94 protein-coding genes and 4 pseudogenes (2 of these 98 cut by a window edge) are annotated in these 115343 nt (G+C 57.5%); 30 read left to right on the forward strand and 68 right to left on the reverse strand.

Annotation, left to right across the window (positions count from 1 at the left end; all coding sequences use genetic code 11):
• A protein-coding gene (locus ACYZT2_RS14140; RefSeq protein ID WP_461964841.1) for a phosphoethanolamine transferase CptA crosses the window boundary here: on the reverse strand, positions 1-336 show its beginning. The gene continues 1410 nt to the left of window position 1, outside the view; only the first 336 of its 1746 coding nucleotides appear in the window; the start codon lies at positions 334-336; its stop codon lies beyond the left edge, outside the window.
• A gap of 425 nt (positions 337-761) precedes the next feature.
• Positions 762-944 (reverse strand): DUF6026 family protein, encoded by a 183-nt coding sequence (locus ACYZT2_RS14145; protein ID WP_052963391.1) that lies wholly within the window; start codon positions 942-944, stop codon positions 762-764.
• A 272-nt stretch (positions 945-1216) separates the two neighbouring features.
• Here ACYZT2_RS14145 and gnd point away from each other — a divergent pair, with 272 nt between their 5' ends.
• Genes gnd through ACYZT2_RS14160 form a run of 3 tightly spaced genes read left to right on the forward strand, consistent with a single transcriptional unit; the run spans position 1217 to position 4535 of the window.
• On the forward strand, positions 1217-2197 hold the full coding sequence (gene gnd, locus ACYZT2_RS14150; RefSeq protein WP_461964844.1) for a phosphogluconate dehydrogenase (NAD(+)-dependent, decarboxylating): 981 nt from the start codon (positions 1217-1219) through the stop codon (positions 2195-2197).
• Positions 2194-3717, forward strand: coding sequence for a glucose-6-phosphate dehydrogenase (gene zwf, locus ACYZT2_RS14155; protein ID WP_461964846.1), 1524 nt, complete (start codon positions 2194-2196; stop codon positions 3715-3717). Before gnd ends, zwf begins: the two co-directional genes overlap by 4 nt.
• A complete protein-coding gene (locus tag ACYZT2_RS14160) occupies positions 3714-4535 on the forward strand; it encodes an HAD family hydrolase (RefSeq protein ID WP_461964848.1) in 822 nt (273 codons plus the stop codon). The genes zwf and ACYZT2_RS14160 overlap by 4 nt, the downstream gene beginning before the upstream one ends.
• A gap of 116 nt (positions 4536-4651) precedes the next feature.
• Here the strand turns inward: ACYZT2_RS14160 and nhaB are convergent, their stop codons facing one another.
• The 3 genes from nhaB to ACYZT2_RS14175 form a co-directional block, all read right to left on the reverse strand.
• Positions 4652-6154 (reverse strand): sodium/proton antiporter NhaB, encoded by a 1503-nt coding sequence (nhaB, locus tag ACYZT2_RS14165; protein ID WP_461964850.1) that lies wholly within the window; start codon positions 6152-6154, stop codon positions 4652-4654.
• A gap of 76 nt (positions 6155-6230) precedes the next feature.
• On the reverse strand, positions 6231-7520 hold the full coding sequence (locus ACYZT2_RS14170) for a hypothetical protein (RefSeq protein ID WP_461964852.1): 1290 nt from the start codon (positions 7518-7520) through the stop codon (positions 6231-6233).
• 281 nt (positions 7521-7801) lie between these two features.
• Positions 7802-8065: a hypothetical protein gene (locus ACYZT2_RS14175; protein WP_460146091.1), complete on the reverse strand. Its 264-nt coding sequence runs from the start codon at positions 8063-8065 to the stop codon at positions 7802-7804.
• A gap of 343 nt (positions 8066-8408) precedes the next feature.
• Between ACYZT2_RS14175 and ACYZT2_RS14180 the strand changes: the two genes are divergently transcribed.
• A complete protein-coding gene (locus tag ACYZT2_RS14180; protein ID WP_461964854.1) occupies positions 8409-9734 on the forward strand; it encodes a sigma-54 dependent transcriptional regulator in 1326 nt (441 codons plus the stop codon).
• A gap of 69 nt (positions 9735-9803) precedes the next feature.
• On the opposite strand, the gene ACYZT2_RS14185 is transcribed toward ACYZT2_RS14180, so the two are convergent.
• From ACYZT2_RS14185 to ACYZT2_RS14225, 9 genes are all read right to left on the reverse strand, one after another.
• Positions 9804-11084, reverse strand: a complete 1281-nt coding sequence (locus ACYZT2_RS14185) for a coiled-coil domain-containing protein (protein ID WP_461964856.1) — start codon at positions 11082-11084, stop codon at positions 9804-9806.
• Positions 11085-11132: 48 nt separating this feature from the next.
• Positions 11133-11876: a hypothetical protein gene (locus ACYZT2_RS14190; RefSeq protein ID WP_461964858.1), complete on the reverse strand. Its 744-nt coding sequence runs from the start codon at positions 11874-11876 to the stop codon at positions 11133-11135.
• A 32-nt stretch (positions 11877-11908) separates the two neighbouring features.
• A complete protein-coding gene (locus ACYZT2_RS14195; protein WP_461964860.1) occupies positions 11909-12589 on the reverse strand; it encodes a C39 family peptidase in 681 nt (226 codons plus the stop codon).
• Between the two features lie 63 nt (positions 12590-12652).
• Positions 12653-14059, reverse strand: coding sequence for a heme utilization protein (locus ACYZT2_RS14200; RefSeq protein WP_461964862.1), 1407 nt, complete (start codon positions 14057-14059; stop codon positions 12653-12655).
• Between the two features lie 52 nt (positions 14060-14111).
• Entirely contained in the window at positions 14112-14684 is a 573-nt protein-coding gene (locus ACYZT2_RS14205) for an adhesin (protein ID WP_461964864.1), read from the reverse strand.
• 1 nt (position 14685) lies between these two features.
• Positions 14686-15126 (reverse strand): hypothetical protein, encoded by a 441-nt coding sequence (locus ACYZT2_RS14210; protein WP_461964866.1) that lies wholly within the window; start codon positions 15124-15126, stop codon positions 14686-14688.
• 558 nt (positions 15127-15684) lie between these two features.
• Positions 15685-16209 (reverse strand): AAA family ATPase, encoded by a 525-nt coding sequence (locus ACYZT2_RS14215; protein ID WP_461964868.1) that lies wholly within the window; start codon positions 16207-16209, stop codon positions 15685-15687.
• Positions 16206-16769, reverse strand: a complete 564-nt coding sequence (pnuC, locus tag ACYZT2_RS14220) for a nicotinamide riboside transporter PnuC (protein ID WP_461964870.1) — start codon at positions 16767-16769, stop codon at positions 16206-16208. The genes ACYZT2_RS14215 and pnuC overlap by 4 nt, the downstream gene beginning before the upstream one ends.
• A 233-nt stretch (positions 16770-17002) precedes the next feature.
• Complete coding sequence (locus tag ACYZT2_RS14225; protein WP_461964872.1) at positions 17003-18637, reverse strand: methyl-accepting chemotaxis protein; 1635 nt, start codon at positions 18635-18637, stop codon at positions 17003-17005.
• A 292-nt stretch (positions 18638-18929) separates the two neighbouring features.
• On the opposite strand from ACYZT2_RS14225, the gene ACYZT2_RS14230 reads away from it, so the two are divergent.
• Both ACYZT2_RS14230 and ACYZT2_RS14235 read left to right on the forward strand, forming a co-directional pair.
• On the forward strand, positions 18930-19760 hold the full coding sequence (locus tag ACYZT2_RS14230) for an undecaprenyl-diphosphate phosphatase (protein ID WP_447790577.1): 831 nt from the start codon (positions 18930-18932) through the stop codon (positions 19758-19760).
• A complete protein-coding gene (locus ACYZT2_RS14235) occupies positions 19757-20185 on the forward strand; it encodes a DUF1294 domain-containing protein (RefSeq protein WP_461964876.1) in 429 nt (142 codons plus the stop codon). Before ACYZT2_RS14230 ends, ACYZT2_RS14235 begins: the two co-directional genes overlap by 4 nt.
• Before the next feature lie 6 nt (positions 20186-20191).
• Here ACYZT2_RS14235 and ACYZT2_RS14240 read toward each other — a convergent pair whose 3' ends face one another.
• Both ACYZT2_RS14240 and ACYZT2_RS14245 read right to left on the reverse strand, forming a co-directional pair.
• Positions 20192-20551: an MmcQ/YjbR family DNA-binding protein gene (locus ACYZT2_RS14240; RefSeq protein WP_461964878.1), complete on the reverse strand. Its 360-nt coding sequence runs from the start codon at positions 20549-20551 to the stop codon at positions 20192-20194.
• Complete coding sequence (locus ACYZT2_RS14245) at positions 20548-21456, reverse strand: LysR substrate-binding domain-containing protein (RefSeq protein WP_461964880.1); 909 nt, start codon at positions 21454-21456, stop codon at positions 20548-20550. The genes ACYZT2_RS14240 and ACYZT2_RS14245 overlap by 4 nt, the downstream gene beginning before the upstream one ends.
• Before the next feature lie 130 nt (positions 21457-21586).
• Here ACYZT2_RS14245 and ACYZT2_RS14250 point away from each other — a divergent pair, with 130 nt between their 5' ends.
• Positions 21587-22198: an FMN-dependent NADH-azoreductase gene (locus ACYZT2_RS14250; RefSeq protein ID WP_461964882.1), complete on the forward strand. Its 612-nt coding sequence runs from the start codon at positions 21587-21589 to the stop codon at positions 22196-22198.
• A 170-nt stretch (positions 22199-22368) separates the two neighbouring features.
• Positions 22369-23406, forward strand: a complete 1038-nt coding sequence (locus tag ACYZT2_RS14255; protein ID WP_461964884.1) for an alpha/beta hydrolase family protein — start codon at positions 22369-22371, stop codon at positions 23404-23406.
• A gap of 121 nt (positions 23407-23527) precedes the next feature.
• Here the strand turns inward: ACYZT2_RS14255 and ACYZT2_RS14260 are convergent, their stop codons facing one another.
• The 4 genes and pseudogenes from ACYZT2_RS14260 to ACYZT2_RS14275 form a co-directional block, all read right to left on the reverse strand.
• Complete coding sequence (locus ACYZT2_RS14260; RefSeq protein ID WP_461964886.1) at positions 23528-24715, reverse strand: MFS transporter; 1188 nt, start codon at positions 24713-24715, stop codon at positions 23528-23530.
• Between the two features lie 307 nt (positions 24716-25022).
• Positions 25023-26612: an ABC-F family ATPase gene (locus tag ACYZT2_RS14265; RefSeq protein WP_461964888.1), complete on the reverse strand. Its 1590-nt coding sequence runs from the start codon at positions 26610-26612 to the stop codon at positions 25023-25025.
• Between the two features lie 5 nt (positions 26613-26617).
• Positions 26618-26868, reverse strand: a pseudogene (locus tag ACYZT2_RS14270) (hypothetical protein); the annotation flags it as partial.
• Positions 26869-27121: 253 nt separating this feature from the next.
• On the reverse strand, positions 27122-27328 hold the full coding sequence (locus tag ACYZT2_RS14275) for a hypothetical protein (RefSeq protein ID WP_095054913.1): 207 nt from the start codon (positions 27326-27328) through the stop codon (positions 27122-27124).
• A 369-nt stretch (positions 27329-27697) separates the two neighbouring features.
• On the opposite strand from ACYZT2_RS14275, the gene lpxO reads away from it, so the two are divergent.
• Complete coding sequence (gene lpxO / locus ACYZT2_RS14280) at positions 27698-28597, forward strand: lipid A hydroxylase LpxO (RefSeq protein ID WP_461964891.1); 900 nt, start codon at positions 27698-27700, stop codon at positions 28595-28597.
• Between the two features lie 176 nt (positions 28598-28773).
• Here the strand turns inward: lpxO and ku are convergent, their stop codons facing one another.
• Positions 28774-29634: a non-homologous end joining protein Ku gene (ku, locus tag ACYZT2_RS14285; RefSeq protein ID WP_461964893.1), complete on the reverse strand. Its 861-nt coding sequence runs from the start codon at positions 29632-29634 to the stop codon at positions 28774-28776.
• Positions 29635-29848: 214 nt separating this feature from the next.
• Here ku and ACYZT2_RS14290 point away from each other — a divergent pair, with 214 nt between their 5' ends.
• Together ACYZT2_RS14290 and ACYZT2_RS14295 are read left to right on the forward strand one after the other, a co-directional pair.
• The gene (locus ACYZT2_RS14290; protein ID WP_461964895.1) at positions 29849-30223 is read left to right on the forward strand and encodes a hypothetical protein; all 375 of its coding nucleotides are present in this window, start codon (positions 29849-29851) and stop codon (positions 30221-30223) included.
• Positions 30224-30274: 51 nt separating this feature from the next.
• The gene (locus ACYZT2_RS14295; RefSeq protein WP_461964897.1) at positions 30275-31426 is read left to right on the forward strand and encodes a PQQ-dependent sugar dehydrogenase; all 1152 of its coding nucleotides are present in this window, start codon (positions 30275-30277) and stop codon (positions 31424-31426) included.
• Between the two features lie 99 nt (positions 31427-31525).
• Here the strand turns inward: ACYZT2_RS14295 and ACYZT2_RS14300 are convergent, their stop codons facing one another.
• On the reverse strand, positions 31526-32623 hold the full coding sequence (locus ACYZT2_RS14300; protein WP_461964899.1) for a GNAT family N-acetyltransferase/peptidase C39 family protein: 1098 nt from the start codon (positions 32621-32623) through the stop codon (positions 31526-31528).
• A gap of 92 nt (positions 32624-32715) precedes the next feature.
• On the opposite strand from ACYZT2_RS14300, the gene ACYZT2_RS14305 reads away from it, so the two are divergent.
• Entirely contained in the window at positions 32716-34302 is a 1587-nt protein-coding gene (locus ACYZT2_RS14305) for a RimK family protein (protein WP_461964901.1), read from the forward strand.
• A gap of 7 nt (positions 34303-34309) precedes the next feature.
• Positions 34310-35233 carry a magnesium transporter CorA family protein gene (locus ACYZT2_RS14310; protein ID WP_461964903.1) on the forward strand — a complete coding sequence of 308 codons (924 nt, stop codon included), beginning with the start codon at positions 34310-34312 and terminating at the stop codon, positions 35231-35233.
• A 142-nt stretch (positions 35234-35375) separates the two neighbouring features.
• On the opposite strand, the gene ACYZT2_RS14315 is transcribed toward ACYZT2_RS14310, so the two are convergent.
• Positions 35376-35711: a DUF2834 domain-containing protein gene (locus ACYZT2_RS14315; RefSeq protein WP_461964905.1), complete on the reverse strand. Its 336-nt coding sequence runs from the start codon at positions 35709-35711 to the stop codon at positions 35376-35378.
• 363 nt (positions 35712-36074) lie between these two features.
• Here ACYZT2_RS14315 and ilvA point away from each other — a divergent pair.
• A pseudogene (gene ilvA / locus ACYZT2_RS14320) lies at positions 36075-37070 on the forward strand (threonine ammonia-lyase, biosynthetic); the annotation flags it as partial.
• Positions 37071-37100: 30 nt separating this feature from the next.
• Here the strand turns inward: ilvA and eco are convergent.
• Entirely contained in the window at positions 37101-37583 is a 483-nt protein-coding gene (gene eco, locus ACYZT2_RS14325; RefSeq protein ID WP_461964907.1) for a serine protease inhibitor ecotin, read from the reverse strand.
• A 388-nt stretch (positions 37584-37971) separates the two neighbouring features.
• Between eco and ACYZT2_RS14330 the strand changes: the two genes are divergently transcribed.
• A complete protein-coding gene (locus tag ACYZT2_RS14330) occupies positions 37972-38241 on the forward strand; it encodes a DUF1652 domain-containing protein (protein ID WP_461964909.1) in 270 nt (89 codons plus the stop codon).
• Here the strand turns inward: ACYZT2_RS14330 and ACYZT2_RS14335 are convergent.
• Together ACYZT2_RS14335 and ACYZT2_RS14340 are read right to left on the reverse strand one after the other, a co-directional pair.
• Positions 38238-38636: a hypothetical protein gene (locus ACYZT2_RS14335; RefSeq protein ID WP_461964911.1), complete on the reverse strand. Its 399-nt coding sequence runs from the start codon at positions 38634-38636 to the stop codon at positions 38238-38240. The two genes, ACYZT2_RS14330 and ACYZT2_RS14335, sit on opposite strands and share 4 nt — an antisense overlap.
• 90 nt (positions 38637-38726) lie before the next feature.
• Positions 38727-38996, reverse strand: coding sequence for a DUF2790 domain-containing protein (locus ACYZT2_RS14340; RefSeq protein ID WP_461964913.1), 270 nt, complete (start codon positions 38994-38996; stop codon positions 38727-38729).
• Between the two features lie 508 nt (positions 38997-39504).
• Here ACYZT2_RS14340 and ACYZT2_RS14345 point away from each other — a divergent pair.
• The 4 genes from ACYZT2_RS14345 (at position 39505) to ACYZT2_RS14360 (ending at position 42100) form a co-directional block, all read left to right on the forward strand.
• Entirely contained in the window at positions 39505-39801 is a 297-nt protein-coding gene (locus ACYZT2_RS14345; RefSeq protein ID WP_461964915.1) for a hypothetical protein, read from the forward strand.
• A gap of 107 nt (positions 39802-39908) precedes the next feature.
• On the forward strand, positions 39909-40268 hold the full coding sequence (gene tnpB, locus ACYZT2_RS14350; protein ID WP_461964917.1) for an IS66 family insertion sequence element accessory protein TnpB: 360 nt from the start codon (positions 39909-39911) through the stop codon (positions 40266-40268).
• 18 nt (positions 40269-40286) lie between these two features.
• Complete coding sequence (tnpC, locus tag ACYZT2_RS14355) at positions 40287-41789, forward strand: IS66 family transposase (RefSeq protein WP_461964919.1); 1503 nt, start codon at positions 40287-40289, stop codon at positions 41787-41789.
• Positions 41786-42100: a peptidylprolyl isomerase gene (locus ACYZT2_RS14360; RefSeq protein WP_448091603.1), complete on the forward strand. Its 315-nt coding sequence runs from the start codon at positions 41786-41788 to the stop codon at positions 42098-42100. The genes tnpC and ACYZT2_RS14360 overlap by 4 nt, the downstream gene beginning before the upstream one ends.
• A 178-nt stretch (positions 42101-42278) precedes the next feature.
• Here the strand turns inward: ACYZT2_RS14360 and ACYZT2_RS14365 are convergent, their stop codons facing one another.
• The 5 genes from ACYZT2_RS14365 to ACYZT2_RS14385 all read right to left on the reverse strand — a co-directional run bounded on the left by ACYZT2_RS14365 (position 42279) and on the right by ACYZT2_RS14385 (position 49145).
• A complete protein-coding gene (locus ACYZT2_RS14365) occupies positions 42279-44507 on the reverse strand; it encodes a lipase family protein (protein WP_461964922.1) in 2229 nt (742 codons plus the stop codon).
• Positions 44508-44517: 10 nt separating this feature from the next.
• Positions 44518-45378: a hypothetical protein gene (locus ACYZT2_RS14370; protein ID WP_461964924.1), complete on the reverse strand. Its 861-nt coding sequence runs from the start codon at positions 45376-45378 to the stop codon at positions 44518-44520.
• Between the two features lie 10 nt (positions 45379-45388).
• Entirely contained in the window at positions 45389-46162 is a 774-nt protein-coding gene (locus ACYZT2_RS14375) for a hypothetical protein (RefSeq protein WP_461964926.1), read from the reverse strand.
• Between the two features lie 65 nt (positions 46163-46227).
• The gene (locus ACYZT2_RS14380) at positions 46228-47076 is read right to left on the reverse strand and encodes a DUF4123 domain-containing protein (protein ID WP_461964928.1); all 849 of its coding nucleotides are present in this window, start codon (positions 47074-47076) and stop codon (positions 46228-46230) included.
• The gene (locus ACYZT2_RS14385; RefSeq protein ID WP_461964930.1) at positions 47073-49145 is read right to left on the reverse strand and encodes a type VI secretion system Vgr family protein; all 2073 of its coding nucleotides are present in this window, start codon (positions 49143-49145) and stop codon (positions 47073-47075) included. Before ACYZT2_RS14385 ends, ACYZT2_RS14380 begins: the two co-directional genes overlap by 4 nt.
• A gap of 228 nt (positions 49146-49373) precedes the next feature.
• Here ACYZT2_RS14385 and ACYZT2_RS14390 point away from each other — a divergent pair, with 228 nt between their 5' ends.
• Positions 49374-49619: a hypothetical protein gene (locus ACYZT2_RS14390; RefSeq protein ID WP_461973106.1), complete on the forward strand. Its 246-nt coding sequence runs from the start codon at positions 49374-49376 to the stop codon at positions 49617-49619.
• Positions 49620-49686: 67 nt separating this feature from the next.
• Here the strand turns inward: ACYZT2_RS14390 and ACYZT2_RS14395 are convergent, their stop codons facing one another.
• From ACYZT2_RS14395 to ACYZT2_RS14460, 14 genes are all read right to left on the reverse strand, one after another.
• Entirely contained in the window at positions 49687-50337 is a 651-nt protein-coding gene (locus tag ACYZT2_RS14395; RefSeq protein WP_461964932.1) for a DUF2931 family protein, read from the reverse strand.
• On the reverse strand, positions 50330-53812 hold the full coding sequence (gene tssI / locus ACYZT2_RS14400; protein ID WP_461964934.1) for a type VI secretion system tip protein TssI/VgrG: 3483 nt from the start codon (positions 53810-53812) through the stop codon (positions 50330-50332). The genes ACYZT2_RS14395 and tssI overlap by 8 nt, the downstream gene beginning before the upstream one ends.
• Positions 53813-54071: 259 nt before the next feature.
• Positions 54072-55016, reverse strand: a complete 945-nt coding sequence (locus tag ACYZT2_RS14405; protein WP_461964936.1) for a carbohydrate kinase family protein — start codon at positions 55014-55016, stop codon at positions 54072-54074.
• A gap of 13 nt (positions 55017-55029) precedes the next feature.
• Positions 55030-56526 carry a xylulokinase gene (gene xylB / locus ACYZT2_RS14410; protein ID WP_461964938.1) on the reverse strand — a complete coding sequence of 499 codons (1497 nt, stop codon included), beginning with the start codon at positions 56524-56526 and terminating at the stop codon, positions 55030-55032.
• Positions 56527-56684: 158 nt separating this feature from the next.
• On the reverse strand, positions 56685-58157 hold the full coding sequence (locus ACYZT2_RS14415) for a mannitol dehydrogenase family protein (protein WP_461964940.1): 1473 nt from the start codon (positions 58155-58157) through the stop codon (positions 56685-56687).
• Between the two features lie 14 nt (positions 58158-58171).
• Positions 58172-59275: an ABC transporter ATP-binding protein gene (locus tag ACYZT2_RS14420; protein ID WP_461964942.1), complete on the reverse strand. Its 1104-nt coding sequence runs from the start codon at positions 59273-59275 to the stop codon at positions 58172-58174.
• A 132-nt stretch (positions 59276-59407) separates the two neighbouring features.
• On the reverse strand, positions 59408-60238 hold the full coding sequence (locus ACYZT2_RS14425) for a carbohydrate ABC transporter permease (protein ID WP_461964944.1): 831 nt from the start codon (positions 60236-60238) through the stop codon (positions 59408-59410).
• 10 nt (positions 60239-60248) lie between these two features.
• Positions 60249-61175, reverse strand: a complete 927-nt coding sequence (locus ACYZT2_RS14430; RefSeq protein ID WP_461964946.1) for a carbohydrate ABC transporter permease — start codon at positions 61173-61175, stop codon at positions 60249-60251.
• A gap of 55 nt (positions 61176-61230) precedes the next feature.
• Complete coding sequence (locus tag ACYZT2_RS14435) at positions 61231-62541, reverse strand: ABC transporter substrate-binding protein (protein ID WP_461964948.1); 1311 nt, start codon at positions 62539-62541, stop codon at positions 61231-61233.
• Between the two features lie 381 nt (positions 62542-62922).
• Positions 62923-63828: a helix-turn-helix domain-containing protein gene (locus ACYZT2_RS14440; protein WP_461964950.1), complete on the reverse strand. Its 906-nt coding sequence runs from the start codon at positions 63826-63828 to the stop codon at positions 62923-62925.
• 113 nt (positions 63829-63941) lie between these two features.
• Positions 63942-64823: a phospholipase gene (locus ACYZT2_RS14445; RefSeq protein ID WP_461964952.1), complete on the reverse strand. Its 882-nt coding sequence runs from the start codon at positions 64821-64823 to the stop codon at positions 63942-63944.
• 192 nt (positions 64824-65015) lie between these two features.
• Positions 65016-65879 carry a phospholipase gene (locus tag ACYZT2_RS14450; protein WP_461964954.1) on the reverse strand — a complete coding sequence of 288 codons (864 nt, stop codon included), beginning with the start codon at positions 65877-65879 and terminating at the stop codon, positions 65016-65018.
• Between the two features lie 135 nt (positions 65880-66014).
• Positions 66015-67304, reverse strand: a complete 1290-nt coding sequence (locus ACYZT2_RS14455; RefSeq protein WP_461964956.1) for a glycosyltransferase — start codon at positions 67302-67304, stop codon at positions 66015-66017.
• Between the two features lie 162 nt (positions 67305-67466).
• Complete coding sequence (locus ACYZT2_RS14460; RefSeq protein WP_461964958.1) at positions 67467-71300, reverse strand: hypothetical protein; 3834 nt, start codon at positions 71298-71300, stop codon at positions 67467-67469.
• Between the two features lie 248 nt (positions 71301-71548).
• Here ACYZT2_RS14460 and ACYZT2_RS14465 point away from each other — a divergent pair, with 248 nt between their 5' ends.
• On the forward strand, positions 71549-73888 hold the full coding sequence (locus tag ACYZT2_RS14465; protein ID WP_461964960.1) for a hypothetical protein: 2340 nt from the start codon (positions 71549-71551) through the stop codon (positions 73886-73888).
• Between the two features lie 32 nt (positions 73889-73920).
• Here the strand turns inward: ACYZT2_RS14465 and ACYZT2_RS14470 are convergent, their stop codons facing one another.
• Positions 73921-74280: a response regulator gene (locus ACYZT2_RS14470; protein WP_461964962.1), complete on the reverse strand. Its 360-nt coding sequence runs from the start codon at positions 74278-74280 to the stop codon at positions 73921-73923.
• Positions 74281-74540: 260 nt separating this feature from the next.
• Here ACYZT2_RS14470 and ACYZT2_RS14475 point away from each other — a divergent pair, with 260 nt between their 5' ends.
• The 4 genes from ACYZT2_RS14475 (at position 74541) to ACYZT2_RS14490 (ending at position 80570) form a co-directional block, all read left to right on the forward strand.
• On the forward strand, positions 74541-78044 hold the full coding sequence (locus ACYZT2_RS14475; protein WP_461964964.1) for a response regulator: 3504 nt from the start codon (positions 74541-74543) through the stop codon (positions 78042-78044).
• Positions 78045-78857 carry a CheR family methyltransferase gene (locus ACYZT2_RS14480; protein ID WP_461964966.1) on the forward strand — a complete coding sequence of 271 codons (813 nt, stop codon included), beginning with the start codon at positions 78045-78047 and terminating at the stop codon, positions 78855-78857. It begins immediately after the preceding gene.
• A gap of 76 nt (positions 78858-78933) precedes the next feature.
• Positions 78934-80148: a hybrid sensor histidine kinase/response regulator gene (locus ACYZT2_RS14485; RefSeq protein ID WP_461964968.1), complete on the forward strand. Its 1215-nt coding sequence runs from the start codon at positions 78934-78936 to the stop codon at positions 80146-80148.
• Between the two features lie 44 nt (positions 80149-80192).
• On the forward strand, positions 80193-80570 hold the full coding sequence (locus ACYZT2_RS14490; RefSeq protein WP_461964970.1) for a response regulator: 378 nt from the start codon (positions 80193-80195) through the stop codon (positions 80568-80570).
• 47 nt (positions 80571-80617) lie between these two features.
• On the opposite strand, the gene ACYZT2_RS14495 is transcribed toward ACYZT2_RS14490, so the two are convergent.
• From ACYZT2_RS14495 to ACYZT2_RS14530, 8 genes and pseudogenes are all read right to left on the reverse strand, one after another.
• Positions 80618-81571: a halovibrin HvnA gene (locus ACYZT2_RS14495; protein ID WP_461964972.1), complete on the reverse strand. Its 954-nt coding sequence runs from the start codon at positions 81569-81571 to the stop codon at positions 80618-80620.
• Positions 81572-81776: 205 nt separating this feature from the next.
• Positions 81777-83438, reverse strand: a complete 1662-nt coding sequence (locus ACYZT2_RS14500) for an ATP-binding protein (protein WP_461973108.1) — start codon at positions 83436-83438, stop codon at positions 81777-81779.
• Between the two features lie 5 nt (positions 83439-83443).
• A complete protein-coding gene (locus tag ACYZT2_RS14505; protein WP_461964974.1) occupies positions 83444-84946 on the reverse strand; it encodes an ATPase domain-containing protein in 1503 nt (500 codons plus the stop codon).
• Positions 84947-85241: 295 nt separating this feature from the next.
• On the reverse strand, positions 85242-86297 hold the full coding sequence (locus ACYZT2_RS14510) for a tetratricopeptide repeat protein (protein ID WP_461964976.1): 1056 nt from the start codon (positions 86295-86297) through the stop codon (positions 85242-85244).
• A 340-nt stretch (positions 86298-86637) separates the two neighbouring features.
• Positions 86638-88059, reverse strand: coding sequence for an efflux transporter outer membrane subunit (locus ACYZT2_RS14515; protein ID WP_461964978.1), 1422 nt, complete (start codon positions 88057-88059; stop codon positions 86638-86640).
• Entirely contained in the window at positions 88056-91247 is a 3192-nt protein-coding gene (locus tag ACYZT2_RS14520; protein WP_461964980.1) for an efflux RND transporter permease subunit, read from the reverse strand. Before ACYZT2_RS14520 ends, ACYZT2_RS14515 begins: the two co-directional genes overlap by 4 nt.
• 15 nt (positions 91248-91262) lie before the next feature.
• Positions 91263-92516 carry a multidrug efflux RND transporter periplasmic adaptor subunit MexE gene (gene mexE, locus ACYZT2_RS14525; RefSeq protein WP_461964982.1) on the reverse strand — a complete coding sequence of 418 codons (1254 nt, stop codon included), beginning with the start codon at positions 92514-92516 and terminating at the stop codon, positions 91263-91265.
• Positions 92517-92750: 234 nt separating this feature from the next.
• A pseudogene (locus tag ACYZT2_RS14530) lies at positions 92751-92864 on the reverse strand (AraC family transcriptional regulator); the annotation flags it as partial.
• On the opposite strand from ACYZT2_RS14530, the gene ACYZT2_RS14535 reads away from it, so the two are divergent.
• Positions 92814-93005, forward strand: coding sequence for a hypothetical protein (locus ACYZT2_RS14535; protein ID WP_461964984.1), 192 nt, complete (start codon positions 92814-92816; stop codon positions 93003-93005). The pseudogene ACYZT2_RS14530 and the gene ACYZT2_RS14535 sit on opposite strands and share 51 nt — an antisense overlap.
• Before the next feature lie 73 nt (positions 93006-93078).
• On the opposite strand, the gene ACYZT2_RS14540 is transcribed toward ACYZT2_RS14535, so the two are convergent.
• Positions 93079-94287 carry an MFS transporter gene (locus ACYZT2_RS14540; protein WP_461964986.1) on the reverse strand — a complete coding sequence of 403 codons (1209 nt, stop codon included), beginning with the start codon at positions 94285-94287 and terminating at the stop codon, positions 93079-93081.
• 88 nt (positions 94288-94375) lie between these two features.
• Positions 94376-95397, reverse strand: a pseudogene (locus tag ACYZT2_RS14545) (alpha/beta hydrolase).
• Positions 95398-95561: 164 nt separating this feature from the next.
• On the opposite strand from ACYZT2_RS14545, the gene ACYZT2_RS14550 reads away from it, so the two are divergent.
• On the forward strand, positions 95562-96470 hold the full coding sequence (locus tag ACYZT2_RS14550; RefSeq protein WP_461964988.1) for an AraC family transcriptional regulator: 909 nt from the start codon (positions 95562-95564) through the stop codon (positions 96468-96470).
• Positions 96471-96621: 151 nt separating this feature from the next.
• On the opposite strand, the gene ACYZT2_RS14555 is transcribed toward ACYZT2_RS14550, so the two are convergent.
• From ACYZT2_RS14555 to ACYZT2_RS14610, 12 genes are all read right to left on the reverse strand, one after another.
• Positions 96622-97377, reverse strand: a complete 756-nt coding sequence (locus ACYZT2_RS14555; RefSeq protein ID WP_461964990.1) for an ABC transporter ATP-binding protein — start codon at positions 97375-97377, stop codon at positions 96622-96624.
• Positions 97371-98432, reverse strand: a complete 1062-nt coding sequence (locus ACYZT2_RS14560; RefSeq protein WP_095129830.1) for a FecCD family ABC transporter permease — start codon at positions 98430-98432, stop codon at positions 97371-97373. The genes ACYZT2_RS14555 and ACYZT2_RS14560 overlap by 7 nt, the downstream gene beginning before the upstream one ends.
• Positions 98429-99610: an ABC transporter substrate-binding protein gene (locus tag ACYZT2_RS14565; protein WP_461964992.1), complete on the reverse strand. Its 1182-nt coding sequence runs from the start codon at positions 99608-99610 to the stop codon at positions 98429-98431. Before ACYZT2_RS14565 ends, ACYZT2_RS14560 begins: the two co-directional genes overlap by 4 nt.
• A gap of 62 nt (positions 99611-99672) precedes the next feature.
• The gene (locus ACYZT2_RS14570) at positions 99673-102087 is read right to left on the reverse strand and encodes a TonB-dependent siderophore receptor (RefSeq protein ID WP_461964994.1); all 2415 of its coding nucleotides are present in this window, start codon (positions 102085-102087) and stop codon (positions 99673-99675) included.
• A 99-nt stretch (positions 102088-102186) separates the two neighbouring features.
• Complete coding sequence (locus ACYZT2_RS14575; RefSeq protein WP_461964996.1) at positions 102187-103164, reverse strand: FecR domain-containing protein; 978 nt, start codon at positions 103162-103164, stop codon at positions 102187-102189.
• A complete protein-coding gene (locus ACYZT2_RS14580; protein WP_461964998.1) occupies positions 103165-103680 on the reverse strand; it encodes a sigma-70 family RNA polymerase sigma factor in 516 nt (171 codons plus the stop codon).
• An 85-nt stretch (positions 103681-103765) separates the two neighbouring features.
• Positions 103766-104950, reverse strand: coding sequence for an aminotransferase class V-fold PLP-dependent enzyme (locus ACYZT2_RS14585; protein ID WP_461965000.1), 1185 nt, complete (start codon positions 104948-104950; stop codon positions 103766-103768).
• Between the two features lie 15 nt (positions 104951-104965).
• Positions 104966-106210, reverse strand: a complete 1245-nt coding sequence (locus ACYZT2_RS14590; protein ID WP_461965002.1) for an MFS transporter — start codon at positions 106208-106210, stop codon at positions 104966-104968.
• Positions 106211-106213: 3 nt separating this feature from the next.
• Positions 106214-108070: an IucA/IucC family protein gene (locus ACYZT2_RS14595; RefSeq protein WP_461965004.1), complete on the reverse strand. Its 1857-nt coding sequence runs from the start codon at positions 108068-108070 to the stop codon at positions 106214-106216.
• Between the two features lie 36 nt (positions 108071-108106).
• Complete coding sequence (locus tag ACYZT2_RS14600) at positions 108107-109267, reverse strand: NAD/NADP-dependent octopine/nopaline dehydrogenase family protein (RefSeq protein WP_095129817.1); 1161 nt, start codon at positions 109265-109267, stop codon at positions 108107-108109.
• A 28-nt stretch (positions 109268-109295) separates the two neighbouring features.
• Positions 109296-110339: a PLP-dependent cysteine synthase family protein gene (locus tag ACYZT2_RS14605; protein ID WP_461965006.1), complete on the reverse strand. Its 1044-nt coding sequence runs from the start codon at positions 110337-110339 to the stop codon at positions 109296-109298.
• Between the two features lie 14 nt (positions 110340-110353).
• Positions 110354-111748, reverse strand: coding sequence for a Y4yA family PLP-dependent enzyme (locus ACYZT2_RS14610; RefSeq protein ID WP_461965008.1), 1395 nt, complete (start codon positions 111746-111748; stop codon positions 110354-110356).
• A gap of 609 nt (positions 111749-112357) precedes the next feature.
• On the opposite strand from ACYZT2_RS14610, the gene ACYZT2_RS14615 reads away from it, so the two are divergent.
• The 3 genes from ACYZT2_RS14615 to ACYZT2_RS14625 form a co-directional block, all read left to right on the forward strand.
• The gene (locus tag ACYZT2_RS14615) at positions 112358-113248 is read left to right on the forward strand and encodes an HpcH/HpaI aldolase/citrate lyase family protein (protein ID WP_461965010.1); all 891 of its coding nucleotides are present in this window, start codon (positions 112358-112360) and stop codon (positions 113246-113248) included.
• A gap of 26 nt (positions 113249-113274) precedes the next feature.
• A complete protein-coding gene (locus ACYZT2_RS14620; protein WP_461965012.1) occupies positions 113275-113676 on the forward strand; it encodes a transcriptional regulator in 402 nt (133 codons plus the stop codon).
• A gap of 111 nt (positions 113677-113787) precedes the next feature.
• Positions 113788-115343 carry the 5' portion of a TonB-dependent receptor gene (locus ACYZT2_RS14625; RefSeq protein WP_461965014.1) on the forward strand. 685 nt of this gene lie beyond the right edge of the window, so 1556 of the gene's 2241 nt are visible here — the first part of the coding sequence; its start codon is at positions 113788-113790; the stop codon falls past the right edge of the window.

Genomic DNA, 115343 nt, shown 5'->3' on the forward strand with positions numbered 1-115343 from the left:
AGACACGTTCGATTCGAACATGATGAAGATGACGCTCTGGGAAAATTCCTGCTGATAGATGAAGAAATAACCGAGGCTGGCCATCGAACAGGCCCACAGCACCACGCCGATCAGCGCGGCCATTACACGTGTCTGTTTGGGAAACAGCAACATCGGGGCGAGCCAGATCGCGCTCATCACAAAGGCCTGGCGGAACCCGGTAAAACCGGAGGTGCCCGTCAGCTGAATCAACAGTTGGGTAATGCCCGAAAAATACCAGAAGAACAGAAATAACCAGAGAAATCCTGCCCAATCAAAACCTTTCGCAGACGTTTTGCTGCGTTTAAACAAAGCCATTCAGCACTCCAGCCTGATAATTACTTCGGCCGTCGGCACTCTCCCTGTCGCAGACGAACGGACGCCGCGCGGATACCACCGAGCGGCCACAATGAGCCGGAGTATCGACAAGAAGGTGTGAAAACTTTGTGAGTTGCCGGAAGTGCAGGGACAGCGAGTCGGAAACAACGGGTACGAAACGCTTTTTTGTAGCAGCTGCCGAGCCCGCGAGGCTGCGTTCGCTTGTAGCAGCTGTCGAGCTTGCGAGGCTGCGTTCGGCAGCGAAGCAGTCGTCAAACCAGTACTTGCAGTACGTCAAGCAGACCGAATTAGCCGGACTCACGACTGCTTCGCAGCCGAACGCAGCCTCGCAAGCTCGACAGCTGCTACTGGCGAACGGGCTCGGCAGCTGCTACAGATCGCATTACAGCTTAAGGGGCAGGGGGTCAGGCGTGGGGAGCACGTTGGGTGACAGGCAAGGGCTGAGCCTGATTGCCTTGGGACAGCAGGCGCAATTGCGCGACTTCCCGTTTCAACTGGTCGCGCTCGTCTTTCAACTGGCGCAGTTCATCGCGACGAATCGTGACGTAAAGGGTTTGTGCTGGCAGTGCTGTGTGTACGGTGCCCATTGCTCACCTCGCAAATGGCTGTCTCAACTGTAAGTTGGCTCCCGATTTCGGGTGCTCACTTACTATCGGCGCCAATTTTGATTTCTTTTGCCCTCCAAGGGAACTTTTTTATTTTTCATGGTCGTTGTGTCTTCGGCACGATTCACGACGTTATCAGTCTGGATCGGGCACAATGCCCGGAAACTTCATCCCCATACGCTGGACTAACTCGAATGAGTCGCGTTGGGCTATAACCTTTGACACACTTTATTTGTAGTAGGGAGCATCAGTACATGCAACTCGGGATTATTGGACTGGGCCGCATGGGCGGCAATATTGCGCGGCGCCTGATGCTCAACGGACATAGCACCGTTGTTTACGACCGCAATACTGCCTTTGTCGAGACCCTGGCTAAAGAAGGCGCCACCGGTGTTGCCGACTTGCCAGCCCTGGTCGCTGGCCTGGCCAAACCACGCGCGGTATGGGTCATGCTACCCGCCGGCGCACCGACCGAAGACACCATCGACACCCTGAGCACTTTGCTTGAAGCGGGCGATACCATCATCGACGGTGGCAACACCTTCTATAAGGACGACATCCGCCGGGCCAAAACCCTGTCGGAAAAAGGCTTGCACTACATCGACGTCGGCACCTCCGGCGGCGTCTGGGGCCTGGAACGCGGTTATTGCATGATGATCGGCGGCGATGCCGAGACCGTTAAGCGCCTCGACCCGCTGTTCGAAACCCTGGCCCCGGGCATGGGCGACATCCCACGCACCAAGGACCGTAAGTCCGATGACGATCGCGCCGAGCGCGGTTACATCCACGCAGGCCCGGCCGGTTCTGGCCACTTCGTGAAAATGATCCACAACGGCATCGAATACGGAATGATGCAGGCCTTCGCCGAAGGCTTCGACATCCTCAAGACCAAGGCCAGCACCCATCTGCCGGAAGATCAGCGCTTCGACCTGAATGTCGCCGACATCGCCGAAGTCTGGCGTCGTGGCAGCGTGGTGTCGTCCTGGTTGCTCGACCTGACCGCCGACGCCCTGGCCAGCGACCCGAAACTCGACGGTTACTCAGGCTCCGTGGCTGACAGCGGTGAAGGCCGCTGGACCATCGAAGCGGCGATGGAGCAATCGGTGCCCGTACCGGTGCTGTCGAACTCGCTGTTCTCGCGCTACCGTTCGCGCGGGCAAGGCACCTTTGGCGACAAGATTCTCTCGGCCCAGCGCTTCGGCTTCGGCGGCCACGTGGAGACTTCGAAAAAATGACCCATGTGATCCGCAGGAAATCCAAGGCAGAACCCGCACCGCCTACCACGCTGTTTCTGTTCGGTGCCCATGGTGATCTGGTCAAGCGCTTGCTGATGCCGGCGCTGTACAACCTGAGTCGCGATGGTTTGCTGGGAAATGGACTGCGGATCATCGGCGTTGATCACAACGCCATCAGTGACGAAGCCTTCGCCAAAAAACTCGAAGATTTCATTCGGGCAGAAGTGGCGACCAAGGTCGGCAAGGGCAATCACGCCCTTGATCCGGCGTTGTGGGCCAAACTGGCCAAGCACATCAGCTACGTCCAGGGCGACTTCCTTGACGAACGCACCTACGAAGCGCTGGCGGCGAAAATCGCCGCCAGCGGCACTGGCAATGCGATTTTCTATCTGGCCACCGCGCCGCGCTTTTTCAGCGACGTGGTGCGGCGTCTCGGCGCTGCCGGGTTGCTGCAGGAAACCCCTGAAGCGTTCAGAAGGGTGGTGATTGAAAAACCTTTCGGTTCCGACTTGCACACCGCCGAAGCCTTGAACGCGTGCTTGCTCAAAGTGATGACGGAAAAGCAGATCTATCGGATCGATCACTATCTGGGCAAGGAAACCGTGCAGAACATTCTGGTCAGCCGGTTCTCCAACAGCCTGTTCGAAGCCTTCTGGAACAACCATTACATCGACCACGTGCAAATTACCGCCGCCGAAACCGTCGGCGTGGAAACCCGTGGCAGTTTTTATGAAGTCACCGGCGCTCTGCGGGACATGGTGCCCAATCACCTGTTCCAATTATTGGCGATGGTGGCCATGGAACCGCCGGCCGCTTTTGGCGCCGATGCGGTACGCGGCGAAAAAGCCAAAGTCGTCGGCGCGATCCGCCCCTGGTCGACCGAGGAAGCGCGAGCCAACTCGGTGCGTGGCCAATACACCGCCGGCGAGATTGGTGGCGAGCCGCTGCCCGGTTATCGCCAGGAAGCCAACGTGGCGCCCGACAGCACGACCGAAACCTATGTCGCGCTCAAAGTCATGATCGACAACTGGCGCTGGGTCGGCGTGCCGTTCTACCTGCGCACCGGCAAGCGCATGAGCGCGCGCGACACCGAGATTGTTATTTGCTTCAAGCCGGCACCGTATGCGCAATTCCGCGATACCGAGGTCGATGAGCTGCAGCCGACCTACCTGCGGATCCAGATTCAACCCAACGAAGGCATGTGGTTCGACCTGCTGGCCAAGCGGCCGGGGCCGGCGTTGAACATGGCCAACATCGAACTGGGTTTTGCTTACAAGGATTTCTTCGAGATGCAGCCATCGACCGGCTATGAAACGCTGATCTACGACTGCCTGACCGGCGATCAGACGCTGTTCCAGCGCGCCGACAATATCGAGAACGGTTGGCGCGCCGTGCAGCCGTTCCTCGATGCATGGCAGCAGGACGCGACGCTGGAGAACTACGCGGCCGGCGAAGACGGACCACAGACCGCTGACGAGCTGCTGACCCGCGACGGTCGTGTTTGGCACAGCGTCGGATGAGTGACGTAACGCAACAGCCCATCCGTTTTCTGCTCAGTGACATGGACGGGACGTTACTGCTCCCTGATCACAGCCTCAGTCAGCGCACGATTGAAGCAGTCCGCGCCTTGCGCCAGGCGGGCGTGCTGTTCAGCCTGGCCACAGGGCGTCCGCCCAAAGCCATGTTGCAGCAGATCGAAGCCCTGGGTGTCGATCTGCCGACGGCGGCCTTCAATGGTGGCACCATCGTCAACCCGGACGGCAGTTTGCTGGTTGCGCATTATTTGCCGGCGACGGCAGCGTTGACGGCGCTGACGCTGTTTGCCGATCAGCCGGACATCGAAGTGTGGGTATTCAGTGGCGGCGACTGGCTGTTGAAGGATCCGTACGGCCCGATGGTTCCACGAGAGCAGCATGGTTTGGGTTATCCGCCGGTGGTGGTCGAGAGTTTCGAGCCTTACCTGGCACGCATCGACAAAATCGTCGCGGCCAGCAACAACGCCGAACTGTTGATCGAACTGGAAGCGCAGTTACTGCCCAAGGTCGAAGGGCAGGCGCAGGTTTCACGTTCACAGCCGATCTATCTGGACGTGACGGCGATGCTGGCTAACAAGGGCGAGGCATTGGCGACACTGGCCGAGTTTCTCGGTGTGCCGCTGGAACAGACCGCCGCCCTCGGTGACGGCGGCAATGACCCGGCGATGTTTCACCGGGCCGGGTTGTCGATCGCCATGGGGCAGGCGGAAGAGGCGGTGAAGCGTCAGGCTGACGTGGTGACCGGGGCCAATACCGAAGAAGGCGCGGCCCAGGCGATTGAGCAATACATCCTCCCTCGATAACGACACAAAACCAATGTGGGAGCGAGCCTGCTCGCGATGAGGCCATTTCATTCAACATCGATGTTGAATGAAAAACCGCTATCGCGAGCAGGCTCGCTCCCACATTTTGTTCAGCGTTACAGCCAAAAGCTCACCGCATACCAGCCCAACACGCCCATCACCACGGTGTAAGGCAGCGCCATCCACACCATCCGCCCGTACGACAGGCGAATCAGCGGGGCAATCGCCGAGGTCAGCAGGAACAGGAACGCCGCCTGACCATTGGGCGTTGCCACGCTCGGCAGGTTGGTGCCGGTATTGATCGCAATCGCCAGGGTTTCAAACTGTTCGCGGCTCAGGTGGCCAGAGAGGAACGCCTGTTTCACTTCGGTGATGTAAATGGTCGCCACGAACACATTGTCGCTAATGGCCGACAGCAAGCCATTGGCAATAAACAACATGCCCGGCTGTTGATCTGTCGGCAGCGCCAGCACCCACTGGATCAGCGGCGTGAACAATTGCTGATCATGAATCACTGCCACCACTGCGAAAAACACCACCAGCAGCGCCGTGAACGGCATGGCATCCTTGAAGGCGTTGCCAATGCGATGCTCATCGGTAATGCCCGTGAACGCGGTGATCAGCACGATCACCATCAAACCGATCAGGCCGACTTCGGCGACGTGAAACGCCAGCCCGACAATCAGAATCAGCGCCGCCGCGCCCTGAACCAGCAACGCAGCACGCTGACGTGCAGTGCGTGCGGCGTTGTCTTCGGCGGCGTAGTTGGCCAGCACCGTACGCACGTTGTCCGGCAGTAGCGTGCCATAACCGAACCAGCGCAGTTTCTCCAGCAGCACGCAGGTCACCAGACCGGCTGCCAGCACCGGCAACGACACCGGGGCGACCTTCAAAAAGAATTCGGCGAAGTGCCAACCCATTTCATGGCCGATCAGCAGGTTCTGCGGCTCGCCAACCAGCGTGCAGACACCGCCCAACGCCGTGCCGACAGCACCGTGCATCAGCAAGCTGCGCAGGAAAGCGCGGAACTGTTCGAGATCGGCATGGTGGAGCGTGGGCAAATGCTGGTCATCGCCGAATGAGCTGTCCTGACGCGGATCGTTACCCGAGGCGACGCGGTGATACACCGAATAAAACCCCACGGACGCACTGATAATCACTGCCGTCACGGTCAACGCATCGAGAAACGCCGACAGAAACGCTGACAGGAAACAGAACATCAACGCCAGCAGGGCCTTGGAGCGAACCCCCAACAGCAGGCGCGAGAACAGAAACAACAGCAGGTCTTTCATGAAATAGATGCCCGCTACCATGAACATCAGCAGCAGGATCACCGGGAAGTTATGCACCAGCTCGTCATAGAGTGCCTGGGGCGTGGTCATTTTCAGCAGCAGTGCTTCGACCAGCAGCAAGCCGCCGGGCATCAGCGGATAACACTTGAGCGCCATGGCCAGGGTGAAGATGAACTCCAGCACCAACAGCCAGCCGGCCGCCACCGGCCCGACCGTCCATAACACCAGGGCGTTGAGAATCAGGAAACCGACAATGCTCGCCTTGTACCAGCGGGGTGAGTGCCCGAGAAAGTTGTGCGCGAAGGCCTGGGCCATTGAGCCGGACATCGGCTACTCCTTGTTTTAAGAAGCGCGCAACTTGCCGTAAGAAGAGCGGAAGATCAAGTGCAGGAATGACGTTGGCCTAACACTGATAACGCGCGACGACCGCGCGGCAGTTTCCGTCCAGTGAATAGCCGCCGATGACAATGCAGCCGTCGGCCTGAATCGCCAATGAAGTCGCGGTACGCGGACCGTGACTCAGGCGTGTGCGAAACCAGCCGATGCCCTTGGCAAAACTGCGATCCGGCTGCCCACTGGGTAAATATCGGGCAAAAATGAGATCGACTTCGACCCCGCCAAGCGTCGCTCCGACTGTCAGTACACGCCCGTCCGGCTGAGTCTGGGCGGCGGTCCAGTAGCAGCTGCTACGGCCGACGCCCAATAGCTTTGGCTGGCCACCGTTGCAATGAATATCCGGTCGGCCATTACTGTGTAGTTTCAGAGACAGGCAGTGCATAGGGTCGCGACTGCTGCCAAAGCAATGCAAGTCGCCGTTGTCATGCTGGACGATCTGGCAGACCTGAGTGCTGCGCTCCCGTGCCTTGAAGGTCATGAAACCATCCACGGCGAAGCTGTCGTCCAGTTGGCCATCCGGGTGATAACGCGCCAGCAGGCCTTCCTCGGGAACATTGATTGACCCGCTCACCAGGATCCGACCATCGCGCTGCACCATCAGGCTGTTGAGCCAGGAGTTCATCAACAGGTGCCGGACCATGACGAAACCGCGACCGTTGAAGCTGCTGTCCAGCGAACCGTCGGCGTTGAGTCGTATCAGCATGCCGACGTGATCGGACAGTTCGAAGTGATGATTGGCCAGCAGCAGGATTCGACCGTCCTCCTGCACGCAGACATCGCAGGCTTCGGCGCCCGGCACGCCGGGCGGTAACCAGGCATCGCGAGCGCCTCGGGAAAGATTACCCGGCAGGCGCACCACGCAGCGTCCATGGTCGCCAAAACCCTGGACCGGGCAGCCTTGCTGATCAAACATCGCCAGCGCGGGCAGCGTGCGGTGAGCATTTTCGTAGTGCAGGCCGGCCACCAGAATGTGCCCGTCGGCCAACACCCGCACCTTGCCAGCCATGGCCTCGAAGCCGAGTGCGAACTGTCCGCTGATGCTGCCTTGTTTGCCGAATGCCAGATCCGCCGAACCATCTGCAAGCAGGCGAGCCAGGCCAAAGCGGTGGCCGCCCGGCGTACCGACCTTTGCCGCCACCAGCAACCGGCCGACAGGGTCAATCGCAACGTCATTGGCCATGCTGAAAATACTGCCAGCGAAATACACTTGAGTCTTGCCGGTGCCAGCGAAACTCTTATCGAGTCGTTCGGCGCCATTCACAGTTGCAGGTAAGGCAAAAGCAGTCTGGGGTGACATGCATGCATCTCCTTGCCAGTCGTCCTTATCCGGGTGCCCGGAGGGTGACTACATGAGCAAAACATTCAATCCCTGAATGACTCGGCGCACAACTGTCTTCATGCGCCGGAGGAGGGGCGTTTTGTGCCAGAACAATGTCTTTACGAACCACTGAAAAGCCTGCCAAGTAATCCGGCGGTTAGAAGTTGCAACAGGGGAGGGTATTGGGGCAGCTGACTGTAGAAAATCGTCAACTGAAAAGAAGGGGGCGCGGATTGCCAGGCGGCAATCCGCGAAAACACTTAGTGCGGCATGGACCAGGATTGCAGTGTGTAACCTTCCTGGCTCAACTCGGCACGGGCTTCTTCCAGCAGATGTTCAAGTTGCGCCGGATCGGAATAGGCGCTGCTGGGGATTTGTTTGCGGCTGATGCGCGTGTTGGTACGATCAATGATGGCAAGGCTTAGTTCGCCACCATCTTGTAGAGCCCAGGCCACGCATTGAAAGGGTTGGAATGCGCGGTCGGCAATCAAAAGTGCTTCGTTGATACGGAGCGGGGCGTTCATGGGGTCTTCTCTCTGTATGCCCAAACAAGTGATGTGCCGTCGGTTGGGCTGACCGTTCGGCTGGTTACTTGTACTGATGCCCGCAACCGGGGTTTAGGTCACACACAATCCAAAGAAATTTCAACTTTCTTTCATTGATTCGATAGTCAGGCCCTTTCAGAAAGCTGAATGAAAGGTTCAACTCGTTAGGCAACTAACAAAGTCATTTCTTATAACTAATAAGCAAACAGCCCTATAAGCAATCGATACAAGCCACCGTCAAATTTTTGCTAGTGTTACAACGAAGCCCGCCAAATGACTGTTTTTAATAATATTTCATAAAATTTGGCGTCAAGGAACAGTCATGATTGAAGCGCCTGCCTTACGACGTCTTTTAATAGTGGATCCTTGCGACGATTGCCACCGATTGTTGCCAGGTTTACGCGCCGTGGGCTGGGATGTTGATAGCTGTAACCTGACAAACGCCATTGAACGAACCTGCGATGTCGGCCTGTTGCGTTTGCAGCCATTCCATCTGGAACGCCCGGAAGCCGTCAAGGAATTGATTACCCACAGCGGTACCGAGTGGATTGCGGTGCTGAATCAAGAAGTCCTGCGATTGCAAAATGTCGGGGATTTCGTCTGCGAATGGTTTTTTGACTTCCATACCCTGCCGTTCGATGTCTCACGGGTTCAAGTTACCCTGGGTCGCGCGTTTGGCATGGCACGCCTGCGCGGCCAGGGCACGGTCCATATCGATCAGCCTGAACATGAGTTGCTCGGCGACAGCAAACCGATTCGCGAACTGCGCAAATTGCTCAGCAAGTTGGCACCCACTGAATCCCCGGTGCTGATCCGCGGCGAAAGCGGGACCGGCAAGGAATTGGTCGCTCGCACCCTGCATCGACAATCCCAGCGTCACAGCAAACCATTCGTGGCGATCAACTGCGGCGCGATTCCCGAACACTTGATCCAGTCCGAACTGTTTGGCCACGAGAAGGGCGCCTTTACCGGCGCTCATCAGCGCAAGGTCGGGCGGATCGAGGCGGCCAACGGCGGAACGCTGTTTCTCGATGAGATCGGTGATCTACCCCTGGAACTGCAAGCCAATCTGCTGCGCTTCCTGCAGGAAAAACACATTGAACGTGTAGGGGGGCACCAGCCTATTCCGGTGGATGTGCGGGTATTGGCGGCGACGCACGTCGACCTTGAAGCGGCCATTGAGAAGAAACACTTTCGCGAAGATCTGTACTACCGCTTGAACGTCCTGCAAGTCATCACCGTGCCGCTACGCGAACGCCATGGTGATCTCTCGATGTTGGCCAACCACTTTTCCCATTTCTACAGCCAGGAAACTGGCCGTCGTCCTCGCAGCTTTAGCGAAGATGCGCTGATCGCCATGGGCAAGCACGACTGGCCGGGCAATGTCCGCGAGTTAGCCAACCGGGTACGGCGCGGGCTGGTTCTGGCCGAAGGACGGCAGATCGAGGCGCGAGACCTGGGGTTGATCAGTCAATACGCCACCGCTACGCCGATGGGCACCCTTGAAGACTACAAGACCCGCGCCGAACGTCAGGCGCTGTGCGATGTGTTGAACCGGCACAGCGACAACCTGAGCGTCGCCGCCAGAGTCCTGGGCGTGTCGCGGCCGACTTTTTACCGATTGCTGCACAAGCACCAAATCCGCTAGGGCGCGGTGAAACGAAGAGGCCCGCTGCGACATTCATCGCAGCGGGCCTTTTCCATTGGAGTGTAACGGTTAGAAGTAGTACGGGAATTTCAGGCTGAAGGAAAAGTCTGGCGAGTCGTCGGTCAGGCCAATGGCCAGGTTGGGAACGATCGTCAGGTTATCGGTTGCTGCCAGGGTCATGCCGATGTTGAAGTTGGCCGAGTTGTAATCGCTGTTGGAAATCGATTGCCAGTCGCCACCGTCCGGCTTGATCTTGCTCTTGCTGGCGAACTGATCAGTGAAGGAGAACGACATACTCATCTTCTCGTTCAAGGCGAATGCAATACCGGCGCCGATCTGCCAGGAATCGCCCAGTTTCACGTCCCCGGGCACCTTGGAGTTGACCTGAGGGCTGATGTCGCTGAAAGAGTCTTCCATGTTGTAGGTGTAGGACAGGCTGCCGAACAGCACGGCCGGGTCGAAGCTCTTGACCAGTGAAATACCCGGGGTGATCGACCAGACACCATTGCCGGTAGGCAAGTCCTCGGGTACCGAGAGGTTATCGTTGTTCGGGTCATTGACCAGCTTGATGCCGTAAGGGTCCTTACCGGTCGGCGCCTTGACGCGCAGTGTGAAGACCGCGTCGGGCAGATTGGCCGACTCATCCAGAAACTTGTAAGCCACGCCAACGTTCACATCGCCGATGGTCGGGTCGCGGGTCACGGTTGCGTCCGACGTTACCGGTCCTGCGCCGCCGGCGCCACCGGAGGAATACGTTGATTGGCGATAAACCACGGGGACGTTGATGTCGAACTGCCAACGTTGTCCCGTGTTGTAGCGGGCGGTCAGGTCCAGCGTCCAGTTATCCGCCTTGATACGGTCGAGGTTGATGTTACCGAGGAAGATCGAGTCCAGTGCCAGGAAGCCGTTGAGTACCAATGCACGGGTATCGTAGTGCGTATAGGTCAGGCCGGTTTCGAGGCTGAACTTGCCGCCACCGAAGAAGCCGCTGGCTTCGTCATACAGGTTGGAAACGCTTTGCGCAGGCGCCGAATCATCCTTGAGTGATTGGCCGTATGAACTGCCCGTGGTTCCCGGCGCACCCGCAGCCACTGTCTGACCACTCCTGGGCATTTCCGCGGGGGATTTGGTCAGGCGTTTGGGCGCAGGCGTCGCAGGTGTTTCTTCGACTTGGCGAACGCGTTGCTCGAGTACCATCAGCGCGTTCTGTTGTGCTTCGTAACGCTGTTTCAACTCCATGAGTTCTTGTTTTAGCGCTTCGACCTGGGGATCCGGGGCTGCGTACAGCAGTGTGGCCGGCGCCAGGCTACTCAAACAAACGATAGCTCTGAACGTCAACGATCGGTGCATGGATTAGCCGTCCCTTTTCTGACTACATCTGATGAGACTGAGCGTAGATCAGAATCCTTGAGTGCGAAGACCTTTGAGCTGGTCCAGGTTGCCGTTGAGCGATCCGGCTGTCGCGTTGTCACGCAGCACGACATTGAAGGAGGTGAGGTTGTTGACCTGGTTGCCACCGCCGAGCAAAGTCGTGTTCTGCATCAGCCCGCCCTGGGCCAGGCGTTGTACGGTGCTGCCCTGGTTGTTGTTGGCCACGATGTTGAGTTGCACACCCGTACCGGTCGAGGAAACGCTCAATGAGCCCGCGCCATTGGCGCCGACCAACGTCGAGCCTGCGGCCAACGCCTGGCCCTGCTGTTGCATTGCTGGCGCTTGGCTAGCCTTTGTGACGTTGATATGCACGTTGTTGTAGGCAGCGTTATGGTCGCCGGCAGCACGCACGACTTGAGTGACGCCTTCGGTGCTGTTGAGGCCGTTGCCGCCAATGACTGTACCGGTGCCGGTGCCTTGCGAACTCGTTGAGCCATTACCTTTTTCATTGATCATCGACACATAGAACTGTGGCTGAATGGTCGATTGTTGAATGTGCATCGAGGAAGTTGCCCCGATCACTTCACCGTTGGCATTTTGCCAAGTGCTGGTCATGACAATGCCGAAACTGATGATCCTCCCCGGCATGACATAACGGCCGCGCAGGGTCGCCAACTCATGATCCTTCAGTTCAATGGGTTTGAACGTCTGTGCCTGTGTCGGGAGGCTGGCGGCCAGGCAAACCACCACCAGCCAGTTTGGAGTCTTCATTGGATGCTCCCGGAGCGTCGTGCTCCTTGTTATTAGAAGAAGTCGCTTTGGATGAATCCGAAATCCATCAACTCTGCGTCTCGTACCGGAGTGAAGGTGTTGATGCGGTTCTTGGCGGTCAGTGGCATGGGTGGGTCGAGCAACGCATTGGTTTTGTCGTAGCCCTGGCCGATGACGGCAAAGATGATGCCGTTCCAGCCTTTTACAAAGTCGTCGACTTTGTAGCGTTTATGACCGAGTACCGGATCTCCGATATAGACCCAGCCCTCATGGACTTTTTGCATGACCACAAAATGTTTGTAGCCACGGATATCAAGGAGTACCACAACCGGAATTCTGATTTCGCCCAACGTTTCCGGCGCTACCCGATAGCCACGGGCCCGCATGCCGATACTTTCCACGTAACGCTTCATGTCGAGCATGGAGAAGCCCTGAACGCGGACAAGATCTTGATCGGAGTGTGCCAGCATGCCTTCGATGATCTGTTCTTCATTCGCGTCCAGCCAATAGGCTTGGCGCAAGATGGTCGCCAGCGCAGCTGCGCCGCAACTGAAGTCGGTTTTCTGTTGCACCAGGTCGGCAAATTTACGCTCGCGCATGCTCTGGATCGGCTTGTACACCACCGCGCCGCCCGGCAGGACGGAAAGCGGCATTTGTGCAGCCTCGATCACACTGGCCACGCAAAGCAAAAATGCCAAGGCGATAATGCGCATGGTGGGACGCCTTCTGGTTGTGGTTGAAAAAGGCCCCCGTAAGGGGGCCTCAAGAGACAGCCATTAGAACGAGTTGTTGGAAATGGCCAGCGAGTTGCTTTGTTGGTTGCCCACACCAGCAGCCACGTTGACGCCCAGGTTGCCACTGCCACCATTCACCGAACCGTTCAGGGTTGCAGTGTTGGTCACAGGGTTGGCCCAGCCAGTTGGAGTCAGCACTTGATAGGAGTAGGTGTTGCTCAAATCATAAGAGCTGCTTTCACTGTAGCTTTTCGCGTTTGCGTACTCAGACTCGGACGATTTACTGCCCGATTTTTCGTACGAGGAGGCAGACGATTCCTCGTACGATTTATCGAACGATTTTTCGAACGAGGAATCGCGCGATCTGTCGTACGAGGAGTCGCTCGATCTGTCGTACGAGGAGTCACGCGATCTGTCGAACGATCTGTCTATCGATGCGTCAAGCGTTGCGTCCACCGATGCGTTAAGCGATGCGTCGGAAGAGCGGCTGCGGGTGCGGTCGCCGAAGCCATTATTGAAGGTAGTGGAGCTGGAAGCCGCCGAAGTAGCGTCCAAAGTAGCGCTCAAGGAAGCATTCAAAGAAGCACTCGAAGAACCGCTTGCACTACTGCTGTTGGAACCGCTGGCATTACTGCTGTTGGAACCGCTCGCATTACTGGCGCTAGAGCCGCTTATATCAACGCTTTTGGAACCACTGGCCTCAGAGCTCCTGGAACCGGCTGCATCCCAGCTCGAAGAAGCGCTTTGACTGCCGCTAGCCTCGGAAGCCTTATCGCGAGAGAAATTACCGCTGGCCGTTGTGGTAACGGTTATCGTATCCAGGCGGGTCGTCCGATCAGCGTAGTTATTGACTACCAGGCCAGGACCTTGTTGATCGGCAGAGGCGGTGGCTGTTGCGTTACCGAGCGGGGCATTGGTGTTGGCAATTGCCATGGTATTTTTCTGCTGGTTAAGGTCGCCACCAGCAATGTTGATACCCATATTACCGCTGCCGCCATTACCCGATCCGTTCATTACAGCGGAGGCTGTGCTGCCGAAGTTGTTGACCCTGTTATTGTTGCTGTACTGAGTCACGTCGGCGGTGGCTGTCGCAGTGCCGAACACGAAGCTGTTGTCCTGACTGGAGTTTGAGGCAGCATTTGCGATGGCGGACGCGTTGTCTTGTTGGTTGCCGCTACCTGCAGCCACGTTGACGCCGACGTTGCCGCTGGCGCCTGTGGCAGAGCTGTTCATTTCAGCTTCGTTGATCGTCCCTTCGTTACGGATGCTGTTGTTGGTACTGCTCTGGTTATCCCACGCATCCGCCGTCGCATAGACAGGGATCTTGGTTGGAGGAGGGGTGTGATGGTTGTGGTGGCCATGCGGATCGTTTTGCCCCGCTTGTACAGCAACAGCCATGACCGCAGCAATTGCGAAAACCAGAGGCTTTAGTGCCATCGAAGGTTTCATGGTGATTTCTCCGTACTTATTTTAGGTTAAGTGTTGTATCTACCTTTTTGGGTCAATCCATGACCCGTACGCTCAGGGTGTTGGCCGTTCGGTTTCCCACCCCGGAGCTCTGATTCAACTGGATCACACCACGGCTACCGGTGAAGGCCTGATCGCTGGTAGCGACTTGGCGGTTGCCTGGTGCAGAGTCAGTTGGATCGGAGTTGTTGATCAGCGTCACGTTCTGCTGCATGAGGACGCTGTCGTCGATACTTTGCGGTTGTTTACTGACGCTTATCCGCAGGGCATTGGCTTGCTGGTTGCTGGCGCCAGCGCTCTGGTTGACGCCCAGTACGCCGTTGCCATGGCTGAAGGAGTCGCCTTGAATGCTGGATCGAGCATCGATGCTGGGGTCGACCTGCGTACGCAGCCGTTGGCGAATCTGTGTGGTGGCGCTGGCGTTGTCGCCAACCGCAATGGCCCGGGCGTTGGCCTGTTGCAGCTGATCGCCCGCCGCCTGGTTGACCGAGAGGTTGCCCTGGTGCTGCATGCCCGAACCGTCGATTTCTGCGTTATTGATGACGGGAGGCTGGGCAAAGGTCGATGCACTGCAAAACATCGCAATCATCAGCAGCGTACGATTCATCTTAACGGTCTCCCGTTACGACTTTCAGAGCACCCAGGCCTTGCTGGATGTTTGAATTGACCATGTTGGCAATACCGTTGCCCGAATTTCCCGAACGTCCAGCGGGGAGGTTCGAAAGCTGGGTCTGGTTGGTGAAATCGCCGCCCAGGTTGTTGTTGGTGCCTTGAGTGACCAGGTGGGAGATGCCTGCACCACTGGCGACGTTGGCAAAGTCGCCGTCGCTCAATTCGTTCGTTTGTCTGAGAACTTGTTTGGACGGGTTGGCATTGGCGGTTGTGGGGCTAGGGTCGGGAATCACCGGGGCACGCGTTGCCATGCGCGGTTGGACATCACGCTTGATAACAATGATGCCGTTGTCAGCCTGTACGGGCAGGCTGACACTTGAGCCCAGTGCGCATCCAATCAGCAGGAGGATATAGATGCTGTTATCAAATGTCCCCACGGCGGCAATTCCTTCTTTATTGTGAGCTGGCCCTAGTCAGCCTTGTGAAGGAGGGAGCGAAAGCTGTGCCGGTTTTTGATTGTTGTTTTTATTCAGAGGGTTATCGATCAAGGCTAGTGGATCGATGAAGTGCGGTGTTTCAGGGCTGAGACGACCGCCGGGACGGTAATGTGATAGGAGATCGCAATAGCAATGGATCCACGCTTTGTCCGGGGATGTATCAGCGCTTTAACATATCGCGTGACAAAACGATGACCAGCGTTGGAGCGGGCTGTTCGAGGGGGAGGGGTGTTTCAGAAGCGGACGTATTTGCAAAGATACTGCAACAAATACTCGGGTATTTGGCCGGTGCCAATCCGTTAAGCAATTTCAGCAGCGACGCGCTCTTTGTAGCAACTGCCGAGCTCGCGAGGCTGCGTTCGGCTGCGTAGCAGTCGTAAAATCAGAGAATGCGGTTTGTCAGGTAAGCCGAGTTAGCCGGATTCACGGCTGCTACGCAGCCGAACGCAGCCTTGCGAGCTCGGCAGCTGCAGATTGGGTGTCTCGGCCCCAATAAGGTCAGTGATCGAGCAGTGACGCGACGGCTTGTAATGCCTGAAGCCGGCGTTCGGCCCAATCGCCCTGAAGCACTTGAACAGGCTGTCGATGCTGTTCCAGCCATGCTTGAGTCGCGTTGAAAAAAGCCCGGCGTTCCTCCAGCTCGGGCTGACACCGTTGACCGTCATCGGTCCAGTTGACCTGTTCGGGCGACAGCAGCAAGTGCAAGTCATAGTGCCGAGCCAGCAGGGTCTGCTCAAGCCAGGCCGGGCAATCGCCAAACAGGGTTTGGCTCCAGAGCATGTTGCTCAGCAAGTGAGTGTCGAGAATCAGCAACGGCGGCCCAAGGGCACGGGCGTCGTCCTCCCATTGCAGCTGACCGCGAGCGATTTCGGGGATATCGGCCGGGCAGGTGTCTCGCGCTTCCTGCTCAATGAACCAGCGCACGTATTCGCCCACCAGAACACCGCCGAATTGCTGTTGCAGTTCGGCCGCCAGCCAGCTCTTGCCACTGGATTCAGGCCCCGTGAGCACCAGTACTTTCATGTGCGCAACGCCGGATCGACGCGCCACGTCCGCCAGCCGTACACAGCCAACAGTGCGAATAAACCGTAGAGGCCGGCGGTGAGGTACATCGCTTTATAGACGAAGAGGCCAACAAAGATGATGTCCAGCGCGATCCACAGCGGCCAGCATTGCAGACGTTTTTGCGCCATCCATAACTGCGCCACCAAACTGAAGCCGGTCAGTGCCGCATCGAGCCAGGGCTGGGCAGCATCGGTCCAGTGGGCCATCGCGGCGCCGAGCAGCAAACTGCCGACTGCGCCGACGGCCAGCCCGAGCGCAATGGATTTGCCATCGAGCAGGGTGACATGCCGCTTGCCATGAGTCGCGCTCCCCTGAGTCCACTGCCACCAGCCGTAGATCTGCAAACCGGCGTAGATCACTTGCAGCAGCATGTCCGAATACAGCTTCACCTCGAAAAAGACCCAGCTATACAGCAGCACCATGACCAGACCGATCGGCCAGCACCAAGGGTTCTGTCTGACCGTCAACCAGACGGCAATCACGCCGAGGGCGGCAGCAAACAGTTCAAGCCCGGACATGGAGGTTCCTTGGTGTCGTAAAAAAGAGGGGGGCGAATTGTACCCGGATTGTGGGCAATGGGCTTGTTGTGGGGAAGAGGGGGCTTGCCAATGCCAGTCAATCAAATGTAATCCCTGTAGGAGCGAGGCTTGCCCGCGAAGAACGATGACGCGCAGTACCTGAAAAACCGCGGTGCGTTCTTCGCGGGCAAGCCTCGCTCCTACAGGGGGCAATGCCGGATGCTGGGACGGAGTTACACCCGAAACTGCTTCAGCAACCCGTTCAATTGCTCGCTCAGTTCCTTGAGGTGAACGCTCGCCACGCTCGACTGTTCGGCCGCCAGTGCGGTGCTGTGGGACAACCCGGCGGCCTGGGTGACGTTCTGATTGATGTCTTCCACCACGTGGGCCTGTTGCAAGGTCGCACTGGCAATCGATGCGTTCAACCCGTTGAGGTTGCGCAAGGCCTGGCCGATGGCATTCAGGCTGGCGCCCGCCAGGCCGGCCTGCTCGATGGTCAGTTGCGAGGCACGGCTGCTGTCGCCGATCACCTTGACCGCCGCTTCGGAATGACTTTGCAGGCGTTCGATCATCGATTGGATTTCCGCCGTCGACTTCTGAGTGCGCTGGGCCAGCAGGCGCACTTCGTCGGCGACCACCGCAAACCCGCGGCCTTGCTCGCCGGCCCGGGCGGCTTCGATGGCGGCGTTGAGGGCCAGCAGGTTGGTTTGCTCGGCGATGGAGCGGATCACTTCCAGAACGCTGCCGATTTGTGTGCTTTCGGCGGCCAGGGTACGAATCACTTCGACGGCTTGATCGATGGTCGACGACAGTTTGTCGATCTGCTGCAAGCTGCCGTCGATATTCACCTGCCCCTGTTGCGCCTGAGACTCGGCATTGCGCATTTCGCTGGCCGCGTGCTCGGCGTTTTTGGCCACATCCTGCACGCCGTAGGTCACTTCATTGATCGCAGTCGCTACCAGTTCCATCTGCTGGGACTGCTGCTGGCTGCGTTGCTGGGCTTGCGCGGCATCGTTGCCCAGTTCATTGGAAGATTGGCCCAGCGCGCTGGCGGAGGTTTGCAACTGACTGATCACCAGGCGCAGTTTGGCGGTAAAGGCGTTGAAGTGCCGGGCCAATTGCGTGACTTCGTCCTGGCCGTGGGTATCGAGGCTGCGGGTCAGGTCGCTTTCACCGCTGGCGATGTTGGCCATGGCGTTCACGGTTTCCTGCAGCGGGCGCACGATGCTGCGGGCAATCATGATCACCAGCAATGCCATGATCAGGGCAATCACCAGGCCCACGAAAGACGCCTTCCAGACCTGCGCATAAAACTCGGCCTGCATGTCATCGATGTACACGCCAGAACCGATCACCCAACCCCAGGGCTCGAACAGTTTCACATAGGAGGTTTTTTCCACTGGCGCACTTGCGCCCGGTTTCGGCCAGCGGTAGTCGACCATGCCGGCACCCTTGGCCTTGGCAATGGCGACCATCTCGTTGAACAGCGCGAAACCGTCGGGGTCGCGGATCGTCGAGAGATTCTGGCCATCAAGTTTCGGATTGGTCGGGTGCATGACCATGACCGGCGTCAGATCGTTGATCCAGAAATAGTCATTCTGGTCGTAGCGCAAGCCGCGCACGGCGTTCAGTGCCTGTTTTTGCGCGGCGTCGCGGGTGAGGGTGCCAGCGGTTTCCAGGCCGTGGTAATAGGTGAGGATGCCACTGGCGGTCTGCACCACGTGCTGGGTCTTTTGGACCTTGGCCTGATAGAGGTCCTCGTGAATCTGCTTGAGCATCAACACGCCCAACGTCAATAGCATCACCACGGCCACGATCAAGATGAGCCACAAGCGTCGGCTGATCGACACACTGCGCAAGCTGTTCATAACGCTGTTACTCCGGTTTCTTGTTCTTGTCATAAACGATCGCCAGCATCCAACCACACTTTGCCGATCGGGCCTATGCGACTCAGGTCCTATTACGCGGCAGCGTAAATGAGGCATGTCTGATAGGATTTCGGCCCCGCACGAAAAAACCTGAGCCCAAGTCTTTTTTCACGCAAATTTTACGGTTCTGCGTGAATCTTGCGCACGCGGGGATTCAGCTGAGGTTGATCGCAGTTAACGCTTATGAATTATTAACGGAGCATGCCTGGGGGCATTGCTTCTTGGGGGATTGATGGATCTTTGGACGGCCTTTCAGGCATTGATTTTAGGCGTGGTAGAAGGGCTGACGGAGTTCTTGCCCATTTCCAGTACCGGGCACCAGATCATTGTGGCGGACTTGCTCAATTTCGGTGGCGAGCGGGCCATGGCCTTCAACATCATCATTCAGCTCGGGGCGATCCTGGCGGTGGTCTGGCAGTTTCGCCGCAAGATCTTTGACGTGGTTATCGGTTTGCCGACGCAGCCCAGCGCTCGACGCTTTACCGCGAACCTGTTGATTGCCTTCCTGCCGGCCGTGGTATTGGGGGTGATTTTCGCCGATTTGATTCACGAGTACCTGTTCAACCCGATTACCGTGGCCACCGCCTTGGTCGTGGGCGGGATCGTCATGTTGTGGGCCGAACGCCGTCAGCATGAAGTGCATGCTGAAAGTGTCGACGACATCACCTGGAAAGACGCCCTGAAAGTCGGCTTCGCTCAGTGCCTGGCGATGATTCCGGGGACCTCGCGTTCCGGTTCGACAATCATTGGCGGTTTGCTGTTCGGGTTGTCGCGCAAGACGGCCACCGAGTTCTCGTTCTTCCTCGCCATGCCAACCATGGTCGGCGCGGCGGTGTACTCGGGCTACAAATACCGCGATCTGTTTGTGCCGGCGGATTTTCCGGTGTTCGCCATTGGCTTCATCACGGCCTTCATCTTTGCGATGATCGCCGTTCGGGGCTTGCTCCTGTTCATTGCCAGTCACAGCTACGCGACATTCGCCTGGTATCGCATTGCGTTCGGTCTGGTGATCCTGGCCAGCTGGCAGTTCGGTTGGGTCGACTGGACAGCGGTCAAGCCATGAACGATTCCAGCGCGCGCAACAACGCCGGGCGCAAGTCCGGGGGCGCCATTCAGAACCTGCGGCTGAAACTGCTGGTGTTCGTTGTGCTGTGCGCAGTGCCGTTGTTTGGCTCGGTGTCGCTGTGGCTGCGCGGGGTGTCGGTGATTCCCCTGGCGGCCTATGGCATCGTCAGCGTGCTGGCGTTTTTCCTGTACTGGAGCGACAAGCACAAGGCCCGCGCCGACAGTTGGCGCACGCCGGAAAACGTCTTGCACGCGGTGGAGTTGGCGGGTGGTTGGCCGGGCGCCTTGCTGGCCCAGCAAGCGTTTCGGCACAAGACCCGCAAAGTCTCGTTTCAGTTGGTGTTCTGGTTCATCGTGCTGATGCATCAGGGGTTTTGGATCGACCAGCTGTTTCTTGGCGCTCATCTGTTCGCGCTGTTTTAAAGCACCTTAAAGCAGCAAACCGACCTGCGTGCGCTTGGGCAACTTGCTCACCACCAATTGGTGGGAACGTTGCAGCAAGCCCTGCAGCTCTTCGGCGCCCAGCGGGTAGGGCGTTTCCATGATGATCCACTGGGCCCGGGCCAGATACGGCGCCGGGTGAATGCCCGGCCGGTCGCAATGGCCCAGGAACAGGTCCTTGTCGACCTTGAAAGCCAGGGACTGTCCTCGCAGGTTCTGCAAGGCGAACATCTTGTTCCCCGCAATCGAAAACACCCGCACGCCACCCCACTTGTAATCCTCCCGCGCGCCGGGCAACGCCAGGCAGTATTGCGCGACGTCCTCTTCGCTCATTCGTCCCGCTTTCATAACAGTCTGTCCCCGCAAACATTGAATGATTCGATCAAATGGTCGATCCAGGCACGCACCGCCGGCATCACCCCGCGTCGATGAGGGTAGACGGCTTGCAGCCAGCCGCCCGGCAATGACCAGTCGGGCAACAGTTGCACCAGCGAACCGTTTTCCAGCTCTTGCTCGCAATACATCATGGGCAGCATGGTAAAGCCCTGGTCGTTGAGGGTGCAGGCTTTGCGCACGATGAAATCTTCGCAGCCCAATCGCGCTTCGAGGCTCAGGTCGTAGCTTTTGCCCTGTTGATCAAGCATGCGAATGTGCACCATGCGATCGGCTTCCAGAGCGCCGAGCACGGGCAGGTTTTTCAGGTCTGCGGGATGATTGATTTGACGTCCGAGCAAAAATGCCGGGCTGGCAACCATCAGCATTTGGGCCTGACGCAGGCGGCGGGTAACCAGCAATGGATCTTCATCACCCAGATCCCGCACTCTCAAGGCGACGTCGATACCCTCGTTGATCAGGTCAACCCGACGGTTGAGCAGCATGACCTCCAGCTGAACCTGAGGGAATTTCTCCAGGAAGCTACTGATCACCCCAGGCAGCATTTGGTGAGCCAACCCCACGGGGCAGGACACTCGCAAGCGTCCCCGGGGTTCGCTGGACATGCTGGCCACCGCTTCGTCGGCCATCTCGGCCTCCAGCAGCATCGCCTGACAATGCCGCAAGTACCGCTCGCCCACGGCGGTGAGGTTGAGTTGGCGGGTGGTGCGTTGCAGCAGGCGCGCGCCCAGGCGATCTTCCAGCTCGGCGATGCGTCGCGAAAGCCGCGACTTGGGAATCCCCAATAAACGCCCGGCCGCCGCGAAGCCACCGGCTTCGACCACTTTGGCGAAGTAGTAGAGGTCATTAAGGTCTTGCATTGATTTAAGCTCGACTGTTCTATCAGTGGGACGAACTATCGCATTGTTACCGACTAATCAGCCATTGGTTTCGTCGGTAGGATTGTCTCCATCAGATCGCCGGTGGCGATCCTCACCTTGGAGATCCCACATGAAATTACTGCATATTGATTCGAGCATTCTGGGTGACAACTCGGCTTCCCGTCAGTTGAGCGGCGAAGTCGTCAAAACCTGGCAAGCGGCCGAGCCTGGCGTTGTGGTGACTTACCGCGACCTGGCCGCCGATGCCATCAGCCATTTCTCCGCCACCACCCTGGTCGCCGCCGGCACCGCCGCTGAACTGCGCAACGCCGCGCAACAGCACGAAGCCGATCTGAGCGCGCAGGCTCTGGCTGAATTCCTCGCCGCCGATGCCGTCGTGATTGCCGCGCCGATGTACAACTTCACCATCCCGACCCAACTCAAGGCCTGGATCGACCGCATCGCCGTGGCCGGCCAGACTTTCCGTTACACCGAAGCCGGCCCTGAAGGCCTGTGCGGCGGCAAGAAAGTGGTGATCGTTTCGACCTCCGGTGGTCTGCACGTTGGCCAGGCAACCGGCGTAGCCCACGAAGATTATCTGAAAGTGCTGTTCGCCTTCATCGGCATCACCGACATCGAGTTCGTCCGCGCCCATGGTCTGGCCTACGGTGATGAAGTGCGCACCAAAGCCATGAGCGACGCTCAAGCGCACATCAGCGAGCAATTGTTCGCCGCCGCGTAAGGCGTGCGTAAAGACGTCAAACAGCTCAGGCAACACCCCTGAAACTCTGTATTCTGGTCATCGTGATGGCCAGGTACGGAGTTTTTTGTATCTGGCGGTTATCCGTTTCTGGCCCAGGTTATGCAGTCGATGGCTAACATCTGTGGTCAGGTAACAGGATGGGGCATCCCATGGTGCGTCTTTGTGCAACGCTACTGATTTGCCTGCTCGGCAGTCTGAGTTTGGTGCACGCCGCGTCTGCGCCGCATCCTCACTGGAGCGTCGGTTTCCATGAGATGACCTTCCACGATCCGCTGGACTTGCGGCCGATGCGTGCCATTGCTTTTTACCCGTCCAGTGAAAAGGAACATTTCAGCACGCTCGAGGGCTACACGGTCGAAGCGGGTGAGAACACCAAAGTCGCCATCGGACGTTTTCCGATGCTGATGCTGTCCCACGGCAACACCGGAACCCCGCTGGCCCTGCACGACCTCGCCACCTCATTGGCACGCAAGGGCTTTGTGGTGGTCGCGGTGATCCATCCCGGCGACAACTCCAAAGACCACAGCCGTCTCGGCACCTTGAGCAACCTTTATGGGCGGCCGATCCAGATTTCCAAAGCCATTACCGCGACCTTGGGCGACCGGATGCTCGCGCCTTTCGTCAATGCCCAGCAGGTCGGGGTGATTGGCTATTCGGCGGGCGGTGAAACTGCGCTGATCCTGTCCGGCGCCACCCCGGATCTGAATCGCCTGCGCCGTTATTGCCAGGAGCGCCCGGATGATCACGATGCCTGCAACACGCAAGGCGAACTGATTGTCGATCGTGATGATTTGCAGCCAGTGGCAGACCCGCGCGTGCATGCCTTGCTGCTGATGGCACCGCTGAGCTTGAAGTTCGGCCGACATACCCTGGCCGACGTGCATGTGCCGGTGCTGCTGTACAGCGGCGATGGCGACAAACTGGTGGCGTTCGACAAAAACGCCGCAGCGCTTGCACGCAAACTGCCGACCGCACCGGACTTCAAGTTGCTGGCCGGGGCAGGGCACTTCGTGTTCCTGGCGCCGTGCAACGAAGAACAGATCGCCGCCATGCCGGCGCTGTGCACCGATGCCGACGGCGTCGACCGCAAGGACATTCACCGCAATATGATTTCCGAAGCCGGACGGTTCTTCACCCATGCCCTGGGCAAACCCACCCGCGCCGGCATGCAAACCGCAGATCAATAGATTCCCCGGAACCCCTGTGGGAGCGGGCTTGCTCGCGAATGCGGTGGGTCAGACACATTAATGTCGACTGACACGCCCTCTTCGCGAGCAAGCCCGCTCCCACAAGGGATATGTGGCAGGCTTAGGCCATTGCGCGGCGCTTCAGCAGCAACGTCAAACCGAGTCCGCTCACCGACAACATCGCCGCACTAAAGAAAATCCACGAATACCCAAGGTTCAACGCCACCGCGCCCATCAGCGGTCCGGCAATCGCCAGCGCCAGGTCAAAAAACACCGCATAAGCGCTCAACCCCGCTCCGCGACTGGAATTGGGCACTTGCTTGATCGCTTCCACTCCCAGCGCCGGATACACCAGCGACAGACCGAACCCGGTCAGGCCCGCGCCGATCAAGGCATAACCCGTCGAGGGCGCCAGCCACAGCAGGGCCAGCCCGACGGTTTCAATGGTCATGCAGGCGATGGCGGAGGTGAAACCACCGAAACGGCTGATGCTGGAGATGAACAACAGTCGCGCCAGAATGAAACAGACCCCGAACACCGTCAGGCAATAAGCCGCGCCGGTCCAGCCAAGGCTGACGTAATACAGGGTAATAAATGTGGTGAGCGTGCCGTAACCGATGGACGCCAGGCTCAGGCTCGCGCCGAAGGGAGCAATGCGACCGAACACCGCCCAGAACGGTAGGCGCTCGCCGCGAATCACCGGCACCGAAGGTTTGTTGCGGATCAACAGCAACGCCATCAAGGCCAGTATCGACAGCGCAATCCCAAGGCTGGCAAACCCCAGCTCAGCGACCATCACCACGCCCAGCGGCGCGCCGATAGCGATGGCGCCGTAGGAGGCGATGCCGTTCCAGGAAATCGAACGCGCCGTGTGCTCGGCACCGACCTGGCCCATGCACCAACTGATCGTGCCGACCCCGATCAATCCTTGAGCGATGCCCAGCAACAAACGGCCAGCGATCAGGATGATCAGGCTCAACAACGGCACACTTTGCAGCAGCGTCGACAGCAATGTCAGCACGCCGCTCAACGCAATCCCCGACAAGCCGTAAACAATCGCCCGTTTGGTACCGATGCTGTCCGACATACGCCCGGCCATGGGCCGACTGAGCAGGGTGGCCAGATACTGAGAACCAATGGTCAGCCCCGCCACGATGGCGCTGAACCCCAACTGTTCGTGCACATACCCCGGCAACACCGCAATCGGCAGGCCGATGCAGAGGAAGGCAATAAAGGTATAGAAAACGATAGAAACGATCTGCAGGGTGATCGCCATGGAGCTTTGCGGGGGCAGTTGCTGCACAGACATGAGAGCTCGTTCGCGGGCGGCGGTAGGAGAACTGCATCATGGCGTGGGCGGGGAATAAAAGGAAGCAGGCTAACGATGTGGATGGCAGATCAGCATAAGCCTTCAGCATTTATCGCCCGTGAGGGACTCATCGCGAGCAGGCTCGCTCCCACATTGGATAACGGCGTACGCAGAATTTACGTTCACTGGAGCTCTACTGTGGGAGCGAGCCTGCTCGCGATGGTCTCAGCACCAAGACGTTTTGGATCTGAAATAAAAAAAGCCCCATCACCAGGACAGGGCTTTTCATTCGAAGCTTGCAGCCGTCTTACATCAAAACACCCTGACTACGCAGGTAGTCGTCATAGGTGCCGCTGAAGTCCGTCACGCCATCGGCGCTCAACTCGATGATGCGGGTGGCAAGGGACGATACGAACTCACGGTCGTGGCTGACGAAGATCAGCGTGCCCGGGTAGTTCTCCAGCGCCAGGTTCAGCGCTTCGATGGATTCCATGTCCAAGTGGTTGGTCGGTTCGTCCATGATCAGCACGTTCGGCTTTTGCAGGATCAGCTTGCCGAACAGCATGCGACCTTGCTCACCACCGGAGATGACCTTGACCGACTTGAGGATCTCGTCGTTGGAGAACAGCATGCGGCCGAGGGTGCCGCGAACGATTTGCTCGCCGCCCTGGGTCCACTGGCCCATCCAGTCGAACAGGTTGCAGTCGTCTTCGAAGTCGTGAGCGTGGTCCTGGGCGTAGTAGCCCAGCTCCGCGGCGTCGGTCCATTTCACGGTACCGGCATCCGGAGTCAATTCGTTGACCAGAGTACGCAGCAGAGTGGTTTTACCGATACCGTTCGGGCCAATGATCGCCACGCGCTCGCCGGCTTCAACCTGAAAGCTGAAGTCCTTGAACAGCGGCTTGCCGTCGAAGCCTTTGGCCATACGCTCGACGATGACCGCCTGACGGTGCAGCTTCTTGGTTTGTTCGAAACGGATGAACGGGCTCACACGGCTCGAAGGCTTGACTTCGGCCAGTTGGATCTTGTCGATCGCCTTGGCGCGGGAGGTCGCTTGCTTGGCTTTCGAGGCGTTGGCCGAGAAGCGGCTGACGAACGATTGCAGTTCCGAAATTTGTGCTTTCTTCTTGGCGTTGTCCGACAGCAGTTGCTCGCGGGACTGGGTCGCCACGGTCATGTACTCGTCGTAGTTGCCCGGGAACAGGCGCAGCTCGCCGTAGTCCAGGTCAGCCATGTGGGTGCACACGCTGTTCAGGAAGTGACGGTCGTGGGAGATGATGATCATCAGGCTGGAGCGCTGGGTCAGAATGTTTTCCAGCCAGCGGATGGTGTTGATGTCCAGGTGGTTGGTCGGTTCATCGAGCAACAGCACTTCAGGATCGGAGAACAGTGCCTGCGCCAGCAACACGCGCAGTTTCCAGCCAGGGGACACTTCGCTCATCGGGCCGAAGTGCTGCTCGATGCCGATACCCAGGCCCAACAGCAATTCACCGGCACGGGATTCGGCGGTGTAGCCGTCCATTTCGGCGAATTCGGTTTCCAGCTCGGCCACGGCCATGCCGTCTTCTTCGGTCATTTCCGGCAGCGAGTAGATGCGGTCGCGCTCGGCCTTGACCTTCCACAGCTCTTCGTGACCCATGATCACGGTGTCGATCACGGTGAATTCTTCGTAGGCGAACTGGTCCTGGCGCAACTTACCCAGACGCACGTTCGGCTCGAGCATGACCTGGCCGCCGGACGGCTCGAGGTCGCCACCGAGGATTTTCATGAAGGTCGACTTGCCGCAACCGTTGGCGCCGATCAGGCCGTAGCGGTTGCCGGCGCCGAATTTGACCGAAACGTTTTCGAATAACGGCTTGGCGCCGAACTGCATCGTGATGTTAGCTGTGGAGATCAATTACTTTACCTATCAATGGGTTGCGAGCTGCGCATTTGGCGCTTGGGCCATACCTGGGACATTCTGGAGTTTCTCTCCATCTCTCCCCAGTCACCGCTAGAGTTCAACCAGCGCGCATAAGTCGAGAGCAGCATCTGGACGCTGTGTCCAAGCTGTTGGGCAAAAAGGCGGGATTCATGCCAGACATTGCGCATATTGTCGCATAAGTGTGACGGCAGTTGTACGGTGGGCGATAACGTGTCGCAGGCTTCTCCAAGGTTCGGCCCCGGTTTGTGCAGAACCGGGGTCTGGCGAGTGTTATTTTTGTTCAGCGTTGTGTTCGGGACACTGGGCGCTGCTGTGGGTAAAGTCAGCTCCGCTTGCCCGGCCAGGTGTGTTTCAGATGGATTACTGAATGGCCAGCACCTGGTCAGGGTGGGCACCAATAACATTTCCCAGGCGCTGCGCCTCCTGTGCCGCCTCGACCTGAACAGCCGTGCGACAAACCGGCGACTGAACCAGGTCGAGACTCAGAGCAAGTAGCCAGTGGCTTGTCCGAGGTGGTTGTCCTGCCCTCCGGTGATGAGGTGCAGTGGAATGTGCTGTTGTTCATCAATGGATGGGATTTCGAAACTTCCCACTATTTGAAGGTGCCGCTCACTCAGCCCGGTCGACTCTTCTTCTTTTGCCTTAGCCATTCTCGCGTGGTTCGCTGCGATTTCATTGAGAGTTGACACGTTACATCTCCCGGTGACTGACCAAGCGTTTCGCTGGAGTCCTAAGCGTTAATTTAATTGCCGCCGCGTCAGAATTACGTCGTTCTGGGGCTGCTACGTCCGCTTCTGCAAAGCCTGAGCCAGAGGCTGTCGCGTATTGGATGCCGAGTTTACATAGGCGACGAATGGTGGTATGGCATGAAGCTACTATCGAGAGAGCGGTTCCAATTACTGGGCCGATCCGCGCTATACATTTTCACAGTTGAAGGTTAACTATTAGTTACAAAGTGTGGCTAAAATGCCAGCTTTCATCCCCATGCCGACCATTGGCATGTCTCAAGAACGCGCCATCGGACGCAGTTTGTTCACTTCTGACGTGTGACGATTTTCGTGAAACTTATCATTGCCGCTATTTATGTCATCTCCATCGCGTATGTTCATTTGCGCGGAAAAGTGCGCCACAAATTAGGCCGCCAACTAAGCGACCACTCGACGTTTCTGGCGCCGATCAATTGCTTCCTTTATCTGTTCTCCAAAACGCCTAACAAGCCTTATCTCAATCCGGCAGACTTTCCCGACTTGAGCCCTTTGCAAGCCCATTGGGAAGAGATTCGCGCCGAAGGCCAGAATCTGCTCAAGGCGGGGGAGATCAAGCGTTCCAATCAGTACGACGACGTTGGTTTCAACTCGTTTTTCAAAAGTGGCTGGAAGCGTTTCTATCTCAAATGGTACGGCGACAGTCACCCATCCGCCGCAAAGCTCTGCCCGCGCACCACTGAATTGGTGCAAAGCATCGGATCGATCAAGGCCGCGATGTTCGCCGAACTGCCACCGGGTTCGAAACTGGTCCGTCACCGCGATCCGTATGCCGGTTCGTACCGTTATCACTTGGGGTTGGAAACGCCGAACGATGCCGGCTGCTACATCAACGTCGACGGTGAGAACTACCATTGGCGCGACGGCGAAGCGGTGATGTTCGATGAGACCTTCATTCATTACGCCGAAAACACCACTGCGCAGAACCGCATCATCCTGTTCTGTGACATCGAGCGGCCGATGAAGTATCGCTGGGCGGCTGCGTTCAATCGTTGGTTCAGCCGCACGGTGATGGCGGCGGCGGGCGCGCCGAACGATGCGGGCGACAAGGTCGGTGGCATCAACCGATTGTTCGCCAGAATCTACAAGATTCGCCTGCGCGGCAAAGCGCTCAAGAAGCGTAACCGCACTCGCTACTACCTGGAGAAGTGGGCGGTTTTTGGTGGGTTGCTGGCGATTTTTGTTTTGATCTGAGTTTTGCGGTGTGGCGCATGACACCATCGCGGGCAAGCGCGCTCCCACAGTATCCGCGTCGAATACAAATTCGGCGAACGCCGCCGAACCTGTGGGAGCGGCGGTGCGGCGATCCGACTTGCCCGCGAAGAGGCCGGTATGTTCGCCGCATAATTTATGAATGCTACTGTGACTGGTCAGCCACTAGACCGTTTCGTGGTTTTTTTCTCCGAAGCAGATTTGGCTTTACTGGCCGTTTTACCGCCACCCCTGCCACCAAGACTACGTTTGAGCAGTTCAGTCAGATCGATAACATCGGCCGTCTTGCGTTCCTCTTCACCCGTAGCGGTTTCGACGGTTTCGATCTTGCCTTCATGAGCCTTCGTCTCGACCAGCGCCATGATTTTTTCTTCGAAGCTGTCGCGGTACTCCTCGGGCGTCCAGTCGGCGCTCATGTCCTCCACCAGCCGTTTGGCCATGTCGAGCTCACCTTTGGCCAGATCCGGCTTGGTCACTTCACTGCCCAGTTCCAGTTGAGCAAGGCTGCGCACTTCGGCGGGCCAGCGCAGCTTCACCAGCACCATGGCTGATTCCAGCGGCATGAGGGCGGCCAGGTACTGGCGGGTGTGCAAAACAACGCGGGCCAGGGCGACCTTGTTGGTTCTGCTGAGCGTTTCGCGTAACAGCGCATAGACCTTGCCGCCGCGTTTATCCGGGGCCAGGTAGTAGGGCGTATCGATGTTTTGCAGGGGGATTTGCTCGCTGTCGACAAAGGCAAAAATGTCGATGGTTTGGGTCGACACGGGATGGGCCGAACGAATCTCCTCTTCGCTAAGCACCACGTAGCGCCCCTTTTCGTACTGGACCCCTTTGACGATGTGCTCCTTGGTGACTTCCTTGCCAGTGACTTTGTTGACGCGCTTGTAGCCCACCGGCTCCATGCTGCGGCTGTCTAGCCAATCGAAATCCACCCCGTGGGAAGACGTCGCCGAGACCAGCGCCACGGGGATGTGCACCAGACCGAAACTGATTGCGCCTTTCCAGATTGCCCGTGCCATCGTCGTGCTCTCGTCAGTCGATTGATGTTCAGGTGACCTGTGGCCAAGGGCAAAAGTTTCAGTCGGCGGCGGCCCGGTCCTGCGGGCGGATCGGCGGTACGGTTAACTCGTGTTACATCTTGTGGAGCAGGTTTTGGTTAACAAATCCGGACCCTGGGCGTAGCGTGGCTCTATTCATCCATGAAGCATGGCGCGCTCATTTAGAGAGGTCCCCATGAACCGATGTGTGCTCGGCGTCATCGCGATGGCATTGAGTGGCGTGCTAAGTCCTTTGGCTCTGGCAAACACCGCATCGCCGTCCTCGCCCTTGCTGCTGGCGCAGAACCTGCCGGGCAGCACCAGCAACAATCCCTACAACAGCCCGATTCGCCGGGCCAATCCCAACAGCATGCAAGGCACGCGACCCCACATTCCGGTGATCCGCGGGCCAGGCACGGTGCCTGTGCCACGACCGCCAACGCTCGATAACGGTGGTATCGGCAATCGCTATCCGCAGGATCGACCGGCTCCCACCAGCCAACCGACATTTATTCCCAATTCAGCCATTCCCAATCCACCGCCCCGGGACTCGGACCGCAACTACCGTTGAACGGCAGGACAGAAGTCTTGCCAGCCCTATTGACGACAAAAGGAATCGTGCATGTTGCGTAAAACCCTCTTGGCCACTTTCTGTGCCAGCGCGTTATTGACTGTCATGGCGCCCGTCTTTGCGGCGCCCACACAGGATTTTAAAAGCGAGCAGGGCATCCTTGAGCTCACGCCAATCGTAAAAGGCCTGGAGCATCCCTGGGCGCTGGCGTTTCTGCCCGACCGCCAAGGGATGCTGGTGACCGAACGGCCCGGCAACCTGCGGGTGGTCAGCGCCGACGGCAAACTTTCGGGCCCGCTCAGCGGTGTGCCGCAGGTCTGGGCCAAGGGGCAGGGTGGGTTGCTCGATGTGGTGTTGTCGCCCGATTTCAAGCAAGACCGCATGGTCTACCTGTCTTATGCCGAAGGGGGTGGTGAGGGCGGCAAGGCCGGTACGGCGGTCGGTCGCGGACGGTTGTCCGAAGACCTGACGGCCATCAAGGGTTTCAACGTGATCTTCCGTCAGGAACCCAAGCTCTCGGTCGGCAATCACTTCGGCTCGCGACTGGTGTTCGACCGCGACGGTTATCTGTTCATCACCCTGGGCGAGAACAACGAACGGCCCACGGCACAGGATCTCGATAAACTGCAAGGCAAGATCGTGCGGCTCTACCCGGACGGCAAGGTGCCGAAAGACAATCCCTTTGTCGGGCAAAAAGGCGTTCGCCCGGAAATCTGGTCCTACGGCCAACGCAACCCGCAAGGCGCGGCGCTCAACCCCTGGAGTGGCACACTCTGGGAAAACGAGCACGGCCCTCGGGGCGGCGACGAGATCAACATCATTGTACGAGGTAAAAATTACGGCTGGCCGATGGCAACCCACGGCATCAACTATTCCGGCCTGCCGGTCCCGGAAGCCAAGGGCGAAACCGCCGAAGGCACTGTGGGCCCGCACCATGTCTGGGAAAATTCCCCCGGCCTCAGCGGCATGGCCTTCTATGACGGCGATCGCTTCAAGGCCTGGCAGCACAACGTGTTTATCGGTGCGCTAGTGAGTCAGGAGCTGATTCGCCTGCAGTTCGACGGCGACAAAGTTGTTCACGAAGAGCGGTTGTTGGGTGAGCTCAACAAACGGATTCGCGATGTACGGCAGGGGCCGGATGGGTATTTGTATGTACTGACCGATGAGGACGATGGTGTGTTGTACAAGGTTGGGTTGAAGTAAGGGAAGAGCAAAGATCGCAGCCTTCGGCAGCTCCTACATGGCTCAGCGTACTCCTGTAGGAGCTGCCGAAGGCTGCGATCTTTTCAGGCGTGAGCAAATTCAGCTGCAGGCATAGAGAATCACCGCTGCCCGCAGCTTTCCCCGTCCGAAACTGCACATTTTGTCGAATTCCCCATGGCTGACCGGCAAGTGCTGGCAGTCCATCGGCTGACGATGCTGGCTGTGGTCCACATCCGGATCGTGCAGGTAGACGAACTCGTCATCGCAATCGGTGACGCACACCCAGTGCGGCGCCTTGGAACGGGTCAGGCGATAGCTGCTGATCAACACCAGCGGCTGTCCACCATCGTGCAATAACCGTGGCAGGTCCAGTGGTCCGCCGATCATTCGCTCCACGTCGGTGTCTTGCAATTGCGCCGTGAACTCCTCGTGTACCAGGCGCATTACGTCTTTTTTATGCACATCGCGCACGCCGTCGAGAAACAGCGGCCCGGCCATGCTCAGTTGCAGTCGCACCCGAAAGCCACGCCGCCACGCTGCCAGCGCCAGACCTTGAGGGCTGCAGCCACCATGGCCAGACGTCATGAACACCGTGGTCGCCTCGCGCCAGATTTGCAGTTCTTCGCTGCGCTCCAGCGCTCGATCGTCTTGCAGCGCGCCCATGGCCATCAGCAGGCAGGCCGGGCCACAGGTGAACTCGGTGGTCTGCGGGTAGTAAGGCACCTTGATGTTGCGTGAATCGCGGTGCTGGAGGATACGTTTTTCCAATCGCAGCGCGTCGGCATGGTCCTGGTAATAGTCGTGAATCAGCGCGAAACGCCGGTAGCCGTTGCGCTCATACAGAGCAATCGCCGTCGGATTGTCGATGCGCACTTCCAGCCGCAGGTAGGCGCAGTCATGCTCAATGGCGCAGGCCTCGACACGTTCGAGCAATTGTTTGCCCAGTCCATTGCCACGAGCATCAAGGGCAATCGCAATCGAGTACAGGCGCGCCAGTGAAGTGCCCCGGTGAAACAGCACCACCGCATAGCCCACCAATAGCTCCCCACATTGGGCCACCAGCAGTTGCCCGTGAGCCCGCGTGATCATCCATTGAAAGCTGCGACTGTTGAGCCGATCCGTGGTGAAGCATTGCTGTTCGAGTTCCAGCAGTGCCGGCAAATCTTCAATGACCGCCAGGCGAAAAACAGTATTCATATGACCGCCGTAAAAGTTGCGTAACGAAACGGGACTTTCGAAAAAGTTCGTGCTTAATAGGAAAGGTCTTGTTCTTCAATGGATCAATCACTATGTCAGCGGTACAAGGTCATTGGCGCGAAGTATCTGAGCAAACGTTGCCGGCAGCAATAACTTCTGCAAACTATTTAAACGGTTCAAGCAGAACTTCCAGCCCGTTGATTATTATCGTCGAACGCAAGGAAGACTGGGCCTCCTACTTCCCCAGTGAAGACATCGTCACCGCCCAGGAATACCTCGAACAGACCCGCGACAACGAGCAGGGCAAGCGCGTTCAGGTGATCAACCTGTGCCGCAGCTACAAGTACCTTGGGCACGGTTATTACTGCTCGCTGCTGGCCGAGGCGCGGGGGCACAAGGTTATTCCGTCGGTGCGGACCATCAGCGAACTGACCCGAAAATCGCTGTATGGCCTAGCCCTGGATGATCTGGATAAAACCCTGGAAAAGGCCCTCAGCAATCACCTTTACAGCGATACCGAAGGGTTTACCCTGACACTGTACTTCGGCAAAACCTCTATCGAGCCATTACAGGATCTGGCTCGACAGTTGTTCGAGGTTTTTCCTTGTCCGATATTGCTAGTTGAGTTTCGTCGAACTAATGGTTGGCACATCGAAGGTGTAAAGTTTGGCGCCTTGCATAAATTGCGTGAAGATCAGGAAGATCAGTTCGCTAATGCGCTCGACAGTTTCAGTCGCAAGATCTGGCGCATGCCGCGCTCCAGGCGATTGGCCCGTTATGACTTGGCCATTCTGCACGATCCGCAAGAAGCATTGCCGCCCTCCAATCCCAAGGCTTTGGACAACTTCGTCAGGGTCGGCAAGACACTAGGCATCGACGTCGAGCTGATTGAACGCAAGGACTACGCCCGAATCGCCGAATACGACGGGCTGCTGATCCGCGAGACGACGAGCGTCGACAACCACACCTACCGCTTTGCGAAAAAGGCCGAGAGCGAAGGTCTGGTTGTGATGGACGACCCGGCGTCGATCCTGCGCTGCACCAACAAGGTGTATCTGACTGATTTGCTCAAGAGCCATCAGCTTGGCATGCCCGCCACTGAAATCCTCTACAAGGAACGACCTGAAGATTTCGAGCGGGTAGGCGAGCGTCTGGGGTTTCCATTGGTGCTGAAGATACCCGACGGTTGTTTCTCAAAGGGCGTCATCAAGGTCGAAAGCCAGCAAGCCTTGCTCGAGGCGACTGCCGAACTGTTCGAACACTCGGTGCTGCTGCTGGCCCAGGAGTTTTTCTACACCGAGTACGACTGGCGCATTGGTGTGCTCAATCGCAAACCGATTTTTGCCTGCCAGTACTTCATGTCCAAGGGCCATTGGCAGATCTACAACCACAAAGCCAAAGGCCAGGACATCAACGGCGAATGCCGCACCCTGGCGGTTCACGAAGCGCCGCGAGCGGTGGTTGAACTGGCGGTGAAAACCGCGAATCTCATCGGCGACGGCCTCTACGGCGTCGACCTCAAACAGTCCGGCGACAAAGTGGTGGTGATCGAAGTCAACGACAACCCGAACATGGACGCCGGCATCGAAGACGCCTACTTGCAGGACGATTTGTATTCCTTGGTATTGGAAGAGTTTGTCCGCCGGCTGGAGCTCAAACGCCGCGGTCAGGCCTGGTGAGCGGCCGATGATCAAGAGCTTTCAACTGACCCACGGCGCGCTGCAAGCAGTCGAACGACTGGACGCCGACGTTATGCTGTTCAGCAACCCCGATGCGGCGGAGCGGGACTTGCTGCACAGCCATTTCAAGCTCGATGAACACGCGTTGGCCTCGGCCTTGGACCCCGATGAGGTGTCGCGCATCGAGTTTCACCCCGACAACCTGTTCCTGATCTGGAAGCGCCCGGAAAACTATTCTGGCGCCGGCAGCCTGGCCTTCGAAGTGTCGTCCTGCGGCTTGCTGTTTTCCCCGGGACGTCTGCTGGTGATCGCCACTGACGATGCACCGCTCAGTGGCCTTGGCACGCGGCAGCCACTGAACACGCCGCTGGATGTGTTGCTCGACCTGTTGTTCAACAACATCCATCACTACTTGGGCCATCTCAAGGTGATCAAGATGGTTGCCCGGGAGTTGCAGCAAAAATTCAATGCGTCGATGCAGAACCAGCACCTGATCCAGATGTTCAACCTCAGCGAAAGCCTGATTTATTACATCAACGCCATCCACAGCAATGGCGCGGTCCTGACCCGACTGCGCAATCATGCGGCGAAAGAACACTTCAGCGCCGAAGCCATTGGCCTGATCGACGACCTGATCATCGAAAACAACCAGTGCTACAAACAGGCGGAAATCTACTCCACGGTGTTCTCCGGGCTGATCGACGCCCGGGGTAACCTGATGAACAACAGCATGAACACCCTGTTGCGCAAACTCACACTGATCAACGTGGTGTTTCTGCCGTTGAACCTGATTGCGAGCATTGGCGGCATGTCCGAGTTCAGCATGATGACCGCCGGCACGCCGTGGTGGATTTCCTATCCGTTGTTTCTGACGGTGATGCTGCTGGGGGCTGGGGGGATGGTGATCGGCCTCAAGCGCCTGGCGAAGTGACTTTGGCGGCTGTCAGATCGCCTTCGCGAGCAAGCCCGCTCGCACATTTTGATCTGGGTTGCCCAACTTTCGAGTCCGGCACAGCCCCCTGTGGGAGCGAGCCTGCTCGCGATAGCCATCTCAAAATCAGACCAATTCTGGATCATGCTTGTTGAGTGGCATCGATGGAGTTCTTGCGGCGTTGAAAACCCCGCACCACCAGATACAACAACGGCCCGACAGACACAAAAATCGCCGTCACCAACAGATAGGGAATCACCGACAACCCCGACTGCCCACGCTTGCGCGCATCCTTGTACATCCAGATACCGGCAAGCGTCGCCAACAGGTACAAGTCGATCACCACCTGCGCGGTATCGGGCCGCGACATCAGGCTGATGCCGAAATCGAGCAACGACTGCTCGGCTTGCAGCATCACCGAAACGGTATAGCCGGCGAAAGCGATCAGGGCAATGAGGGGCAGGGCGACAGACTTCATGGTTTCCTTCCTTGGGACAATGAGCAGAATCGCCAGCCTACAGCGACCGTTGAAAATTGGCCATTGACTTGCCATCAGCGTCCGGCTAATTTCCAGCCATGACTTCCACCGTATTGCGCTGCCAGCCAAGCATTATTACCGCCATTCCTTATTTGGCGGGCTAGCTCACGACTGCAGCACCCAACCCGCCCTAGAGGCGGGTTTTTACTTTCTGTCTCCTGGGTTTTGAGCTTGCCGGGCGCACGCAACCCTATGTAGGAGCTGCCGCAGGCTGCGATCTTTTGATCTTGAAAAGCAAAGATCGCAGCCTTCGGCAGCTCCTACGCCGGCCGTGTAAACCCGGATACCGTAAAGGAGACGACCATGAGCAGCACCCTCGCCCAGCAGAGCTTGCTTGAGCACTACGTAAAAAAGATCCTCGCCGCGCCGGTTTACGAACTCGCCGTGCGCACGCCGTTGCAAGCCGCACCGGCCTTGTCTGAGGCATTGGGCAATCAGATCCTGCTCAAGCGCGAAGACTTGCAACCGACGTTTTCCTTCAAGATCCGCGGCGCCTACAACAAACTGGTGCACCTCAGCGATGAACAGAAGGCCTGTGGCGTAATCACGGCCTCGGCGGGCAATCATGCCCAAGGCGTAGCATTGGCGGCCCGCGAGTTGGGGATTGCCGCCACCATTGTCATGCCCTGCACGACACCGGAATTGAAGGTGCACGGGGTACGCAGTCGGGGAGCCGATGCGGTGTTGCACGGCGAGAGTTTTCCGTTTGCGCTGGACTATGCGCTGAACCTGGCACGGACAACCGGTCGCACCTTTGTCTCGCCCTTCGACGATCCGGACGTGATCGCGGGGCAGGGCACCGTCGCCATGGAAATCCTTCGCCAGCACCAAGGGCCGCTGGACGCGATCTTTGTTCCGGTGGGCGGGGGCGGCTTGATCGCCGGGATTGCCGCGTACGTTAAATACCTGCGCCCTGAAGTCCGCATCATTGGCGTCGAGTCGGAACATTCCGCCTGCTTGCAGGCTGCGTTACAGGCCGGCGAACGGGTCGTGCTGCCAACCGTCGGTACCTTCGCCGATGGCGTGGCCGTCGCAGAGATCGGCGCCCATGGTTTCGAGGTCTGCCGGTTTTGCGTCGATGAGGTCATGACCGTCAGCAACGACGAACTCTGCGCCGCCATCAAGAACATCTACGACGATACCCGCTCGATCACCGAACCTTCCGGCGCCTTGGCCGTGGCCGGGATCAAGCAGTACGTGGGACGAACCGGCGCACAGGGGCAGACCCTGGTCGCCATCGATTCCGGAGCGAACATCAATTTCGACAGTTTGCGGCACGTGGCCGAGCGCGCTGCGTTGAGCGGCGCCTCGGCTTGAAGGACGGACCGGTTATTCCTGAACGGCTTTCTCGACATGGCTCGACGCCGACCAGATCCGGTAGCGCACTTCGACGTCCTTGGGCACATAGAGTACGATCGGCAATTTGCTGTTGTAGCGCAGCCTGAAACCGTCACCGACCACCGGTACGAAGTCCTTTTTGCGCTTGCCATCCGGGCAGGCCATCAGCGTGCTCATCGGGCCGATGACGTTTTCCAGCCGGTAATACGGGTAACCCCACCCTTCAAGGTTCTTTTCCTCAAGCATGCCGCCCAGGCGTTGACGGTTGCAGTCGACGGTCAGGGTCTTGCCCGCCAGAATTTCGATTTCATAACCGTCTTCCTGTTGTTGCGGGGCGAGGTGAATGACCTGGCGGGTAAAACCGCTCTCGGGCTTGGGATACGGCGCGACGTCTTCGAGGGTTGCGGCGTGGGCTACGGACGACAAAATGGCAACTATCAGCCCGACGGTCGTGTTAAGCGGCAAAGCACCCATGATGCCTCCTTGCGTGTGTGTGGGGTCAGTGGATACTGAATGGATGGGCCGCATTTTCTCTGCCGCCCTCACCCAATGCAAACCCGCCATCAGGTGTTTGCAAAATGCAGGTCTTGAAACAGGACCTTTCTTGCATTTTGCATGACGCGATGTGATGCCATTTCTCCAAAACCCTTGATTTGCCGACGAGACGCAGAGCGAAATTCTGGGCATGTTTTATGCTGAAGCTGTCTTGAGCTGACCGTGATGCCTATTGAGTCAGCCTGAAACAAGAAAGCGGTTGGACGTTGGAACAAAGAGGCCCTCCACGGAAGAAAAGCAATGGGCGATTCGAGCTCCGACCGACATTGATTTTTGATTGGCAATCTCACAAACCGAGAGGGTGGCCATGTTTCTTTCTGCCTTGGAACTACGCAATATCGTTGAAAGCAGTTTTCTCCCGAAACGCTGCCAATGCACGCTGTCGCCGGACCTGTCGATGACCGTCAAGGTGTATTCGGACGTCGAGACTGACCATCTCGACCTGTGCGTCACCGGCATAGACGCCCATCGCCTCAACGGGTGTCGGGAGATCAATAACCTGATCGCCGAGTTACGCACCGACCTTGAGCACAACAGGCATAGCCAGCTGTTGCACCCGATGTCAAAAACCCATTAACCGGCCGTTTCACCGAGTTCGAGCGACACGCGTCGGGTCTGGACAAACCCCAGACCCAGCGCCAACTCCACCAGGATCGCCAGCAAAATACCCGGCCCGGCATGACCATTGAGCCATTCGCCGAAGCCCAATGCTGCCAACCCGAAACACCCCACCATAAAGCCGCTGCACATCGCACTTCGTGCCGACGAGGGCGGTGCCTGCCGCACGAGATAAAACATCACCCCCAACGCGCCGAACAGCACCGCATTGCGCCTGGCGACAAAACCCGCCGCGGACGAATACTCGATACTCCAGATCGCCAGCAACCCTTGCGGCATCAAACCCCAGACCAGCGCCAGCAGAAAACAAAGCGCGGCGGTGAACGTTGACAGCGTGCGAAACGAGAACTGCATGGCGAATCCTTTCGGCAGTGAGGGAGACGCCGAAGCATAGCGTCAGAACCCTCACAGGCCTACCGGCAAGCGCCGAATCAGAACCTTCTGTCAGTTCTGATAACTGCACGCGTCAGAAAATTTTTGGTAGGTTATTTCCGCAGGCTTGCCCGAGACGCTATCGATGTATTTCATGTTGGCCGTGACCACTTTGCAGTCCAGCGTCGACGGCTCAGTCATGGAAATGACCTTGCCCACATTCAGCGGCATGCCGTAGTGGTAAGGCACGGCCTGGGAGGACGACGTGTCGTTGGCCTGAGCGAAACCGGCGAGCGCGGTGCAGGCGAGGGCGGTGGTTATCAGTGGTGTTCGCATGTTCATGATGGGGCTCCAGTGCAGGGGGAAATCAGTTCGACTGAAGAACGTCGAACCTGCCGCACTGGGCGTCAGACGGGGCTGAAGGCGTGCGGTCCAGTAAAGCTTTGGACCGTGGGGTTAAGCGATGGTTAACCGGGTTGCATGCCGCCTGTCGCGAGGAAGTTTCTGACAGAGGTTTCATGTAGGTAAAAAAACTGAGGGAGCTTCGGCTCGTTCCTACACGCCTGGATGCCTTGTCGTCTTTCGGCACTTGGCTTGTAGCGATTACTGTTTGGCATCGCTGCAAAATCAGCGAACAGGTTTGGTCACCTGATATCCCGCACACATATGTGCCATCATTCGCCCTGCGGACATCTTTGTCTTCGTTGTGGCGTTGTTATGGCGGCTGTGTGCTGGACGCCTTCGGGCGAGCCGATTTGCGGGTTATCGGTTGACCAAGCCTGTACACAGTCCGCCTCCATCGTTTGGTCACGGTGCTGGCGGTTACTTAACTAACGTTTGAGTAATTCTTATGCCAACGTTCAACCCGTTTCCTGTTCGCTATCGTTCAATCAAAAGTAGCATTACCGACTCAAATCCCTTGGTTATCGACACAGAAGCCAACCCCCAAGATATTCTCGAAGCCGCGTTGCAACGCATCCGAGCCTCCAGTCAGTTACTTGAAACGCTCCACTGCCTATGCTTCAAGCACGGCGATGTTCAGGACATTCCGCACATTACCCATGCGCTTTATCTGCTGACTCAGGATGGTTGCGATCTGTTGACGGTTGCTCAGCAGCGGATGATGGGCTGGAAAGCGCCGGTCTGACGTCACCCTATAAGTTGCTTTATTGTAAGCGCGCCATGAACCCCACATTCAAAGCCACCATATGATCGCGGATGCTGTGCTCCCGAATTTTTCTGGAGCCGTCCGCCATGATGCGACCCGACGCCAAAGTCGAAAAAGTCTACCTCTACCCCAAGTCCGTGGATTTCCGAAAATCCATCGATGGCCTCGCTGCCCTGGTCGAACTGGATATCAAGGTGGCGGTATTCGACCCGGTACTTTTTGTTTTTCTGAATCGCCCCCGGAACCGAGTGAAAATCCTTTACTGGGAGCGCAATGGCTTTTGCCTTTGGCTTAAGCGCCTGGAGTCCGAGCGTTTCAAAACCTCGCCCGACGTTACTGACGAAGCCATCGTATTGAGCGTCCAGGAACTGAACTGGCTGCTTGACGGTTTTGACCTTTGGCGCAACCGTCCGCATCAGGTTTTGACGCCGCGATTTGTTGCTTGATTGGGTATAATCCGGGCCATGATTTCCAGGCCCGACAACTTTCCCGATGATCTGACTGCGCTCAAGCAATTACTTGCTCAGATGCAGTCGAAGGTCGTTTTTCTTGAAGAAGAGAATGCGCTGCTTCGTCAGCGCCTGTTCGGGCGCAAGTCTGAGCAAACGGCTGATCCGGCGACACCACAACTGCCGCTGTTTAATGAAGCCGAAAGTATCGACACGCTAGCGCCTGTTGCTGCTGACGAAGAAGTTGTCGCCCCGACCAAACGCCGTGGCAAACGCAAGCCACTACCGGCTGACTTGCCACGCATCGAAGTTATCCACGAACTCCCCGAACACGAACTGACCTGCGTTTGCGGCTGCCGCAAACATGCCATCGGCGAGGAAACCAGCGAACAGCTGGAGATCGTGCCGATGCAGATCCGGGTGATCAAACATATCCGCAAGGTCTACGGCTGCCGAGGCTGCGAAACAGCACCGGTCACTGCCGACAAACCCGCGCAACTGATCGATAAAAGCATGGCCAGCCCCAGCGTGCTGGCGATGCTGCTGACCACCAAGTACGTCGATGGCCTGCCGCTGCACCGCTTCGAAAAAGTCCTCGCTCGCCACGGTGTCGATATCCCGCGTCAAACTCTGGCGCGCTGGGTGATCCAGTGCTGCGAACACTTCCAGCCGCTGCTGAATCTGATGCGTGATCGGTTACTGGAAAGTCCGATTGTTCACTGCGATGAAACGCGAGTGCAGGTGCTGAAAGAGCCAGGTCGAGACCCGACCAGCCAATCCTGGATGTGGGTACAAGCCAGCGGCCCACCGGAGCGACCAGTCCTTCTTTTTGACTACACCACCAGCCGAGCGCAGGAGGTGCCATTGCGGCTGCTCGGCGACTATCGTGGTTATTTGATGACTGACGATTACGCCGGCTATAACGCCTTGGCCGCACAGCCGGGTGTCGAGCGTTTGGCTTGTATGGCCCATGTACGGCGCAAATTTGTCGATGCGCAGAAAGTGCAGCCCAAGGGTAAAACCGGTCGGGCCGATGTTGCGCTGACGATGATCAACAAGTTGTACGGTATCGAACGTGATTTGAAAGAAATGACGGATGAGCAGCGCTTTGCCGGTCGCCAGGAACAGAGCTTGCCGGTGCTCGCGCAGTTGAAAAGCTGGCTGGAGAAAACTCACCCGCAAGTCGCATCGCAAAGTGCTCTCGGCAAGGCGCTCAGTTATCTGGCCAGCAACTGGAGCCGGCTGGAGCGTTACGTGGAGGCCGGTTTTTTACCGATCGACAACAATGCCGCCGAAAGAGCAATCAAGCCGTTTGTCATAGGGCGCAAGGCATGGTTATTCAGCGATACGCCCAAGGGCGCCGCAGCCAGTGCGCAGATCTACAGCTTGGTCGAAACCGCCAAAGCTAACGGCCAGGAGCCCTATACGTGGCTGCGCCACGTACTGGAACGATTACCGCAGGCTGAATCGGTTGAAGATGTTGAGGCGTTACTACCCTGGAATTGGAGGGCATCATGAGTATCAATATTGATCATCTGAGCGTCGATGAATTAGTGACATTGAATCATCACATTATCGAACGGCTGAAGATGTTGGAGTCGTTGGAGGCTCATAAATCGATGATGCAGTTCCATCCGGGAGCACGGGTAAGCTTCGATTCACCCAATGGTGAGCGCCTGTCCGGTACCGTCATGAAGTTCAACCGCAAGACCGTCACAGTGGTAACCGACACCAGCCAGCGCTGGAATATTTCGCCGCACTTACTGTCACCGATCAAAAACGTGCAGGCGGGGACGGTAGTGGATATGAAGCCACAAAAAATGAAGTAACCGCCACGAATGGTCTCCGCGCCAGAATGATTTGATTTCACACCCGATCTCACGCGCTGAACGCGCCACCTGTTTTTGGATAGGTGGGGTTTATGGATCAGTTACGCTTTATTTACGCTAGTGCCAGCCCCGTGAGATTCGAAAGGGGCTGGCGACATCGCGCTTCTCTAATGCCTGATCAGGCCATGCTGACTGTCGTGGACGGCGGAATCTGAGCAATCCGCACCGACGCTTGGTTTTCCGTGTGCGCGGCCCAGCGGTCGATGTGGGTTTTCAGCTCTGGCAATTCACTGCAGTCCCCATAGACATCGGCCATCGTCAGCTTCGTGCTACTCAAAGACGTGAGTCTTTGCAGCGTGAGTTCGATGGCTTCAAGTTCTTTCTTATTGTGTCGCACGGCCTGGTTTACCGCCGTTTGACGTTCCTGTAGATCAGACATCGTGGAGCGACGCTGCAACGGCGTTGCACGTTCCTGCGGTCGGCTTTCGATGGTCCCGCCGGGAAACTCGGAATCAGCATTGCGCTGCCATTTCTGAAGTTCAGAGCGGTAGGTTTCCACCTCCAGCTTCAGCCGATTCGACTCTGTCGTGCTGATGACGTAGCCGCCGGTTGTTTGCGTTTCCTGCCACCGCCGCAGAGATGCCCAGCACGATGGGATATAGCCATCGAGCATCTTGTGATCGGCAGCGCTTAATACCTGAGACATAAACTGACTGCGATCAGGCATGTCACTTTTTTGCATTTTTGCAACACAACGAGCCATGGCGGCTTCTTCATAGCCTTCGCAGCCTGGTTTCCACAGCACAGAAGAAACAATCCGCCCCGGTAATTGCAACGGCATAAAGTGGCGCTGCTCACCGTGGTGCCAATAAGGCTTGCCGCCAAATCGCGTCATGCCGGCCGCGAATACCAAACCACCAGCAGCCGGCGTCAGAACGCCCGATACCGTTGCGGCGAGGCCTGTGATCCAGATAGGTTTCTTGGTGTCCATCCAGCCAGCAGGAACGCTGGGAACCGGATCGTTGTGGTTGACGATGCGGTGATGGACCAATGCTTTGGCACTTTCTACGAATTCGGCATCGCCTGCTCGAGGTGAGCCGAAAGTGTAAAGGATGACGTTCTCGTCGTAGTTATTACGAATCCATTCAGCCAGCAACAATGCGATAGCTCCGCCTAAGCTATGGCCACAAACGAGTATTCTTTGGTCGCTTTGTCGGAATCTGTCCAAATATTTGATGATGAATTTTTTTACGGCAACATAGCCTTCGTGAAATCCTTGGTGTGCCTTGCCTACACCGTCCTCGATCGGCACATGCATGGCATCACCGTCACGCCAGCCATCCCACTTTTCTGCTGTGCCACGTACTGCGATAAGGATCATGCGGTCATCATGAGTGGCATAGGCTTGGGTATCGGTGTTCTTCCAATCGGTCATACCTTGACGTTGATCGTTGAAAAAGTGCACTTGAGACGGCGTTTCTTGTTCGTCAGCATTTGTATAGAGCTTGGGATCGTACGGAACCAACTCCAAGCGTTTCGAATAAGGAACGTCTTCGACAATGGGGAAGTTCGGTGTTTTTGAGTCGGCATACCGCATAGGCTCTTGGTGGCAGGCCAAGCATGTCTGGAGTACGTGACCGACGGTTCCGACGATAGGGAATTTCACCTCGCCACCAGGCTCAGGGGACTCAGGTTTCTTTGGATCTTTCGGTGCATTAGGATTTTCAGGCGTTTGACCGAATGCACCGTAACTGAGCGTAGCGAAGAGCGACATGTGGTACAGATTCAGCGCACTGAATTTTGGCGAAAGTGAGAACAGCGGTCTGAATGCTCGGAGGGCGCGTACCTCAAGCACGTAGTGTTTTTCCGGCAGCAGGCCAACGCCATAATCGGGGACTTTTCCCTTCCCAAAGTCGCAAGCAATCTTCGCCCATCCTTCAGGCACAGGCTTGGAGAGCTTCGCAGCAACTGGTAAGTGACGTGTGTGTTCAACAAATTGACGAACTTCTACATTGTAGAATTCAGCTTTTTCTGATGCCGCTTGATAAGCACCTGTTTTCGCGCTGCTACCAATAGAGCGGTGCAGAGTTTGTTCTGCGGCGACTTGAAATGCCGTAAGTGGAAGTCGATAGTCTTTTCGATCACAAAGATCTTCATACCACGCTTCACCTCCGGGATACCTCTTTACTAAGGTTAGTATTACTGGGCCTTTGTAGCTGTTCGTAATCTTTGCGTATCCATCGCCGTCAAGAACACCTTCGTGCTTCTGACCTTCCGAGTCAGTTAATTCGTAATTCAACCCTCCGTACGGTTTTCCATCACCGAATTCGTCCACCAGTCTAAAGCTGATCCATTCGCCTCTAGCTGGACAAACTCTTTTTTGGTCACTCAGATATGATTCTGCCACGGGGATGTCCTTATTCAGTGCATGCCGGATAGACGGTGCACTCGCGTCCGTTCATTTTAAATGTTTTGAAAGTTGGTGGGGTCTGGCAACGATTTGATTTTTTACTGCCTTGGCATGGCTTCCAACCCTTAGGGGTTTTAATCCAGCGATTATCCATGCTTGGCTCTTCATTATCTGCAACACGAAATGTCAGTTTGATTTCTTTGCCCTTTAGTTCAGACTTGCTAATTGCTCCTCCGGGCTTGTTGCGGATAAGGTAATCCGCAGGCACATTCCATTTACTATCAGCTGCGCTGCAGGATAAAACTTTAGAAATACCATTTTTCTGGATTCTTGCAGCGCTGAGTTGAAACATCCAAGTGCAAACCCCTCGAAATTCTGGATCATCCATTGGGGTAGGCACTGGGCTATTTGCCGGCACAGTGTCACGAATAGTAATTCCACCACCATCCCCTCCGATATCTAATGGAGTAGGACCATAGCGGCCCTCAATATCTGTTTCGACTCGGGTCAAGTCCATGGCACAGCCATAGATATGAAACTCTAGAGGGATATCAAAACGGACAGTTTGCTGAGTTTGTTTTTCGTTGATTTTATCTGTTTTTTGCTGATGGCGAGTCACTTCTCCACCCACGGCGGATACATAGACATTACAATTTTGATCTGCGCGAGGGGAGTACTGAGCTTTGGAGGTGAAGCCAAAATTTGCCGGTACAGTTGCGACCAAGGTGAAATGGTCTGAGCCGTAATAACTGACGGCCCCCTCGGCGCTGTCCTTGGCCATCTGTCCGGCCCAACTGCAAGCGCCAATTAGTGGAATAGTGAGAAAAAATATGGTCCTCACACCGCGCGAAAAAAATATATAGCCCATTAGGTGCTCCTCACTCAGTGCAGCCTGGATAGACTGTGCACTCGCGTCTGTTCAACTTGAAAGTTCTAAAGTCTTTAGTGTTGCCGCGACAGAACCCATAGGGATCATTTATTCCTTTGCCGAGGCAAGGTTTCCATCCTGTAGAGAACTTTTGCCAAGTGTCACCAATTGCAGGCCGCTCCTCGGAAGAATGACGGAATATGAGGTTTATTACTTTGCCTGGAAGGGTAGTTCTTACGGCTACACCTCCGGGCTTATGGCGCTCAGATTTTTTTTCTGGGACTTGCCATTTTTCATCGGCCGCGTTACAGGACAAGACTTTCTCAATTTCTCCCTTTTTCGCTTTAGCAGTGCTTATTTGGAAAAGCCATGTGCATAGACCTCTTTGTTCGGCGCGATCTGAGGTCGTTATCGATGTATTCCCTACAATTGCCAATCCACCTGCGTGATCGAGGTCATGATCCCAGACGTCAGCACCGTAAGTCGCATTAACTTCATAGTCCACTCTGGTGAGCTCCATCGAGCAACCAGCGATGTGATACTCCAACGGAATATTTATGGAGACGGTCTGCTCCGTATTTTTTGCCGGAGTTTTATCGGATTTCTGCTGCTGACGAGTAACTGAACTGCCTAATCCCGGGCTGTAAATCTCGCAGCCCTGACCCTCTTTAGGTGAATACTTGGCTTTGGTGGTAAAACCGAAATTCGGTGGCATGCTGGCGACGAGGGTGAAATGTTCACTTCCGTAATAGCTGGTCACGCCTTCGGCGCTGTCCTTGGCCATCTGCCCAACCCAACTGCAACCGCCGAGAAGCAGGAGCAATCCCAGAACGAACCAAGTCTTTACTCTCAAACCGCAACGCCTGCATTCGTTTCACCAAACACCCGCTGACACCGCGCAAAATGCACTTCCGGCATTTCCCCCGGCAAAGGCTCCCACGCCACATCTTTCATGCACTCAGGATTCAACCGTCGACTCAGCATCAACTCCCGCTGTTCCGGCGTTTTCCATTGCCAAAGGTCCAGCAAATCCATCTGCTCCTCAAGCCACTCACTCACGACACGGGTTTCGGCCAGTTCGGCGGCGGCTTCGACATGGTAGGTCAGCAGCCAGCGCTTGAGGTTGTCGCGCAGGATGCTGCGCGCCTGTTCGCCGGATTCAGGATTTCGTAACCATGGCGCCGGATCAGGAGCCGGGTAAACCCCGGGTCTGGCGTTATCCACGCTTTTCCACTGCTCCTCGTCCCAATACAGCACGCTGCTGATCGGGCCGAGCAGTAGCGGATATTCGGTTTCTTTGAGGTTGGCGAGGCAGCGAGCAATCACGCGATTATCCTGGAAGCGGAACAACGAGCGCTCGCCGTCTTCGTCAATAACCATTCGGGCTTGCCAGTGTTGGGTCAGGCCGTCGAGGTCGGCCTTGTCCATGCTGCCGATCCAGCCCCAGTTGCGTTGTGGGTCGTCCAGCAGTTTGCGGAAGGCATCGGCGCCGGGATTGTGCAGTTCGGTCAGCCACGGGCTGATGGCGGCGAAGTCGGCGTATTGGGTGCGTCGATAGAGTTGCACCGAGCGCTGCATCAGGCCGGCGCTGTAGAGCGAGGTGACCGGGTTCGGTTCGGCGAGGCTGTCGAGGGCCAGAATCAGGACGCGATTGAGTTTTGCTTGTTCGCCAAGCCAGTTGTTCAGTGCGTCGCTCATGCTGTTGCCCCCAAATCACATTTTCCTTCACGGCAGGCTTCGCAAATCGGGCAGCGGATGTCGCCGGCCGCACGGGCCGCTTTGGCCATGGCCATCTGCACGGCGGCCGGGACGAGCAGGGCGCCGGCCTTGTCCTTGGCGGCGGCCCATGGAATGACGGGGTCGAGAATCTGAATGCCCGTACCCGCGCCGGGAGAACCGCCCGAGTTGGTCTTGACCTCCGCACCGCTGATGGTCACGCCGCCCGCATCAACTTTGATAAAGCTGCCACCCGCCTTGGCCGTCAGTTCCATGCCACCCTCAACCACCACCTTCTCCCCGGCGTGGTAGTGAATCTCTTGCCCCGCCTCGACAAACTGCGCCGTGCCCACCTTCAGGTGCTGAGTCACGCCAACGGTGAGGTGATCATCCGCCCGCGCTTCGGTCTTGCGATCCAGGTGGGTAACGCGATGCTCTTCCACCTTGAACTCACTAAAAACATTCGCTTCAACGGTGTCATGCCGTTCATTGCCAACACGAATCTTCTGGTCGTGCTCGATGTTTTCATCCCAGTCGCGCTGGGCGTGCAGGTAGATCTGTTCCGCGCCTTTTTTGTCTTCGATGCGCAACTCGTTGTAGCCCTTGCCCCCCGGTGAGCTGAGGGTTTTGAAAGTGCTGCGGGTTTTGTTCGCCGGCAGGTCGTAGGGGACGACGTGTTCCTTGTGGTACAGGCAGCCGGTGATCAGCGGTTGGTCGGGGTCGCCTTCGAGGAAGGTGACGAGCACTTCCATGCCGACGCGCGGGATGGCGATGCCGCCATAGGCGTTGCCGGCCCAGCCGGTGGCGACGCGCAGCCAGCAGCTGGTTTTGTCATCGGACTGACCTTCGCGGTCCCAGAAAAACTGCACCTTGACCCGACCGTATTCGTCGCAGTGGATTTCTTCCCCCGGCGGGCCGGTGACGATGGCGGTCTGGCTGCCGAGGGTCTTGGGCTTCGGGTGTTCGAGGGCCGGGCGGTAATGCGCGTCCCACGGGGTGGCGAGGAAGCGGTTGCGGTAGCCCTGATGAAAATCATCCTTGTTATGGGTGACGTCGCTGCTGATGTTCTCGCCGAGCACTTGCGGCTGCTTGCCTTCGTGGATGACTTCCAGCAGCAGCCAGAGGTCGTTCCATTCGGCGCGCGGGTGTTCGCTGAGGGCCATGAAGTGGCCGCTGACTAGAGTCGGCTCGTCGCCTTTGCCTTCGGCGAGTTGGTAGTCGCTGCGATGGCGTTCCAGGGCGCGGGTCGCCAGTTGCTTGCCGCGCGCGCGGTCGGTGAAGCGACCGGGGTAATCGTAGTCTTCGAGGTCCGGGGCGAATGCGCTTTTGGCCGCGCCTTCAGGCAGCAGACGTGGTTTTTCGAAGTCGTAGTCGCGGCGGCTGACGCGGGTGGTGCGGGTTTCCAGGCGCAGGTTGAAGCGCTTGATCACCGGTTGCTCGGCGGCCATGCCGGAGTCTTGCTGGTAGGGCACGGGCGCGAGTTTGCGGAACACCGTCTGGTCATCGCCGAACACCAGCTTGTGGCCGCTGGCACTGTGCTGGAAGTGGAAGTGAATGCCTTCCTCTTCGCACAGACGCTGGATGAAGTGCAGGTCGGATTCGTCGTACTGCACGCAGTACACGCGCTCGGGGTAGATCGCGCCGAGCTGGAAGCTGTAGGCGTCGGCCAGAATGCCCCGGGCTTCGAGCACCTGGGCGATGATCTTCGGCACGCTTGACTGCTGGAAAATCTGTTGGTCATGGTTGTGCCGCAGGTAGGCCAGTTGCGGCACCAGGCTGATGCTGTAGCGGGTCAGGCTTTTGCCGGAATCGCCTTGCTCGATGCGGTACACCAGGCCATGGATTTTGCCCTGGCCGGTGGCGCCGAAGGTCAGGCAACCGGGCTTGTGCAACAGCTCTTCGAGTTTCAGGTCGGGACGGGCGCTGACCAGCTCGATGTCGAAACAGAACGGCTGGTTGAGGGCTTCGCGGCCGACGAAGCTGAGCACCTGCAGGTCGACGGAAACGCCTTCGAGGGTAAGGGAGATATGGGTTGCGTTTGCGTCCAGCATGCCTTGAGTTCCGTCCTTTGAAAAAGCAGGGGCGGATGGTGCAGCATTAAAGTGCCACGTTCAAGGCGCAAATCCGACCAGGTCTTGCAGCAGCTCGCCGCAAAAAATCAAAATATTTATGAGGCAAGTCGGGAGAGCGCCTTAATTCCATCCTTCCGATTTACACGGAATAAACCTTAGAAATCTTCATCCCGTTCCTACAAGCGAGGGCGCCTTGTCAAAAGCAGCATTACAGATTCAAATCCCTTGGTTATCGACACAGAAGCCAATCCCCAAGACATACTCGAATCCGCCCTCCAGCGCATCCGAGCCTCCAGCCAGCTATTTGAAACACTCCATTGCCAATGCTTCAAGCATGGTGACGTTCAGGACATTCCGCACATTACCCATGCGCTTTATCCGCTAACGCAGGATGGTCGCGACGTGCTGCAGGCTGCGCAGCAGCGGATGATGGGCTGGAAAGCGCCGGTCTGACGGTATACCCCCACAGGCAAATCAGTTTCTTGTGGGGGAGCTTTGTTTGTGAAGGGGTTGATGAGCGTTACCAAGAGCCGTATGGCACGCCAAACTTTTCGACATAGGCTTTGGAAACCGCTGAAAGGGGCCGGTAGTGACCTCCAGACTTACCTTCATACGGGCCTCGCGGATCAATCAGGGCTTTTACGGTAGTCACTTCGATCGGGGTCATGCAAGGGCCGGCTACCCAGACTTTGACAATGCCTCCGGGGACCAACCTTATAGCAATTGACTCACGATATCCGGTGATCCATTTTCCATCGGCAGCACAGAAAACCTTTTCACCCTTGCGCATGATCTCCCGAGTCGACTCTGGAATGTTAATCACCATTTGGTATGTTTGCGGTTCGACCAACGACTGCCAGCGGACATAAATTTGTTTGGGTAAATCGGCCCCTGTTACATTTTTGCCTTTGCCGATGCCAGCTCTTTTCGGCCAACCTCGAGGATCGCCGGAGTTGTTGGGAGGCGTTAATATGGACGCAACGCCACTCATCGCACGTGGATATACCTGTTCCTGAATATCGACCACATCCGCCGACTCGATCCAAACTTCCATGTAATCGGGTGCCGTGAACCCTAGGTACCAAGATTTGTAGGGCAGTGACTGACTATTAGCAAGGGTGCAGCCACTGAGCAGAAAAGCGGCAATAGCGACACGTATAAAATTACTCATTGGGATGCACCGTGCGCACAGAGTTTTCGTCTGGCCGATTAATGAAGACGATACTCAAGTCGGTATTGTTTCGATTCTTGGCAGCATTCCAGTTGTCGGAGATATGAACATACCGCTGGAACAGCAACTCCTCTTCCTGAGAACTCAGCCCTGGTGTTTTGCTTTTCCCTTGAGCGTAGGCCATCAATTTTTCCGAGATGGGGATGAGCTCCGCAGGTAGCGCAAGTCGCGGCTCACCTTCGTCAATTTCGTCAAACGGTACTCCATTTTCCACGGCCAGTTGGCGCATGATCCGATAGTAGATCAAGGACAGATCGCTGCGTACTTCACGCTGGCTGCTGACGGCGGCATAAACGTGTTTCATATTTTTTCGATTGTCTTTGTCGGTGCTACGGAATGGCACCTCCCAAGTCCGAATCTCCAACGAAAGGTGATATTGGACCAAATGGTCTTGAAGCTGCCTCAAATCCTGCTGGGCAAGTTTGTAGCTGTTGGCTTCAGTGAAAGAGGCTTTTTCTTCAACCTCGCTTCTGCGCGGTCTGCTGAGCAGGATCCGCTCCATTGCTTTAGGTAAGTAGCCGCCGCCCAGGTCTGAATGCACACCGGGCAAAACAATATCGGCCGCGCCAAGACTGTTGAGGGCAAAATTATAACGGCGCTCATTTCGAGCAACCAACTGGACGACTTTCTTAGCCGCGTCTGGTGCCAGGTAGATATTGATTCCTGGGTTACAAGCGTTGTTACCATCCCAGTCGCCTACCAACGGATTGGCAAGGGCTGCTACAGTGTCGTAGACGCCGATGAAGTTTATCGAAACATCTGTATGCGGTGTCCAGGTGAAGCTGTCAGCTAACATCGGCGATCCCGTAGGTAACGCTTTAGCCAGAATACCTTCGCCGCCCTTTAACACCTCATTGGCAAAGTCCCGTGCCGCTGCGGATCCACGGCTGAAACCGAAAATATCAAACTCGATTTTCGCCACGCGCTTATCGGGATTGTTCTCTTGAAAGTCTCGGATAGCCTTGAGAATCAGCGGTGGTGCTTCTTCTACTCGGATCCTGACGCCCTGCGCGCCTAAACCTGTACCTTGCGAAAAGGTGGAATCCTCGGCAGTACTGCTGGTACCTATCCCATCCATGTAAATGGACAGGTTTGCGGTCTTGGCATCAATCGGCAGTGTTATGCCCCTTTGGTCTAAGTAAAGGTCATAGAGCCTGGCTACGTTACTGACGTCATTGCCATAACTGTTATCCGGGGAACTTCCCTTCCCGTCGTAACCGTGAGCCGCACAGAACTGACGAATATCTTCACCTGCTTCCTCCAGGTTCACGTCCGGTGCAAAGCAGCCAAAGACGCGCTCGCTGTTGCTGCGGTTGTTACCCGTCCCATCGAAGAACACTCCGATCCGCAAGGTGATGTCTTCCAGTTCGACCTCTTCTTCCTCTTCTTCAAGCTCTTCTTCCACCGCAGGTGGCGCCGAATCAGCGGTTGCGTTGAATTTCCCAACCGGCGGGGCGCTCAACAGTTGCCCTGCAATAGCGGCTGCGGCGGCTCCTGGAATAATCGGGGCGAGAATCTGAATGCCCGTACCCGCGCCGGGAGAACCGCCCGAGTTGGTCTTGACCTCCGCACCGCTAATCGTCACGCCGCCCGCATCAACTTTGATAAAGCTGCCACCCGCCTTGGCCGTCAGTTCCATGCCACCCTCAACCACCACCTTCTCCCCGGCGTGGTAGTGGATCTCCTGACCCACCTCGACAAACTGCGCCGTCCCCACCTTCACATGCTGAGTCACGCCAACGGTAAGGTGATCATCCGCCCGCGCTTCGGTCTTGCGATCGAGATGCGTCACCCGGTGCTCTTCGACCTTGAACTCGCTGAACGCATTGGCTTCGACCGTGTCATGCCGTTCGTTGCCGACACGAATCTTCTGGTCGTGCTCGATGTTTTCATCCCAGTCGCGCTGGGCGTGCAGGTAGATCTGTTCCGCGCCTTTTTTGTCTTCGATGCGAAATTCGTTGTAGCCCTTGCCGCCCGGGGAACTGAGGGTTTTGAAGGTGCTGCGGGTTTTGTGCGCCGGCAGGTCGTAGGGGACGACGTGTTCCTTGTGGTACAGGCAGCCGGTGATCAGCGGTTGGTCGGGGTCGCCTTCGAGGAAGGTGACGAGCACTTCCATGCCGACGCGCGGGATGGCGATGCCGCCGTAGGCGTTGCCGGCCCAGCCGGTGGCGACTCGCAGCCAGCAGCTGGTTTTGTCATCGGACTGACCTTCGCGGTCCCAGAAAAACTGCACCTTGACCCGACCGTATTCGTCGCAGTGGATTTCTTCCCCCGGCGGGCCGGTGACGATGGCGGTCTGGCTGCCCAGGGCCTTGGGTTTCGGGTGTTCGAGGGCCGGGCGGTAATGCGCGTCCCACGGCGTGGCGAGGAAGCGGTTGCGGTAGCCCTGGTGGAAATCGTCTTTGTTGGCGGTGACGTCGCTGGTGATGTTTTCGCCGAGCACTTGCGGCTGTTTGCCTTCGTGGATGACTTCCAGCAGCAGCCAGAGGTCGTTCCATTCAGCGCGCGGGTGCTCGCTCAGGGCCAGGAAGTGACCGCTGACCAGAGTCGGCTCGTCGCCTTTGCCTTCGGCGAGCTGGTAGTCGCTGCGATGGCGTTCCAGGGCGCGGGTCGCCAGTTGCTTGCCGCGCGCGCGGTCGGTGAAGCGGCCGGGGTAGTCGTAGTCTTCGAGGTCCGGGGCGAATGCGCTTTTGGCCGCGCCTTCAGGCAGCAGCCGTGGTTTCTCGAAGTCGTAATCGCGACGGCTGACGCGGGTGGTGCGGGTTTCCAGGCGCAGGTTGAAGCGCTTGATCACCGGTTTCTCGGCGGCCATGCCGGAGTCTTGCTGGTAGCTCACGGGCGCCAGTTTGCGGAACACCGTCTGGTCATCGCCGAAGACGAGTTTGTGGCCGTTGGCCGAGTGCTGGAAGTGGAAGTGAATGCCTTCCTCTTCGCACAGACGCTGGATGAAGTGCAGGTCGGATTCGTCGTACTGCACGCAGTACGCTCGCTCGGGGTAGATCGCGCCGAGCTGGAAGCTGTAGGCGTCGGCCAGAATGCCCCGGGCTTCGAGCACCTGGACGATGATCTTCGGCACGCTTAACTGTTGGAAAATCTGCTGGTCATGGTTGTGTCGCAGGTAGGCGAGTTGCGGGACCAGGCTGATGCTGTAGCGGGTCAGGCTTTTGCCGGAATCGCCTTGCTCGATGCGGTACACCAGGCCATGGATTTTGCCCTGGCCGGTGGCGCCGAAGGTCAGGCAACCGGGCTTGTGCAGCAGCGCTTCGAGTTTCAGGTCGGGGCGGGCACTGACCAGTTCGATGTCGAAACAGAAGGGCTGGTTGAGGGCTTCGCGGCCGACGAAGCTGAGCACCTGCAGGTCGACGGAAACGCCTTCGAGGGTAAGGGAGATATGGGTTGCGTTCGCGTCCAGCATGCCTTGAGTTCCATCCTTTGAAAAAGCAGGGGCGGATGGTGCAGGATTAAATGGCCACGTTCAAGGCGCAAATGCCGTAGGTGCAGAGGGTCAGCAGTATAGGGAAAAACCCTGGTTACAGGGTTTCGGCCAATGAATACGGGCTTTTGACGGTTAGATCGCCTTCGCGGGCAAGCCTCGCTCCTACAGGACTTGTAGCGTTCATGACCAAACACCTGACCTGTAGGAGCGAGGCTTGCCCGCGAAGAGGCCATTGGACTCAGCCCAACTTTAATTGTTGTCGATACGGCAAATCCGGCCCGGTCTTGCTGCAGGTCAGGGCGGCGGCGCTGACCGCAAACCTGAGCATTGCGTCAATGTGCTCACGACTCAGCTGTTGCAAACCATCAACCGAATCCAGCTGCTGCTCGGTCAGCCAAGTAATCAGCGCCGCCTGAAACGTATCGCCAGCCCCCACGGTGTCGGCAATTTTCACCGAGCAGGCCGGCACCGACCACGAACCGTGGGCACGGCTGAACACCGTTGCGCCTTCGCCGCCACGGGTCAGGAACACCAACTGACAGCGATGCTGCAGCCAGCCTTCGATCACGCGCTGAGGATCCTGCTCGGGATACAACAGGCTCAAGTCTTCGTCGCTGACCTTGATCAGATCCGCCAGCTCCACCAGCGTGGCAATTCGCGACCGCCACAACTCAAGGTTCGGCTCGGGATTGAGGCGTACGTTCGGGTCGAGGCTGATCAGGCGTTTGCCGCTTTCCCGTTGCACCAGCGCCAGCAAAGTATCGGCAATCGGTTGCACCACCAGCGAGAACGATCCGACGTGCAAACCGCGCACTTCAGGCCCAAGCTCTGGCAGATGCGCCAGGCTCAACTGCCGATCAGCGCAGCCTTCGCCACGGAAGCTGTAATGGGGCGAGCCATTGGCACCGACCGCCACCATCGCCAAAGTGGTCGGCGCGGCAAAGTCCACGAGGTAGTCCGGGCGCACACCTTCATCCTGCAGCACTTGCCGCAAGCGTCGGCCGAGATAATCGGTCGACAGCCCGCCAAACAGCGCGGCGTCCACGCCCAAACGGCGCAAACCCACCGCCACGTTGAACGGCGAGCCGCCGGCGATTGCCTTGAAATTCACTTTGGATGCCAGGCCGCTGGCATCGTCTTCGCTGAAGAAATCGAATAGCGCTTCGCCACACACCAGATACATAATTGCTCGCTCTTTAAAGGGTTGCGACATGCTGTTGATAGCGTTCGTAGGCCTGCTGACAGGCCACCACATTTTCTGCAATCGGTAAGGTTTCACTGGCCAGATCGAGCTTTACGCAGCGCTCGCACAAGTCCGCCAGGCTGTCTTCGTGACCGTTTGCCCAGGACTTGCACCACGCCGCCTGAATCGCTGCGCCGAGGGCCGCGGCTTCGCTGTGTTCGGTACAGATCACGGGTGTATTCATGATGTCAGCGACGATCTGTCGCCACACCGGGCTCTTCGAGCCGCCGCCGATCAGGCAGATGCTGCGGCTTTGTAAGCCATTCTGGCGCAGCAGGTCTAGCCCGTAACGCAAACCGAAGGTGGTGCCTTCCACCACGGCGCGGCACAGGTTGGCCCGGGTCAGGTTGGTCATGGTCAGCCCCTGCAGGCTGCCACTGGCATGGGGCAGGGCGGGGACGCGTTCGCCATTGAGGAACGGCAGCATGCACACGCCGTCGGCACCGATCGGCGCCTGCTCGACCAAGGCGTTGAACGCTTCGATATCCAATTCGAACAACTCGCGAATTGCGCCGGTCGCATTGGTCAGGTTCATCGTGCAAATCAGCGGCAGCCAGCCGCTGCTGGAGGCACAAAACGTCGCGACCGAGGCATCCGGGCTGACGTTCGCTTGCTCGGCATAGGCATAGACCGTGCCCGAGGAGCCGAGGCTCATGGTGATCGCGCCGGGCTTTATATTGCCGGTGCCGATCGCGCCCATCATGTTGTCGCCGCCGCCGCTGGAGACCAGCGCTATGGGGTTGATGCCGAGGTGTTCGGCGATGCTCGGCAGGAGCGTGCCGACCGGTTGATGGGCATCGATCAGCTCCGGGAGCGCGGCTTGCAGCCGTCCGGTGGGATCGATGTCGCGCAGCAATTGCAAGTCCCACTGGCGGGTGCGCACGTTGAAATAGCCGGTGCCCGAGGCATCGCCGTACTCGCTGCAACTGCGGCCGGTGAGCCAGTAGTTGAGGTAGTCATGGGGCAGCATAATACGCGCGATTCGGGTGAACACTTCCGGATGTTGTTCTTTGGTCCAGAGCAGTTTGGACACGGTGTAGCCCGGCGCGATGACGATGCCGAGGCGTTCCAGTGAGCCTTTTTCGCCGCCCAGATGGGCGAGCAAGCGGTCGTTCTCCGGCCTGGACTCGGTGTCGCACCAGAGCTTGGCCGGGCGCAGCACCTGACCGTGATCGTCGAGTAGCACCAGGCCATGCTGCTGGCCGGAAACGCCGATGCCGAGGATGGCCTGACCGTCTACATTCGCTGCGGACAATGCGCGGCGGGTGGCGAGGGTAAAGGCCTCCAGCCATTGGGCGGTGTCTTGCTCGCGACGGCCGTTGGCGCCGCTGATCAGGCTATGGGCGGCGGCGCCCTGACCGAGGACCTGGCCGCTGTGCGCGTCGAGGACGACGGCTTTGGTGCCTTGGGTGCCGCAGTCGATGCCGAGGAATAGTTGTTGGTTTGCCATGGAAGATCCTTGGATCGTCAGGTCGATATCAGTGAGCCTAATCGCGAGCAGGCTCGCTCCCACAGGAGATGTTTAGAGGACACAGGATTTGTGTTCGACAACGATCCAATGTGGGAGCGAGCCTGCTCGCGATGACGGCGGTCAATTCACCACCATTCTCACGCCAGCACCCGCTCCAGCGTCCGCGTCACACCCACATCACGCAAGCAGTTACAGCACCACTCAAACGCCGCCACGAACTCCGGTGAACGCGGAATCGCTGTCCCGAAAATCTCCTCAACCTCCAGCAACCGCTGAGTGATCAACACATCATCGGCCACCAGCGCCTGACAGAACGCCGCCCGTGGATCCGGAATCGCATAGGTCTGGCCATTCTCATCCACGCCTTTGAGGTACAGCGCCCATGCCGCGACCACCAGCGCCGCACGTTTGGTCTCCTGCCCATCGGCAATCAAGCGGTTGATGGTCGGCACGGTGAACTTCGGAAACTTCGACGAGCCATCCGAACACACCCGCTCCAGCTGATCGGCAATCGCCTGATTGGAGAAACGCGCCACCAACGTGTTTTTGTATTCTGTCAGGTCGATCCCCGGCACCGGCGCCAATTGCGGCGTCACGTCCAGGTCCATGTAGGCGCGCATGTAGCGCACGAACAGCGGGTCGTTCATGGTTTCGTGAACGAAGCGGTAACCCTTCAAAAAGCCCAGATAGGTCAGAGCCAGATGGCTGCCGTTGAGCAGTTTGATCTTCATCGCTTCGTAAGGCGTGACGTCGTCGGTGAACTGCACGCCGACCTTTTCCCAGGCCGGGCGACCGTTGACGAATTTGTCTTCCAGCACCCACTGCACAAACGGTTCGCAGACCACCGGCCAAGCGTCATCGACCGCATGTTTGTCGGCCAGTTGCAGACGATGCTCGGTGCTGGTCATCGGCGTGATGCGGTCGACCATGGCGTTGGGAAAACTGACATGACACTCGATCCAATCGCGCAGATCGGCGTCGCGCAGGGCTGCGAATGCCAGCAGGGCTTTACGGGTCACGGCGCCGTTGTGCGGCAGGTTATCGCAGGACATCAGCGTGAACGCGGGCGTACCCGCTGCACGACGTTTGGCCAGTGCGGCGCAGAGGAAACCGAACACGGTTTTCGGTGCGTTCGGGTGAGCCAGATCGTGCTGGATCTGCGGCAGGTGCGCCATGAACTCGCCGGTGCTGTCATCTATGCAATAGCCTCCTTCGGTGATGGTCAGCGAGACGATGCGGATGTCTGGATCAGCGAGTTTGTCGATCAGCGCCTCGGCGCTGTCTTCGGCCAGCAGCATGTCGCGGATGGCGCCGATAACCCGCACTTCAGCGTCATCGGCATCGCCGAGTTCGAACAGGGTAAACAGATAATCCTGCTCTCTGAGATCGTCCCGGGCACGGCGATCTTCGGCGCGCAGACCGACTCCGCAAATGGCCCAGTCCAGTGCTTCGCCGGTATTCATCAAGGCGTCTGTGTAATACGCCTGATGCGCGCGATGGAAACCGCCGACGCCAATGTGCGCGATGCCCTGGCGGGTATCGCTCAGGGTGTAAGCGGGCAGGGCCACCTCGGGGGCGAGGCGGTTGAGGTTGTGTTTATTAAGTTTCATCACATGCTCTCGGATCAGGCTGCGGCGCGCAACGGGCGGGTCAGCGCCACGCCGTCGGCATCGAATAAATGGCAGTGTTCAGCATCCAGGTGCAGGCTCAGGGTTTCGCCATAACGGCTGGCCAGATCGCCGCGAACGCGCAGGGTCAGCGCTTCGCCGGAAGACGTCAGGACGTGGCAGAAGGTGTCGCTGCCCAAGCGTTCGCTGACGTCGGCGGTGACTTGCAGGGTGCAGTCGCCGGGTTGTGCCAGCTGCAGATGTTCAGGGCGAATCCCTAAGGTCACCGCGCCGCCGACGCTCAGGTTGGCAGCGCTCAGCGGCAGGGTGATGCGGGTGCCGGCGTCCAGCAGCACTTCGCAGCTTTGGCCGTTGACGCGGGTGACTTTGCCCTTGAGGAAACCCATTTTCGGCGTGCCGAGGAAGCCTGCGACAAACAGGTTGGCCGGCTGGTGATACAGGTCCAGGGGCGAACCGACTTGCTCGATCTTGCCGCCATTGAGAACGACGACTTTGTCGGCCATGGTCATGGCTTCGACCTGGTCGTGGGTCACGTAGATCATCGTGGCTTGCAGTTCTTTGTGCAGGCGCAACAGTTCCAGGCGCATCTGCACCCGCAGGGCGGCGTCGAGGTTGGACAGCGGTTCGTCGAACAGAAAGATTTTCGGGTTGCGCACGATCGCCCGGCCGATGGCCACACGTTGACGCTGGCCACCGGACAGTTGCTTCGGCTTGCGCTCCAGCATCGGCCCGAGTTCAAGGATGCGCGCCGCTTCGCCGACTTTCTTCTCGACTTCGGCTTTTGCTACACCGGCCAGGTCCAGAGCGAACGACATGTTTTTGCGCACGCTCATGTGCGGGTACAGGGCGTAGGTCTGGAACACCATGGCCAGGTCGCGCTTGGCCGGGCTGACTTCGGTGATGTCGCGGCCATCCAATTCGATGGTGCCGCCGCTGACTTCTTCAAGACCGGCGATCAGCCGCAGCAGGGTGGATTTGCCGCAGCCCGACGGGCCGACGAATACCACGAACTCCTTGTCATTCACTTCGAGGTCGATGCCCTTGATGATGGAAAAACCTTCGAAGCCTTTTTGCAGATTTTTGATTTTCAGGTTGGCCATGATGATGGGCCTCCGTTTGTTGTTATTCAGTTGAGCCGGGTGGGCTTTTTGTAGGAGCCAGGCTTGCCGGCGAAGGCGATCACACGGACGCCTTCGCCGGCAAGCCTGGCTCCTACAGGGGGTGGGTGCGCCTCATTTCACGGCGCCGAACGACAGGCCGCGGACCAATTGTTTCTGGCTGATCCAGCCGAAGATCAGGATCGGCGCACAGGCCAGGGTCGACACTGCCGACAACTTGGCCCAGAACAGACCTTCGGGGCTTGAGTACGAGGCGATCAACGCGGTCAGTGGCGCGGCCTGCGACGAGGTCAGGTTCAGCGACCAGAACGCCTCGTTCCAGCACAGGATCAGCGACAGCAACACCGTGGAAGCCAGGCCTCCCTTGGCAATCGGCAACAGCACCCGGATCATTTCCTGCCACAGCGTTGCGCCGTCCAGGCGTGCGGCTTCGAGGATGTCCTTGGGGATGTCTTTGAAGTAGGTGTAAATCATCCAGACCACAATCGGCAGGTTGATCAGCGTGTAAATCACGATCAGCGCGATGCGCGTATCCAGCAGGCCAAAGCTCTTGGCCAGCAGGTAGATCGGCATCAGCACGCCCACCGGCGGCAGCATCTTGGTGGAGAGCATCCACAGCAGCGTGCCTTTGGTGCGCTGGGTTTCGTAGAACGCCATCGAGTAGGCCGCCGGCACCGCGATCAGCAGGCATAACGCCGTGGCGCTGAAGGAAATCACCACCGAGTTCCAGGCGAAGCTGAAGTAATCGCTGCGCTCGTTGATGTGCAGGTAGTTCTCCAGCGTCGGCGTGAAGATGAACTGCGGCGGCGTGGCGAACGCGTCGATTTCGGTTTTGAAACTGGTCAGCACCATCCAGAAGATCGGGAAGAAAACCAGGATCGCAATGGCCCAGGCCAGGGTGCCTAGCAGCAGGCTTTGCAGACGACGGGATTGTTGAAGAGTCATGGCGCAGGCCTCAGGCTTTGTCTGTCAGGTTTTTGCCGATCATCCGCACCAGCACGATGGCCGCGACATTGGCAATCAACACCGCGATCAAACCACCGGCGGACGCCATGCCGACGTCGAACTGCACCAGCGCCTGGTTGTAGATCAGGTAGGCGAGGTTGGTCGAGGCGTAACCGGGGCCACCGTTGGTGGTGGTGAAAATTTCGGCGAACACCGAGAGCAGGAAGATGGTTTCAATCATCACCACCACCGCAATCGGCCGGGCCAGATGCGGCAGGGTCAGGTGCCAGAAGATCGCAATGGGGCCAGCACCGTCCAGACGCGCGGCTTCTTTCTGTTCCTGATCGAGGGACTGCATGGCGGTCATCAGGATCAGGATCGCGAAGGGCAGCCATTGCCACGAGACAATGATGATGATCGACAGCAGCGGGTAGTGCGCCAGCCAGTCCACCGGCTGCGCGCCGAACAGCTTCCAGATGTAGGCGAGAATCCCCGACACCGGATGGAAAATCAGGTTCTTCCAGATCAGCGCGCCGACAGTGGGCATGATGAAGAACGGCGAGATCAACATCACCCGCACGATGCCGCGACCGAGAAACTCACTGGCCTCCAGCAACGCGCTGATCAACACGCCGAACACCACGCTGATCAGCAACACGCTGCCCACCAGTAACAGGGTGTTGGTGGCGCCGGGCAGGAAGCCCGAATCGCTCAGAAAGTAGCTGAAGTTCTCCAGCCCCACGAACTGGTTTTCACCGGGGTAGAGCAGGTTGTAGCGAATCATTGAAAAGTAAACGGTCATGCCCAGCGGCACGATCATCCACAGCAGCAACAATGCTACCGAAGGGCTGACCAGAAACCAGCCGGGGTTGGTCAACCGGCTTTTAAGTGCCGGCAGGGGAATGTCCATATGAGCTTTGAGCGTTGAAATATTCATGGCGATCACAACCGATTGGGAACAGGCAGATGAAGATCAACTGTAGGAGCGCGGGTTATTTGGGATAACCGGCGCGCTTCATCTCACGTTCGGTGGTTGACTGGGCGGCGGTCAAAGCCTGGTCGACCGTGGTCTGGCCGATCAGCGCTGCCGAGAACAGCTTGCCAACCTGGGTGCCCACGGCCTGGAACTCAGGAATGGTCACCAACTGGATGCCGACGTAGGGCACGGGCTTGAGGGAGGGTTTGGTCGGGTCCGCCGCTTTCAGCGATTCCAGCGTCACCTTGGCGAACGGCGCGGCATTCCTGTAGGCCTCGGTGTAGGTCGAAGCGCGAGTGCCCGGCGGCACGTTAGCGATGCCGTCCTTCTCCGCGACCAGCGCGCCGTACTCCTTGGAAGTAGCCCAGGTGCTGAAGGTTTTCGCCGCGTCCTTGGCCTTGGAGCTGGTCGGAATGGCCAGCGCCCAGGAATACAACCAGGCCGAACCTTTGTCGGTGGTTTCATGGGGGGCGTAGGTGAAGCCGACGTGATCGCTGACCTTGCTTTGGGTCTTGTCGGTGACGAACGAACCGGCGACGCTGGCGTCGACCCAGATCGCACACTTGCCGCTGTTGAACAGCGCCAGGTTTTCGTTGAAACCGTTGCTCGACGCGCCAGGGGGGCCGAACTTCTTCATGGTGTCGACGTATAAGTTCAGCGCGTTTTTCCATTCGGGGTCGGTGAATCCCGGCTGCCATTTCTCATCGAACCAGCGTGCGCCGTAAGCATTGGCGATGGTGGTGATCAGGGCCATGTTCTCGCCCCAGCCAGCTTTTCCGCGCAGGCAGATGCCGTACTGTTCTTTGTCTTTATGGGTGAGTTTGCCGGCAAATTCGCTGATCTGCGTCCAGGTCGGGCGTTCGGGCATGGTCAGCCCGGCGTCCTTGAACAGGTCGGTGCGGTAATAGGTGATGGAGCTCTCCGCGTAGAACGGCAGGGCATAGAGCGAGCCCTTGACCGAAAGGCCCTCGCGCACTGAAGGGAACACGTCGTCGAGGGCGTAGGTGGCCGGCAAGTCCTTCATTGGTTCCAGCCAACCCTTGGCGCCCCAGAGTGCGGCTTCGTACATGCCGATGGTCAACACATCGAACTGCCCGCCCTGGGTGGCGATGTCGGTGGTCAGGCGTTGGCGCAGGACGTTTTCTTCGAGCACCACCCAATTGAGCTTGATATCCGGATGTTCGACCTCGAAGGTTTTCGAGAGTTTTTGCATGCGGATCATGTCGCTGTTGTTGACGGTGGCAATGGTCAGTGTCTGGGCGCCGAGGCTGACGCTACTGAGGGTCATGCAGGTGAGAGCAAGCAGAGCTTTTACAGAAGGTTGCATCGTGCACTCCTTTTCTGCACCCGGAGGGTTACAGAAGGACAGTTATTGTTTTTGTGTCTTCCTGCGGAGGGAAGAATGTGCACTGATTACAGCCTTCAATTGATGGGCTGACAAATCATCCATCGCACTGTCATCGATACTTTTTTGCACTGGAGTTCAGGGCAAGAAGCTTAGAGAGCGATGTTTTAGCGATTAGTACCGATTGAATCCGTACAGGTTTGTAGGGCTGAAATCAAAAGATCGTCCGAACGCGGCCCGAGCCTTCGGCAGCTCCTGCAGGGGATGCGTTTGCGTTACCGACACGCGTCGGGTCTTGCACGATTCCAATGTAGGAGCTGCCGAAGGCTCGGGCCGCGTTCGGACGATCTTTTGATCTTGCTTTTAACCGTGGTTTTGCTCAGTCAAACGCTGCACCGCCAATCGCCGGTAGTGCGACGGGGTCATGCCCTTGAGCTGTTGAAAACGCCGGTTGAAGTTGGAAATATTATTGAAACCCGACTCGAAACACACATCGGTCACCGTTTTGTCGCCATCGGCCAGCAGCTCGCAGGATTTGCTGATGCGCAGGCGATTGACGAATTCGATAAAGCAGCGCCCGGTGGCCTGTTTGAACACGCGGCTGAAGTAGGTCGGCTTCAGGCCCAAGTGCTCGGCGACTTCTTCCAAGGGCAGATCGCGGGCGTAATGGGCAAAGATGTAATCCACCGCCCGGTTGGTGCGGTCGATATTGTGTTCATCAGCCAATTGCGGCGTCGTGGCACCGGACAGCAACTGATAGTCATCGGACGCCGCCAGCAACTCCAGCAGAATGAAAAAGTGCCCGAGCCGGGTCATGCCCTTGGTATCGGCGATGCGCTGCATCAGGGTCATGGCCTGGCGGATCGTGCGTTTGCAGCGAAACTCGATGCCGTACTGCGCGCGCTCCAGCAAGGGTGCAAGCGTCTTGAGCTCGGCGAACACCTGATGGCCGCTTTCAAACAGTTCGTCAGTGAAGTTGACCAGCATGTCGCGTTTGGGCACCACTTCGTCTTCGGCGACCTGGCTGATCCAGTTGTGGGGCAGGTTGGGTCCGGTCAGGAACAGCGTTTCCGGGTAGAAGTTGCCGATGTAGTCACCGATGAACACCTTGCCGGAGCTGGCGACGATCAGGTGCAGTTCGTATTCCTTGTGGAAATGCCAGCGCACCAAAGGGCAGGGGAAGCCGTGCTGACGATAAATGATGGACAACCCGTTATGGTCGTCCATCAATTCGTAGGAAGGATCGGTAACTCTGGCTGGTCGGCTCATGTCGGCACTTTTATTTGTCAGGGCACTTTTATTTGTCAAGGCACTTTTATTGTTATCGCCCGTTGATCATGCCTCTTTCCAGGCTCTCTGTACCAGCCTGCGACGTTGACCGTTCAGGACGGTTCATGCAACGAGCGGCCATACACGGCTTTCATGCTGGAGGCTATCCAGCAGTAGCGGACAATTTCGCACTCGTCGAAAAAGTCGATGTTAATGATGCTGCAACGGGTTATCCAGTCGCCCGTTGTACTGAACCAGTCATTGATTTGGCTTTTTATGTGCTGCGGGCCGCCCAATAGCGAATAGGTGGTCGCCGACAGCGACCAGAGAAATGTTTCGTAGGGCGCATCTTCAAGGGTTGTAGCGATATGGCTACGCAGCTCGCTGGTATCAGTGAACGCCTGGTCGCGCCACTTGTGCGGTATGCGCGGCCAGAAGTACTCGCTGTCCAGCCCCGGCGCGCCTTGGGCCGCCATGACGATGCGCCGTATAGAACTGGTGCGCTTGAGTTCACCCACGGTTTTCAACGCGTCGCTGTGCGGGATGATTCGACGCCCAAGACGACGCACCAGCACATCGTTGAGTTTCTGATACTCGAAGGGCTTGCCTGCGAGTCCAAGTTGATGAAAGTCCAGCACGATGAATTCATCCGGATTTCGATCGAGGAAAGCCGATACCGCATCGATCAGTTCATCGAGGATTCGATGAGACTGCAACCCATTGTGATGAAAGTAAAACACCGGCTCTACAGGTCCGAATGTGTAGCCGAGCCGCAGATCGAAAGCCCGCGCGCCATTGGCCAGTTGCCAGGCAAATGAATCGTTCTGGCAGGTTGTCCAGTTGCCGATCACCACTTCATAGTTTGGCGCTTTTTTGTCCATGCCGGCATTGTGCGTGCCAGGCCAGACAATGTCGGTCAGCTTCAACTGATCGATATCCAGTACGTTGCTCATCCATTTTTGTTTGTCGAACGTGATCGTGGAGTTGTGGGTCATGACAGTTCCTTGTCGTTGACCTCGTCCCATCCGTGGGACGAAGAAGTCATGTGTCGGATGTGACGGTGTGCCACATCCGTATTGTTCGCCTCGGTTAAAGGCTTTCATGACCCAGCATAGAAGTGCAACGCAGTATTGCCAGTCATGGAAATATTTACACAAATATAATTCCATTGAGTGGCGCGATGGTTATTAGATTTTCTGGGTGGCTTTTTTCAGGTTGGCCGTTCGGCAATAAGAAACAAGTTTCGACTCTTCAATGAAGTCGACATTGATAATGTTGCACTTTTCCGCCCAGTCGGATTTTGCCGGGTCAAACCAGGAATCAAGATGACCCTGAATATCTACAGGACCGGCAAGCACGCTAAAACTGGTGGCGGAAAGCGACCAGGGCGCCCAAGTGCCTGGCGGGCTTTTCAAAACTTCAATAATGTGCCTTTTCAACTCGGCGGCACTGGTGAGATTGCTGCCACTCCATTTGTGCTGGATGTTCTCGCAAAATAAACCTGGATCAAGTGCGCTGTGCCATGGGGTCGCGACCAACACTCTTTGCACCGCACTGATTTGTTTGAGTTGGTTGAGGCTCAGGTACATATTTCTGGTGGGAATCATGTGATGGCCCAGAAAGCGGATCATCATGGAGTTGAAGTAAGCAAAATCAAACGCCTCTTTATCTCCACTCAGTTCGTGAAAGTCCAGGATAATGAACTCGTCGGGGTTCTCCTTAAGGAATTGATTTACGTCGGTAACCAGCTCCCCCAAGGTGCGAGAAGAGAGGTTGCCACCGTGTTGGAAGCGGAATTTACCTAGGCCCGGTGCGCTAGCGTCGTACGTCAATCGGACATCGAGTGCACGCGCACCGTTGTTCAGTTGTGCATAAAACGGTTTGTGCTGACACGCCAGCCAGTGTCTGGGCAATGAATAGGATGCCAACCAATCACAGCCCGCATTATGGGTGCCTGGCAGAGTCAGTTCAACGAGCGATAAAGTGTCAATGGTCGGCGTGACGGTCATCCAGTTATTAGTTGAATGGTTCTCTAAAATACTGTTGTTCATTAATGCATCCTTGCATTGATTGATAGAAAAAGCGCCACCTGTTGTGAGGTGGTTTAGAGTGGCGCTTGCAGGATGTTTATAGCAACTTAAATAATGCTCGCCAATAATCGGCTTGATACGAAGTGTGTGGCGGTTTTATGGCGTGCGGTTCTTTGCTTCAATCCACTGTGCCATGTATTTCGTGCTTTTGTGGAAGTGGTGGCGCAACATACTACCGGTAAAGTTATCCCTTCTAAGTTGTGCCAGGTGTTGTTGGCAATACAGCAGCTTTTCGATCAACGCCGGGCCATGTATCGACGGCTGATAGCGATCGGCTAATAACGTCTGCCCATGGGATTGGGCACTCATCCAGAGGTCTTTGTCTTTATAAAGACGAACCGCACAATCGGCGAACTCACGCGCGGTTCGGGTCACTGCGCCCGGCCACGGCTGTTCGCGGTGCATCGCTTCTGCGCCAATCGGAGTGGTGACATTGGGTGTGCCGCACAGCATGGCGTCGACGATCTTGCCTTTGATGCCTGCACCGAAACGTAACGGTGCCAGGCACACTCGGGCCGCGGACATGACTTGCAAGGCATCTTCTGCCCAGTTCATCACATGAAACCCTTGGGTCGCATTGTGCAGGGCGGTAGCTTTGGGCGGTGTATAGGCGCCATAGATATGCAGTTGCGCCTCTGGCAACTGCGCACGAATCAGCGGCCAGATCGTGGTTTTCATCCAGAGCACGGCGTCCCAGTTGGGGGCGTGGCGGAAGTTACCGATGCTCAGGAAATGCGTGCGCTCCTCAAACGCCGGCAACGCGGTGGTCAGCGGTTCGACCATCAAGGGGCACCAGTGCAGCAGTTGTCGCGGCAGCCCGAACTGCTCGACCAGCAATTCGATCTCGACTTCGGAGATCATCAGGTTCAAGTCGCAGCGATACAGCGCGGCGATCTCCCGTTTAGCCAGATCGGTCTCGGCCATGAGCTCGAACTCTTCACGCAGTGCCGGGGCGAATAACTCGCTGAAATCATCTACGTCGTCACTGGCCTTCAAGCGCTCCTTGAGTCGCTGGTGCCGGGCATCTCGCAGGCTTTGCAGATCGGAGGTCTCCAGCACGCGCAGGGCGGCGGGGCAGTGTTTCTCTACTCGCCAGCCGAACTGTTCCTCCATCATGAACTGATCGAACAGCACGATATCCGGTGCCAGTTCGCGGATAAACGCGTCGAAACTGCTGTTGTTGAGCTCGATCGGCACTTCGCGAATGCCTAGCACGGTCAGGTCCGCACGGTGTTCACCGGTGCCGGCCGGGCTGCTGAAGGTAATGTCCCAGCCTTGCTGCAAGAACGTTTCGAGGATCTGCATGACGTGCCCGCTGGCCGCTGAAGAGCGGGGCTCGGGCCAGACGTAGCCAATGACCAGGACTTTTGCAGAGGTTTGAGTCATCGGTATTCCTTGGGGCGGATAATCGGTCCGGTTGCCGGGACGCAATTAAACCACAGCGCTGGATGATTTTAATCCTGCGTGGAATCCCACAAATGCCAGTCCTGAGCGAGAGGCATTTTTTATCTATCAATCGCCATTTATCTTTGCATCGAGAGCAAAAAGTCAATCCGATACTCTGCACAGATTAATTTCTAATGTGCCCAGGAATTTGTCGGCTGGGGTGTTGCGTAGCGCAGTCTCGATGGTAGCCATATTTACGCCAAATCCAAAAGGATCGGATTTGATTTGGTCAATCAAGGAAACCGCTACTTCATAAGAGTCCGCGTTGTATAAGGCTGGATGCTTCTGAACCAGCGTCGGGAGACTGGGGCGAATGGATTCAAACTGGTGCAGGTGAGTAAACTCTTCCGTGACCACTGTCCTGTAAGGATTCGAAAAAGACGGTTCAATCATACGAGGGTTACGCGCAAAATCAATTAATGGTGCAGCGTCGAATTCAACGCGATCCAGCGTTTTTCCATAATACAGATCGAGTGTGCCAGGCGCGCCATGTGACATTTCATGAATCAACACATCCGCAATTCTGGATTCATCGTATTTGCTTGAGCGATAAAAATCATCCAGGTGTTCCGGGTAAATCTTGATGAATTTCTTGATTGATTCTTTATGTGTAGTCCCATTGATTACCGCCTTCTTCCACCGCCTGTAATCAGGCACATTCAGTGCTGCCACCGCGCTGACGTCGGCTTTTCTGAACGACACATTAGAGAGCGTGAAAGCATCGAGATCCTTGCGCATTGCCCGCAGTTTGAGCCCGATATGTTGAGCGGCTTCGTCGGATCCCGTCCCGAACAGATATTTTAGAACCTTGCGAACTTCGTCGTTTGACTCTACATCGGCCAACAAATGGATGGCACTGTCCAGTTTGGATTTGGCTGCGGGAATCGCCTTCTTCATGTAACGATAAGTGTAGCTTTTGGGCATGATCCTGTGCCACGGCAGGGTAGGCAGTTTGAATTTGTAATTGAAATTTTCCAGTTTGGCTCCCCAAGGCTGGCCCAATCGGTTCAGCGCATACCATTCGTCATTGTGGCGTATACCCCATACCTGGAAGACATCCTGGGAAGTTTGCGCGGGACGCCAGGTTCCCAGGCGAATAGTGTCAGGGTCGATAGTGGCGGCCAGTTGGCGGTGTGGCGTTACGCTCGACCATTTGCGCGTGTCGAAAATCGCGTTATCCAGTGCGGCCACGCTGCTGCGCCACGTTTTGCGCAACAGTTTTGCGCCATGTAAAAGCAAGTCGGATGCTCCATCCAACGGATTGAACAGGTTGCTCACCAATCCGAGTCCCGTCGAAGCGATCTTGCTGGCCTTGGTAGCAATGCTCATGCTTTTGGCGGCCAGGCTGGCAATCTGAGCGACGGCTCCAACCACTAACAGAACGGTCATCGCGGCTTCTAAAGTGCAGGCCGCCACCCCTTGGAATTGTCGATCCAGATCGTCTGAGCTCAGGTCTTCGATACATGATTTGAAGGGCACGACAAAATTGAGAAACGTATCCAGGTCCTTTTCCCGTTTTGCGCGCAATGCCTCCAGCCTGGTCTGTCCCCAGCACTCTTTCACCAATTCATCGTAGGTCGCGACGGGTCTGTGCTTGAGTACGAAATTCACCAAGCGGTCGAACTCTGTCGAATAGAAACTCTGGTAATAACCGTTGATTTCTGGCGCCAGTGGAGACGCTGACAATTCACCGACTTTTTCGATCACACCCTGACTGACGTTGACGAGGCCGGGTGTGACTCCATGGGTATAACACTCGATGTTCGTAGGCAGCTGAAGCACTTTTGCAGGAGCAGAGTAGTTTTTCTCATTGCTGCGAACGGTTGTGCTTAAAAGGTTTTCTCCTTGGATAAGCTCTGCCAGCCGGGTGTTTTCGCGACAGGTTCCGTGCAAGGTGAATAATTCGTAACACGTCACTCGGCCTTCGAAATGTGAACAGATGACTACACCGTATCGACCCTTTGCCTCATCTATGTCCTTATGACTTTCCGTCGGTTTGCGCTGGGTCACTTTCAGGACCGTGTCAAGGGTCGACGCTATGAGATTCATGGGAAGGCTGGTGATCGATTGGAGTTTCGCCACTGACGGTCTTACGGTGAATATCGTGACCTTGCCTTTTAGCAGGCGTGTCCTATCAGGCAGTGGCACTGATGAAAAAGCCTGCTTCACATGCATGTTCATTGCTTGTACATGAGACACATAGGCGTGATTGAACTGACGGTAGAACTCACCATCAGGAGGAATCAGGTTTGCAAGCATGCTGGGAAACGCTTTGTAGATGCTTTCACCACTCTTCAGATCCCAGTCACCGGTCCCCAGATCATTGGACATGTGCAGTTCTACAGGCGATGCGGGAAACGGGTCCGCGTAAGTGTCCTCCAGCGGTCGATTTTTCTTTTGGTGAAGGACGTCGTTTTCAAGATAGGTACATCCTTTGGCGACCTGCTTGAGGATATCCAGTGAGATGCTTTTGCGAGTCGGCAGAGGGCGAGACAATGTTTCGGCCGTTTCGGCAAGCGTCTTGGCATGTCGGAAATACGCGCCTACTGCCACTTCAAGCGAGTCTGTGACCGACTTCTCTACGTCATCCGGCGTGACGATTCTGTTAAGCAATGCCCAATCAATCACAGGATCCATGGCAGCCAGAGCGTCGAGCGTCTTTCGCGATTCAGAGACAGCGTCAAACTTCAACAGTTGTTGTAGCTGCGCATAAGTCATCGAGCGCGTCGATCCCGGCGCAATGATTTCCTCCACCGCGACGATCTGGCAAAAATCGACCCATGGCGGCGTGCCCAATAACAGGGTGGGAGGCAGATCCTTTATCAGAAATTCCGGTGCGGCCTCTGCCAGCAACAGATGAGCGGCCAGTGCCGCATCTCTTTCGGTAATCCGGTGATTCTCGATCAGGTGCCTTTCGAATTTCGTTTGAACATCGGCGAAGGATTTTTCCATGTGTTCGACAGCATATAAGTTGAAACCTGCCACATGGTTGCGAGGCTCTTGTTCGCCGACTCCGGGATGAAGATTGAGCAAGAGCGAAGTCAGTATCATTTGCTTGAGCGACTCATCGGGTTGGGGTTGGTTTTCTTGCGCTCCATACCAACCCAGATCCCGCACATAAGCGTTGGCCCAGTAAAAAGCGATAGGACTGGACACAAGTTTTTCAAGAATATCCTCAGCTTCCGAACGTTTGAAGGGCGTAGACCACCCGCCCAAAATGTCATTTACCAGATGCTCAAGTAACGACTGATCCTTGATGTAACTGCTGATGAGTTTGCGGAATTCGCTGCGCTGAACGGCAGAAAGAGTGACTGAATTGTCTCCGGCTTTGATCATTTCCCAATAGTGACCAAGCGGTGGACTCACTGGAGGCTTCAGCTTCATGAATTCTGTCAGCCTGGAACTTTCGGCGGCGGTTTGGGGAATGATGTAACCATGGAATCTCAGCCATTGCGTCAATTCGACATGGTCAGCGAGAGAGATGATGCCACCGGTCAATTGCGTCATTTCAACCAATGTATGAAGATCATCTTTCAGTTCCGGTGCAAGTTTGAATGCGTTCGCAAAGCCAATTGTTTTACCTGAGTATCTTGCGTTTATTTCGCCTTCGGAAGTTACTTCGAACAGTGAGTGCTCGGGAAGTTGGAGGGTAGCCTTTAATTTTTTGAAGGCGGTTTGTTCGGACATTTTTTGCAGCAATTCCCTGCCGGGTTGCAGAGCGTCTTCAAGCGTCGATCCGGACTCAAGAGAGATGACGGCACCTGCCAGCGTGATTGCTTGCGAAGAACCAGGTTTTTCTCCGCGCTGATTGAGTTTATATACAGCCTCCATTCGCTCATTGTTGTCGCTTTGAAAATGGTGATTTTGAATGACGGTGCCGGGGACAGATCTGGACAAATATCTTTGAGTCGGTGAGTTGGCATGTTTGATGATCATGATAAATCCATTTGTTTTGGGTTTTATGTTTGGGAGATCCTCTTTTGTTATCTTGCGCTTATCAAGAATTGCTGTGTAAGTGTATTTTACAAATGTTGGGAATTCTGAGTTATTGTTTTTTGTTGTGTTGTAATTATTAATAACATCTCCACGATTTACTGTTGGGTTGAGGGTGATTACGGTTGTGCCTGGCTTGCAGTAATGGGGAAGTGCAGTTCGTGCTTTGTTGCTGTTCGCAGGAGTCACTTATGACAGTGGATTTACCTGGTATTTACGACGATGCCGAAGATCAATATTCGCTTCTATGGCTGCTGGACCCTCTAAGTGATCTGGGGGAGGAGGAACCTGTGCCAATGGCGAAAACCAGAACATTCGAAATCAGTTCGCTCGATGAAAAAGATGTTGATGGTGTTGATGTGAAAAATCTGAGTGACGAAATATTGCATGGCTGTTCGGTTGTCGCTGACCCAGCCAGCTTTGATCCAGCCTATTTTATTCGTGATCGCATTGATGAGGCTGTGCAAGCGCTAGTGCCTGACGAAAAAAACAGGTCGCGGATAAAGTATGATTCAGAAGTGATGATTAAATATATAGAAGTTAAACAACCCAGTCGCAGTGACATGCTTAAAGCTGAAAAAGATTCCGCCCACTGGAAGGAGAGAAAATTTACATTGGCAGAACTATGCACCGGCTATCATTATCGTGTACTCAAAGACAGGGGGTACTCTGAAATACAATGGCCTTCCTACTATCCTGCCAAGCTTGTAAAGACTTTGGAGGGGGCCGACTATCAGGCTGACTTCAAAAAGTATGTTGCCGAAAGCTTACAGCATCCTGCGGCGCACGCTTTTGGGCGATTGCTAAAAAAAGCCGAACTCAACAAGCTGGTCGTAGAGTTCATTAAGAGTGACGCTCGCTCAATGGAAGACAGGATAATTGCCCTTGAGTATCTCAAAGGCTTGATCCCTGCGCGCCTTCTTAACTTGCACAGCGACCCGGATCTTGAGGTCGATAACGCCGTGTTTATCGGGCGCAGCAATCTGGATCGCGGCGTGTTGTTTTTTTTGGGCGAAGACAGTGCTGCCATCGAATTTCCCGCCGGGCATGACGAGCGCGGAAGGTTTCTGGAAAACCATCCGGAACTGCAAAAGCGTCTGTTGAAGCGTGTTCCATTGAGCGCCCAACAGAAACCTTACGTCTGTGATTTCAAATATCGTGGAATGGAGTTCCCCTTGTTCGCGACGCGCCCAAACTATCGAGAGCTTGTATTTCGAGCCAGTGCGGACATTGGCAAAGACCTTTTTGACCGGCAAATCGTGCGAGCGTTGACGGACATCGATACATTGGTATCAACCCGCGCCGAGCGTATGACTGATATTGCACTGGAAGTAGCCGGGTATCTGCTGCAATGCATTGCGTTCGCGGTTTCGATTCCGACCGGAGGAACGGCGGCGTGGGTATCTGCACCGATTCGAATGCTGGTTCCCTTTTTGTTGGGAATTGGGGCGTCGGCGACTGATTTGATCCGTGCCGAGATCTCTGATGACCCTTCCGAGGCGGAGCGACTGAGGATCAACGCGGCAATTGGGGTACTGGCTGAACTCGCCGGTCCCATTGCCGAAAAACTCTTGGGTAAGGCTCTTTCTGCGGTTGCCAGGAAAAACATCAGCCGCCGAGTGCTCGAAACCCTAAAGCGCAGCAACAGACCCTCGGTGGTGCGCAGACCCGCAGGCAGCATCAGCCATCAGTTGGCGAGTACTGCTGGCAAAGAGATACCTGAAGCGGGTAAGGGGGTGCTTGTCGCAGGCTACCTGTCGGAGTTGGCGGGTGGGCCCAATGTGGCGCAGTCTCTCGCCACGAACTCGCAGGTGGTGAGACTTTCCGGACCGGAAAAGGGCTTTATTTACCAGGGTTTTGTATTTCGCGGGGACATGCGCGACCCAACGGTAATATTTGAAAAGGGTTTTACCCAACGCACGCCGATCAGGGATCTCAACCAGGTTAACGGCTTCAAAGGGGGTTATGGGGGGGCGCACGATGCACTCGATCTTGATGGCGCCGGGATCTCAACCTCGGCTTTTTACCAGAAAGACGGCGCAGGGGCCTTTGTGTATGGGGGCCAGAAAGGTGGGTATACCTATTTCGTCGATGCTCGTCAGTTGGAGGGATTTCATTTGTACGCCAATACCGAACTGGCGTTTCGCCCCGATTCCGGGTTAAAACAATTGCCTCCTTTGGAAATCAACTATGCCGTCGATTTAACACCTGCCTTGATCCTCGGCGCTTATGACAAGACCGGAAAGTTCATTCCCAACCCCAAAGCAATCAACCGAGCGATCATGGCGAGTGAGGTCAATCCATTGAAAGGCAGTGGTCGAGACGTGGGCAATAAATTCCGTCAGCCGCTGACTGATATCAACGGGCTTGGCGTCGATTTTGGTAACGAGGCGGTGGCCGAGCAGGAAGCAGTGCCGCCTGTGCCAGACACTACTCCGACACCTGCACGACCACTGGCTAAAGTGGATGTCAATGACATCATCGCTTTCAGAGAGCGGCAGGAGGCTAAACGCAAACGCCCGATTGCTTGAGTCGCGTCATTGCCCAGTGGTGGCAAAGGGGGTTAGATCAAAATACCCTTGACCTTGTCCCGCAACTGATCAATGGAAAATGGCTTTGCGATGATATGCATGCCGTCAGGCACCTCGATACTTTCGGCATAGCCGCTGGCGAACAGAATCGGCAATTCGGGACGCAGCATGCGCGCCTGCTTGGCCAATTCCCGACCGTCCATGACGGGCAGCCCCACATCCGTCATCAATAAGTCGATGTCCTGGTCCTCATCGTTGATGAATTCCAGCGCCATTTCACAGCCATCCGCCGCAAGCACTTGGAATTCCAATTCCTCCAGCACATCGACGATCAGCGTGCGCACGATGGCATCGTCTTCGACGACTAGAATGGTGGAGGCGTTCGTGGACATAGTGGGACTCTCAAAGATTGAATTCGCGGATGCCGGTCGATCGAAACCGCCGGGCTCTTGCATGAGTAAGTGACGAATCACGCCAGGTTCTCGACGCGTTACAAAAACAATAGCCGCACAAGAGCCGCACAGAATAACCGCTCCTTTGTCCCAGAGCAGCTAAATGCAGGTTTTTGCCGCAAAACATGTCAGAAAATTGGATCAGCCCGGCAGTTTTGGGGCAGACTCGATGGTTTTCAGCACCTCGACAAGGACTCCCCATGACCTCTGCGTCCTCGGTTGATGAGCAACGATTCCGTAAACTCCTGAGCCGCAACGTCAGCCTGCCGTTGGGTGTCGGCGTCATCAGCGCGGTTTTCTTCGTTTCGCTGATTACCTACCTGTTGTCGGTGATCCAGTGGGTCCAGCACACCGACCGGGTGATCAATAATGCCAATGAGGCGATAAAGCTGACCGTCGATCTGGAAACCGGTATGCGCGGGTTCCTGCTCAGTGGCGACGAACATTTCCTAGATCCCTACGAGACGGCCAAGCCGAGAATCACCGTCGCGCTCAATACCTTGCTCGAATTGACCGCCGACAATCCGGTGCAGACTGATCGTCTGCGCCGGCTCCAGGCCTTGCAGACGGAATGGGCCCATTACGCGCAATCGATGATCGATTTGCAGCGCGCCAGCGGTGACTACCGTGGCGCCGTCAAGGCCGGACGCGGTAAACGGTTGACCGATGAGATCCGCAAGCAATTCGAAGACGTGATCGACATGGAACAGCAGTTGCGCACCACGCGTAACGAGGAAGTGCGCCGCACCACGATCTGGAGCATCGCCCTTTATCTGTTGTTCGTGGCCGGTATCAGCGGGTTGTTGGCCTACATTGGCCGTCGGGACTTGCTCAAACTGTCGCAAAGTTACAGTGCCAACCTCGCCGGACAACAGGCCAGTGCCTGGCGCCTGGAACAGCAAGCCTGGTTACGCAACGGCCAGACCGAACTGGCCGAGCAAGTCCTGGGGCAGTTATCCCTCAATCTGTTGGGGCGCAACATTCTGCAGTTCTGCGCCCAATATTTAGGGACGGCTGTCGCGGCGATCTATGTCCGTGAGGACCATGGTGGCCTGAAGCGCATCGCGTCTTACGGTTTCTCCCGGGAACAGGAAGCGCTTGAACAGCAGCTTTACAGTGGCGAAGGGATTATCGGCCAAGTGGCGCGACAGGCGCGCTTGATTCGTCTGGATGACGTACCGGGCGACTACTTCAAAGTCAGCTCCGGCTTGGGCGAAGGTTTACCGCATAGCGTATTGGTGGTGCCGACCAGCGACGACGATCGTGTCAACGGTGTGATCGAACTGGGTTTCCTGCGCACGCTGACGGATCGTGACGTCGAACTGCTCGAATTGATTGCCGGCAACATCGGCACCTCGATCGAGGCCGCTCGCTATCGTCAACGCTTGCAGGAAGTACTGGCCGAAGCCCAGCAACTCAATGAAGAGCTGCAGGTTCAGCAAGAAGAACTCAAGAGCGCCAACGAAGAGCTGGAAGAGCAGTCGCGGATTCTCAAGGAGTCCCAGACTCACTTGCAAACCCAACAGGTCGAGCTGGAGCAAACCAACGAGCAACTCGCCGAGCAGGCGCAGATCCTGGCCGCGCAACGCGATGCCATGGACCTGAAGAACACCGAACTGAATCAGGCCCAGGTTGAGCTCGAAGCGCGCGCCGAAGAGCTGCAGCGCTCAAGCAAATACAAGTCCGAATTCCTCGCGAACATGTCCCATGAGCTGCGCACGCCGCTGAACAGTTCGTTGATTCTGGCCAAACTGCTGGCGGAAAATCCGCAGGAAAACCTCAGCGCCGAGCAGGTCAAATTCGCCGAGTCGATCTACTCCGCCGGCAACGACTTGCTCAACCTGATCAACGACATTCTCGACATTTCCAAGGTCGAAGCTGGCAAACTCGAGGTGCGTGCGGAAAACACCAGTGTTGCGCGTCTGGTGGAAGGCCTGCATGGCATGTTCCAGCCGTTGGCGGCGGACAAGAAACTGGATTTCCAGGTCCATTTGCAGGCCGACGCACCGCTGATGCTGTTCACCGACCGCCAGCGCCTGGAGCAAGTGATCAAGAACCTGCTGTCCAATGCAGTGAAGTTCACCGATAAGGGCACGGTCAACCTGAATGTCGCTGCTTACCCAGGCAACGGCATCGCCTTTATCGTTCGCGACTCCGGGATCGGGATTGCCCCGGATCAGCAAGAAAGCATTTTCGAAGCTTTCCGTCAGGCCGATGGCACCACCAATCGCCGTTACGGCGGCACTGGCCTGGGCTTGTCGATTTCTCGTGACCTGGCCACGTTATTGGGCGGCTCCATCAGCGTGACCAGCACGCCTGGGCAGGGCAGTGTGTTCACCCTGGTGTTGCCGCAGCACTACGTCGAGCCGGGCGACACGCCTGCCGAAACGATGAAAGCCACGCCAGTTGCCATGCAGGCTGCTATGTGGAAAAGCTCCGTGGTTGCTGCGCCTGGACCACTGATTGCCGACGTCGACATTCCGCGTTTCAACGATGATCGCAACAAGGCGCCATTCGCTACTCGCTGCATTCTGGTGGTGGAGGATGAGCCGAACTTTGCGCACATCCTCTATGACCTGGCCCATGAACTGGGTTATCAGTGCCTGGTGGCCCACGGCGCCGACGAAGGCTACGATCTGGCCAGGCAGTTCATCCCCGATGCGATTCTGTTGGACATGCGCCTGCCGGATCATTCCGGGCTGACGGTATTGCAGCGCCTGAAAGAACATGCCGAAACCCGGCACATCCCGGTGCACGTGATTTCAGTCGAAGACCGTGTCGAGGCCGCCATGCACATGGGCGCCATCGGTTATGCGGTCAAGCCGACCACCCGCGAGGAACTCAAGGATGTGTTTGCCCGCCTCGAAGCCAAACTGACGCAGAAGGTCAAACGGGTCTTGCTGGTTGAAGACGACGATGTGCAGCGTGACAGCATCGCCCGATTGATCGGCGACGAGGACATTGAAATCACCGCTGTCGGCTTGGCGCAGGATGCGCTGGGCTTGCTGCGCAGCACGATTTTCGACTGCATGATCATCGATCTGAAGCTGCCTGACATGCTCGGCAACGACTTGCTCAAACGCATGTCCACCGAGGATATCTGCTCGTTCCCGCCGGTGATCGTCTACACCGCACGTAACCTGACCCGGGACGAAGAGGCCGAGCTGCGCAAGTATTCGCGTTCGATCATCATCAAGGGCGCGCGCTCGCCCGAGCGCTTGCTGGACGAAGTGACACTGTTTCTGCACAAAGTAGAATCCCGCTTGTCCCAGGAGCGCCAGGCGATGCTCAAGACCGCCCGCAGTCGCGACAAGGTTTTTGAAGGACGTAAAGTGCTGCTGGTGGACGACGATGTACGCAACATCTTCGCCCTCACCAGTGCATTGGAGCAAAAGGGGGCTATCGTGGTCATTGGCCGTAACGGTCGTGAGGCGATTGAAAAACTGAATGAAGTCGAGGACATTGACCTGGTATTGATGGACGTGATGATGCCGGAGATGGATGGTTTCGAAGCCACGCTCGAAATCCGCAAGGACCCGCGCTGGCGCAAGTTGCCGATCATTGCGGTGACGGCCAAGGCCATGAAGGATGATCAGGAGCGCTGCCTGCAGGCCGGTTCCAACGACTACCTGGCCAAGCCCATCGACCTGGATCGCCTGTTCTCACTGATTCGTGTGTGGTTACCCAAGATGGAACGAATCTAAGTGGAGCGCACTGAAATCGAATTGAGGCTGTTGGTCGAGGCGATCTACCTCAAGTACAGCTACGATTTTCGCGATTATTCCGGCGCGTCGATCAAACGCCGGGTCAATCACGCCTTGAGTCAGTTCGAGTGCAAGACCATCTCGGCGCTGCAAGAGAAGGTTCTGCACGATCCGACCGCATTCATGCAACTGCTGCAATTGCTGACGATCCCGGTCAGTGAAATGTTCCGCGATCCTTCGCATTACCTGGCGCTGCGTCGGGAAGTAGTGCCCCTGCTCAAGACTTATCCGTCGATCAAGGTCTGGATCGCCGGTTGCAGCACTGGCGAAGAAGTTTATTCGATGGCGATTCTGCTGCGCGAAGAAGGCCTGCTGGATCGCACCATCCTCTATGCCACGGACATCAACCCGCGCTCGCTGGATAAAGCCAGGCAGGGGATTTTCTCCCTGGAGAATGTCCGGGCCTACACTCACAACTACCAGCAGGCCGGAGGTCGGCGTTCGTTCGCCGATTACTACACGGCGGCCTATGGCTACGCCATTTTCGACAAGAGCCTGTGCGATAACGTGACCTTCGCCGATCACAGCTTGGCCACCGACAGCGTATTCTCGGAAACTCAATTAATTTCGTGCCGTAATGTATTGATTTATTTCAATAAAAAACTACAGGGTCGCGCATTCGGCTTGTTTCACGAGTCCCTGTGTCATCGGGGGTTCCTGGCGCTGGGCAGTAAGGAAACCCTGGATTTTTCGGCCTATGACAATCAATTTGAAGCATTGGTCAAACCAGAACGGATCTATCGCAAATCATGAACAGGGCAGTGCTGGATACTCATTGGCTGGACCCTCGCGGCATCGGCCGTCTGCTTGTCGAGCGGGAACGAATCGCATGCTAAGTAACATCCAGGCCAAATTGCTGATCGTCGACGATCTGCCGGAGAACCTTCTGGCGCTGGAAGCCTTGATCAGGCGTGAAGACCGTATCGTCTACAAAGCCCTGTCCGCCGACGAAGCCTTGTCACTGTTGCTGCAGCACGAATTCGCCATGGCCATTCTTGATGTGCAGATGCCCGGCATGAACGGCTTCGAGCTGGCCGAGTTGATGCGCGGCACGGACAAAACCAAAAACATCCCGATTGTGTTCGTCAGTGCAGCCGGTCGTGAGCTTAATTACGCGTTCAAGGGCTACGAAAGCGGTGCGGTAGACTTCTTGCACAAGCCGCTGGATGTTCATGCGGTCAAGAGCAAGGTCAATGTCTTCGTCGACCTGTATCGCCAGAGCAAAGCGATGAAGCATCAGGTTGAAGCGCTGGAGCAAAGTCGCCGGGAGCAGGAGGCGCTGCTCCTGCAGTTGCAGAACACCCAGAATGAACTGGAGCAGGCGGTGCGCATGCGTGATGACTTCATGTCCATCGTTGCCCACGAAGTTCGTACGCCACTCAATGGCCTGATTCTCGAAACCCAGTTGCGCAAAGTGCACCTGGCCCGGAATAACGCCGCAGCATTCACGCTGGACAAGATGCACGCCATGATCGACCGCGACGAGCGGCAGATCAAAAGCCTGATCCGCCTGATTGAAGACATGCTCGATGTGTCGCGGATCCGCACCGGCAAGTTGTCGATACGCCCCAGTCGGTTCGACCTGGTGCAGCTGCTGAACAACCTTCTGCAAAACTTTGCCCCGCAGGTCGAGGCCGCGCAATCATCGGTCACCTTGACGGCCGAGCAGCCCGTGGTGGGCAATTGGGACGAGTTCCGCATCGAACAAGTGATGTCCAACCTGTTGACCAATGCGCTACGTTATGGCGCCAAGAGTCCGATCGACGTACGCGTGTACAATCAGGGCGGGCAAGCGTGGGTTGAGGTTCAGGATCGCGGTATCGGGATCAGTGAAGAGAATCAGCAGCGCATTTTTCAGCAGTTCGAAAGAGTTAGCGCCAAGGCCGTTGTAGCGGGACTGGGCCTCGGGTTGTTTATTTCGGAGCAGATTGTCGCCGCCCATGGTGGCTCCATCACCGTCGAGAGCCGGATTGGCGAAGGCGCCTTGTTTCGCGTTTGTCTGCCGCTGCAGGAAAACAGCCCGATAAACGCAACCTCTGAGTGACCTCACGGTCGTATCAGCAGCTATTGACCGAACAAAGGTTTTCCATGAGTGAAGATGCACAAGATGTGGTACTGATTGTCGAGGATGACCCTTCGATCTTGATGGTGCTGTCTGCTTATTTGTCGGGCGAGGGTTATCGGGTGCTGCAAGCCGAAAACGGCGAGCAGGCCTTTGAAATTCTGGCGAGCAAACCGCATCTGGACATGATGATCACCGACTTCCGCTTACCGGGGGGAATCTCTGGCGTGCAGATCGCCGAACCCGCCGTGAAGCTGCGACCGGAGCTCAAGGTCATCTTCATCAGCGGCTATCCGCAGGAAATTCGCGAGACCGACAGCCCGATCACCCGCAACGCGCCGATCCTGGCCAAGCCGTTCGATCTGGATGTGTTGCAACAGATCATGCAGGACATGTTGTCCTAAGCAGCGCGTCGGCCGATTGCCGACGCGCGGTAGTACATTTCGGCGGGTCAGGGTTTTACCTGGTCTGCCTGAAGGTAAGTGAAAGTTACATCGGCCGTGATAGTGCCGGGTAACGTCATTTTTATGATCGGGACCACCTTTCCACCGGTTTTAGCGTAAAAGTCACGTTGATCATGTTGAGCGCCGGCGAGCCCGCCGGGGAGGTAGTAAAACGCCTCGATGGGCAGTTCCTGAGGAATGTTCTGCGGCCAGGTGGCCAGGATTAACTCGGTGTAGTCGTATGCACCGGCAAACAAGTTTTTCAGATTGTGAACTCTAATGGATTGGTAGAACGAATCGGCGCCCAGGCTGTTCATGGAATCTCGCACATCGAAACTGCACATATTCCAGATGTTCTGGTTCCAGTTTGCGACCCATTGTTCGGCGGTGGCTATACCGATTGTCTGGCAGCGTCGACTCCTATCAGGTGCATAGGGGTGAGCACCGCAACCCGGCTTATCCCTCAATTGAGTCGCGCCGTCTCTTGGGTATGCACAAAGTACCTCGATCTGTCTTGTGCCCTCCGGCTTCGACAGTACCGGGTAGAAAATAAAGCCGTTTTTTTGCCCAAACACCAGATTTTTGAACTTCGCGTCTTTACCCAAAAACGTAAATGAAACGCCACCACTGGTTTGAGAGTGCGGGCTGGGGTTCCAGCTTGAATAAGCATCCGATGGTACTGTCGACCTCAAGACGATTCCTCGGCAGAGGAACGCGGGCATCGAGGGTTTGCCGCAATCAGGGCGAACATCGTTGTAGCGATTGGTCAGGTTGCTTGCGACGGTGGTGCCATTCTGTGCCAAAATCGAGCCGGTGCTGGCGATACCGGTATCAGCCTGCACGGCTATGGGTGCCTGTTCCGCCGGGGTTGGTTGTTGTTGTTGTTGTTGTTGTTGTTGTTGTTCGCGAACCTGACAGCCCGCCAAAACAACCATCAACATCAGCGCGATGACTTCCTTCATTGCCTGTCCATCCCTTGAGTGTGACCTGCGCGTGGCAGGGCGCAGAGCAACCCATCAGAGGCCGTGCTGCGGACTTCAGAGGAGAGTTAATCAAGGAAAAATTGCACTGAATAGCTATCAGAGTTGACAGCTGACAGGCTTCAAATCGAGGTCTATGCTGAGCGGCTGTGGCGTGAGATCAAAGTGTGATTTTCGGGATAACACATTAGATCCGAATCATCTCCCGCACCTTCGCCGTCAACAAATCGAAGGTGAACGGCTTGGTGATCATCTGCATGCCGGGATCAAGAAAGCCACCGCGCACGGCGGCGTGTTCAGCATACCCGGTGATGAACAATACCTTGAGGTCAGGCCGGTATTGCCGACCGATTTCCGCCAGTTGCCGGCCATTCATACCCGGCAGTCCCACGTCGCTGATCAACAAGTCGATTCGCTGACCGGAGTTGAGAATCGGCACGGCGCTGTCGGCATCGCCCGCTTCAACAAAGGTGTAGCCCAACTCACTCAATACGGCGCTGACCAGGACTCTCACGGCGGGATCGTCCTCGACGATCAGCACGGTTTCGCCGTCCCGGGCGTAAGGAGCGTGTTGGGCATCGACTTGGGTGTTCTGCACCAGTTCCCCGCGAAAGCGTGGTAAAAACAGACTGACCGTCGTGCCTTTCCCGACTTCGCTGTGAATGCTGACGTGTCCGCCGGACTGTTTGCTGAAACCGTAAATCATCGATAACCCCAGGCCCGTGCCCTGGCCAATGGGTTTGGTCGTGAAGAACGGGTCAAAGGCCCGGTTGATGGTGCTTTGCGGCATGCCGTAACCAGTATCGGTGACGCTCAGGACGATGTAATCGCCCGGTTGCAGATTGCTGTGCGCCTTGGTGAACCCCATGTCCAGCTGCTGATTGGAGGTTTTGACCAGCAGATTTCCACCATTGGGCATGGCATCCCGAGCGTTGAGCACCAGGTTGAGCAGGGCGCTTTCGAGTTGGTTGGGGTCCGCCTCGGCCACCCACAGTTGCTCGTCCAGCTGCATTTCCAGGTGAATGCTTTCGTTGATGCTGCGCTGCAACAGCTCATCCATGGACACCACCAGGGTGTTTATCTGCACGGGTTTTGAATCCAGCGACTGGCGTCGGGAGAATGCCAGCAAACGATGTGTCAGGCCCGCCGCGCGGTTGGCTGAGGTCACCCCAAGATCGATCAGGCTGTCCAGGTCCTCGGTGCGTCCCCGCGCCAGGCGTCGACGCAGCAGCTCCAGGCTGCCGATGATGCCGGTCAGCATGTTATTGAAGTCGTGGGCAATACCGCCGGTGAGTTGGCCGACCGCTTCCATTTTCTGTGATTGTCTGAGTACTTCTTCGTTGTGGCGCAATTGCGCGGTGCGCTCCTCAACCTGTTGCTCGAGGGTTTCGAGGGTATTTTGCAGGCGCAGTTCGCTTTGGCTCAGATCAATCAATCGGTCCCTGGCTTCATACTGTCGTCGTCGCCCGCGCAACGCCGTGGTGACCAGGCTGATCAGCGTGACCGGATGAAACGGCCGCTCAAGGAAAGTCACGTTGCCCAACTGCAAACCGAGCCGCGACGCAGGGTTCTGCTCCGGGCCACCGTGGTGGGTCAGGAGTACGATCGGCAAATCCGACCACGCCGGTTGCTGCTCGATCAGCCCCAGCAATGGTTCAAGGTCAGCACCCAACAAGGCCTCGGAAGCAATTACCAGCAGGCCGGCACCCAGCGACAGTTCGTTGCACAAAGCGCCCAGATCCCGGGTGATGATTCCTTCGACCCCTGCCTCGTTGAGCATCATCAGCGCGATCTGACTGTCGCGTCCCAACGGCGCAAGAATGATCGCGCGCTCGGACATTGCCTTCATGGCCGTCACTGGACATCTTCCTCAAGCAGCGGCTTGCTCGCGCCCAGGTAAGTTGGCACGCCGCGCAATACACCCTGGAATGCATCCAGTGGTTCACCGATGGTCATGCCCTGGCCGCTGATGCGGTATTCGCGAATGGTCGATTCGTGGCTGCCGGTGCGTTTCTTGATGATCGAGATCGCTCGGCGAACCTTGCCCAGGGCTTCGAAGTAGCGCAACAGAATGACCGTGTCGGCCAGATAGGTGATGTCGACCGGGGCCTGCATGTCACCGACCAGCCCATGCTGAGCGACGGTCATGAACGTCGCGGCGCCTTGGCGATTGAGGTACAGCAGCAACTCGTGCATGTGCAGCACCAGCGCATTTTCCTCGGGCATCGCCGCCTGATAGCCGTTGATACTGTCGATCACCACGGTTTTGATATTGCGTTCATCAACACAACGACGAACCCGGTACGAGAACTCGCCGGGGGACAACTCAGCGGCATCCACTTGCTCGATCAGCAGGTTGCCGGTTTCTTCCAGGGCCTTCAGGTCGATGCCGATGTTTTTCATCCGCTCGAACAGCAGCCCCAGCTCTTCATCGAAAATGAACAGCGCGACTTTTTCGCCACGGGCCACCGCCGCAGCGGCGAATACCATCGAGATCAGCGATTTGCCAGTACCGGCCGGGCCGAGGATCAGGCTGCTGGAGCCCGTCTCGATACCGCCACCGAGCAGGGCATCCATTTCCGTGATGCCACTGGTCAACTGCTGGCGGACATAACGCCCGCGATGTTCGGCCGCCACCAGGCGCGGGAACACATGTATGCCATCACCCATGATGGTGAAGTCATGGAAACCACCCCGGTACTTCTGACCGCGATACTTCACCACGCGGATGCGTCGGCGTTCGGCACCATAGTTGGGCGTCAATTCTTCGAGACGAATAACCCCGTGGGCCACACTGTGCACGGTTTTGTCCAGGGCTTCGGTGGTCAGGTCATCCAGCAGCAGCACCGTGGCCTCGTAGCGCACGAAGTAATGCTTGATGGCCAGAATCTGTCGGCGGTAGCGCAAAGAACTTTGGGCCAGCAGGCGGATTTCGGACAGGCTGTCGACCACTACACGGGTCGGCTTGACTCGCTCGACCGCTTCGAAAATCTGTTTGGTGGCTTCGCCCAGTTCCAGGTCCGAGGAATACAGCAGACTCTGCTGATGCTCGGCATTGAGCAGGCTTTCTGGTGGTGTCAGCTCGAAAATATGGATGTTCTCATCCAGCTCCCAGCCATGGGACAACGCCCCTTGACGCAGCTCGCGCTCGGTTTCCGACAGGGTGATGTACAACGAGCGCTCGCCGGCACGGGCGCCAGCCAACAGAAAATGCAAAGCGATGGTGGTTTTGCCGGTTCCGGGTTCACCCTCCAGCAAGAACACGTGACCGCGGGACAATCCACCGGCCAGGATGTCATCCAGACCTTCGATGCCGGTGGCGGCTTTTGCACTGATCAACTCGTTAGACGTAGACAAGAAATGCCCTCTCATGACTAGGGGAAGCGAGGCAGCAGGCTGGGAACGCCGCAATAGACTGCCTGATCACTTGACCTTTTGCCGAGACGGCGGTTCAACCTTTTGTGTCTGTGTGTGTGGTTCTTGTGCAAAGAAACAAAGATCGCAGCCTTCGGCAGCTCCTACATGGAAACACGTCACTCTGCGATCGTTTGCTTGTCCCGGACAACCATCACATACCCGCAGCCAGCACACCCCCACATAGAAATACGTCACCCTGTAGGAGCTGCCGAAGGCTGCGATCTTTTGATCTTGATTAAAGCCCTTGCTGCAACGCCGGATCGTCCGGATTGAGCTGCTCCAGCTGTGCCAACAGGATCTGCACGTTCTGCAACTGTCCGCTTTCCTTCCAGTAATTGATCAGCAGCACGCGCGCCTTGCGATCCGCCGGGTGACGCTGGACGATTTCCTGTAGCTGGTTCTGCGCCGCTTCCAATTCTTGCTCACTGTGCAGCGTGGTGGCCAGGTCGTAGCGGTAATCCTTGTTGTCCGGCTCAAGCTCCACGGCTTTGGACAGCCCGAGCAGGGCGAACTCACTTTGCCCGTGATGCAGCAACCAGAGCCCCAGCGCATGTTGCAGGTAGGCCGAGTCAGGCTGGGCCTTTAGCTGTTTCGCCAACAATTGCCTGGCGGCATCGCTTTGGCCCTGTTTGTCCAGCACTTCGATCTGCATCACCAGCGCCGGCAGGTTGCCGGGCGCCAGTTGCAACGTGCGCTCCAGAGCCCGCTGCGCGTCCTTCAACTCGGCATTGTGCAAGTGCAGGCGCGCCAGTTGGTATTGGGTTTCGGCGCTTTCCGGCTGACGCTTGAGGCGTTGTTCCCAGGCATCGATGGCTTGCTCCAAAGGGCCGAAGTACAACCCCAGTTCATCCGGCGTCAGACCCAACAAGGCGTTGACCGCCGCAAACCGCACGCTGGGGTCGCTATCATCGAGCAAGGGCCCCAGTAACAGGCTGCGCTGCCCACTGGGCACCAGCCCGCTGAGGCTTTTGATCGCGGCGATGCGCACATCCGCCGAGGGATGTTGCAGGTCTGCATTCGCCAGTTTCAGGGCTTGCGAGCTTGGGTAATTGGGCAGTTCGGCATGCAGCCAGACACGGCGCTTGGCCGACAGGTCAGGGCGACCCAATTGCTGATAAAGCACCCGCGCCGCGCCCGGTTGACCCGCGCGTGCCTGGGCCAGCGCTTCGCTGTAGCCATGCTTGATCGCCGCCGGCACCACAGGCGTCGTACTGCGCAGGAAGAACCAGGCGAGGGCGAGGGCAAGCAATACGCAGAGGCTGATGAGCAAGTAGCGGCGGGACTGAGGCATGTAGGAATCCGGGGGTGGCAGGTTTTTGCAAAGTCATCAGCTTCGGTCAGGCCGGGCTGTGAGTCAAACCAGTAGTGAGGTTTTCGCGATTTGAGCCTTGGGTAGCTGATTATTCCTGATACCCCCAAATCCCTGTGGGAGCGGGCTTGCTCGCGAATGCGATGTGTCAGCCGCCGAATATCTATTGGATGTACCGGCCTCTTCGCGAGCAAGCCCGCTCCCACAGGGTGTGTGGTGACTTTCGGCACCGTGCGCAGCCAAAAAAAAGCCCCGCGACCGAATGAGGCGCGGGGCAAAGGAATTGGTTGGTTGCGGCCAACCAAAGGAGCTCTTTAAAACGTTACTGGCTGGCGACCGTCTCTGGTTGCCAGCCGCCGCCAAGGGCTTTGTAGATGGCGACGATGCCGCGGTACAAATCGACTTCGGCCTGGGCTTGGGTGTCTTCGGCTGCCAGGCGCTCACGCTGAGCATCGAGCAGCACGAGGAAGTCCTCGGTGCCTTCGCGGTAGCGAATCTCGGCGAGATCGGCAGCGGCGCGGCTTGATTCGCTTTGACGAATCAGCGAAATCAGGCGCTGCTGACGCTTGCCGTAATCGCTGAAGGCGTTTTCCGACTCTTCCAGCGCCAACAGTACTTGCTGCTCGTAGGTCGCCAGGGCGCCTTCGGCTTCAGCATCGGCGCCGCGCAAACGGGCGCGCACGCTGCCCAGGTCGAACGCCGCCCAGGTAATGCTTGGGCCCAGTGCCCAGGCGTTGGCCGCCGAGGAACCGATCTGCGAACCGCGCCCGGCGGTGAAACCGAGGAAGCCGCTGAGGCTGACCCGAGGGAACAAATCAGCCTTGGCCACGCCGATGCGGGCGGTGGCGGCCGCCAGTTGGCGTTCGGCGCTGCGGATGTCCGGACGCCGTTGCAGCAGTTCGCCCGGATCACCGATCGGCAGCGCCTTGGCGATTGCCGGCAAGTCTTTTGGACTCAGGTCGACGGTCAGTTTGTCCGGACGCTCGCCCAGCAGGGTGGCGATGCGGTTGCGCTGCCGCACCTGTTCGGCTTGCAGTTGCGGCACGCTGGCTTCGACAGAGGCCAGGCGCGCATCGGCGCGAACGACGTCCAGTTGGTCACCGACACCGGCATCACGCAGGCTTTCGGTGATCTTGCGCGATTCCTGCTGATTGTTCAGGTTGGCCAGGGCGATCTTTTCCCGCAGTTGCGCACCGCGCAACTGTCCATAGGCGTCCACCAGTTCGGCAATCATGGTGACTTGCAGTTGGTACAGATCGGCTTCGGCTGCCTGCTGTTCGGCGTCGCTGGATTCCAGATTGCGCTGGATGCGACCGAACAAGTCCAGTTCCCAGGCCATGTCCAGGCCCAGGTCATAGCGTTCACTGCTGACGCGGTCGGTGGTCTGGCCGGGGATCTGCCCTTTGGCCAGATCACTGCTCGCGCGGCTGGTGATGGTCGGCATGGCGTCATTGCTGGCGTCATCGCGAATCGCCCGGGCCGCTTTCCAGCGGGCGAAGGCCACGCGCAAATCGCGGTTGCCTTGCAAGGATTGCGTCACCAACTGGTTGAGGGTCGGATCCTCGAACTGCTGCCACCAGATGCCTTCGAAACGGGCGCGGTCGAAGTTCTTCTGACCGGCGCTGCCATCGGTGGCGGCCGTGATGTTGGCTGCCTCCGTCGCTGGGGTTTTGTAGTCCGGGCCAACGGCGCAGGCACTCAGGGCCAGTACCAGAAGGCTCGGCAGGAAGGCTTTCAGGCTCATTGTTGCGCCTCCAGTTGCTTTTCCAATTTCAGCGCCTTGGCCGCTTTGCGCGCTTCACCGCGCTCCACAAAGTTGCGAATCAGTACGTAGAACACCGGCGTCAGCAACAGACCGAAGAAGGTCACCCCGAGCATCCCGGAGAACACCGCCACACCCATGGCATGACGCATTTCGGCACCGGCACCGCTGGAGAAAACCAGAGGCACAACACCCATGATGAACGCGAAGGAGGTCATCAGGATCGGCCGCAGACGCAGACGGCAAGCTTCCAGCACCGCGGCCAGCGGGCCGAGGCCTTCTTCCTGTTTATCCTTGGCAAACTCGACGATCAGAATCGCGTTCTTGCATGCAAGTCCCACCAGTACGATCAAGCCGATCTGAGTGAAGATGTTGTTGTCGCCGCCCGAGGCAATCACCCCGGTGATGGCCGACAGCAGGGTCATCGGTACAATCAGGATCACCGCCAGTGGCAGGCTCCAGCTTTCGTATTGAGCCGCGAGCACCAGGAACGCCAGCAGTACGCAGAGCGGGAACACGAACAGCGCCGTGTTACCGGACAGAATCTGCTGGTAGGTCAGGTCGGTCCACTCGTAGGTCATGCCGTTGGGCAATTCGTCCTTGAGCAGTTTCTCGATGGCTTTTTCGGCCTGGCCGGAGCTGTAGCCGGGGGCTGCCGCACCGTTGATTTCAGCGGTGATGAAGCCGTTGTAGTGCATCACGCGGTCCGGCCCCGAGGTGTCGCTGACCTTGATGAAGGTCGCCAACGGAATCATTTCGCCCCGGTTGTTACGCACTTTCAGCTGACCGATCTGGTCCGATTCGAGGCGGAACTGTTGCTCAGCCTGAACGTTGACCTGATAGGTGCGACCGAAGCGGTTGAAGTCGTTGGCATACAACGAACCCAGGTAGATCTGCAGGGTGTCGAAGATGTCGCTGACGGCAACGCCGTGGGTCTTGGCTTTTTCCCGGTCGATGGCGGCATCGACCTGCGGTACGTTCACCGTATAACTGGTGAACAGACCGGCCAGTTCCGGCACGCTGTGGCTTTTGGTGATGATGTTCATGGTTTCTTTGTACAGCTCGTCATAGCCCAGGTTGCCCCGGTCTTCGATCTGCAGGCGGAAACCGCCAATGGTCCCCAGGCCTTGTACTGGCGGTGGCGGGAAGATCGCCATGTAGGCTTCCTGAATCCCGGCGTACTGGCCGTTCAATGCACCGGCAATCGCACCGGCAGACATGCTCGGATCCTTACGCTCGTCGAACGGTTTCAGGGTGACGAAGACGATGCCGGCGTTCGGGCTGTTGGTGAAACCGTTGATCGACAGACCCGGGAAGGCCACGGCGCTTTCCACACCAGGCTGTTTCAGGGCCAGGTCGGACATGCGCTTGATCACCTCTTCGGTACGGTCCAGGCTCGAAGCGTCCGGCAGTTGCGCGAAGGCCACCAGGTATTGCTTGTCCTGGCCGGGTACGAAACCGGTCGGGGTATTGGAGAAACCGAAGAACGTCAGCACCATCAGGCCGGCGTACACCAGCAGGGCGATACCGCTGCTGCGGATAACCCGGCCCACGGTGCCGACATAACTATGGCTGGCCTTGTCAAAGAAGCGGTTGAACGGACGGAACAACCAGCCACCGAAGAGCTTGTCCAGAACCTTGGAGAAACGGTCTTTCGGCGCGTCATGGCTCTTGAGCAACACGGCGGCCAGCGCCGGCGACAAGGTCAGCGAGTTGAAGGCCGAGATCACGGTCGAAATCGCAATCGTCAGGGCGAACTGTTTATAGAACTGCCCGGTCAACCCGGAGATGAACGCAGCCGGGATAAACACCGCACACAGCACCAGCGCTGTCGCAATGATCGGACCGGTCACTTCGCGCATCGCACGTTTAGTGGCTTCGATAGGGGTTAATCCGAGCCCGATGTTTCGCTCGACGTTCTCCACCACCACAATCGCATCGTCGACCACGATACCGATGGCCAGAACCAGCCCGAACAGCGACAGGGCATTCAACGAGAAGCCGAACAGGTGCATCACGGCAAACGTACCGATCAGCGAAACCGGCACCGCCACCAACGGGATGATCGAGGCACGCCAGGTCTGCAGGAACAGGATCACCACGAGCACAACGAGGATCAGCGCTTCGAAGAGGGTGTGAACCACCGCCTCGATGGAACCGCGCACGAAGATCGTCGGGTCATAGACGATGCTGAAGTCCATGCCTTGCGGGAAGTTCTTCTTCAGCTCGGCCATTTTCTCCCGAACGTCGTTGGAGATCTGGATCGCGTTGGAGCCAGGGCGCTGAAAGATCGGGATCGCCACCGCCGGCTGGTTGTTCAGCAAGGAGCGCAGGGCGTATTGGCTGGAGCCGAGTTCGACGCGAGCGATGTCTTTCAGGCGAGTGATTTCACCATTTTCGCCGGAGCGAATAATGATGTTCTCGAACTCTTCCTCGGAAACCAGACGGCCTTGGGTGTTCACCGACAACTGGAACGCAGTGGCATTCGGCGCAGGCGGAGCGCCCAGGGCACCGGCCGCCACTTGACGGTTCTGTTCACGAATCGCGGAGACCACATCGGTCGCGGTCAGGTTACGCGAAGCAGTCTTGTTCGGATCGAGCCACACCCGCAACGAGTAGTCGCCCATCCCGAACAGCTGCACATCACCGACACCGCCCAGACGCGCCAGCTCATCCTTGATGTTGAGCAAGGCGTAGTTGGACAGATAGAGCATGTCGTAGCGTTTGTCCGGCGAGGTCAAGTGCACAACCATGGTCAGGTCGGGCGAGGCCTTGTCGACGGTGATACCGATGCGCGTCACTTCCTCGGGAAGTTTGGGCTCGGTGCGGGTCACGCGGTTCTGCACCTGTACCTGCGCGTTGTCCAGGTCGGTGCCCAGGGCGAAGGTGATGGTCAGGGTGATCTTGCCGTCAGCGGTGGACTGCGAGGACATGTACAGCATGTTCTCGACGCCGGTGATGGCTTGCTCCAACGGAGCGGCCACGGTTTCACCGATGACTTTAGGGTTGGCGCCCGGGAAGTTGGCACGTACCACAACGGTCGGCGGCACGACTTCCGGGTATTCGCTGATCGGCAACTGGAACAGCGAGATGGCGCCGGCGATCAGGATCAGCAGCGACAGTACCGCTGCGAAGATCGGCCGTGAAATGAAGAATTGGGAAAAATTCATCGGAGTAATTGTCCCTTAACCGCGTGGAGTCGCAGCAGCCACTTTCACAACCGTACCCGGCGCGACCTTGGCAGGTGCAACTTGGGGCAGATTGCTGGCTTCCAGCGCTTTTCGTTGTTGTGCGAGCGCCGCGAGAGTTTGTTCGCTGGCCATCGGAATCACGTCAGGCGTGACCGGCGAACCAGGGCGAACCCGTTGCAAACCCTTGACGATGATGGTGTCGTCTTTGTTCAGGCCGCTGCGCACGATGCGCAGACCTTCGATCTTCGGACCCAGCTCGACAGGGCGGTAAGCCGTTTTGTTGTCGGCATCCATCACCAACACGAACTTTTTACCCAGGTCGGTACCGACCGCTTCGTCATTGATCAACACGGCGGAGTAGGTGCCGCTGCCCACCAGTTTCAGGCGTGCATAAAGACCCGGGGTGTAGGTGCCGTCGCTGTTGTCGAACACCGCGCGACCGCGGATGGTGCCGGTCTTCGGGTTGACCTGGTTGTCGACGAAGTTCATCTGGCCCTGGTGCGGGTTGCCATCTTCATTGGACAGGCCGAGGTAAACCGGCGTGGTTGCGCCGCGTTGGCCCTGGCGGGCGAGCTGGGTGTATTTAAGGAAGACACGCTCGTCGGCGTCGAAGTAGGCGTAGACCTTGTCGGTGGACACCACGCTGGTGAGCGCGGTGGTATCGGCGGTAACGAGGTTGCCGGCGGTGATTTCCGCACGGCTGACACGGCCGCTGATAGGCGCAGTGACGCGGGTGAAACTAAGGTTCAGTTTGGCCAGGTCCAATTGGGCCTGGAGGGCGCCGACGGCGGCGCGAGCTTCTTGAGCCGCGCTGGTGCGCGAGTCGGCGAGTTCAGCGGAAATCGCGTTGCTGGTGCGCAGACGTTCGCCGCGCTGGGATTCGTTTTCGCTGCGGGTGGCCGTGGCGCGAGCTTGCGCAACCAGGGCTTCGAGGCGGCGGACCTCAGCCTGGAATGGACGCGGGTCGATCTGGAACAACAGATCGCCTTTCTTGACCAGCGCGCCTTCGGTAAAGGCCACGTCATCGATCTGGCCGGAAACCCGTGGACGAATCTCTACCGTTTCCGGCGCTTCAAGGCGCCCGGTGAATTCGTCCCACTCGTTGACCGGTTGTTCCAGCACCTTGGCCACGCTGACTTTGGCCGCGGGCATGGTGGCGGCTGCGTCCGGGGTCTTGCCGCAGGCGCTCATCACCAGCACGGCCAACAGGGCCAAGGGGAAGCGCAAATGTTTGAGTGACTGTTCCATGGATGCATCCGCCAATGTATTGAGATGGACGGATGATGCTTGGCGGGGTTGTATGGCACGAATCGAATGAGGCGAAGGTAACTATCATTCGGAATGATATAAGCTCAAAGCGAGCCCTCTAGCATGCACCTTCCGTTAGTGGGCTATCAAATGAAATGATGACAAATCAGTGTTGCAGGGAGTTAAGGGGATTGGCATCAACCGCGTCGTGGCCATCGCGAGCAGGCTCGCTCTGTTGGGCTGGCCATAAGCGAGAGCATTGATCAGCATTGACTCGAATTGCTTGAGTACCAGCGAATGATGCAGTGGATGGTCATCCAGCTTGATTGCGTCCGCCAGAATGCCGATATTGGCCGGATCGACATTCTGGTAAACAATGCTTTCGACCCCTCTGTGGTTTTTTCATCGGTGGTCGAGCTGTCAGCCGAGCAGTTGCAGCGTAATTTTGAGATGGGGCCAGGTGGCCAAATCATCGACAGCGCACGCTGATTTTACCGTCCAGCCTGCGAACGATTGCTCCACTGGAACCACAAGAAACGCCTTGGTGTGTCTTGTGGTTTTTTCATGCGATGTTCACCGATGCAACCGGCTCTCGCGTGGCTGCGCGTGCAGCCAGGAAGGCAAGAGCAGCCGCCACGCCCAGCAACGCGGCGCTCAACTCGAAGGTCGCTCGATAGCCGCTCGAGTCAAACACCAGCCCGCCAACGGTTGCACCCGAGGCAATGGCCAGTTGAATGATCGCGACCATTAAGCCGCCTCCCGCTTCAGCAGCCTCTGGCAATGTTCTGGCCAGCCATGTCCACCATCCCACCGGGGCCGCCGTTGCAACCAGTCCCCAGAGACCCAACAAGACAGTGGTGGTGGCCACCGAGCTGCCGAATGAAACCAGCGCCAGCGCGATCACCGCCATCAATATCGGGATGACGATGAGGGTGCGATGCAGGCCATTTTTCAAGAAGGCTTCAATCAGGAAGGTGCCCGCGAGGCCCGCCAGACCCAGGACGAGCAACATAAGCGACAGCATGGAAACACTGACGTGCGTGACTGTTTCAAGGAACGGGCGCAGGTAGGTAAACAGCATGAACTGACCCATGAAAAAGACACTGACCGCCACCATGCCTAACGCGACCGGTAGGCTTTTCATCAACCTGAAGACATTCCCAGTGCCTGAACCACTTTGCGACTTCATCGCCGGAAGGCTAAACAGAAGCCAGGCAGAGGCGATTACCGCGACCGGGATGACGCACAAAAATGCACCGCGCCAGCCGATCAACGCGCCAAGGAAACTGCCCAACGGCGCTGCAATCACGGTTGCCAAAGCGTTGCCGCCGTTGACGATTGCCATGGCGCGAGTGATCTGGTCTTCAGGCACCAAGCGCATGGCGGTTGCCGCCGACAGCGACCAGAAGCCGCCTATCGCGACCCCGATTAACGCGCGGCCGACCATGAACACCCAGTAATTCGGCGCGAAAGCGACCACTGTTCCCGAAATGATCATCAGCAACGTCAGTGACAACAGCAGAGGTTTGCGGTCGACCCGCGCCGCCACCGAAGCGATCAGGAGACTGGCGAACAGCGCAAACAGCCCAGAGACAGAAATGCCCTGACCTGCTTGCCCCTCGGTGATATGCAAATCGGCGGCAATCGGCGTCAGCAGGCTGACGGGCATGAATTCCGACGCCACCAGCACGAAGGCTGCAAGCGACATGGCGAATACGGCGCCCCACGATTGTTCAGCTTTGCGGGGGGCGTGGAGGGAGTGGCTGGTCATTGATTGAATCCTGTCATGCGCGAAGCGTCGCGGCCCCGTGAACGAGGCCGCGAGAGAGAGCCGGTGCCCGGCCAGGGCGCCGATCAGGCTACTTCAGGTTGCTTTTGAAGAACGAGGTCAACTTGGCGAATGGAATGAGGTTGACCCGGTCGTAGAGATCCACATGCCCGGCATCCGGAATGATGAGCAGTTCCTTGGGTTCGGCAGCGCGTTTGTAGGCGTCCTCACTGAACTCGAGTGAGTGTGCCTGGGCGCCAGCAATGAACAGCAGTGGGCGAGGGGAGATCGTCTCGATGTCGTTGAACGGATAGAAATTCATGAATTTCACGTTGCTGGTCAGCGTCGGCATGGTGGTTGTCTGCGCCGACGCACCGGCAGGCGTAATCTCACCTCGTGGAGTGCGGTAGAAGTCGTAAAACTCGTCACCCACGGCGTTTCCGGTCAGTTTGAGTGGTGAGCCGCTGGTATAGCGGGTCTGGCCACCCTGGAACTCCACGTCTCGCTGCTGCGCCGCCTCGCGAATGATCTGCTGGCGCTGTTCAGCCGTTACACCGTGCTTGAGGCCATTCCGATTGGCCGCGCCCATGTCATACATGCTGACGGTGGCAATGGCCTTGAGACGCGGATCAATTTTGGCCGCGCTGATGGCGAAGCTGCCACTGCCACAGATGCCGATGACGCCGATACGCTCACGATCAACAATGGGTCGAGTGCCGAGAAAGTCCACGGCGGCACTGAAGTCTTCGGCGTAGATGTCCGGCGAGACTGCCTGGCGAGGCGTGCCCGCGCTTTCGCCCCAGAAGGATAAATCCAGCGACAGCGTGACAAATCCCTGCTCGGCCATCTTGGTGGCGTACAGGTTTGCACTTTGCTCTTTAACCGCGCCCATCGGGTGGCCGACGATAATGGCTGCATTTTTCGATTTCGGGTCGAGACCCTTCGGGGTGAACAGGTTGCCCGCGACCTTCATTCCGTATTGATTCTTGAAGGTGACCTTTTCTACGGTCACCTTGTCGCTTCTGTAGAAGTTGTCTGCACCGTTCGGCCTATCGGCTCCATTGAAGAAAAAGAGGTAACAAGCAGCCCGAGGGCAAGAAGAATGCCTTTCACTGGAGAATCCTTGATGGTGTGTCGGATGGACATTTTCCCGCTCTGCCCAGACTGCAAACAGTGCATTGCGCTGGATTACTTGCCTGATTCTATGAGTCTGCGTTCTTTTGCGGGACGGTTGGGTGTGGGCGAGTTAGAGTTCAGCGAAGAGATACGAGACGAACATGACGACCCAACACGAAACCGCCACATCGCCCCAGGAAGCGCTGGCTCAGGTCATTGGCTCGCGGGTCTTGATGCCCGGTGACTACGGAACCTGGATTGCGGGCCTCGGCTTCTTCAGACGTGAACACCCGTCGCCGCCCGTCGTTTGCATGGTTGAACCGAGCATCATTCTTGTCGCCCAAGGCGAGAAACAATTGTGGGTCGGCGGTGAGGGTTATCCGTATGACACCTCGCGTTTTCTGGTCACCTCACTGGATTTGCCGGCCAACTCTGAGGTGCTCGCGGCGAGCCCGGAACAACCGTGCCTGGGGCTGACGTTCAAGCTCGATTTGCGCATGCTGGCAGAGCTTATAGCGCAGAGTGACCTGCCGCCCACCCGTGAACGTTCGGTTGCGAAAGGGGTCGGCATCGGTTCAGTGACCGCGGCCATGCTGGCGTCGTTCGAGCGCTTATTGGCGCTGCTCGATGAACCGGAAGCCATTCCTGTTCTCGCCCCTTTGATCCAGCGTGAAATTCACTACCGTCTCTTGAAGAGTGATCAGGCGGGCAGATTGCGACAAATCACGTCTGTCGATGGCCAGGGCTATCGAATCGCCAAAGCCATCGATTGGCTGAAGTTGAATTACACCTCGGCCCTTCGCGTCGACGACCTTGCCGCCCGGGTGCAGATGAGCACGCCGACCTTTCACCATCATTTCCGCCAGCTCACCGCGATGAGCCCGTTGCAGTACCAGAAATGGCTACGGCTAAACGAGGCGAGGCGTTTGATGCTCAACGAGCATCAGGATGTATCCAGCGCGGCGTTCAAGGTCGGCTATGAAAGCCCTTCGCAGTTCAGCCGTGAATACAGCCGACTGTTTGGAGTCGCGCCTAAACGAGATATCGCAGTGTTGCGTGGGGCAGGGTAGCGACATACAGAGGTCATTCAAAAATTGGCCATTGGCAACCCTTTCAAAGACTCTCAGGATCCCCGAAAAACATTTTGACATAGCCCTGGATCAATGATTTCAGACGGAAAACTATTGCGGCTGCCCCTATCTTGCCCCCGATTGCAAGCCATCAAACAATATCGTCAATCACGATATGCCGTTGTCCACGACTGCACTGCTCAATCCGAGCCTCAACCTTATAAACGCTACGCAGCATCAATTCGGTAATCACCTCGTGACTCGGGCCGCTGCCTTGCGTGGTGCCGTCGGCAATCACCAGAACCTGATCGGCGAAACGCAGTGCCTGATTCAGATCGTGGATGGCGATGAACACAATGACCTCGCGTTTTCGGGCCAGGCTGCGCATGAAGTTCAGTACCTGAACCTGCCGATGCATGTCGAGGGCGCTAGTCGGTTCGTCCATCAGCAGTATTTCCGGTTCGCGCACCAGGGTTTGCGCGATGGACACCAACTGTTGCTGACCGCCGCTGAGTTCACCGAGGTTGCGAAAGGATAATCCGGTGATGCCCAGCGCAGCGAGAATCTCGTCGACCAGTTTCAGTTCGTCATCATGAACGACCCACCCCGGTGTCAGTTGCTTGCGCGCCAGCAACACGGATTCATAAACCGTCAACCGCGCACTGGCATTCAGACCCTGCGGCATGTAACTGATGCCCGTCAGCCCTTTTTTCGACTCCTGCAAGATCACCTGTCCGGGGCCGTCGATCAGTCCGGCCATTCGTTTGAACAGCGTCGATTTGCCCGCCGCGTTGGGCCCGACTACGGCGACCACCTGACCGCCGAAAAACGTCGCCGTCGAGACATCACGAATGATCTCGCGCTGGCCGTAGCGGGCACCGAGATTCTCCAGTTGCAGCTTCACCATGAGTTTTTCTTCCCGCCGAGAATCAGAGATATGAAGAACGGTACGCCGATCAGCGACGTGACCACGCCGATGGGGAATATCGCGCCGGGGATCAGGGTTTTGCTGACCACGGAGCTGGCCGACAGAATCAACGAGCCGGTCAGCAAGGAGGCTGGCAGGAAAAACCGCTGGTCCTCACCGATCAGCATACGGGCGATGTGCGGACCGACTAGCCCGATGAAACCGATTGTGCCGACAAACGCCACGGGAAACGAGGCGAGCAGGCTGACCATGATCAGCGTCTGAAAGCGCAGGCTGCGTACGTTGATGCCGAAACTGGCGGCCTTGTCGTCGCCCAGGCGCAGGGCGGTCAGGGCCCAGGCGCGTTTGGCGAATATCGGCAGGGTGATTAGGATCACCAGACAGATAATGCCGAGTTTCGGCCACGTAGCTTTGGTCAGGCTACCCATGGTCCAGAACACCACGGCGGCCACGGCTTGTTCGGTGGCGAAGAACTGCACCAGCGCCAACAGCGCATTGAAGGTGAACACCAGCGCTATACCGAGCAACACGATGGTTTCGGCGGTGACGCCGCGACGCATGCTCAGAAAGTGGATCAGCAGCGCCGACAGCATGGCCATGATGAACGCGTTCAGCGGCACCATGAATTGCGCCGCCAGCGGGAACAGCGCGACGCCGAATGCCAAACCCAACGCCGCGCCGAAGCTGGCGGCGGCAGAAATACCCAGGGTGAATGGGCTGGCCAACGGGTTGTTGAGGATCGTCTGCATCTGCGCGCCGGCCAGCGACAACGCCGCGCCAACGGCAACCGCCATTAACGCCACCGGCAAGCGGATATCCCACATCACCACGCGCACCTGCGGTGAAGCGCTGTCTGGCGAAAACAGTGCGCCGAGCACTTCGCTGAGGCTGTAGCTCGCCGGACCCAGGGCCAGATCGAGCAGCACGCTGCACATCAACAGAATTACCAGCCCGGAAAGAATCAGGCGTTTACGCAGCACCAGACGACGGTAGGTTTCGCGCTGCACAACCACGGCGTCGGTCAATGAGCTCATGGCTTGACCTCGGGTTGGCGCAGGCTGACAAAGTAGCCTGACTCATACGGCACCGGCAGGAAGCGCTCATGCAGTTCGCGGAATGACGCGTCTGGATCAAGATCGGCAAACAGCTCCGGATGGAACCATTTCGCCATTTGCTGAATGGCGACGAATTGGTAGGGACTGTTGTAGAACTGATGCCAGATGGCATGGAAGGCTTGATTGTCCTGGGACTTGATGCCGGCATAGGCCGGACGCTGGGTGTACCACGCGAGTTTTTTCCTGGCTTCTGTCATGTCCGCGCCCGGACCGACGCCGACCCAGTGGCCGCCGGGGGCAAAAGCTTCCCAGTTGGCGGTGGTGATCACTACGTGCGCAGGATTGGCAACGACGACTTGCTCGGGGTTCAACTGACCGAACGTGGTCGGAATGATGCGGCGGGCAATGTTGTCGCCACCGGCCATATCGACGAACAGGCCAAAGTTCTCGTTGCCGAAACTCAGGCAGCAATCATCGGTGTAGCCGCCGATGCGCTCAATGAACACGCTGGGGCGGTGCGGGTGTTGTTTCTCGATGATGTCGGTGACGCGATGAATCTGCTGGTTGCGGAAATCGATAAAGGCTTCTGCGCGTTGTTCCTTGCCAAACAATTGGCCGAACAGGCGCATGGTCGGCTCCGTGTTCTGGATCGGATTGTTGCGAAAATCGACGTACACCACCGGGATGCCCAGGGCGTCGAGCTTTTCGATGTAGCGCGCATCTTCGGTGGCATGCTGCGCCTCGATGTTGAGGATGATCACGTCCGGGCGCTGCGAGATGGCCTGCTCGATGTCGAAAGTGCCCTCCTCAAACCCGCCGAAGGTGGGGATCTTGGCGATGCCGGGGAATTTACGCAGGTAGGCGTTGTACGTGTCCGGGTCCGACTGGATCAGATCCTTGCGCCAGCCGACGATGCGCTCGATCGGGTTTTGTGTGTCGAGGGCGGCGACCAGATACAACTGCCGGCCTTCACCGAGGATGACCCGTCTGACCGGCAAATGTACCTTGACCTTGCGCCCCAAGAGGTCGGTGACTTCGGTGCGCGCCGCGTCTGCTTCGGTGGCGTGGGCATTGCGCGGCATCAGCGAAAACAGGCTCAGCAGTCCTGCCAGTAACAGCGCAGCAAAAGCGAGGCTGCGTCGATCAAAAATCACCATGGTCAAAGCCTTTGCAAAAGTCAGTTCGGTTAACGGTTCACACCGTCATCCGGCTGAACGTTTCAGAAATCGACAGTCGCCGACAATAATAAGGTGCGCGGTGAACCTTGGGAAAACGCGCCATAAGAGGCGACGCCCGACCAGTATTCGTGGTCGACCACGTTCTGCACGGTGGCGCGGAACGTGGTCGGTCGTTCATCGATGCGGGTGGTGTAGCGTGCGCCGACATCGAAACGAGTCCAGTCATCCAGTTTTTGCGTGTTGGCCTGATTCACGTACTGGCTGCCGGTGTGGATAGCGCCACCGGTCAGCGTCAGGCCTTCGACCCACGAGGTGTCCCATTCGGCCCAGAGGTTGGCCTGAACTTCGGGTACGCCGACCGGCTTATTGCCACGGTTGGCGGCCACGCCGGTTTTGGTCAGTTCGGCATTGAGCAGGGTCACACCACCGAGCACACGAGTGCCCGGAGTGACTTCGCCGAATACATTCAGCTCCAGCCCGCGATTGCGTTGTTCGCCCTGGACCGAAAACACCCCGGAGGTCAGTTCGCCGCTGGGTTTGGTGATCTGAAACAGGCTGAGGGTGGAGGTGAAGGTGCCGTAGTCGGCCTTGACCCCGAGTTCATGCTGGCGGGAAACGTAAGGGGCGAAAATCTCGCCGGCATTGGAAGCGGTGGAGGGCGCGATGTCGCCTTTGCTCAGGCCTTCAATGTAGTTGTAGTAGAACGAAACGTGATCCCAGGGCTTGAGCACTGTGCCGAACAACGGTGTGGTTCGGCCGTCATCGTAGGACGTGGTGACGACGCCGGACGCATTGTAGTTGTCGGATTTGATGTTCTGTTTGCGCATGCCGAGGGTTATCTGTGCACGGTCATCCAGAATCGACAGCGTGTCAGCCAGCGCCACGCCGGTCAGTTCGCTCTCGGACACTTTTGGCGTGTCCGGCTTGGGGATGTAAGGCTTCGGGCGATCCACCGGGTGGTAAATATTGGAGAGGATCGGCTCGCCGGAAATGATCCCGCGAGACAACATGTCGCGGTAACGACTGACCTGCAAAGCCGTGCGATGACTGATCGGCCCGGTGTCGAAACGCAGGCGCGCTCCGGCGTCGACGGTGTAACGCTCGACTTCGAACTTGTAGTAACCGGGGATCGACGAGGTGTCGCCAGCGGCGTTGATAATGGTCGGAGTCTGGTCGGACATCCTCGCAACATCCGATTTGCCGCCGCCCGCGTGGGCGAACACGGTCAGGGTGTCGCTGAGGTCGTATTCGCCGCTGAGCAACGCCGATTTGTCACGGTTGGTCGACCAACCCCAATCCTGACTGACATTGGTTCGGCCGTTGGCGGCCGAGGGAATGTCCACGCCCGAAGCGATCAGAAACGGTCGTGAGGCAGCGTCGAAGCTTTCTTTCTGGTTGAGCCAATCAAAGGTGGTGCGCAGGCGTTCGCCCTGATAATCGAGGGAAATGGCGCCGATATCGACATGGCGCGATTGATCGTCGATCACCGTATCTCCCAGCTGTGTGCTGCCGTTGATGCGCACACCGAAGCGGCGTTCTTCACCGAAACGCCGACTGACATCGAGGTGTCCACCGAGCTGCGAGTCCATGGCGTAACTGGCGGTGAAACGGGTCAGGTCTTCATCAAGGGAGCGCTTGGGCACCACGTTGATGACTCCGCCGACCGCGTTGTTCGGTGATATGCCATAGAGCAGGGCGCTGGGGCCTTTGATCAGTTCGATACGCTCGGCGTATTCGGTGAACACCCGGTAGTTGGGCGCCACGCCGTACACGCCGTCGAATGCCAGTTCCCCCAAATTACCTTCGCCGACGGGAAAGCCACGGATGAAGAACGAGTCGACAATCCCCCCGGTCTGGCCAGTGGAGCGTACCGATGAATCGCGCTCCAGCACGTCGCCGACGGTGACTGCCTGTTGATCCTTGATCAGTGCCGAAGTGTAGGTGCTGACGCTGAAAGGCACGTCCATCACATCGGTATTGCCCAGAATGCCCAATCGTCCGCCGTTGGCCACCTGGCCGCCGGCATACACCTGCGGCAAAGAATCGGCGCGCTTTTCAGTGCCGATGACGGCCGTTTCATCCAGTGTCACCCGGCGCGGGACCAGTGTGTAGCTGCCGTCGCTGCGTAAAACCATGTCCAGGCCACTGCCTTCCAGCAAACGATTGACCGCCTCCTGTGTAGAGAAATTGCCGGTCAGCGCAGGACTGGTCAGGCCTTCGGTCAACGATGGCTGGAACGACAGAGCAATGCCGGCGTCCACCGCGAAGCTCGACAGCGTGGCACCGAGTGGCCCGGCGGGGATGTTGTAGGCGCGGACCGCGACAGAGTCCAGTTGCACCGGCACGACGGCCAAGGCAAACGGGCAAACGGCACCGATCAGGACAAGGCCTAGCAACGCACTGCGAACAACTGGTATGAACTGACGATCCGGGCGCAGGAGGCGTGCAGCAAGCATGGATGAGTGAGCCTATGAACAGGACGGAAAAGTGCTTCTCCCCTGTAGTCAGTCGAGATCAAAAAAAGTATCACCGGTTCGGCTAATATTTTTTTTGACTCAGGCCGGGGAGAGCATGACCCAGTAGCCATTCAAATGGCCGCTGACGAGAATCGGGTAGGTTTGCGCCAGCATGTTCAACGTGCGCTGGCTGTCGCTGATGGGGTAGGCGCCGGAAATGCGCAGATCGGCAAGTGCCGGATCGAGACGCACGAAGCCACGGCGATAGCGCATCAGTTCGGCGACGAAATCGGCCAGGCGCATTTTGTCCGCCATCAGCATGCCTTGGGTCCAGGCGCCGACGTAGCGGTCGGCGACGCTGAGCTGGCCAAACGTATGGGAAGAAAAGTCGGTGCGTTGACCGGCATTGACGATCAGCGGTGTGCTTTGGCGATTTTCCGCGAGTTCGACTTTCACCGCGCCTTCCAGCACGACAAGGTGAGTGCGAGGTTGCAGTTCTCGAACGGTAAACCGCGTCCCTAGTGCCTGCATGCGGCCCTGACGGGTGCTGACCAGAAAGGGGCGGGCCATCGAGGAAATGTCCGTTGCGGTTTGCACCAGTATTTCGCCTTCGCGCAGGTGGATGAGGCGTTGATTGGCGTCGAACAGCACGTCGATGGCGGTGTCGGTGTTCAAGGTGATTTTCGAGCCATCGGCCAGAGCCAGTTCGCGCTGCTGACCGATGGCCGTGTGATAGTCGGCGGACCACTGCTGCGATTCGGCCAGTTTCCAGCTGCCCCAACCGGCTGGCAGGATCGCCAGAATCATCGCCAGTTTGCCCAGCGCCGCGCGCCGTTCCGGGCTGCTTGGGCGATCGAGTGCCGACATGGCCAGTGACGGTGGCAAGCCGCCGAGTTTGGTCTGCAACAACTGCGCGCGCGACCAGGCTCTGCTGCGTTGGGGCGTGCTGACTTTCCAGCACTCCCATTCGGCACGTTCGGTGTCACTGAGTTCGCTTTCACTCATGCGGATCAACCAGTCGGCCGCTTCTTCAAGTGCCAGGTGGTCGAGGTGCGGTTCATTGCGCCGTGCGAGCATTCATTCCACCAGCAACAGGCACTGCACGAAGGCTTGCTTCATGTAGCGTTTGACGGTGATCAGCGCAACGCCCAATTGCTCGGCGATGTCGTCGTATTTCAGGCCGCTGATCTGCGACAGCAGGAATGCGCGTTTGACCAGCGGTGGCAGGGCGTCGAGCATCGCGTCGATTTCGTGCAGGGTCTCCAGCACCATGAAACGCAGTTCCGGCGAAGGCACTTCCGGCGCGGGCACATGAGCGAGGGCATCGAGGTAGGCGCGTTCCAGTGCCTTGCGCTGATACCAGTTCACCAGAATGCCTTTGGCCACGCAGCTCAGGTACGCGCGAGGTTGCTCGATGACGGTGACCTGGGACGCGAGGATGCGGGTGAAGGTGTCCTGCGCCAGATCAGCCGCATCCATGGCGTTACCCAGTTTTTTCTTCAGCGTCGCGTACAGCCAGCCGTGATGGCCGCTGTACAGGGCTTCGATCGCGCGCAGGTGATTGTCATTATTCGCGGGAAGGGTTTCGCTCATGGCTGCAGATTTTCATGCAATTGAGAAGTATTCCCAATGCTAGTTTACAAACCCGCTGCGACGCAAGCGCCGATTGTTGTCCTGTTCAGACTTGCGGCAGACGGCGCAGCGCAGCAATCATCGTGTCGATTTCCGCCTCGGTGTTGTACGCATGCAGCGACGCGCGGCTGACCTCCAGCAAGTCCCTGTGCTGCATGTCGAGAAGGGTTGAGCGGAACGTCGAGGTGGTGACGTTGATGCGTTTTTCCTGACTGGCCAGCCACTGCTGAACCTGCGCGGCGCTGCTATTGCAATGAGTGAAGGTAACGATGCCGGATTTGACCGCCCCCAGGTCTCGCGGCGTCACGCCCGGGATATCTGCCAGTCGCTGGCGCAGATAATCCACCAGATGTTGAATCCGCAGCCACATCGGTTCGATGCCTTGGGCCAGTGCGTATTCCACCGCTGCCCCGAGGCCCAATTTGGCGGCGACATTACACTCCCAGTTTTCGAAACGCCGTGCGTCGGGGCGGATTTTGAACGCGTCCGCGGTTTGCAAAGACGCTGCATGCAGGTCGAGAAACGCTGGCTCCAGGTTCTGGCACAGCGATCTTTCGACATACAAAAACCCCATCCCTCGCGGCCCGCGCAAGTATTTGCGGCTGGTAGCGGCGAGCATATGGCAACCGATTTTCTGCACATCGATCGGCATCTGCCCAACCCCCTGGCAAGCATCGAGCAAAAACAGCACACCCGCCGCGCGGGCGAGGGCGCCGATCTGCTCGATGGGTTGCACCGGCCCGCCGTTGGTGGCGATCACGGGCAGGGAGATCAGCGCAACTCGATCATCGTCAAGCATATCCTTGAGCGCCGATAACGAGACCTGGCCGTGCTCATCGTTGGGAATGACGCGAATCTCGATGCCGCGTTGCTGCTTCAATTGCAGATAAGGAATGTAGTTTCCGGCGTACTCGGTAGTCGACGTCAGCACCACATCGCCGGGTTGCAGCGGCAATGAGTAGAACGCCATGTCCCAGGCGCGCGTCGCGTTTTCGATCACCGCGATTTCATCGGGTTGCGCGTTGATCAGGCGCGCGATGGCGCCATAGACATTGTCCACTTCGGCCGATTGCTGCCCGGCCGCTTCATACCCGCCAAGACTCGCTTCAAGCTGAATGTGGCGGGTCATGGTTTCGATCACCGGCGCGGGCATCAGCGCCGCGCCGGCATTGTTGAAGTGGATCAGTTGCGCGACGGCGGGTGTGTCGGCGCGCAGTTGTTCAATGTTCAAAAGCTGACTCCTTGATCAATCCCCGGGCGGGGCAGGACTCGGTTGCATCACCGCAGGCCAGTAACGCAGCGCAACAATCGGGATCAGCGCCACGACGTAGGCCAGGCAAACGAACAGATAGGTGTACTGCAAACCGTAGACCTGACTGAGCAGACCACCGGCTGAGATCCCTGCAATCGAGGCAAATTGCGCGGTGCCCTGAGCGATTCCCAGCACATGGCCCTGCTGCGAGCTGTCGGCGGTTTTCGAGATCAGCGCCATCAACACCGGCGTGGTCGCACCCAGTAATACGCCCCAGATAAAGTAGGCGATGACGAACACCACCGGATTACGGGTGTCGCCCGCCACGGCGGTGAGGACGATGCAGCCGATGACGACGTAGCTCATGCGCTGCAAAGTTTCTTGCTGGCCACGGTGTTCGAAATAACGCGACCACGCAGTGGCCGAAAGAATGAAACCCAGCGCCAGCAAGCCGTAGCACAGGCCGACCACTGAATTGCTGACCTCGAACACCGAGCTGACATACAGCGAGAACGACGTCTGCGGCAGCATCCGCGCCAGTAACAGAATGCCCATCACGCCGAGCAGCGACAGCAACGGCGAACCTTGCCAGAGGCTGCCGGAACGGCTGGCCGGCGCGGTCTTGTCCGCGACCACTGCTTTCTTCACCGGCGGCACATCCGGCAAGGTCACGGCGGCGATCACGGTGCACACCGCACACAACGCCGAGGCGATGATGTTGATCCAGAAGAACGTCGCGTAATCGAGGATCAAACCACCGACTACCGCACCCAGCAGTGAGCCGACGTTGGTCGAGATTTGCAGAATGGCGAATAGCCGCGCCCGTCGCGAAGGCGCTTCAATGCTGACGCCATACGCCTGCGCCGGAGCGATGTATCCGGCGAACGCGCCTTGCAGGAAACGCAGGATCAGAATGATCCAGATGTCAGTGAAGAGGGCCAGCCCAAGCTGGGTCAAAGACAAACCGGCGAGGGCGCGGATCATCATCAACTTGTGGCCGTAGCGATCACCGATACGGCCCCAGAATGCACTGGTCAGAATAATGCCCAGCATCGGCCCGACGTACACGGCGATGCTGGCGAAGCTGAAAACCGACTCCGAAGTCGTCAGCCCACGCAGGTGGACAGGCCAGAACGGCCCGCTCATTTCCATCGCCCCCATCGACACCAACTGGATCGCAAATAGAAGATAAATCAGGATTCGTACTCTTGAACCCTGGATGACACCTGCATGGGACATGAGTCAGCCTCGGTTAAACGCGAGCGGGTTGGTCAGGGTGTGTTGCAAACGATAGTTGCTGTACTGCATCAAGTGCATGCGCAACAACGACCGGGTCGGCCATGGATCTTCGACGAACGCCTTGTGCTCGGTTTCCCACACTGCTGGCGAGACACGATCGCGCACGGCCTCGAAGGCAAGGTCGGTTTCCTCGCGCAAGACTTGCCACAGCCGCGTGTTGTTCAAGCCGTACTCCTTGGTCAGCCACAGGGCGATCTCGTGCAGATGCGTGAGGAACGCCGCGTCCAGCACAAACATGCGCACCGGCTCGATATCACCGGAGAACACCGTCGGCAGAATACCCGGCTGAACATGCGGTTGCAGGCTGTAGCCACGTTCTTCCAGCAATGGCGCGTAGGTACGGCCATCGCCGAAATCGCGGATCAGCAGACTACGTGCTTTGCCGTCGGGGGAGAACAGCACCATGGTGTTTTGCTGGTGGGCTTCGAGGCCGATGCCGTACATCAAATAGATCGCCACCACCGGGTGGGTGACCACTTTGGCGTACTCGCGGAACCAGCCCTCGACCTGTGCTGCATTGGCCCGCACGCCATCACGCTCGATCAGATCGGTGAACAACGGCCGACCGCTGCCGGGCAAACGAGTGAACAGCGAGGCCACGGTAATCGGCAGGCAATCGTCATTGCGTTCGAACGCTGGCGCACTGGCGCGATAGACCACGGACAAATGACGGCCCGGATGATCGTCCTGGGTGACCGCGTTTTTGTAACGCACACCGATTTCTTCCGGGAAGATTTCCAGGCGCTGATCGAAGCCGTTTTCGGCCTCCAGAATCTTGGTGATCACCGTGCTGATGCGCGGTCCCATGTGAATCGATTTGGCTTGCAGGCTGCGCAGCTCGCTGGTCATCCATACGGCGATTGGCAATTTGATCAGCGGCGCACATTCGTCCAGCACCGGCATCATCGTGCGGTAGGACATGGTCGGCAACGTTGGAATGTCTGGGCCGTCGGTGATCAGGATGCCTTCTTCGATTTCCGCCGCGAAGGTCTTCAGCACATAGGCCTGCAAGTGCCAGGCGTGAATCGGCAGCGGCAGCCACTCGGTTTCGTCCAGGCCCTTGCTGTTGAGCGAGGCTTTCCATTGTTCCCATTGCGCCGCAAAGTTGCCAGCGAACCAGTCGTGGTAACTGGTCACGTGAGGCATGCTTTCACTTTTTGCGTTGTCGGCGCGCAACGCGGCGATGCGCAGCGGCACCTGCGCGTTGAACTCGGGCGACAGTTGCTCGACTTCCTCATCGGTCAGGCCCGGCCGGGCTTTCCACGTCGGGTAGTACGGATGGCCTTCCAGTGAACCCCACTGGTCGAGCAGGATCGCGGCGTCCTTGGTCTTGGCGTGCTGGCGCAGGTAGTCAGTGAAGCTGTTGAGCCCTTGATCCTTGGCGGCCTGTTGCAGTCGGGCGTTCCATTGCTGGCGATGCTGACGGGCGTGAGCGTCGTTGGTCAGGCTGTTTTCCATGTCGGATTTAAGCCAGGCCACGCCTTCGTCAGTAGGTTCGAAGTCGAAGCTGTCTCGCAGCACATCCAGCATGTCCTGATGGCTGGTGATGACCTGGCGCACACCTTCGTCGGTCACCAGCACCACGTCACCGTCATTGACCACCGTGTCGGCCGGGCCTTTGGCGATGTCGGAAAAAGCCAGGTGGGCGCGGCCGCCCTTGAGCGGGTAAGTGGCCTGGTTGCCCTCGATGGAAAAACTCAGGGCCGAACGGTCGAGGATGTTTTCCGCAAAAAGGCAGCGAACCAAGCGGCGCATGGCGTTTTTGCGGGAGTAGGCGATCAGTGTCTTGAAGTCATTCATATCAGCGGTCTGCTCGTCGAAAATTGAGTAAAGAGATCAAGCGGCGGCGTTTGTCGTGTGGGGCCAGTGGCTCGGGAAGTAATCGAGCGCCGAGTCGCGCAGGCCTTGCATGTAGGCCACGCTCCACTGAAGGACTTCCTCGATATACGGCACCTTGAGGTCGAAACGTTTGGCCATTTCCACCAGCAGCACCAGGCCGTAGGCGACGTCTTCGTTGAAGGCGCGACTCTCGCGCTCGATTACGTAACCGGCGCGGTTGCCGGCGGCTGGCACCATCGGCGCGAGGATGTCGTTGTAGGCCTGATTGGTGCGCAGGATCGACAGCATGCTGCTCTGGTCGCGGATCTGCTCGCCGTAGGCCTCGACGATTTCCTGTTTCAGGGATTTCACCGAGGACAGGTCGATGCCCAGTCGCTGGCTGATCACAGCGCACAAGTCCTGACTTTCCTGATCCATGCGTTCGAGGAAGTAAGCGCCCAGTTCCGGGCACTCGGTCCACCAACACATGCGTTGCGGGAAGATCTTGCGATGCCACTGGCCGTACGGGCCGATGAGGCCGTAGATCACCGAGCTGTGCATGATCGGGTTACCCGGCGTCAGGGTGATTTCCAGATAGTGGTCGAGCATCGTCACGCACGGGCCGTACAACCGCGTCAGGATTTCCTCCAGTTGCTGACTGGACGCCTGCGACTCGCGGGCATGGGTTGCCACATACAATTGGCTTTTGCCGCCGCCCATTTTTATCGAGCGCCCCGGTGTCAGCTCGAACGCAGTATGCGGAACATCCTTCATGCCCCAGATCACTACATTCGGCCGATCGGGCAGGGTGGCTTCAGCCAGCCAGTCGAAACCACAAAATCCCGGAATCGCGCCGACGTAAACCGGTTTGCTCGCGCTCAGATGCGGCGCAATGGCCTTCAGCGTTTGCGGTCGGGCATGGGCGGGCACGGTGATGATGACGATGTCGGCATCTTCCACCGCCGCTTTTGCATCGCTGGTTACCCGATCCAGCCGGGCACTCAGGGTCGAGCCATCGGGCAGCAAGGCCTGCATCGGCGTGTGTCGGGCGTGCTGTTCGATGACCTCCGGATTATGGGTGTGCATCGAAACCTGAACGTTGGGCAGCTGCTTGAACAGTATGGCGTTGAGATGGCCGGTCCTGCCGCCACCACAGATGGCGACTTTCAACAGATTCATCGAGAGGCGTTCCTGTGTGATGGGTGAGTCATGCGACGCTCAGTTGCAGCGGCGCGGAAACGGATTCCAGCCATTGGGTCTTGCCCAGCCAGGCATCCAGTTGCGGCGCAATGCTCGGGTCGATCAGGTCGCGCTCTTGCAGCCATCTATCGTCGAACACGGTGCGCAGGTATTTCTCGCCGCCGTCGGCAATCGGTACAACTACGTTGCCAGTCAGTACGCCTTTGTGGATCAGCTCCAGCGCCTTGAAAATCGCACCACCGGTCGAGCCGCCGACCAGCAGGGCGAAGTTGCGCGCGATGTAGCGGGCCGTTTCGAACGCCTGAGAGTCGGTGACCTGCACACCCAGATCGATGCAGCTGTAGTCGAGCACCAGGCCGACGGTGTCACCGGCCGGCGTACCGGTGCCGGATTGGTAGTAGGGATAGCCGGGGTGGCCGAAGACGATCGAACCGGCGGGTTCCACCGCGACGGTCACGGTGTCCGGGTTATGCACTTTCAAGCCGCGAGCGATGCCGGTCATCGAACCGCCGGTGCCGACACAACCAACGTAAGCGCCGATAACGCCTTCAGCCTGAGCGATGGTTTCGCGGACGAAATCACTGTAGCCGCCGGCATTGGCTGCGTTGTCGGACTGGTTCATGAACACAGCCCCGGGGATCTCGGCCGCCAGTTCGGCTGCCATCCGCTGGCGCTCGACCACCGCAACTTCATCTTCGCGATACGTACCCTTGACGAAACGAATGTCGGCACCCAGAGCCTTCATCACCGCGATCTTGTCTTGCGCCGCGTGATGGTCGACCACAGCGATAAAGTGCAGGCCGAACTCGACCGCTGCCATGGCCAGGCCAATCCCGGTGTTGCCGGAGGACGACTCGACGACCACGCCGCCGGGTTTCAATCGACCGGACTTCAGCGCAGCCAATACCATGTTGCGCGCCATACGGTCTTTGATACTGCCGCCGGGATTGTTTTTTTCAATCTTCAACAACAAACGGGCGTTGGTGTCCGGAATATCAATGCCCAACATCGGTGTATTGCCAATAAGGTCAGATACTTTATTCAAGATCATTTCAATTGTTCCCTTTAGTAGTCAGGTGAAAACGCAAAGTTACCTTCCGTACAACAGGTCGCCGTCAACCGCCGGGGCAGGGGGTGGCGATGAAACTCGTTCTCCAGCAAGTCCATCTGATAACCGGCGGTATTGATGTAAATCAATAAGTCGCCGGCTTGAGGCGCAGTCGCAAAGTTGATCAGGCGATGAGTGATGACGTCATCGTCCAGGCAGCTATGGCCCGCGATATACGCTTGGGTCGGTGTGTCGGGCAGTTCTTTTGTGCTGATCAGTATTGGATCAATCAGGTATTCAGAAGCGAACCAGGTTTCGCAGGCGCTGAAACTGCTGCCCTCAACAAAAATGACGGTTTTGTTGTCGGCCAGTTTTTTTGTGCGTGTTACGCGGAATATTGAAATGGCCGCCTGGTCCACCAGACTTCGACCGGGTTCCAGTGCCAGGGTTATATTCTGTCGGTTCAAATAGTTTGCAATGGAGAGGCCTTGTGAGTGTTCGGCCTCGAGTAATAACGTCAACCATTGCGGCGCTGTCAGGTCGCCGCCGTAAGGGTAATAAGTAGCGGGAACTTTCAGGTTGTAATAATGGCTGGGGTTATTGTCGTTTTGCAGGAATCGAGCATAGTCCTGGGGCTCGACATAACGAATCGGCAGGCCACCGCCAATATCAATCATTTGCGGATTCAAGCCCATTTCCCTGGCCGCCTCGACGAACCCGGTGACCTCACGAAAGGCTTGTGCACGGGATTCAAATCCATAGCCGCCGAGATGGAAATGGAAACCCTCGAAGTGAAAAGACTCAACGTATTTCGTCAACCGTTGAAGGCCTTCGAGCAAATCTTCCGAGCCCATTCCGAACCGACTCCTTGGACTGCTCTTAGGTCTGTAGCGCAGTAAAACTCTGGCTTTTGCAAGGCTTGGCTGTGCGTCGATCACGCTTTTCAGGTGGTCAAACTCTTCCAGCGAGTCCACGCAAATCAATGAACCGGCGCTGATCAGTGCTTGATGAAACGCCGCAGTTTTGGCCGGTCCTGTGGCACAGATTTTTTCTGCTGGCGTGCCGGCTCGCAGCGCTGCATGCAGCTCGTGGATGCTCGACACATCAACGCCGATCCCCGAATTTGCCGCTGCACTGAGCATGCTCTGGGACTTGTTGGCCTTGGCCCCGTAGAAGAGGGCATGAGGCACGTTGTACTGCTTCAACACCGCCAGCAAGGCATGTGTGTTTAATTCAAAGGCATGGGGCCAGACCAGATTCAATGGTGAACCGTGTTGTTTGACCAAGTCTTTAAGTGTGCCCGGAAAGTCATTGATGAACGAGGAAATAAGTGGGTCAGTCAGCGGCTTTAACATCTCCGGATGATGAACTTTATTTCGTTGTTCAGAAGGTGGTGTATTTGTTGTAGGCATAGTTAACCCCTGGCGCCGTAAATGACGTCGCCATTGATGTTTCGATAACTAATCGTTATCGACGTATGTAGTCTTTTTACACGTCAGATACGAGGTTTAAACATTTGGAGGCGGATGCCAGGCGAAATCCGGGTCTGGGTTCGAAGCGCTGATCGTAATAAATGGGTCACAAAACAATTGCATGAGAACCCCATTCCATAAGGTTTGTACGGACGTGTTAATTGGCCACTAGTTGAGGACCAATCCCCTGTAAATACCCGTAACTGACGTTCAAGTGACATCACTGACAGGTACTTCCCGAGATGCTGATGACTTGCTTTGAAGCGAGGATAGTTCCTCTTGGCGGCGTGAACAATATTGCGAACGGGAACGATTATCAAGTAAGGTTTTCAAATATTTTTGAATGAAGACCTGCTCAAGGCGAACGCATGAACGTGTATTTACACGCTCAAGGACTCGTTCGCCCCGAGATAAAAAGTCCCTTAATTCCTTGAACAATAAGGCGTTAAGGACTGTTGCGAGAAACCCCGGAACAGCATGCAAATCTGCCGCTGAAGGGGACTGAAAATTTTCAGAAATCACGACTGGTTCACGCCAAGGAGCAACACCATGCAATCCGATCGACTCAGCAGCAAAACCCCACTCGCGATCAGCTACCTGTTCGTGCCGGGCAACCGTCCCGAGCGGTTTTCCAACGCCGTCGAAGCAGGGCCGGACGCGATCATCCTCGATCTCGAAGACGCCGTTCATCCGGACAGCAAAGCCGCCGCACGCGCCGCCATTTGGGCCTGGCAAGAGGCTACGCCGAGCGGCGCCAGCGAACGTTACATCCGCCTGAACAGCGTGAGCAGTTCGCTGTTCCGCCAGGACCTGACCTGGCTCAGCGACATGCGCTACCCCGAGCGTTGCAGCGGGATTTTCCTGCCCAAGGCCGAATGCCCCGAGGCGCTGACGCGGGTGGTCGAATGCCTGCTGGAGTGGCAACCGGAACTGAAGATCGTTGCCATCATCGAGACTGCCAAAGGCCTGCAACAGGTCGAATCGATTGCCGCGATTCCGGGGCTGACGCGGCTGGCGTTCGGCTCGCTGGATTTCTCCCTGGACATCAACTGCAGCCAGATTCCCGAGGCGTTTCTGTTCGCCCGCAACCGTATCGTGCTGGCTTCGCGCACGGCGGATTTGCCGTCGCCGATCGACGGCGTCACCCCGGCGATCAGCGATTTGGCGGTGGTCGCCAAGGACTCGCATTACGCGCGATCGCTAGGTTTCAGCGCCAAGCTGTGCATCCACCCATCGCAACTGGCCACAGTGCAGCGCGCCTTCCTGCCGGATTCGCTTCAACTGGCGTGGGCTGATCGGGTGATGAGAGCGGTTGCGACGGGCAGCCACGCGGTGCAAGTGGATGGCGAGATGGTCGACTTGCCGCTGATCGAACACGCCCAGCGCCTGCTCGATGTGGCCAGCCAATACGCGTCGATTGTTCGCGCAGATGCCTGCTGAATCCCCGGCGAATCAGGAGATCAACCATGGAACACGGCTATCAGATTGCGTTGCGGCCGCTTTGCGAAGTGCTGCAATCGGAGCAGGTCGACCCGGCCAACGTGACGATGCTGCGCGAGTCGATTATCCGGGCCGGGCATTGGCTGGAGCCGATCATCGTCGAGCGCTCGCAAGGCATCGTGATGGACGGCAATCACCGGTTCAACGCGGCATTGCAGTTGGGTTTGAAGCGAGTGCCGTGCATCCAGCTCGATTACACCGATCCGCGGGTGTGTGTGCGGCATTGGCAGACCGGACAGGTGTTCGAAGTGGCGCGAATTTTCACCCTGATCGCTCGCGGCGAGATCTTTCCGTACAAGACCACCCGACACGCTTTTGACCCCGCGTTGCCGGTGGTCGCGATACCGCTGGAACACTTGTATATCTAGCCTTGGCTGCACAGAAGCAGAAAAAACTTTACTGCGGGTGATACTTTTTCGCAGATCGACTGGCAATAGGAGTGATTACCATTTTCCCTTGATGAAAAGGATTCTCACGTCATGCCTGTTGTCAGTCGTCCTTGCGGTGAGCGTGTGTTAACACTCGCCATTCGTACCGCCTTGCTGAGTTTTGTTTGGGTCGCAGGAAGCGCCAACACCTGGGCCGCCAGTCCCGAGCAACAGGACGTTGCCGCCGATAAGACCTCGAACATTTCGGCCGCAACGCCGACTGATGGCAGCACAGATGCGCTGACCCTCGACACCACCGACATCAACGCCCGTTACAACAGCCCGACCGCATTGCCGGAAACGCTCGCTGGTGGCCAGGTTGCGCGCGGAGCCCGCCTGGGCATGCTGGGCAACAAGGACGTGATGGACACCCCGTTCAGCGTGACCAGTTACACCGCCAAAACCTTGGCCGACCTGCAAACGGTGACGGTGGCCGATGCACTGGAACGTGATCCTTCGGTGCGCTCCACCGGTCAGACGGGCGGCATCGTCGACTCGTTTTTCATCCGTGGCTTTCCGGTCGGTGAAGGCAATCTGGGCGAACTGGCGTTCGATGGCGTGTATGGCGTGGCACCCAACTACCGCGTATTCACCGAGTACGCCGAACGTGTCGAAGTGCTCAAAGGGCCGGGTGCCCTGATGTACGGCATTTCGCCAAACAGTGGCGTTGGCGGTGTGATCAATATCGTTCCCAAACGCCCGCTGGACGAAGACCTGACCCGTTTTACCGCCAGTTACGCCTCGGACTCTCAGGTTGGCGGTCATCTGGATGTCAGCCGTCGTTTTGGCGAGGAAAATCAGTTCGGCTTGCGTTTCAACGGCAACCTGCGGGGTGGGGACACTGCCGTTGATGATCAGCAGCGAGACTTGGGTATCGGTGCCATTGCGCTTGATTATCGTGGCGAGCGCTTGCGCTTGAATCTTGATTTCATCAGCCAGAAAGAAAGCTTCGATGCACCGTCGAGGCCATTCACTGTCGCACCTGGTATTGACGTCCCGTCCGCGCCCAATGGTCGTACCAACTTGTCGCAGGACTGGGGATGGTCAGATACGAAGGAGCAGTCGGCATTGCTGGGCGGCGAATATGACCTGAGTGATTCGGTCACCGTGTTTGCCCATGCCGGGGGCGGTAAGTCAGACGTCAAGCGGATGTCCGATCAGGTGCCGAGAATCCTCAATGAGGCCGGCGATACCAGCAACATTCCGGGTTACTACAAATTCAACGTCGATCGTTCGACGGCCGATGTCGGCATCCGCGGCGTGTTCGCTACAGGGCCGATCACTCACACGACCACGCTGATGGCGACCCAGTACCAGGATGAACTGTCCCGAGGGATCAACAACGGCACCCAAATCCGTTCGAACATTTACCACCCGATCGATGTGCCCAAGCAATTCATCAACTCGCCGAAGGTGCTGCGTATTTCCGAATCGGATCTGTCCGGCGTCGCGGTGACTGACACGTTGTCCATGCTTGATGACCGCTTTCAGTTGACCCTCGGTGTGCGTCGCCAGGACATCGAATCACGCAACTACAACGCCGCAGGTTCGGTCAGCTCGAAATACAACGACAGTGCCACGACTCCACTGGTCGGTGTGGTGGTCAA

The organism is Pseudomonas sp. MDT1-85 (assembly GCF_054898065.1).

Excerpts from the sequence above, each read along its gene's own strand:
- ACYZT2_RS14145 (WP_052963391.1), bottom strand. The coding sequence starts at position 944 with ATGGGCACCGTACACACAGCACTGCCAGCACAAACCCTTTACGTCACG.
- gnd (WP_461964844.1), top strand. The coding sequence starts at position 1,217 with ATGCAACTCGGGATTATTGGACTGGGCCGCATGGGCGGCAATATTGCG.
- zwf (WP_461964846.1), top strand. The coding sequence starts at position 2,194 with ATGACCCATGTGATCCGCAGGAAATCCAAGGCAGAACCCGCACCGCCT.
- ACYZT2_RS14160 (WP_461964848.1), top strand. The coding sequence starts at position 3,714 with ATGAGTGACGTAACGCAACAGCCCATCCGTTTTCTGCTCAGTGACATG.
- nhaB (WP_461964850.1), bottom strand. The coding sequence starts at position 6,154 with ATGTCCGGCTCAATGGCCCAGGCCTTCGCGCACAACTTTCTCGGGCAC.
- ACYZT2_RS14170 (WP_461964852.1), bottom strand. The coding sequence starts at position 7,520 with ATGTCACCCCAGACTGCTTTTGCCTTACCTGCAACTGTGAATGGCGCC.
- ACYZT2_RS14175 (WP_460146091.1), bottom strand. The coding sequence starts at position 8,065 with ATGAACGCCCCGCTCCGTATCAACGAAGCACTTTTGATTGCCGACCGC.
- ACYZT2_RS14180 (WP_461964854.1), top strand. The coding sequence starts at position 8,409 with ATGATTGAAGCGCCTGCCTTACGACGTCTTTTAATAGTGGATCCTTGC.
- ACYZT2_RS14185 (WP_461964856.1), bottom strand. The coding sequence starts at position 11,084 with ATGCACCGATCGTTGACGTTCAGAGCTATCGTTTGTTTGAGTAGCCTG.
- ACYZT2_RS14190 (WP_461964858.1), bottom strand. The coding sequence starts at position 11,876 with ATGAAGACTCCAAACTGGCTGGTGGTGGTTTGCCTGGCCGCCAGCCTC.
- ACYZT2_RS14195 (WP_461964860.1), bottom strand. The coding sequence starts at position 12,589 with ATGCGCATTATCGCCTTGGCATTTTTGCTTTGCGTGGCCAGTGTGATC.
- ACYZT2_RS14200 (WP_461964862.1), bottom strand. The coding sequence starts at position 14,059 with ATGAAACCTTCGATGGCACTAAAGCCTCTGGTTTTCGCAATTGCTGCG.
- ACYZT2_RS14205 (WP_461964864.1), bottom strand. The coding sequence starts at position 14,684 with ATGAATCGTACGCTGCTGATGATTGCGATGTTTTGCAGTGCATCGACC.
- ACYZT2_RS14215 (WP_461964868.1), bottom strand. The coding sequence starts at position 16,209 with ATGAAAGTACTGGTGCTCACGGGGCCTGAATCCAGTGGCAAGAGCTGG.
- pnuC (WP_461964870.1), bottom strand. The coding sequence starts at position 16,769 with ATGTCCGGGCTTGAACTGTTTGCTGCCGCCCTCGGCGTGATTGCCGTC.
- ACYZT2_RS14225 (WP_461964872.1), bottom strand. The coding sequence starts at position 18,637 with ATGAACAGCTTGCGCAGTGTGTCGATCAGCCGACGCTTGTGGCTCATC.
- ACYZT2_RS14230 (WP_447790577.1), top strand. The coding sequence starts at position 18,930 with ATGGATCTTTGGACGGCCTTTCAGGCATTGATTTTAGGCGTGGTAGAA.
- ACYZT2_RS14235 (WP_461964876.1), top strand. The coding sequence starts at position 19,757 with ATGAACGATTCCAGCGCGCGCAACAACGCCGGGCGCAAGTCCGGGGGC.
- ACYZT2_RS14240 (WP_461964878.1), bottom strand. The coding sequence starts at position 20,551 with ATGAAAGCGGGACGAATGAGCGAAGAGGACGTCGCGCAATACTGCCTG.
- ACYZT2_RS14245 (WP_461964880.1), bottom strand. The coding sequence starts at position 21,456 with ATGCAAGACCTTAATGACCTCTACTACTTCGCCAAAGTGGTCGAAGCC.
- ACYZT2_RS14250 (WP_461964882.1), top strand. The coding sequence starts at position 21,587 with ATGAAATTACTGCATATTGATTCGAGCATTCTGGGTGACAACTCGGCT.
- ACYZT2_RS14255 (WP_461964884.1), top strand. The coding sequence starts at position 22,369 with ATGGTGCGTCTTTGTGCAACGCTACTGATTTGCCTGCTCGGCAGTCTG.
- ACYZT2_RS14260 (WP_461964886.1), bottom strand. The coding sequence starts at position 24,715 with ATGTCTGTGCAGCAACTGCCCCCGCAAAGCTCCATGGCGATCACCCTG.
- ku (WP_461964893.1), bottom strand. The coding sequence starts at position 29,634 with ATGGCACGGGCAATCTGGAAAGGCGCAATCAGTTTCGGTCTGGTGCAC.
- ACYZT2_RS14290 (WP_461964895.1), top strand. The coding sequence starts at position 29,849 with ATGAACCGATGTGTGCTCGGCGTCATCGCGATGGCATTGAGTGGCGTG.
- ACYZT2_RS14295 (WP_461964897.1), top strand. The coding sequence starts at position 30,275 with ATGTTGCGTAAAACCCTCTTGGCCACTTTCTGTGCCAGCGCGTTATTG.
- ACYZT2_RS14300 (WP_461964899.1), bottom strand. The coding sequence starts at position 32,623 with ATGAATACTGTTTTTCGCCTGGCGGTCATTGAAGATTTGCCGGCACTG.
- ACYZT2_RS14305 (WP_461964901.1), top strand. The coding sequence starts at position 32,716 with ATGTCAGCGGTACAAGGTCATTGGCGCGAAGTATCTGAGCAAACGTTG.
- ACYZT2_RS14310 (WP_461964903.1), top strand. The coding sequence starts at position 34,310 with ATGATCAAGAGCTTTCAACTGACCCACGGCGCGCTGCAAGCAGTCGAA.
- ACYZT2_RS14315 (WP_461964905.1), bottom strand. The coding sequence starts at position 35,711 with ATGAAGTCTGTCGCCCTGCCCCTCATTGCCCTGATCGCTTTCGCCGGC.
- eco (WP_461964907.1), bottom strand. The coding sequence starts at position 37,583 with ATGGGTGCTTTGCCGCTTAACACGACCGTCGGGCTGATAGTTGCCATT.
- ACYZT2_RS14330 (WP_461964909.1), top strand. The coding sequence starts at position 37,972 with ATGTTTCTTTCTGCCTTGGAACTACGCAATATCGTTGAAAGCAGTTTT.
- ACYZT2_RS14335 (WP_461964911.1), bottom strand. The coding sequence starts at position 38,636 with ATGCAGTTCTCGTTTCGCACGCTGTCAACGTTCACCGCCGCGCTTTGT.
- ACYZT2_RS14340 (WP_461964913.1), bottom strand. The coding sequence starts at position 38,996 with ATGAACATGCGAACACCACTGATAACCACCGCCCTCGCCTGCACCGCG.
- ACYZT2_RS14345 (WP_461964915.1), top strand. The coding sequence starts at position 39,505 with ATGCCAACGTTCAACCCGTTTCCTGTTCGCTATCGTTCAATCAAAAGT.
- tnpB (WP_461964917.1), top strand. The coding sequence starts at position 39,909 with ATGATGCGACCCGACGCCAAAGTCGAAAAAGTCTACCTCTACCCCAAG.
- tnpC (WP_461964919.1), top strand. The coding sequence starts at position 40,287 with ATGATTTCCAGGCCCGACAACTTTCCCGATGATCTGACTGCGCTCAAG.
- ACYZT2_RS14360 (WP_448091603.1), top strand. The coding sequence starts at position 41,786 with ATGAGTATCAATATTGATCATCTGAGCGTCGATGAATTAGTGACATTG.
- ACYZT2_RS14370 (WP_461964924.1), bottom strand. The coding sequence starts at position 45,378 with ATGGGCTATATATTTTTTTCGCGCGGTGTGAGGACCATATTTTTTCTC.
- ACYZT2_RS14375 (WP_461964926.1), bottom strand. The coding sequence starts at position 46,162 with ATGGCCAAGGACAGCGCCGAAGGCGTGACCAGCTATTACGGAAGTGAA.
- ACYZT2_RS14380 (WP_461964928.1), bottom strand. The coding sequence starts at position 47,076 with ATGAGCGACGCACTGAACAACTGGCTTGGCGAACAAGCAAAACTCAAT.
- ACYZT2_RS14385 (WP_461964930.1), bottom strand. The coding sequence starts at position 49,145 with ATGCTGGACGCAAACGCAACCCATATCTCCCTTACCCTCGAAGGCGTT.
- ACYZT2_RS14395 (WP_461964932.1), bottom strand. The coding sequence starts at position 50,337 with ATGAGTAATTTTATACGTGTCGCTATTGCCGCTTTTCTGCTCAGTGGC.
- tssI (WP_461964934.1), bottom strand. The coding sequence starts at position 53,812 with ATGCTGGACGCGAACGCAACCCATATCTCCCTTACCCTCGAAGGCGTT.
- ACYZT2_RS14405 (WP_461964936.1), bottom strand. The coding sequence starts at position 55,016 with ATGTATCTGGTGTGTGGCGAAGCGCTATTCGATTTCTTCAGCGAAGAC.
- xylB (WP_461964938.1), bottom strand. The coding sequence starts at position 56,526 with ATGGCAAACCAACAACTATTCCTCGGCATCGACTGCGGCACCCAAGGC.
- ACYZT2_RS14415 (WP_461964940.1), bottom strand. The coding sequence starts at position 58,157 with ATGAAACTTAATAAACACAACCTCAACCGCCTCGCCCCCGAGGTGGCC.
- ACYZT2_RS14420 (WP_461964942.1), bottom strand. The coding sequence starts at position 59,275 with ATGGCCAACCTGAAAATCAAAAATCTGCAAAAAGGCTTCGAAGGTTTT.
- ACYZT2_RS14425 (WP_461964944.1), bottom strand. The coding sequence starts at position 60,238 with ATGACTCTTCAACAATCCCGTCGTCTGCAAAGCCTGCTGCTAGGCACC.
- ACYZT2_RS14430 (WP_461964946.1), bottom strand. The coding sequence starts at position 61,175 with ATGAATATTTCAACGCTCAAAGCTCATATGGACATTCCCCTGCCGGCA.
- ACYZT2_RS14435 (WP_461964948.1), bottom strand. The coding sequence starts at position 62,541 with ATGCAACCTTCTGTAAAAGCTCTGCTTGCTCTCACCTGCATGACCCTC.
- ACYZT2_RS14440 (WP_461964950.1), bottom strand. The coding sequence starts at position 63,828 with ATGAGCCGACCAGCCAGAGTTACCGATCCTTCCTACGAATTGATGGAC.
- ACYZT2_RS14445 (WP_461964952.1), bottom strand. The coding sequence starts at position 64,823 with ATGACCCACAACTCCACGATCACGTTCGACAAACAAAAATGGATGAGC.
- ACYZT2_RS14450 (WP_461964954.1), bottom strand. The coding sequence starts at position 65,879 with ATGAACAACAGTATTTTAGAGAACCATTCAACTAATAACTGGATGACC.
- ACYZT2_RS14455 (WP_461964956.1), bottom strand. The coding sequence starts at position 67,304 with ATGACTCAAACCTCTGCAAAAGTCCTGGTCATTGGCTACGTCTGGCCC.
- ACYZT2_RS14460 (WP_461964958.1), bottom strand. The coding sequence starts at position 71,300 with ATGATCATCAAACATGCCAACTCACCGACTCAAAGATATTTGTCCAGA.
- ACYZT2_RS14465 (WP_461964960.1), top strand. The coding sequence starts at position 71,549 with ATGACAGTGGATTTACCTGGTATTTACGACGATGCCGAAGATCAATAT.
- ACYZT2_RS14470 (WP_461964962.1), bottom strand. The coding sequence starts at position 74,280 with ATGTCCACGAACGCCTCCACCATTCTAGTCGTCGAAGACGATGCCATC.
- ACYZT2_RS14475 (WP_461964964.1), top strand. The coding sequence starts at position 74,541 with ATGACCTCTGCGTCCTCGGTTGATGAGCAACGATTCCGTAAACTCCTG.
- ACYZT2_RS14485 (WP_461964968.1), top strand. The coding sequence starts at position 78,934 with ATGCTAAGTAACATCCAGGCCAAATTGCTGATCGTCGACGATCTGCCG.
- ACYZT2_RS14490 (WP_461964970.1), top strand. The coding sequence starts at position 80,193 with ATGAGTGAAGATGCACAAGATGTGGTACTGATTGTCGAGGATGACCCT.
- ACYZT2_RS14495 (WP_461964972.1), bottom strand. The coding sequence starts at position 81,571 with ATGAAGGAAGTCATCGCGCTGATGTTGATGGTTGTTTTGGCGGGCTGT.
- ACYZT2_RS14500 (WP_461973108.1), bottom strand. The coding sequence starts at position 83,438 with ATGAAGGCAATGTCCGAGCGCGCGATCATTCTTGCGCCGTTGGGACGC.
- ACYZT2_RS14510 (WP_461964976.1), bottom strand. The coding sequence starts at position 86,297 with ATGCCTCAGTCCCGCCGCTACTTGCTCATCAGCCTCTGCGTATTGCTT.
- ACYZT2_RS14515 (WP_461964978.1), bottom strand. The coding sequence starts at position 88,059 with ATGAGCCTGAAAGCCTTCCTGCCGAGCCTTCTGGTACTGGCCCTGAGT.
- ACYZT2_RS14520 (WP_461964980.1), bottom strand. The coding sequence starts at position 91,247 with ATGAATTTTTCCCAATTCTTCATTTCACGGCCGATCTTCGCAGCGGTA.
- mexE (WP_461964982.1), bottom strand. The coding sequence starts at position 92,516 with ATGGAACAGTCACTCAAACATTTGCGCTTCCCCTTGGCCCTGTTGGCC.
- ACYZT2_RS14535 (WP_461964984.1), top strand. The coding sequence starts at position 92,814 with ATGATGCAGTGGATGGTCATCCAGCTTGATTGCGTCCGCCAGAATGCC.
- ACYZT2_RS14540 (WP_461964986.1), bottom strand. The coding sequence starts at position 94,287 with ATGACCAGCCACTCCCTCCACGCCCCCCGCAAAGCTGAACAATCGTGG.
- ACYZT2_RS14550 (WP_461964988.1), top strand. The coding sequence starts at position 95,562 with ATGACGACCCAACACGAAACCGCCACATCGCCCCAGGAAGCGCTGGCT.
- ACYZT2_RS14555 (WP_461964990.1), bottom strand. The coding sequence starts at position 97,377 with ATGGTGAAGCTGCAACTGGAGAATCTCGGTGCCCGCTACGGCCAGCGC.
- ACYZT2_RS14560 (WP_095129830.1), bottom strand. The coding sequence starts at position 98,432 with ATGAGCTCATTGACCGACGCCGTGGTTGTGCAGCGCGAAACCTACCGT.
- ACYZT2_RS14565 (WP_461964992.1), bottom strand. The coding sequence starts at position 99,610 with ATGGTGATTTTTGATCGACGCAGCCTCGCTTTTGCTGCGCTGTTACTG.
- ACYZT2_RS14570 (WP_461964994.1), bottom strand. The coding sequence starts at position 102,087 with ATGCTTGCTGCACGCCTCCTGCGCCCGGATCGTCAGTTCATACCAGTT.
- ACYZT2_RS14575 (WP_461964996.1), bottom strand. The coding sequence starts at position 103,164 with ATGCTCGCACGGCGCAATGAACCGCACCTCGACCACCTGGCACTTGAA.
- ACYZT2_RS14580 (WP_461964998.1), bottom strand. The coding sequence starts at position 103,680 with ATGAGCGAAACCCTTCCCGCGAATAATGACAATCACCTGCGCGCGATC.
- ACYZT2_RS14590 (WP_461965002.1), bottom strand. The coding sequence starts at position 106,210 with ATGTCCCATGCAGGTGTCATCCAGGGTTCAAGAGTACGAATCCTGATT.
- ACYZT2_RS14595 (WP_461965004.1), bottom strand. The coding sequence starts at position 108,070 with ATGAATGACTTCAAGACACTGATCGCCTACTCCCGCAAAAACGCCATG.
- ACYZT2_RS14600 (WP_095129817.1), bottom strand. The coding sequence starts at position 109,267 with ATGAATCTGTTGAAAGTCGCCATCTGTGGTGGCGGCAGGACCGGCCAT.
- ACYZT2_RS14605 (WP_461965006.1), bottom strand. The coding sequence starts at position 110,339 with ATGATCTTGAATAAAGTATCTGACCTTATTGGCAATACACCGATGTTG.
- ACYZT2_RS14610 (WP_461965008.1), bottom strand. The coding sequence starts at position 111,748 with ATGCCTACAACAAATACACCACCTTCTGAACAACGAAATAAAGTTCAT.
- ACYZT2_RS14615 (WP_461965010.1), top strand. The coding sequence starts at position 112,358 with ATGCAATCCGATCGACTCAGCAGCAAAACCCCACTCGCGATCAGCTAC.
- ACYZT2_RS14620 (WP_461965012.1), top strand. The coding sequence starts at position 113,275 with ATGGAACACGGCTATCAGATTGCGTTGCGGCCGCTTTGCGAAGTGCTG.